Annotated in this window: 91 protein-coding genes and 1 pseudogene (2 of these 92 running past the window's edge); 39 read left to right on the forward strand and 53 right to left on the reverse strand. The window is 65.7% G+C overall.

The annotated features are described in order from the left end of the window. Both N4264_RS25945 and ybiA read left to right on the forward strand, forming a co-directional pair. Positions 1–1,123, forward strand: partial view of a PKD domain-containing protein gene (locus N4264_RS25945; protein ID WP_261694901.1) — the final stretch only. Its footprint begins 1,733 nt before the window's first position; 1,123 of the gene's 2,856 nt are visible here — the last part of the coding sequence; its start codon lies beyond the left edge, outside the window; the stop codon is at positions 1,121–1,123. 135 nt (positions 1,124–1,258) lie between these two features. Next, entirely contained in the window at positions 1,259–1,720 is a 462-nt protein-coding gene (gene ybiA / locus N4264_RS24905; protein ID WP_261694902.1) for a riboflavin biosynthesis intermediates N-glycosidase, read from the forward strand. Between the two features lie 288 nt (positions 1,721–2,008). Here ybiA and N4264_RS24910 read toward each other — a convergent pair whose 3' ends face one another. Continuing rightward, positions 2,009–2,293 (reverse strand): hypothetical protein, encoded by a 285-nt coding sequence (locus tag N4264_RS24910; protein WP_261694903.1) that lies wholly within the window; start codon positions 2,291–2,293, stop codon positions 2,009–2,011. Positions 2,294–2,419: 126 nt separating this feature from the next. Here N4264_RS24910 and N4264_RS24915 point away from each other — a divergent pair, with 126 nt between their 5' ends. Next, positions 2,420–5,257, forward strand: coding sequence for a M14 family zinc carboxypeptidase (locus tag N4264_RS24915; RefSeq protein ID WP_282563025.1), 2,838 nt, complete (start codon positions 2,420–2,422; stop codon positions 5,255–5,257). Positions 5,258–5,322: 65 nt separating this feature from the next. On the opposite strand, the gene N4264_RS24925 is transcribed toward N4264_RS24915, so the two are convergent. Then, a complete protein-coding gene (locus N4264_RS24925) occupies positions 5,323–7,575 on the reverse strand; it encodes a M4 family metallopeptidase (RefSeq protein ID WP_261694904.1) in 2,253 nt (750 codons plus the stop codon). Positions 7,576–7,632: 57 nt separating this feature from the next. Between N4264_RS24925 and N4264_RS24930 the strand changes: the two genes are divergently transcribed. Then, positions 7,633–7,776 carry a hypothetical protein gene (locus tag N4264_RS24930; RefSeq protein WP_261694905.1) on the forward strand — a complete coding sequence of 48 codons (144 nt, stop codon included), beginning with the start codon at positions 7,633–7,635 and terminating at the stop codon, positions 7,774–7,776. Here N4264_RS24930 and N4264_RS24935 read toward each other — a convergent pair. From N4264_RS24935 to N4264_RS24945, 3 genes are all read right to left on the reverse strand, one after another. Further along, positions 7,773–10,577, reverse strand: coding sequence for a winged helix-turn-helix domain-containing protein (locus N4264_RS24935; RefSeq protein ID WP_261694906.1), 2,805 nt, complete (start codon positions 10,575–10,577; stop codon positions 7,773–7,775). The two genes, N4264_RS24930 and N4264_RS24935, sit on opposite strands and share 4 nt — an antisense overlap. A gap of 452 nt (positions 10,578–11,029) precedes the next feature. Continuing rightward, positions 11,030–12,157 carry a transcriptional regulator gene (locus tag N4264_RS24940; protein ID WP_261694907.1) on the reverse strand — a complete coding sequence of 376 codons (1,128 nt, stop codon included), beginning with the start codon at positions 12,155–12,157 and terminating at the stop codon, positions 11,030–11,032. Between the two features lie 456 nt (positions 12,158–12,613). Further along, positions 12,614–14,449 (reverse strand): DegV family protein, encoded by a 1,836-nt coding sequence (locus tag N4264_RS24945; RefSeq protein ID WP_261694908.1) that lies wholly within the window; start codon positions 14,447–14,449, stop codon positions 12,614–12,616. A gap of 307 nt (positions 14,450–14,756) precedes the next feature. Here N4264_RS24945 and N4264_RS24950 point away from each other — a divergent pair, with 307 nt between their 5' ends. The 5 genes from N4264_RS24950 (at position 14,757) to N4264_RS24970 (ending at position 21,989) form a co-directional block, all read left to right on the forward strand. Further along, the gene (locus N4264_RS24950; RefSeq protein ID WP_261694909.1) at positions 14,757–15,152 is read left to right on the forward strand and encodes a hypothetical protein; all 396 of its coding nucleotides are present in this window, start codon (positions 14,757–14,759) and stop codon (positions 15,150–15,152) included. Positions 15,153–15,206: 54 nt separating this feature from the next. After that, positions 15,207–15,971: a M90 family metallopeptidase gene (locus tag N4264_RS24955; RefSeq protein ID WP_261694910.1), complete on the forward strand. Its 765-nt coding sequence runs from the start codon at positions 15,207–15,209 to the stop codon at positions 15,969–15,971. Positions 15,972–16,056: 85 nt separating this feature from the next. Further along, the gene (locus tag N4264_RS24960) at positions 16,057–16,704 is read left to right on the forward strand and encodes a proprotein convertase P-domain-containing protein (RefSeq protein ID WP_261694911.1); all 648 of its coding nucleotides are present in this window, start codon (positions 16,057–16,059) and stop codon (positions 16,702–16,704) included. Positions 16,705–16,933: 229 nt separating this feature from the next. Then, on the forward strand, positions 16,934–19,639 hold the full coding sequence (locus N4264_RS24965; protein WP_261694912.1) for a C25 family cysteine peptidase: 2,706 nt from the start codon (positions 16,934–16,936) through the stop codon (positions 19,637–19,639). A 433-nt stretch (positions 19,640–20,072) separates the two neighbouring features. After that, a complete protein-coding gene (locus tag N4264_RS24970; protein ID WP_261694913.1) occupies positions 20,073–21,989 on the forward strand; it encodes a CASTOR/POLLUX-related putative ion channel in 1,917 nt (638 codons plus the stop codon). Positions 21,990–22,206: 217 nt separating this feature from the next. Here the strand turns inward: N4264_RS24970 and N4264_RS24975 are convergent, their stop codons facing one another. Further along, positions 22,207–22,491 (reverse strand): hypothetical protein, encoded by a 285-nt coding sequence (locus N4264_RS24975; protein ID WP_261694914.1) that lies wholly within the window; start codon positions 22,489–22,491, stop codon positions 22,207–22,209. Positions 22,492–22,828: 337 nt separating this feature from the next. Here N4264_RS24975 and N4264_RS24980 point away from each other — a divergent pair, with 337 nt between their 5' ends. Together N4264_RS24980 and N4264_RS24985 are read left to right on the forward strand one after the other, a co-directional pair. After that, on the forward strand, positions 22,829–23,461 hold the full coding sequence (locus N4264_RS24980) for a hypothetical protein (RefSeq protein WP_261694915.1): 633 nt from the start codon (positions 22,829–22,831) through the stop codon (positions 23,459–23,461). A gap of 997 nt (positions 23,462–24,458) precedes the next feature. Beyond that, on the forward strand, positions 24,459–24,848 hold the full coding sequence (locus N4264_RS24985) for a hypothetical protein (protein WP_261694916.1): 390 nt from the start codon (positions 24,459–24,461) through the stop codon (positions 24,846–24,848). On the opposite strand, the gene N4264_RS25950 is transcribed toward N4264_RS24985, so the two are convergent. Next, positions 24,814–25,113 carry an AAA family ATPase gene (locus tag N4264_RS25950; protein WP_425508363.1) on the reverse strand — a complete coding sequence of 100 codons (300 nt, stop codon included), beginning with the start codon at positions 25,111–25,113 and terminating at the stop codon, positions 24,814–24,816. The two genes, N4264_RS24985 and N4264_RS25950, sit on opposite strands and share 35 nt — an antisense overlap. After that, positions 25,011–25,946: an AAA family ATPase gene (locus tag N4264_RS24990; protein WP_261694917.1), complete on the reverse strand. Its 936-nt coding sequence runs from the start codon at positions 25,944–25,946 to the stop codon at positions 25,011–25,013. The genes N4264_RS25950 and N4264_RS24990 overlap by 103 nt, the downstream gene beginning before the upstream one ends. A gap of 628 nt (positions 25,947–26,574) precedes the next feature. Here N4264_RS24990 and N4264_RS24995 point away from each other — a divergent pair. Next, complete coding sequence (locus N4264_RS24995) at positions 26,575–26,835, forward strand: hypothetical protein (protein ID WP_261694918.1); 261 nt, start codon at positions 26,575–26,577, stop codon at positions 26,833–26,835. A gap of 1,588 nt (positions 26,836–28,423) precedes the next feature. Next, positions 28,424–30,772 (forward strand): SpvB/TcaC N-terminal domain-containing protein, encoded by a 2,349-nt coding sequence (locus N4264_RS25000; protein ID WP_261694919.1) that lies wholly within the window; start codon positions 28,424–28,426, stop codon positions 30,770–30,772. Here the strand turns inward: N4264_RS25000 and N4264_RS25005 are convergent. Continuing rightward, a protein-coding gene (locus tag N4264_RS25005; RefSeq protein ID WP_261694505.1) for an IS5 family transposase occupies positions 30,666–31,467 on the reverse strand; the annotation gives its coding sequence in 2 pieces (ribosomal slippage) (positions 30,666–31,140 and positions 31,139–31,467; 804 coding nt in all). The two genes, N4264_RS25000 and N4264_RS25005, sit on opposite strands and share 107 nt — an antisense overlap. An 18-nt stretch (positions 31,468–31,485) precedes the next feature. Between N4264_RS25005 and N4264_RS25010 the strand changes: the two genes are divergently transcribed. Further along, the gene (locus tag N4264_RS25010; RefSeq protein WP_261694920.1) at positions 31,486–37,014 is read left to right on the forward strand and encodes a polymorphic toxin-type HINT domain-containing protein; all 5,529 of its coding nucleotides are present in this window, start codon (positions 31,486–31,488) and stop codon (positions 37,012–37,014) included. 1 nt (position 37,015) lies between these two features. Continuing rightward, the gene (locus N4264_RS25015) at positions 37,016–37,507 is read left to right on the forward strand and encodes a hypothetical protein (RefSeq protein ID WP_261694921.1); all 492 of its coding nucleotides are present in this window, start codon (positions 37,016–37,018) and stop codon (positions 37,505–37,507) included. Between the two features lie 150 nt (positions 37,508–37,657). Here N4264_RS25015 and N4264_RS25020 read toward each other — a convergent pair whose 3' ends face one another. From N4264_RS25020 to N4264_RS25050, 7 genes are all read right to left on the reverse strand, one after another. Further along, the gene (locus N4264_RS25020; RefSeq protein WP_261694922.1) at positions 37,658–39,877 is read right to left on the reverse strand and encodes a glycosyltransferase; all 2,220 of its coding nucleotides are present in this window, start codon (positions 39,875–39,877) and stop codon (positions 37,658–37,660) included. A 9-nt stretch (positions 39,878–39,886) separates the two neighbouring features. Beyond that, positions 39,887–40,936 carry a GDP-mannose 4,6-dehydratase gene (locus N4264_RS25025; protein WP_261694923.1) on the reverse strand — a complete coding sequence of 350 codons (1,050 nt, stop codon included), beginning with the start codon at positions 40,934–40,936 and terminating at the stop codon, positions 39,887–39,889. Continuing rightward, entirely contained in the window at positions 40,933–42,492 is a 1,560-nt protein-coding gene (locus N4264_RS25030; protein WP_261694924.1) for a glycosyltransferase family 2 protein, read from the reverse strand. Before N4264_RS25030 ends, N4264_RS25025 begins: the two co-directional genes overlap by 4 nt. Positions 42,493–42,513: 21 nt before the next feature. After that, positions 42,514–45,207: a glycosyltransferase gene (locus tag N4264_RS25035; protein ID WP_261694925.1), complete on the reverse strand. Its 2,694-nt coding sequence runs from the start codon at positions 45,205–45,207 to the stop codon at positions 42,514–42,516. Continuing rightward, positions 45,204–45,608, reverse strand: a complete 405-nt coding sequence (locus N4264_RS25040) for a hypothetical protein (protein ID WP_261694926.1) — start codon at positions 45,606–45,608, stop codon at positions 45,204–45,206. Before N4264_RS25040 ends, N4264_RS25035 begins: the two co-directional genes overlap by 4 nt. Beyond that, positions 45,605–46,960, reverse strand: coding sequence for a glycosyltransferase family 39 protein (locus tag N4264_RS25045; protein ID WP_261694927.1), 1,356 nt, complete (start codon positions 46,958–46,960; stop codon positions 45,605–45,607). Before N4264_RS25045 ends, N4264_RS25040 begins: the two co-directional genes overlap by 4 nt. An 85-nt stretch (positions 46,961–47,045) precedes the next feature. Further along, complete coding sequence (locus tag N4264_RS25050; RefSeq protein ID WP_261694928.1) at positions 47,046–47,555, reverse strand: hypothetical protein; 510 nt, start codon at positions 47,553–47,555, stop codon at positions 47,046–47,048. A gap of 261 nt (positions 47,556–47,816) precedes the next feature. Between N4264_RS25050 and N4264_RS25055 the strand changes: the two genes are divergently transcribed. The 5 genes from N4264_RS25055 to N4264_RS25075 are packed head-to-tail and all read left to right on the forward strand — an operon-like array spanning position 47,817 to position 51,895. Then, complete coding sequence (locus N4264_RS25055) at positions 47,817–49,001, forward strand: hypothetical protein (RefSeq protein WP_261694929.1); 1,185 nt, start codon at positions 47,817–47,819, stop codon at positions 48,999–49,001. Between the two features lie 32 nt (positions 49,002–49,033). Beyond that, positions 49,034–49,618 (forward strand): hypothetical protein, encoded by a 585-nt coding sequence (locus tag N4264_RS25060; protein WP_261694930.1) that lies wholly within the window; start codon positions 49,034–49,036, stop codon positions 49,616–49,618. Further along, entirely contained in the window at positions 49,615–50,160 is a 546-nt protein-coding gene (locus N4264_RS25955; RefSeq protein WP_261694931.1) for a glycosyltransferase family protein, read from the forward strand. The genes N4264_RS25060 and N4264_RS25955 overlap by 4 nt, the downstream gene beginning before the upstream one ends. Next, positions 50,085–50,696, forward strand: coding sequence for a glycosyltransferase (locus tag N4264_RS25070; protein WP_484600528.1), 612 nt, complete (start codon positions 50,085–50,087; stop codon positions 50,694–50,696). The genes N4264_RS25955 and N4264_RS25070 overlap by 76 nt, the downstream gene beginning before the upstream one ends. Beyond that, on the forward strand, positions 50,693–51,895 hold the full coding sequence (locus N4264_RS25075) for a glycosyltransferase family 4 protein (RefSeq protein WP_261694933.1): 1,203 nt from the start codon (positions 50,693–50,695) through the stop codon (positions 51,893–51,895). Before N4264_RS25070 ends, N4264_RS25075 begins: the two co-directional genes overlap by 4 nt. A 47-nt stretch (positions 51,896–51,942) precedes the next feature. Here the strand turns inward: N4264_RS25075 and lpdA are convergent, their stop codons facing one another. The 3 genes from lpdA to N4264_RS25090 form a co-directional block, all read right to left on the reverse strand. Then, positions 51,943–53,724: a dihydrolipoyl dehydrogenase gene (lpdA, locus tag N4264_RS25080; RefSeq protein WP_261694934.1), complete on the reverse strand. Its 1,782-nt coding sequence runs from the start codon at positions 53,722–53,724 to the stop codon at positions 51,943–51,945. Next, positions 53,711–54,322: a hypothetical protein gene (locus N4264_RS25085; RefSeq protein WP_261694935.1), complete on the reverse strand. Its 612-nt coding sequence runs from the start codon at positions 54,320–54,322 to the stop codon at positions 53,711–53,713. The genes lpdA and N4264_RS25085 overlap by 14 nt, the downstream gene beginning before the upstream one ends. 161 nt (positions 54,323–54,483) lie before the next feature. Then, the gene (locus tag N4264_RS25090; RefSeq protein ID WP_261694936.1) at positions 54,484–55,923 is read right to left on the reverse strand and encodes a dihydrolipoyllysine-residue acetyltransferase; all 1,440 of its coding nucleotides are present in this window, start codon (positions 55,921–55,923) and stop codon (positions 54,484–54,486) included. Between the two features lie 141 nt (positions 55,924–56,064). On the opposite strand from N4264_RS25090, the gene N4264_RS25095 reads away from it, so the two are divergent. Then, positions 56,065–57,156, forward strand: coding sequence for a bifunctional chorismate mutase/prephenate dehydrogenase (locus tag N4264_RS25095; protein ID WP_261694937.1), 1,092 nt, complete (start codon positions 56,065–56,067; stop codon positions 57,154–57,156). Between the two features lie 67 nt (positions 57,157–57,223). On the opposite strand, the gene N4264_RS25100 is transcribed toward N4264_RS25095, so the two are convergent. Continuing rightward, positions 57,224–57,397 (reverse strand): DUF1328 domain-containing protein, encoded by a 174-nt coding sequence (locus N4264_RS25100; RefSeq protein ID WP_261694938.1) that lies wholly within the window; start codon positions 57,395–57,397, stop codon positions 57,224–57,226. Between the two features lie 227 nt (positions 57,398–57,624). Further along, positions 57,625–58,377: a DUF2884 family protein gene (locus N4264_RS25105; RefSeq protein ID WP_261694939.1), complete on the reverse strand. Its 753-nt coding sequence runs from the start codon at positions 58,375–58,377 to the stop codon at positions 57,625–57,627. Positions 58,378–58,575: 198 nt separating this feature from the next. Between N4264_RS25105 and N4264_RS25110 the strand changes: the two genes are divergently transcribed. The 3 genes from N4264_RS25110 to N4264_RS25120 all read left to right on the forward strand — a co-directional run bounded on the left by N4264_RS25110 (position 58,576) and on the right by N4264_RS25120 (position 60,258). Continuing rightward, entirely contained in the window at positions 58,576–59,205 is a 630-nt protein-coding gene (locus N4264_RS25110) for a glutathione S-transferase family protein (RefSeq protein WP_261694940.1), read from the forward strand. Positions 59,206–59,421: 216 nt separating this feature from the next. Continuing rightward, positions 59,422–59,760, forward strand: a complete 339-nt coding sequence (locus N4264_RS25115; RefSeq protein WP_261694941.1) for a hypothetical protein — start codon at positions 59,422–59,424, stop codon at positions 59,758–59,760. A gap of 24 nt (positions 59,761–59,784) precedes the next feature. Beyond that, the gene (locus N4264_RS25120; RefSeq protein ID WP_261694942.1) at positions 59,785–60,258 is read left to right on the forward strand and encodes a hypothetical protein; all 474 of its coding nucleotides are present in this window, start codon (positions 59,785–59,787) and stop codon (positions 60,256–60,258) included. 36 nt (positions 60,259–60,294) lie between these two features. Here N4264_RS25120 and N4264_RS25125 read toward each other — a convergent pair whose 3' ends face one another. The 3 genes from N4264_RS25125 to N4264_RS25135 all read right to left on the reverse strand — a co-directional run bounded on the left by N4264_RS25125 (position 60,295) and on the right by N4264_RS25135 (position 62,530). Beyond that, positions 60,295–60,936 (reverse strand): DUF2987 domain-containing protein, encoded by a 642-nt coding sequence (locus N4264_RS25125; protein WP_261694943.1) that lies wholly within the window; start codon positions 60,934–60,936, stop codon positions 60,295–60,297. A gap of 64 nt (positions 60,937–61,000) precedes the next feature. Beyond that, positions 61,001–61,765 carry a 2OG-Fe dioxygenase family protein gene (locus tag N4264_RS25130; protein WP_261694944.1) on the reverse strand — a complete coding sequence of 255 codons (765 nt, stop codon included), beginning with the start codon at positions 61,763–61,765 and terminating at the stop codon, positions 61,001–61,003. A gap of 123 nt (positions 61,766–61,888) precedes the next feature. Continuing rightward, a complete protein-coding gene (locus N4264_RS25135; RefSeq protein WP_425508299.1) occupies positions 61,889–62,530 on the reverse strand; it encodes an HD domain-containing protein in 642 nt (213 codons plus the stop codon). Positions 62,531–62,706: 176 nt separating this feature from the next. On the opposite strand from N4264_RS25135, the gene N4264_RS25140 reads away from it, so the two are divergent. The 3 genes from N4264_RS25140 (at position 62,707) to ypfJ (ending at position 65,536) form a co-directional block, all read left to right on the forward strand. Further along, positions 62,707–63,849, forward strand: a complete 1,143-nt coding sequence (locus N4264_RS25140) for a hypothetical protein (protein ID WP_261694945.1) — start codon at positions 62,707–62,709, stop codon at positions 63,847–63,849. Further along, a complete protein-coding gene (locus N4264_RS25145; RefSeq protein WP_261694946.1) occupies positions 63,846–64,598 on the forward strand; it encodes an ABC transporter ATP-binding protein in 753 nt (250 codons plus the stop codon). Before N4264_RS25140 ends, N4264_RS25145 begins: the two co-directional genes overlap by 4 nt. Positions 64,599–64,672: 74 nt before the next feature. Continuing rightward, positions 64,673–65,536 (forward strand): KPN_02809 family neutral zinc metallopeptidase, encoded by an 864-nt coding sequence (gene ypfJ / locus N4264_RS25150; RefSeq protein ID WP_261694947.1) that lies wholly within the window; start codon positions 64,673–64,675, stop codon positions 65,534–65,536. Between the two features lie 14 nt (positions 65,537–65,550). Here the strand turns inward: ypfJ and N4264_RS25155 are convergent, their stop codons facing one another. Further along, positions 65,551–66,246: a lysoplasmalogenase gene (locus tag N4264_RS25155; RefSeq protein ID WP_261694948.1), complete on the reverse strand. Its 696-nt coding sequence runs from the start codon at positions 66,244–66,246 to the stop codon at positions 65,551–65,553. A 215-nt stretch (positions 66,247–66,461) separates the two neighbouring features. On the opposite strand from N4264_RS25155, the gene N4264_RS25160 reads away from it, so the two are divergent. Then, positions 66,462–68,177: an alkaline phosphatase D family protein gene (locus N4264_RS25160; protein WP_261694949.1), complete on the forward strand. Its 1,716-nt coding sequence runs from the start codon at positions 66,462–66,464 to the stop codon at positions 68,175–68,177. Positions 68,178–68,225: 48 nt separating this feature from the next. Here the strand turns inward: N4264_RS25160 and N4264_RS25165 are convergent, their stop codons facing one another. Next, positions 68,226–69,656, reverse strand: coding sequence for a PLL family lectin (locus N4264_RS25165; RefSeq protein WP_261694950.1), 1,431 nt, complete (start codon positions 69,654–69,656; stop codon positions 68,226–68,228). A 209-nt stretch (positions 69,657–69,865) separates the two neighbouring features. Between N4264_RS25165 and N4264_RS25170 the strand changes: the two genes are divergently transcribed. Together N4264_RS25170 and N4264_RS25175 are read left to right on the forward strand one after the other, a co-directional pair. Next, positions 69,866–70,318 (forward strand): AAA family ATPase, encoded by a 453-nt coding sequence (locus tag N4264_RS25170; protein ID WP_261694951.1) that lies wholly within the window; start codon positions 69,866–69,868, stop codon positions 70,316–70,318. Further along, on the forward strand, positions 70,308–71,072 hold the full coding sequence (locus N4264_RS25175; protein WP_261694952.1) for a tRNA(His) guanylyltransferase Thg1 family protein: 765 nt from the start codon (positions 70,308–70,310) through the stop codon (positions 71,070–71,072). Before N4264_RS25170 ends, N4264_RS25175 begins: the two co-directional genes overlap by 11 nt. Before the next feature lie 34 nt (positions 71,073–71,106). Here the strand turns inward: N4264_RS25175 and N4264_RS25180 are convergent, their stop codons facing one another. The 4 genes and pseudogenes from N4264_RS25180 to N4264_RS25195 all read right to left on the reverse strand — a co-directional run bounded on the left by N4264_RS25180 (position 71,107) and on the right by N4264_RS25195 (position 76,446). Beyond that, positions 71,107–72,423: a hypothetical protein gene (locus N4264_RS25180; RefSeq protein ID WP_261694953.1), complete on the reverse strand. Its 1,317-nt coding sequence runs from the start codon at positions 72,421–72,423 to the stop codon at positions 71,107–71,109. An 87-nt stretch (positions 72,424–72,510) separates the two neighbouring features. Next, positions 72,511–73,264, reverse strand: a pseudogene (locus N4264_RS25185) (TSCPD domain-containing protein). Between the two features lie 324 nt (positions 73,265–73,588). Beyond that, a complete protein-coding gene (locus N4264_RS25190; RefSeq protein WP_261694954.1) occupies positions 73,589–74,221 on the reverse strand; it encodes a hypothetical protein in 633 nt (210 codons plus the stop codon). Between the two features lie 77 nt (positions 74,222–74,298). After that, positions 74,299–76,446 (reverse strand): adenosylcobalamin-dependent ribonucleoside-diphosphate reductase, encoded by a 2,148-nt coding sequence (locus N4264_RS25195; protein ID WP_261694955.1) that lies wholly within the window; start codon positions 76,444–76,446, stop codon positions 74,299–74,301. A 466-nt stretch (positions 76,447–76,912) separates the two neighbouring features. Here N4264_RS25195 and N4264_RS25200 point away from each other — a divergent pair, with 466 nt between their 5' ends. From N4264_RS25200 to N4264_RS25215, 4 genes are all read left to right on the forward strand, one after another. Further along, the gene (locus N4264_RS25200) at positions 76,913–78,304 is read left to right on the forward strand and encodes a Do family serine endopeptidase (RefSeq protein WP_261694956.1); all 1,392 of its coding nucleotides are present in this window, start codon (positions 76,913–76,915) and stop codon (positions 78,302–78,304) included. A 127-nt stretch (positions 78,305–78,431) separates the two neighbouring features. Continuing rightward, positions 78,432–79,643 carry a substrate-binding domain-containing protein gene (locus tag N4264_RS25205; RefSeq protein ID WP_261694957.1) on the forward strand — a complete coding sequence of 404 codons (1,212 nt, stop codon included), beginning with the start codon at positions 78,432–78,434 and terminating at the stop codon, positions 79,641–79,643. A 10-nt stretch (positions 79,644–79,653) separates the two neighbouring features. After that, positions 79,654–80,346, forward strand: a complete 693-nt coding sequence (locus N4264_RS25210) for an HAD family hydrolase (RefSeq protein WP_261694958.1) — start codon at positions 79,654–79,656, stop codon at positions 80,344–80,346. 209 nt (positions 80,347–80,555) lie between these two features. Beyond that, positions 80,556–81,923, forward strand: a complete 1,368-nt coding sequence (locus N4264_RS25215) for a leucyl aminopeptidase family protein (RefSeq protein ID WP_261694959.1) — start codon at positions 80,556–80,558, stop codon at positions 81,921–81,923. Here the strand turns inward: N4264_RS25215 and N4264_RS25220 are convergent. From N4264_RS25220 to N4264_RS25290, 15 genes are all read right to left on the reverse strand, one after another. Further along, positions 81,914–84,628 (reverse strand): ATP-binding protein, encoded by a 2,715-nt coding sequence (locus N4264_RS25220; protein ID WP_261694960.1) that lies wholly within the window; start codon positions 84,626–84,628, stop codon positions 81,914–81,916. The genes N4264_RS25215 and N4264_RS25220 overlap by 10 nt on opposite strands. A 221-nt stretch (positions 84,629–84,849) precedes the next feature. Beyond that, positions 84,850–87,045, reverse strand: coding sequence for a carboxy terminal-processing peptidase (locus tag N4264_RS25225; protein ID WP_261694961.1), 2,196 nt, complete (start codon positions 87,043–87,045; stop codon positions 84,850–84,852). A 270-nt stretch (positions 87,046–87,315) separates the two neighbouring features. Next, on the reverse strand, positions 87,316–88,299 hold the full coding sequence (gene lipA / locus N4264_RS25230; RefSeq protein WP_261694962.1) for a lipoyl synthase: 984 nt from the start codon (positions 88,297–88,299) through the stop codon (positions 87,316–87,318). A gap of 5 nt (positions 88,300–88,304) precedes the next feature. Then, on the reverse strand, positions 88,305–89,045 hold the full coding sequence (lipB, locus tag N4264_RS25235) for a lipoyl(octanoyl) transferase LipB (RefSeq protein ID WP_261694963.1): 741 nt from the start codon (positions 89,043–89,045) through the stop codon (positions 88,305–88,307). A gap of 34 nt (positions 89,046–89,079) precedes the next feature. Then, positions 89,080–89,370, reverse strand: coding sequence for a DUF493 family protein (locus N4264_RS25240; RefSeq protein WP_261694964.1), 291 nt, complete (start codon positions 89,368–89,370; stop codon positions 89,080–89,082). Beyond that, the gene (locus N4264_RS25245; RefSeq protein WP_261694965.1) at positions 89,370–90,632 is read right to left on the reverse strand and encodes a D-alanyl-D-alanine carboxypeptidase family protein; all 1,263 of its coding nucleotides are present in this window, start codon (positions 90,630–90,632) and stop codon (positions 89,370–89,372) included. Before N4264_RS25245 ends, N4264_RS25240 begins: the two co-directional genes overlap by 1 nt. Positions 90,633–90,788: 156 nt before the next feature. Then, positions 90,789–91,757 (reverse strand): septal ring lytic transglycosylase RlpA family protein, encoded by a 969-nt coding sequence (locus N4264_RS25250; RefSeq protein WP_261694966.1) that lies wholly within the window; start codon positions 91,755–91,757, stop codon positions 90,789–90,791. Further along, a complete protein-coding gene (gene mltB, locus N4264_RS25255; RefSeq protein ID WP_261694967.1) occupies positions 91,754–92,752 on the reverse strand; it encodes a lytic murein transglycosylase B in 999 nt (332 codons plus the stop codon). Before mltB ends, N4264_RS25250 begins: the two co-directional genes overlap by 4 nt. A gap of 274 nt (positions 92,753–93,026) precedes the next feature. Beyond that, the gene (locus tag N4264_RS25260) at positions 93,027–93,467 is read right to left on the reverse strand and encodes a hypothetical protein (RefSeq protein ID WP_261694968.1); all 441 of its coding nucleotides are present in this window, start codon (positions 93,465–93,467) and stop codon (positions 93,027–93,029) included. Positions 93,468–93,568: 101 nt separating this feature from the next. Then, positions 93,569–94,264: a 2OG-Fe(II) oxygenase gene (locus N4264_RS25265; protein ID WP_261694969.1), complete on the reverse strand. Its 696-nt coding sequence runs from the start codon at positions 94,262–94,264 to the stop codon at positions 93,569–93,571. Between the two features lie 57 nt (positions 94,265–94,321). Then, positions 94,322–95,413 carry a rod shape-determining protein RodA gene (rodA, locus tag N4264_RS25270; protein ID WP_261697705.1) on the reverse strand — a complete coding sequence of 364 codons (1,092 nt, stop codon included), beginning with the start codon at positions 95,411–95,413 and terminating at the stop codon, positions 94,322–94,324. Beyond that, a complete protein-coding gene (mrdA, locus tag N4264_RS25275) occupies positions 95,301–97,316 on the reverse strand; it encodes a penicillin-binding protein 2 (RefSeq protein WP_261694970.1) in 2,016 nt (671 codons plus the stop codon). The genes rodA and mrdA overlap by 113 nt, the downstream gene beginning before the upstream one ends. Continuing rightward, entirely contained in the window at positions 97,313–97,801 is a 489-nt protein-coding gene (mreD, locus tag N4264_RS25280) for a rod shape-determining protein MreD (RefSeq protein ID WP_261694971.1), read from the reverse strand. Before mreD ends, mrdA begins: the two co-directional genes overlap by 4 nt. Beyond that, complete coding sequence (gene mreC, locus N4264_RS25285) at positions 97,798–98,739, reverse strand: rod shape-determining protein MreC (protein WP_261694972.1); 942 nt, start codon at positions 98,737–98,739, stop codon at positions 97,798–97,800. The genes mreD and mreC overlap by 4 nt, the downstream gene beginning before the upstream one ends. A gap of 215 nt (positions 98,740–98,954) precedes the next feature. Further along, positions 98,955–100,001, reverse strand: coding sequence for a rod shape-determining protein (locus tag N4264_RS25290; protein ID WP_261694973.1), 1,047 nt, complete (start codon positions 99,999–100,001; stop codon positions 98,955–98,957). A 194-nt stretch (positions 100,002–100,195) separates the two neighbouring features. On the opposite strand from N4264_RS25290, the gene gatC reads away from it, so the two are divergent. Genes gatC through gatB form a run of 3 tightly spaced genes read left to right on the forward strand, consistent with a single transcriptional unit; the run spans position 100,196 to position 103,382 of the window. Next, positions 100,196–100,483, forward strand: coding sequence for an Asp-tRNA(Asn)/Glu-tRNA(Gln) amidotransferase subunit GatC (gene gatC, locus N4264_RS25295; RefSeq protein ID WP_261694974.1), 288 nt, complete (start codon positions 100,196–100,198; stop codon positions 100,481–100,483). Continuing rightward, positions 100,480–101,931 carry an Asp-tRNA(Asn)/Glu-tRNA(Gln) amidotransferase subunit GatA gene (gene gatA / locus N4264_RS25300; protein WP_261694975.1) on the forward strand — a complete coding sequence of 484 codons (1,452 nt, stop codon included), beginning with the start codon at positions 100,480–100,482 and terminating at the stop codon, positions 101,929–101,931. The genes gatC and gatA overlap by 4 nt, the downstream gene beginning before the upstream one ends. Continuing rightward, positions 101,928–103,382: an Asp-tRNA(Asn)/Glu-tRNA(Gln) amidotransferase subunit GatB gene (gene gatB, locus N4264_RS25305; RefSeq protein WP_261694976.1), complete on the forward strand. Its 1,455-nt coding sequence runs from the start codon at positions 101,928–101,930 to the stop codon at positions 103,380–103,382. The genes gatA and gatB overlap by 4 nt, the downstream gene beginning before the upstream one ends. Positions 103,383–103,454: 72 nt before the next feature. Here gatB and N4264_RS25310 read toward each other — a convergent pair whose 3' ends face one another. From N4264_RS25310 to N4264_RS25345, 8 genes are all read right to left on the reverse strand, one after another. After that, complete coding sequence (locus N4264_RS25310) at positions 103,455–104,459, reverse strand: ParA family protein (protein WP_261694977.1); 1,005 nt, start codon at positions 104,457–104,459, stop codon at positions 103,455–103,457. Further along, a complete protein-coding gene (locus tag N4264_RS25315) occupies positions 104,456–105,760 on the reverse strand; it encodes an RNA/DNA-binding domain-containing protein (protein WP_261694978.1) in 1,305 nt (434 codons plus the stop codon). The genes N4264_RS25310 and N4264_RS25315 overlap by 4 nt, the downstream gene beginning before the upstream one ends. A 385-nt stretch (positions 105,761–106,145) precedes the next feature. Then, a protein-coding gene (locus N4264_RS25320; protein ID WP_261694505.1) for an IS5 family transposase occupies positions 106,146–106,947 on the reverse strand; the annotation gives its coding sequence in 2 pieces (ribosomal slippage) (positions 106,146–106,620 and positions 106,619–106,947; 804 coding nt in all). Then, positions 106,944–107,312 carry a hypothetical protein gene (locus N4264_RS25325; RefSeq protein ID WP_261694979.1) on the reverse strand — a complete coding sequence of 123 codons (369 nt, stop codon included), beginning with the start codon at positions 107,310–107,312 and terminating at the stop codon, positions 106,944–106,946. Before N4264_RS25325 ends, N4264_RS25320 begins: the two co-directional genes overlap by 4 nt. Before the next feature lie 171 nt (positions 107,313–107,483). Further along, entirely contained in the window at positions 107,484–107,933 is a 450-nt protein-coding gene (locus N4264_RS25330) for a hypothetical protein (RefSeq protein WP_261694980.1), read from the reverse strand. A 51-nt stretch (positions 107,934–107,984) separates the two neighbouring features. Next, the gene (locus tag N4264_RS25335; protein WP_261694981.1) at positions 107,985–108,893 is read right to left on the reverse strand and encodes a hypothetical protein; all 909 of its coding nucleotides are present in this window, start codon (positions 108,891–108,893) and stop codon (positions 107,985–107,987) included. A gap of 145 nt (positions 108,894–109,038) precedes the next feature. Then, a complete protein-coding gene (locus tag N4264_RS25340; protein WP_261694982.1) occupies positions 109,039–111,243 on the reverse strand; it encodes an RCC1 domain-containing protein in 2,205 nt (734 codons plus the stop codon). 191 nt (positions 111,244–111,434) lie between these two features. Continuing rightward, the gene (locus tag N4264_RS25345; protein ID WP_261694983.1) at positions 111,435–112,184 is read right to left on the reverse strand and encodes an AraC family transcriptional regulator; all 750 of its coding nucleotides are present in this window, start codon (positions 112,182–112,184) and stop codon (positions 111,435–111,437) included. A 270-nt stretch (positions 112,185–112,454) separates the two neighbouring features. On the opposite strand from N4264_RS25345, the gene N4264_RS25675 reads away from it, so the two are divergent. Further along, positions 112,455–114,785, forward strand: coding sequence for a proprotein convertase P-domain-containing protein (locus N4264_RS25675; RefSeq protein ID WP_282563026.1), 2,331 nt, complete (start codon positions 112,455–112,457; stop codon positions 114,783–114,785). A 62-nt stretch (positions 114,786–114,847) separates the two neighbouring features. Next, positions 114,848–115,343 carry the start of a hypothetical protein gene (locus N4264_RS25360; RefSeq protein ID WP_261694984.1) on the forward strand. 734 nt of this gene lie beyond the right edge of the window, so only the first 496 of its 1,230 coding nucleotides appear in the window; it begins with the start codon at positions 114,848–114,850; its stop codon lies off the right edge, out of view.

The raw sequence follows: 115,343 nt of genomic DNA on the forward strand, positions 1-115,343 counted from the left end.
CACCACCAGCGGCCTGACGGCGAACTTCACCGACGGCTCCACCGACAGCGACGGCACGATCGCCTCGCGGTCCTGGAACTTCGGCGACGGCAGCTCCTCCACCGCCACCAATCCGTCGAAGACCTACGCCGCGAGCGGCACCTACACGGTGTCCCTGACGGTCACCGACAATGGGGGTGCAACCAACACCACGTCGCGCTCGGTCACGGTGAGCAGCGGCAATACCGCCCCCACGGCCAACTTCACGTTTGCCACCAGCGGGCTGACCGCCAACTTCACCGACGGCTCCACCGACAGTGACGGCACCATCGCCTCGCGCAGCTGGAATTTCGGCGACGGTTCCACCTCGACGGCGACCAATCCATCCAAGACCTACGCCACGGCAGGCACCTACACCGTGACGCTCACGGTGACCGACAACGGCGGCGCAACCAACACCACGTCGCGGTCCGTTACCGTCAGCACCGGCAACGTGCTGCAGAACGGCGTGCCCGTCACGGGTCTGTCGGCCGCGACCGCCGGTACCGTCCTGTACACGATGAACGTGCCGGCCGGCGCATCCAACCTGGTGATCAGCACCTCGGGCGGTACGGGCGATGCGGATCTCTACGTGCGGTTCGGCGCCGCGCCGACCACCTCGACCTACGACTGCCGCCCGTATCGCACCGGCAACGCCGAAACCTGCACCTTCGCCACGCCCTCGGCCGGCACGTATCACATCATGCTGCGAGGTTACCAGGCGTTCTCCGGCGTCACGCTCAGCGGCTCGTACACGATTGCCGGTCCGTTCTTCGAGAACACCGCGGACGTGACGATTTCGGACTTCACCACCGTGGAAAGCCCGATTTCGGTGACCGGCGTCACCGGCAATGCGCCCGCGGCACTCAAGGTCGGAGTGACCATCAACCACACCTACCGCGGTGATCTGAAGGTCGACCTGGTCGCCCCCAACGGCACCGTGTTCGTGCTCTCCAACTATGCCGGCGGCAGCGCCGACAACATCATCCAGACGTTCACGGTGAATGCGTCCGCCGTTCCCGCGATCGGCACCTGGAAACTGCGCGTGAATGACAACGGCTCCGGCGATGTCGGCAAGATCGACAAGTGGAGCCTGCAGTTCTAAGTCCTCTGCCGGCCGTACCCCACGCGGCCGGCAGTAAAGGCCTTCCTTTCCGGAGCAATCCGGGAAGGAAGGCCCCTTTGCGTCACGACTGTCTGCACCGCATCATGCCGCCCTGTCCCACGCACGGCACCCGGCATGAACGCCCCCACGCAGGCCATCCGCTTCTACCGCACCACCGACGACTACGGCGAATTCTCCAATTTCGCCCGCTATTCCATCTTCGTCGACGGCAAGCGCTGGCCGACTTCCGAGCACTATTTCCAGGCGATGAAGTTCCATGACGAGGCGTCACGGAACGAAATCCGCCGAGCATCGACACCCGCCCAGGCGGCCGAGAAGGGCCGCGACCGCAAGCGCAAGCTGCGCAACGACTGGGAGTCGGTCAAGGACGAGGTGATGCGCAAGGCGCTGATCGCCAAGTTCACCCAGCACGACGAACTGCGCCAGCTGCTGCTCGATACCGGCGACGCCTGGCTGATCGAGCACACCGCCAATGACAGCTATTGGGGTGATGGCGGCGACGGCTCGGGGAAGAACAAACTCGGGCAGCTGCTGATGCAGGTGCGGGATCAGATTCGGAAGATGCCACCGAAGTAGCGTGGATGGAACAGCATTCCCGCCCCGGGTGACCTTTCGGGTTAACCAGAGCTACTCTGTACGTAGCGGATCGTGTGCGTGGGCGGCGCGAGCACTGACTGCTGCCCAGATAGGAGACACTGGGCACGCCATTGCGCCCGGCGATGCTGGGCTTCGCTGAGGCATCGCGCAATGAATGGCCGCGACCGGCCCGCCTGGGCGCCATTGACGGGCGCAGGGGGCCTTCGGGCACGCAAAGTCCCCTGCCCGGGGTGTGCGAACGGCAGACAGAACGCTGTGCTGTTGACCTCACTGCTGCACCCACGCCAGAAGCAGCACCAGACGTATAACTCTGCCATTAAACCCTTTTCGACAATTCGCCGTCGCATTCGGCACAACAATAATCCCCACCCATAATCCCGCAATTATTCCGCCGCGCCGCCGATGGCCTTGCCAGGCGCCAAATGTGCGCACCACACGCCAGATCGCCGCTGCGCCAGTTGCGGTATCCCCATAATCCACGTAAATACACGCGGATTTCCGCAAAAATGTCTGTATCAGCCATCGCTCAGGCTGTTTCAGGGGCAGCTGCACGAGCAGTGGCTGGCTGGGCCCGCAAAGGGCCTTACCCGGCGTCGCGGGTTTTCCGATGTTGACCCGCCATGCCGTACCCCATGCCGGTCGTCGGGGAGGACGGCCGGCCTGTCCCTGGAGAGTGTGATGTTTGCCAAGTGTGTCGCAGTGCCGATGGTGCTGGCGTGCCTGTGGGGCGCGCCTGCGCTGGCCGAGGAAACCTGGTTCGTAACCGCGAAATACGCCGATCCGGCGCAGCTGCAGGCGGTTGCCTCGCAGTTCCAGCATCTGATCGTCGACAAGAAGACCCAGACTGTCCGCACGGAGGCCTCGAAGAACGATATCGAGGCGCTGACCGCCGCGGGTTTTGAGGTGCAGATCGATACGCAGGGAACGGCGAAGCTACGCGAGTGGGAGCAGGCGCTGCAGCAGCCTGGCGGCATGCGCAGTATTCCGGGCTATGCCTGTTATCGCACGGTGGAGGAAACCTACACCACGATGAACCAGCTCGCGGCCAACCATCCGCAGCTGGCCAGCGTGGTCGATATCGGGCCCAGCTGGGAAAAGACGCGCAACCCGAACCTCGGCTACACCATGAAGGCCCTGCGCCTGACCAACCAGGCCACGAATGCGAGCATTCCCGACAAGGCCAACATGGTACTGCTCGGTTCGATCCACGCCCGCGAATACACGCCGGCGGAAACACTCACGCGCTTCGGCGAATGGCTGGTCAACAGCTATGGCACCGATCCCGAGGCGACCTGGCTGATGGATCACTTCCGCTTCCACCTGGTGCTGCAGGCCAATCCCGACGGCCGCAAGAAGGCCGAGGCGGGGTCGTCGTGGCGCAAGAACACCAACAATACCAACGGCAGCTGCGGCAGCAGCAGCTTCGGCGTCGATCTGAACCGCAACTTCCCGTTCCACTGGAACACCGCGCCCGGCGGCTCCAGCGGTGACCCCTGTGCGGAAACCTACCGTGGGCCGGTGCGCAACTCCGAACCCGAGACACAGAACCTGATCGCCTACGTGGCAGGTACGCCCGATGGTTCCGGCACCTACTCCGGTGGCGTATTCCTGGATCGGCGTCCGGACTCCGCGAGTGTCGCGGCCCCGGACGACTACAAGGGCATCTTCATGGACATCCACAGCTACGCGCAGCTGGTGCTATGGCCCTGGGGGGATACGTCGGCACTCGCACCGAACGGACCGGCGATGCGTACGCTGGGCCGGCGCATGGCCTGGTTCAACAGTTATACGCCGCAGCAATCCGACGAGCTCTACGCCACGGACGGTACGACGGACGACACCATGTACGGCTCGCTTGGCGTGCCGGCATTCACGATCGAACTGGGCGTCGCCTTCTTCGAAAGCTGCACGACCTACCAGAACACCACGCTGCCGAAGAACCTGGCGGCGCTGCGTTACGCCGCGCGCAACCTGCAGGCGCCCTACAGGCTGCCGGCAGGGCCGGACACCACAACTGTCAGTGTCTCGCCCACCAGCGTGGCCGCCGGCTCGCCGGTGACGGTCACCGCGACGGTCGACGACAGCCGCTTCAACCAGAGCAACGGAACGGAGGCGATCCACACCATCGCCTCCGCGGCGGCATACCTCGACGCTGCGCCCTGGCAGCCGGGTGCTTCCGCGCAGGCCATGACGGCCGTGGATGGCAGCTTCAACGCCTCCAGCGAGAGCGTGCGCATCACGGTCAACACCAGCGGGCTTCCTGCAGGCGTGCACACGGTGTTCGTACAGGGCACCGACAGTGCCGGCAAACCCGGTACGCCCAACGCCGTCCGCTTCACCGTGACCGGCGGCACCAACGCGCCGCCCACTGCGAATTTCGGGTTCGCGGCAAACGGGCTGACCGTGACGTTCACCGATTCATCGACCGACAGCGACGGCAGCATCGTCGCGCGCCAGTGGAATTTCGGTGATGGCACCTCGTCGACGGCGACGAACCCGAGCAAGACCTACACCGCCGCGGGCAGCTACACCGTCACGCTCACGGTGACCGACAACGCCGGTGCCACCAACACCACCTCGCGCACCGTGACGGTGACCAATGGCAGCAATGTACCGCCGACGGCGAACTTCAGCTTCACCACCAGCGCACTGACCGCGACCTTCACCGATGCATCCACGGACAGCGATGGATCGATCACGGCGCGCAGCTGGAATTTCGGCGACGGCACGACGTCCACGGCCACCAGCCCGACCAAGACCTACGCCACGGCCGGAACCTACACCGTCACCCTGACGGTCACCGACAACAACGGCGCGACAAACTCGACCTCGCGCAGCGTCACTGTCTCGTCCGGCGATACGGTTCTTCAGAACGGCGTGCCTGTCACCAACCTTTCCGGCGCAGCCGGGTCGACCAGGACCTATACGCTCGCCGTTCCCGCCGGCGCCAGCAATCTGGTGATCACCACGTCCGGCGGTACGGGCGATGCCGACCTGTACGTGCGCTTCGGTGCAGCACCGACGACCTCGACCTACGACTGCCGGCCCTACCAGGGTGGCAACGCCGAGACCTGCACCTTCGCCACGCCGTCGGCGGGTACGTACTACGTGATGCTGCGCGGGTACTCGGCTTACTCGGGGCTCACACTCAAGGCAAGCTTCACCACGGGCGGCGGCCCGTTCTTCGAAAACACCACGGACGTGACGATCACCGACAATGCCACGGTCGAGAGCCCGCTCACCGTCGCGGGTGTGACTGGTAACGCGCCGGCAGCGCTGCAGGTCGGCGTCACGATCCTGCACACCTACCGCGGCGATCTGAAGGTGGATCTGGTCGCGCCCAACGGCACGGTCTTCAACCTGTCCAACTACAGCGGCGGCAGCGCGGACAACATCATCCAGACCTTCACCGTGAACGCCTCCGCGGTCGCGGCCAACGGCACCTGGAAACTGCGCGTCAACGACAACGCCACCAATGACGTGGGCAAGATCGACAAGTGGAGCCTGCAGTTCTAAGGGTCTGACGAAAACGGCAACGGCCGGAGCACTGGCTCCGGCCGTTGCGATTCAGGCACTCCCGCTTACGGTTTCTGCAGGCTCAGCGTGTAGCTGCCGGTACCGGCAAAGTTCACCACGCGGACAACGTAGTAGCCCGCCGAACCGTTGTAGCTGATGCGCTCGGACGAGGTTTCTCCTTCCGATTTCGCCACGTTCGACCAGCCGAATCCATTCCACTTGTCCAGGTAGATATCAAAATCGGTGCCCGCCGGGCCCATCAGGCACACGGTGTGCGTACCGCTGACCGTGGTCTGGTAGTAGTTGCCGTTGGGCTGGTACTGGGTCTGGCCGGTGGCGCCGCTGAAGCTGCCGTTGAAGCTGGCACCCGGGCACGTGCCGCCACCGCCGCTGGTCACCGTGACCGATTGCGTCCTGGTGTTGGTGGCGCCCTGGTTGTCCGTCACGGTCAGCGACACGGTGTACGTGCCGGCCGCGCTATAGGTCTTGTTCACCGTCGCACCCGAACCGTTCGTGCCGTCACCGAAGCTCCAGGCGTAGCTGGCGATGCTGCCATCCGGATCGCTCGATCCGCTGCCATTGAACGCCACGCTCAGGCCACTGGGTGTCGCGGTGAACGCGGCGACGGGCGACTGGTTGCCGCCGCCACTGCAACCGTTGGGATTGCTCGGCGCACTGCCGCTGACGCCGACCGCATCCCAGGCTTTGCCAATCGAGATTTCATCGCAGACACCGACAGTGCCGTTGGCCCTGGCGCGGGCCATCATCGCATTGCGCATGCGGCTGAAGGTGTCGTTGGACTGCAGCACGTTGACGTGCGCCTCGTAGAGGTACTTGATGGCGCGCTCGAACGGAATTTTCGGCACGTTGACCGTGGTGGTGCCGCGCGGGTGCGTACCGCCGACGGTCAGCAGGTAGAACGCGAGGTTCGCGATACCGCTGGAGGTGTGTACGCCGCAGTAGTCGTTCTGCTGCGACGGCGAACAGTTGCCGTACTGCTGCTGGTACTGCTGGTAATGGTCAAGACTGCGCCCGTCGGCACGCGGATCGTGCATGTAGCGCAGGGCAGTGGTGCCGTTGCGCATCAGTCCCTCACCGAGGTTCCAGGTGTTGGCGTCGGGCGTGAACGCGACCGGCGTACTGCTGCCCGGCTCGCCGGAAACCGTGTTCATCCAGGCTTCGACGGCGGCGGCATAGATGTCCGAGGTCGCCTCGTTCAGACCGCCGGATTCCTTCTGGTAGACCAGGTTGGATGTGTACTGGGTTACCGCATGGCCCAGCTCGTGGTACATCACATCCGGCTCGGAGTTCATGTCGAAGAACGTCGAACCGCCCTGCCCCATCGCGATCTGCGAACCGCTCCAGAACGCGTTGTCGCCCGAGCAGCCGCTCTGGCCCTGGAAGGTGGCCTTGACCGATACCGTGATCTTGGCACCGGCACCATTGAAGCTGTCGCGACCGAACGCATCGCGGAAGAACCAGTACACGCGGCCGACGTTGCGATAGGCCTGGTTGACGACCGAGTCGGAGCTGCTGCCGCCCTCGCTCATCGCCAGTGGGCCCGGAAGGCCGGCGCCACTGGGCGAAACGCAGCTGCCGCTGAGGTTATGGATGGCGCGATTGATCGCCTCGCGGATCAGCGTGTAGCTGCCCAGCAACTGCCCGCTGCGGGCATCGACGAACAGACGCGAGTGAAACGGCCGTGCGCCGGATTCGTAGGACACTTCCGCATCCCAGGCCAGCGTGGGCGCATGACCATCGGCAGCGAAGATCGCCAGCGACGGCTCGCGGGTATAGCGGAAGCCCTTGCCGGCATTACGTGCCTCGCTGCGGTTGAATCCGTCCAGCGCGACTGCTTCGCCCACCGCGGCGGGGAAGAGGTCTTTCACGCCGCGCGGCTTCTCGACATCAACGCCAGCTACTTCGATGGTAGCGCCGAACACCGCCTCGACGTAGCCCTTGGCATCGGTCTGCACGGTCAGGCCGTCGCCCCACACGGGCAGGCCCTTGTAGGTCTGGCGGGCGCGGTAGTACCGACGCCCTTCGGCGGTGGCATTGACGTCGTAGACCCGGACAGCGCCGTCCTGGGCGAGTCCGACGACCTTGCCGAGCTCGCCCTGGAACAGGGCTTCGACGCTGGCGCCGTCGGCGGCGCGCAACTGGGTGGTACCGGAAACCATTTCCACGCGACCGAAGCTGTCGGTGACGGAGGACGTGAAGCCAAGACGCGCGGCGCGCGCGGTGACGGTTTCGGCGTGGACAGAAGGAACGGCCGCAAACGCCACGGCCAGAGCAAGTGGGAGCAAAGCGCAACGCATCGTGGATTCCTCATGCTGGTGAACGCAACGGTGTTGCGCCAACACAGCCGAACGGCGATGCGTCGGATCCGGTCGCCAACGGACGCGGCGACGGAACGGGCACGACGGGAAGCCGCCGTGCGTGACCACATGCTGGACGACCACCCCGACCCGGAAGATGCCGTCTTCACCGCGCCGGAGCGCGGGACCGGCGGAATCTAGTGCGGCCTCGGCTGCTCTGCAAGCCGCGGTGCAACATGATCGGACTCGGACGCGAGCAACCAGGTATCGGAGGCACCGCGCATGCCGCTCTGCGCAATCAGCCGCGCGTGCCGCTCGCGCGGGCATCGCCGCGCCAGCGCATTGGTGTCGATCAGACTGTGTACCAGCAGCTCGCCCAGCACGTCGCCGCGATGCCGGGCATCGGCATCGATCGTCTCCAGCTGGTGCGCGGCGGCCTGGGTCTGCCCACTCGACTGGACCAGCACCGCCTGCGCCGTGCGCAGCCGGCGGCGGCCCATCCAGTCATCCGGCGGCAGCAGGCGATCGGCCTTCTGCAGATCGGCGCCGGCGTCGTCATGACGCCCCTGGGCGAGCGCAATTTCGGCAAGCGTGAGGCGCGCATCGGCAACCAGGGCCTGGTAGCCCGCCTGCTCGGCGAGCGGCACGACCGATTCCACGCGGTCGCGGGCGTCGCCCAGTTGGCCAGCCCGTGCCAGGAGCGGCGCATATTCGAGCATCAGCATCCAGCGGTCTGGTGCGCTGTCGAGCGCGTCGATGCTATCGGGAATGGAGCGCAGGCGACGCAGCGCCTCGGCCGTGTCGCCCGCCTGCACCGCCAGTTCGGCGTCGCCGATATCGGCGTAGGGCAGCGTATGCGGCACCTGCGTCGTACGGCAACGTCCGAAGGCCAGGTGCGCGGCGCCGGCGTTGCCCTGGCTCAGATTGGCCCCGCCGCGCAGACAGGAAAGGCTGGCCGCCATCGACGGGAGTGTGTCGACATCCATCCGGCGCAGCTGCAGCTCGGTTTGCTGCACGGTGGAGAGCGCGGTTTCATACTGCCCGCGGCGCAGCGCCAGGGAAGCGCTGAACTGTCCCAGCCAATAGGCCAGCGCACCCTGGGCCGGCTCGGCATTCAGTCGCGCCATGCGTTTTTCGGCACCTTCCACATCACCGCGCAGAACATCCTGGTGCAGCAGATCCAGGTCGATCAGCCGCCGAACGTGGACATCGCCCGCAAGATCCGCCACATCCGACGCCTGCGCGAGGTACTGGCGATACTCGGCCATGCGCCCGCTGCGGTAGTGGAAGAATGCCGTGCGACGCAGCGCGTCGATTTCCACGGCCGCATTGCCAGCCGCCCGCGCCTGCGCCAGCACTTCCTCCAGGTGCGTGACCGTGCCGCCTTCGCGCCCCGGCGCGAGCTGCGCATACAGCCGCGCGCGCAACGCGGCCAGTTCATCGCCCGCGGTGCGGAACCGCTGCACAGCCAGGTCAAAATGCGCCGCAGCGGCTGTGTCCCGGCCGAGCGCGGCGGCTTCGGCCGCCACCAGGGTGGCGCGCGCTTCCTCGTGCGGCCATCCCAGGCGTGCGGCAAGCTCCATCGCGGTGGTGGCGTCGGCGCGGGCGCGCACGGGATCGCCACTGAACAGCTGGACCAGCGCGCGCTCGACCAGCCAGGGCGTCGCCGCGGCCGGGGATTCGGGAAGCGAACGCGCCAGCAGCGTCAGCGCTTCTCCCGTGCGGCCGCCGCGTCGCAGGCTGCGTGCCTGTGCGAGCCGGTACTCCTCCGCACTGCCGGTGTCGGCCTGGGCGAGAACTTCGTAGGTGGTTGCCGCCTGGTCAAATTCCTGCGCGGTGAGCCGCGCCACGGCAGATACCGCCGCTGCCGCCGTTGGCGGCAGCTGGCCGGTCCAGTCCCGCGCGCGGCCGATTTCCGCCGCCGCGGCACTCTGCTGCCCCAGTTCGAGCAGGTTTTCCGCAAGCCGCACGCGGGCGAATCCGAAATGCGGCGCCGCGGTGGTCACGTCCCGGTACAGGCGGATCGCCTCGCCGGGCATGTGGCGCTGCTCGGCACGCAACGCCTCGGCCAAGCGCTTCGCGGTGGCGACATCCAGGGCGAGCGCCGGCCACTTCGTGTCCGCTTCGCGCGGCATCAGGGCGACATGGACGTCGTGGCTGACCTTGTCGAGCGTCGCAACGAGATCGGCGTCGGAACACTCCGCGACAATATCCGGCACGGAATCCGGCCCGTACAGGCGCGCACTGATGCGCCAGCTGCCCTGGGACTGCAAGGGCATGTCCACGCCGAGCACGACCAGGTGATCGCCGTTGCTGGCCTGTTCCCGCCGGCTCAGCAACGACAGCCGCGCGTGCGGCGTATTGCCCAGCTTCCAGGCTGTCCAGGCACGCAGGACATCCACCGGCCAACGCGCGTTGTCGGACATGGCCGGATCCACCGCGACCAGCAACGCGATGCGCGTGACGGATGGAATCCGCGCACGCGCCTGCCACCAGGCGGCTCCCACGCCCAGCACGGCGAGCAGCACTGTTGCCGCGTACCGTGCCAGGCGCCAGGACAGGGATCGCGGTGGCACGCCATCACGCGGGATTTCGTGCCCTGATGCGGGCAACGGCGCGGGTTCTTCCACCACAGGCGCCAGCGGAACGAGATCGACATCCACGGGAAGCGAGGGCGGATCGAAGACGTAGCCCTGCTTGGCGACCGTCCGGACCCATTCTTTCGCCTCGGCTCCGAGCGCTTTCCGCAACATCCACACCGTGGTGGTGAGATTGGCGTCTTCCACCACCACGCCCGGCCATACGCGCTGGAACAGCGCGTCACGCGTGTGCAGCACGCCGGGTTCAGCAAGGAACAGCAGGAACAGATCAAAGCAACGCTGCGTGAGTTCGACCTCACCGTCGGCGCGGCAGACGCGCCGGTAGCGCAGGTCCACCTCGATGGCTCCCACCCGGATGCGGCGCGTCGTGGACGACCACGAACATACGCTTGCGTCGGTCATACACCCTCCCAGCGGCGGATCGCTCCACCGGGCCGCATGCAGGCATGCCTTCCTTTGGCCGCTGCGACCGCATGCACCGAAACCTCCCCGCTTCGGCGCAGAACACGACAGAGTTACCGCACGCGTGCAACAGACTCAAGCGCCTAAGGCGCAATACGTGACCGTGTCGAAGAAGCGGGCGAACTCATCCTCTGTTTGATCTACTCGAAATACGGCGGCGAGACGACGCAATGCGCCCAGGAGAACTCTTTGAGGGAAATTTCATGCACAGCTACAGGTGCGTGAGGGGCGATCGGGGGAATCTGCACCGGCGCCAGCAAAGCCCCTGACCCGGACGGCGCCAACCCCGGATCCGCGAGCGGACCTGGGCCCACTCCAACGAAAGGCGGATAGGGAGGACTGGCAGGCCGTGCCGACACGGCCTGCCATTGTCCTGCCGCGTCGCGCAGAACCTAGTGGCCTGTCGTCAGCTTGGCACCGGAGAGGACCGGCGCGTGCGGCGATTCTTCCAATGCCAGCTGCGTAACGGGCGCACGTACGCGGCTGGGTTCGTGATCCACCGGCAGCCAGCGCACGGGTACGGTGGCGGGTGCCAGCGCCGCGATGATGCGATCGCTGAGTTCGTCGACCAGGTCAGGCATCTGGTCGATGTCGCCGGTGACTGCCAGATCACGCACGGTCCCGCCGCCGCCGATGTGCGCATGCAGGCTGAACTGGCGGCCATCGCCCGCGGGCATCGACAGGAGGACGATGCGCTCGTGACCGCCGTCACCGTCGCCGCGCGCCAGCTGTGACGGACTGAGCACCCGTACGTTCCGCGCGTAGGACAGTTTCCATTGCAACCAGGCCCGCAGCAGGGCCTTGGGCCACTGCGTCGGTTCGACCGGGCTGCCGGGGCCCGCATCGGCGTCGATCAGCACCACGCGGATGGCCTCCGGCTCGCGACTCCAGGACGCCGGCACCGCTGGAATGAGGAACAGCGCGACCAGGCCGATCAGCGCGGCGATGCCGGTCAGCCAGGGCAGGCGTCGGGCCAGGCGCTCGGGTGGCGCACGGCCACCAGCCTGCGGCATGTCGGGGATATCCGCCGTGTCGGCCAGGTCCGTCGCGGGCGACAGAGCTGCTCGCAGGGACTCGACACCGTCGACCGGCCCGGTGTCCGCTACTGCCGGATCATCCGCCCCAATCAGGACAGCCGGGGCCGGAACATCCATCAGCCCCGATTCCTCGATGACCGGGACAATTGCAGCCGGCGGCTCAAACACGTAGCCGCTCTTGGCCACCGTCCGGATCCATTTGCGGCCACCTTCGCCGAGCGCACGGCGGAGGTGCCAGACGCTCTGGGACAGGTTGGCATCTTCGACCACGACGCCCTTCCAGACGCGGCGGAACAGCTCGGCACGCGTATGCAGCACATTCGGTTCGGCCAGGAAGATGCGCAGCAGGTTGAACGGACGTTGCGGCACGTCCGCGGCGCCATCGGTTCGTTCCACCCGCCGCAGGCGAAGATCGATCGATACGTCGTCAATGCGGAGGGCACGCACGTTCGGCGGCCAGGGCGAGATCAAGAAGCTGGACATGGACAGGCGAACTCCCGCGAGCCCGGACGGTGAGCGCGGTCCACACACCGCACCGTCGGGGGGCCGGCCGCACGCGGCATCGACCCAAAAGACCTCGACGCCCCCCGGCGTCGCCCCACCTTTGATGCCCGCGCCGCTGACGGACGCGGGGCGGCGCCAGGATAGCGCACGCACCCGTGTGGGGTTTTGAAGAATTGCGTCGCTAAATGGACGTTTAGCCGTCTAGACGGCTTATCCAAGCGCGGAAAAATCACACACCAGGCGCTATCTCGCCAATACCGATGCGCCATATGCAACGCCGTTTACAATTTGTATCGAGTATGCGGTGCGTCATGCGCATTTGGCATAGCGTCGACCGCTGACCGGCACTCCGACGTGACAAGCGGCTGTGTCAGCCGCCAGCGATACTGCACAGCACGTCTTTCACGTGTCGGCGACGAAGACTGAGCCTGCGCGTCAGGTTTCCTCGGGTACGGGCAGCAGCCCCACCACGATCGAACCCGGCCCGGCGTGCGCACTGATGGCGGCACCGGCCGCGACGATATCCAGCGATTCACACCGCAGGCGTTGCTGCAATGCGGCAGCCACGCGGACCGCTTCGTCCGCATTCTCCGCATGTCCGACGCGGACGCGCCATCGGCCAGATGCCGGCACGCGCCGGCATACCCATGCGGCGAAGCGCTCGGGCAGATCATCACCCTTGCGCAGGAAACGCGCGAAACCCAGCCGTCCGCCACGGCCCATTGCCGCCACGGGAATCAGCCCGAGCCACCGCGTCAGGATCAACCCCCAGGCAGGAATGCGGCCACCACGCACCGCGTGACTCAGATCGCGCACGTAGGCAAAGAGCGAGGTCCTGGGCGCGAGTGCTTCGACGCGCTGGCGGATCTGCGTCGCATCCCTGCCGGCGCTGGCCAGTTCGGCCGCGTACTGCGCCAGCAGGCCCTGGGCGCAGGAGGCGGTGCGGGTATCGATCACGCTCACTCGCTGCGCATCCGTGCGCGAAGCGGCCGTTTCGCCGGCCTGCAGCGTGCCGCTGACGGCACGCGACAAACCCACGTATACGACGGATTCGTGATGGCTGAGCAGGAATTCGAATAGTCGCCGGAAGTCACCGGGCGGCGGCTGCGACGTGCGGGGTGGCACTGCGCTTTCGCGCAAATAGCGAAAGAATTCTTCCGGCGAAAGTGACACTTTGTCCAGAAAGTCGTGCGCGCCGAAATTCAGGCGCACCGGCACCAGGTGGAGCGGCAAGGTTTCAAGCACGGATGCGGGAACGTCCGCCGCCGAGTCCGTCACCACCGCCACCGGCGTGCGCACGGCCGCCGAACGCTGCTGCGCGCGCATGTCGTCGGCCTTGCAGGCCGACACCGCGCCGTGCGGTGCCAGCACGGCGTAGAGTCGCTCCGGCTCGTCCACATGCACATGGACGCGCAATTTTTCCCGTGTGCCGGCCAGCACGAGCGAAGAATGATCCACTGTTTCGATGGCCGCGCGTATAGCCGTGCGATCGACGCCGGTTCCGCTGACGATGCATTCGGTGCAGTAGCGGTGCGTCGCGTCCGGATCGTGCGCCTCGCCGATGACGCCCGCCTCGCCGCCCGAATACGACACGGCCTGATCCAGCACCGCGCGACCGCGCCGGATGAATTCGTCGATGCCCTCCAGCAAGTCGACAAAGCCCCGCGCACCGGCATCGACGACACCGGCGCGGCGCAGCACCGCCAGCTGGTCGGGCGTATGTGCCAACGCATCGCGTGCGGCAGCGAGCGCCTGGGTCCAGCCGTCGCGGAAATCCGCACCGCGGTCGGCCTGCTGGCGCAGTGATGCGGCGAACGCCGCGATCACCGAAAGCATCGTGCCCTCGCGCGGCTCGGCGACGGCCAGCCGGGCCTGTGCCGCACCGACACCTGCCGCGACCGCCAGGTCAGGCACGCTGAGGCGGGAGCGATCGCCCAGCCCTTCGCCGGCCCCCTGCAGGAACTGCGCGAGGATCGCGCCGGAGTTGCCGCGCGCGCCATCGATGGCCTCGTCGGCAGCCCGGCGCAAAAGGGCACCCGCACCGGCACGGCGCAATGCCTGCAGCCCCTGCGCGACAGCACTCAAGGTGAACGCCAGGTTGGAACCGGTGTCGCCATCGGGCACCGGAAATACATTGATGCGATTGATCGCATCGCGCTGGCTCAGCACGCGGCGGATGCCGGCCAGCAAGCCGCGCTTGAACGCCGCTCCGCCGGGCCGCCACGCGCGTCGCGATGGCGTGGCGGGCACGGCCGGGATCGGGCGGGTCATATGCCGGAGTCTACCGGCGCGCAGACGGCCGGGCTTGCTGCACTGCAGTGTTTGCAGATCCACGCAACCGATTTTCCACCTGGCGCATCCAAGTCACTGTCCGGCGAGTGTCCGGGTGTCGGAAAGCGGACACCACGGACGCGACCGGAAAACCCAACATGTTGTTTTCATTGGCGAGATCGCAGTTGTTGCGCTTGGCACGACACCTGCTATCGAGCTCTGCCCCTGCTGGCGACGGCGGCGTATTCATGCGAGCATGCCGTCCTCGCCGGAGGCCGCGTCAGCAGGTCTCTATCCGGAGTCATCGATGTTCACGCCAGTCACAACTCGCATCCTGGTGCTTGGCCTCGCCTTCACGGCGACGGCTTCGCAGGCCGATGATTTCATGCTCGGCGCAGGCCGCAGCATGGCGGTCACCGAGGGTCGTTCGGATTGCGACACTGTCGCAAGCCAACCGGTATCCGGCGTCGATGCCCAGGTGATCTACCACGACGGCCGGCAGACGCCGGTCAGCGTCCCGGTTCATATTCCCGGCGGCGCGGTCAGCGATGTGTCCGAACCGTCGGAGCGGACGTCCGCTTCGACCAGCGGCGGCGGCAGTGTCCGCGGCGGCGGCTCGCTGCCTTCGGCCGAGCCGACGGTCCCGCAGAAACGCGGCGGCGGCCTGCGCTGGCAGTCTGTCCTGCCGGGCGCCATCAAGTAATCGACGCCGCACCTGCCGCTTCCGGCGTTTCCGCCGAACCGGCATCATCGGCGCATGCTCTCGCTTCTTCGCCGACTCGGCGCCCGCTTCGGCGCGGCGCCGCTCGCTATTGACGATACCCTGTGGCAGGCCACGATCGATGCCTGTCCGCTGCTATCGCCCCTGTCCCCGACCGACCAGCGCACCCTGCGTGACCTGACCGGGCGATTCCTCGCGCATAAACGCTTCGCGCCTGTCCAGGGCATGCAGCTGGACGACTCCCGCTGCCTGGTGATCGCCGCGATGGCCTGCCTGCCGGTCCTGCACCTGGGGTTTGACTGGCTGCGCGGATGGCGCGAGGTCATTGTCTATCCAGGGGAATTCCGCGTGCGGCGCGAGCATCACGACGACCACACCGGCGTGGTCACCGAAGGCGACGATGTCCTGATCGGCGAAGCCTGGGAACGCGGCCCGCTGATTCTCTCCTGGGCCGATATCGTCCAGGACCTGGAAGACCCGCACGCCGGCTTCAACGTCATCCTCCACGAGATCACCCACAAGCTGGACATGCTCGACGGGGCCACCGACGGGGTGCCGCCGATGCCACCCTGGGTGTCACGCCGGGAGTGGATCGAGACCTTCCAGCGCGCCTACGAAGCGCACTGCGCCGCGGTTGATCAGGATGAGGAAACCGTCATCGACCCCTACGCCGCCGAAGGCCCGGACGAGTTCCTGGCCTGCCTGGCGGAAGCCTGGTTTTCCGCGCCGGATATCGTGGACCGGGAAATGCCGGGCGTCGGCCAGCTGCTGGCACGATTCTTCGGCCCCCCGCCGTCCTGAATCCCGGATAAAGGCGCCCCGGCGCCGCCACCGGCGGATTCGGCTACACTGCGCCGGTTTTTTCTTCGCTTTCGGAGTGCAAGGCATGCGCACCACTGCAAATCGCGTTCTGCTCGGCGCGGCCCTGCTTGTCGCCACCGCGGGCGCCAACGCGGACACTTTCAACGGCACTAACACCGGTCCGATTCCGCCGGCACCGGCAGGCGCGCCCAATTGCGGCGTGAACAACCTGGGCCCCGCGCGGGAAGTGCTGTTTGACGTGTCGGGACTGTCGATCAACGTCCTGTCCGTCAACGTCCTGATGAACCTGGATCACGACTGGCGCGGCGACCTGGTCGTGCGCCTGGAGGCGCCGGGCGGCACGCCGAACATGGTGCTGTTCAGCCATACCGGTTCCAACGTTCCCACCGGCTGCGGCCACGGCGGCGACCTGCTGGGCGAGTACGAATTCACCGATGACACGCTGCGCGACTGGTGGGGCAGCGCGTTCACGGTCGTGCCCGCCAACAAATACCGGACCAGCGCGCCGGGCGGTACGGATCCGGGCGGACAGCCCACCCTGCTCAACTCCGTTTTCCGCGGCCTCACACCGGCCCAGGCGAACGGCACCTGGAAGCTCATCATCCAGGACGCCGGCGATGCGGACGATGGCACCATCATCTCGGCCAAGCTCGTCATCGACCAGACCGACGTCATCTTCAAGAACGGCTTCGAGACGCCGACCACGCCCTGATCGGCGCCCTTCTCGACACTCCCGCGCCCGGCCCTGCGCCGGGCGTTTTTTTTCGCCGCGATACCGCCCCTTTCGGTAGACCACTTTCCGATGGGCCCGCCAGCGCCAGGCACCGGCCCGTCGGCCGGGCGCAACCGGCGTCCGGACGGTTTGCATCACTCGCGCGGGACGATTAGCCTGTGGGATTGAGCCGCTGACGCGGTCCGTTCTCGGGTGTCTGGTTTCGCCTATGCGCTTGTTTGCACGTCTTGCCGCGGGTTCCAGCCTGTTCGCTCCGGTCCTCGCCCTCGCCTGCCAGGGCAGTCTCACGATGGAAGTCGACGCGGCGGGTGTCTACGCCGTGTCCCAGGGCGATGTCGTCGCGAAGGCGCCCGGACTTGCCAACTGTCCGCACGACGCGCTCGTGATCACGGTGCGCGGCAAGGAAGTCCCGCTGCGCATCACGGGCCGAGGCGACACCTTCCAGCCCGGCGACCGCATCGAGTGGGTCGGACAGCCGCTGCATGGCCCCGAGAGCTGGTTTGACAGCTACAGCACGGTCAACGCCTACGTGCTGGCCGCCAGACCCGGCCCGCATGCGCGGATCCGCGAGGCCAGCGGCGGCGGCACGGGCGGGAATGCGAGCTTCATCCGGCGCACGCACCTGGAACAGGACAACCTCATGATCCGCCTCAACCAGAGCCTGGTAGAGCTCTGGAGCGAGCCGGACTATTGGCATTGGGCCAAGATCACGCATGTGGATCCCAAGCCCCACGAAGTCACCTTCGACCTGCCGGACCTCGCGCCACGCGGCGGCAGCATCACCGCCCGCCTGATGTTCCGCGGGCTGTCGAATGTCTCCGTACCGATGGGCCCGAAGGGCACCGCGGTCACCAAGCCGGCCGACCACACTGTCCACGCCCGCCTCAATGGCCAGGATCTCGGCCAGCTCAGCTGGGACGGCCGCAAGGAATTCCAGGGTGAACTGAAACTGCCGCTCGCCGCGCTCAAGGCGGCGGGCAACACGCTGGAACTGTCGGTTCCCAAACGCCATGCCGGCGGTAACACCACTCCGCTGGTCGACGTGGTGATGTTCAACTGGGTAGAAATGGACTACCCCGTCGCCGGCGATCTGGCAGCGTCGCGAGAGCCCATCGTTGCCACCACCGGCGGCACGGCGATGTTGCGCCACGGCGGTGCCCGCCTGGCGCTCTACGCCGAGGACGGCACGCGCCTGTCCGGCAACGGTTCGATTGCCGGCATTTCCCCCGGCATGGCCTACCATCCGGTCATCGACGATGCGTTCGCCACGCCAGTGCAGCTGCGTGCGCGCACCGCCGAAGACTGGCGCACGCCGGCGACACCGTACGACTACCTCATGATCGCCCACCCGCGCCTCATCGAGGCCGCCCGGCCGCTCGCCGAATTCCACCGGCAGCGTGGCCTCAAAGTGGCGCTGATCGATGTCAACGACATCTACGACCAGTACAACGACGGCATCGCGCATCCGGTGGCGATCCGCAACCTGCTGTCCCAGGCGTATCACCACTGGCCGACGCCGCGACCGCGCTTCGCCCTGCTCGTGGGCGATGCCAGCTTCGACATCCGGCACAAGCAGATCAATCGCCGCAACCTGGCGAAATTTGCCGACAACGAACTGCTGGAGCCGGGCCAGTTCGGCGATATCCCCAGCACGCCCTATGAACAGACGCCCGACGACCTGCCGCACCGGAACCTGATCCCGACCTGGCAGTTCCCCTCCTACGACGGCCAGTCGGCCAGCGACAATCACTTCGCCTCGGTCGGCGACAGCCCGCTCCATCCGGTGATCGCAATCGGTCGTTTCCCGGTGGTGGAGCCGGCCGAGGTCAAGGCCATCGTCGACAAGACCATCGCGTACATGAAGTCGCCGGCGTTGGGCAAATGGCGTCGCGACGTCATGTTCATCACCGACGAGAGTTCGTATTTCAAGACCAGTTCCGACGAAATCGCCGGCGCCCTGGACAAGCAGGGCTTCCTGTCGGAGAAGGTGTACGCCAGCGCCGAAGAGAAGGACAACATCGCCCACCAGGCCGATATCAAGGACGGATTGAACGAAGGCCGCCTGCTGGTGCACTTCCTGGGACACGGCGGCCGCTACATCTGGCGTACCGGCCCGCCCGACCTGCGCAAGAACCACGACCTCTTCACCCTGGAAGATGTGTCCGGTCTCAAGAACGGTACGCGCCTGCCGATGATCCTGTCGATGACGTGCTACTCCGCACCGTTCGACAACCCGACCGAAGATTCCATCGGCGAGCGCTTCCTGCGCGAACCGGGCAAGGGTGCGGTCGCGGTGTTCGCCGCCTCGTGGCGCAATTCGCCGTCGCCGGCCTTCAGCAAGGCCATCATGACGGAGCTGACCACGCCCGGCCGCACGATCGGAGAATCCATTGTCATCGGCAAGGCCACCAACACTGACCCCACCCTGGTGGAAACCTACAACCTGCTGGGCGATCCGGCCGTCATCCTGGAACGCCCGACCGGCGAACTCACCCTGCGGCGGCGTGCCGGGCCCTATGGCCGGCCCTACATCGACGCCGAAGTGGCCGGCGCCGGTTTCCGCGGCCAGGTCGCGACAGACTGGCTCGACAGCAAGGGCCAGGTCGTGCACAGCGCGCGCTTCACCGCCATCGGCAAGCGCTTCTCCCTGCCGACGCCGCCCGATTCCGTCACCGCGACCGAAGTGCGCACCTATGTCGCCGACGCCTCCCGCGGCTTCGACGCCATCAGCCGCCTGGAGCTGACGCCGCTGCCGAAGCCGACTGCCGCACCCGACGTCCACAAGCGTCGTGGCAAACGCAACGAACCGGCGCTGGAAAACGGCGAGCGGCTCTACCAGTCGGCCTTCGAGCCGATCGCGCCTGCAGATGTTGCGCCGGCGGCAGGCGGTGCGGGGGCTTCCGCCGGAAAATAGGCAGAACCGCGCTGGTCACCCATATCTCGGTGACCGGCGCCCTCGCGCCTGACACTCGTCTCCGGCAGCGAACGGCTGACCCCCGCCCCTCGGGGAATGAACCTGGTACGCCCCGCTGATAGCCAGCCGAGGGGCGCTTACACGGTCGGCACCCGCAGCGCGAGCGCGCGAAGAGCGGCGCCTTGGTGCTCTACGTGTCGGACGCTGCGATCGTGTTCTGTTGATGAGCCCCTCGCCTGCTCCGTAGGTGCGCATGCTGGCCGTCCTTGAGCACACGTGATGGGTTCGAGGCCTTTGGTACGCGCGGGAACCGCCAGGCCCACAGACGCCTTCGACCTGATAGCCAGCCCTCCAGGCGCAACCGTCGCCCTGCGTTCACCCGCCTCCTCCACCCGTGTATCGTCCGTGACACGCAACACCACAGGGCCCCACCATGCCACACGCTCCCGTCACTTGGCGCGACCACCTGCGTTATCGCTTCGAGAACACCTTGTCGAAGGGTGCGATCGCCATCATCGGCTGGCTGGCCCTGGTGTCGAGCGTCATCGTCATCCTCGCCGCCCTGGTCATGGCGATCTTCGGCATCCTGAAGGATCCCGCTGACCCCGCTTCGGAGTTCGGCCTGGTGGAGGGCGCCTGGCAAGGGCTGATGCACGCGATCGACGCGGGCAATCTCGCGGGGGACAGTGGCTGGGCACTGCGAATCCTCATGTTCGTCGTCACTATCGCCGGCATCTTCCTGGTCAGTATCCTGATCGGCACGATCACCTCGGGGCTGGAAGCGCGCCTGACCGAACTGCGCAAGGGGCGCTCCCGCGTCATCGAAACCCATCACACGCTGATCCTGGGCTGGTCGAGCAAGGTCTACTCGATCATCGGTGAATTGCTGATTGCCAACGAGAACCAGAAGAAGCCACGCATCGTCATTCTGTCGATGCGTGACAAGGTCGAGATGGAGGACGACATCCGCGTCAAGTTTCCGAGCACGAGGAACACGCAGATCATCTGCCGCCACGGCAATCCCCTGGACCTGGACGACCTGGCCGTGGTCGACCCGCATTCCGCGCGATCCATCGTTGTATTGGCGCCGGAGGAGGACAATCCCGACATCTATGTGATCAAGTCCGTACTGGCGATCACCAACAATCCCGAGCGCAAGAGCTCCCCGTATCACATCGTGGCGGAGATCCGCGATGCGAAGAACCTCGAAGCCGCAGCCCTCGTGGGTGGTGACGAAGCCATTTACGTGCAAGGTGAGGACCTGATCGCCCGCGTGACCGCGCAGACCTGCCGGCAGTCCGGGCTGAGCGTGGTCTATACGGAACTGCTGGATTTCGACGGCGCGGAAATCTACTTCAAGGCAGAACCCGCACTGACGGGCAAATCCTATCGCGAAGCGATCAACAGCTACGAAGACTCCACGCTGATCGGGATCATGCGCGCCAACGGCGAAGCACTGATCAACCCGCCGATGAAAACCCGCCTGGAAAACGGCGACCAGATCATCGCCATCAGCGAAGACGACGACACTATCAACCTGTCACGCGGTGCGACGCCGCCGGTCGATCGCAGCGTCATCCTGCCGCCGGCGAAAACGGAATCCGCGCCGGAACGCACGCTGATCCTCGGCTGGAACGAAAAGGCCGAAGCCATCGTGCGCGAACTCGACAATTACGTCGCACCGGGCTCGGAACTGGTCGTCCTGTGCCGCCGCGACGGCGCACGCGAAGGGCTGCTCGCCCTGTCGAAGAAGCTGGGAAGCCAACGCCAACGCCTGCGTTTCGCCGATGGCGACATCACCGATCGCGCCACGCTCGATGCGCTGAACGTGCCCTCCTTTGCACACATCATCCTCCTCAGCTACACCCAGCTGCCCATCCAGGAAGCCGACGCGCAAACGCTGATCACCTTGCTCCACCTGCGCAACATCGCCGAAACCAGCGGCAAACGCCTTTCCATCGTCAGCGAGATGATGGACATGCGCAACCGGTCCCTCGCCCAGGTCGCCAAGGCCGACGACTACATCGTCAGCGACAAACTGGTCAGCCTCATGCTCTCGCAGCTGTCAGAGAACAAGCACCTCGACAAGGTCTTCCGCAACCTGTTCAGCTCCGAAGGCTCGGAAATCTATATTCGCCCGATCAAGCAGTACGTCCGCACCAACAAAGACGTCGACTTCTACACACTCATCGAGGCCGCCGCCCTGCGCGGCGAAACCGCCATCGGCTACCGCCTGATGGCCAACGCCGATGATCGCGAGAACGGGTACGGCGTCCGGGTCAATCCGCGGAAGTCGGAAAAGGTGCGGTTCGGTGTGGATGATCAGTTGATTGTGTTGGCGGAGGATTGAGTGTGAGCGAATCAGTGGCTTCGTTGCGCGCACTCACCATCACGACCAATGGAGATGTGAGCCCTAGACTTCCGCCAGGCACGAGCCAGTTCCTTGAGCTTGAGCGCCTGGCGAACCGGTAGCCGGGCGACGAGCACGCAGCTCAACCGGCGCGGCGCAGATGGATCCACCCCGACGACCTCGCCAATACACCCAAGGAACAGAACGCACGGAAGCGCTACTCCTTCAGCCCGCAACGCGCCCCGACCGTGAAGTAGTTGACGACCGACACGACCACGAATGAAGCGCCAATGACGTACAAGAACGGCGCGAAAGAACCGGCCGTAATGCAAAGCGCCATTCCGGCCACCACGCCTATCAGGTGCAGCGCGTCGAGTAGCCAGTCGACCCACCACGGCGCGGTCTTGCTTGCCTTGACCGAACACTTCTTGCATCGCACACGCATGAACGCGTACGCGTCCGACTTCAGCGCACATGGATCCGTATCGCTCGGCTCTCGCATTTGCCACCTTGAATCAGGCCGTTCCAGGGATCCGGCCGACGTTCGCGAGATGCCCCTGGCATGAGTGAAATTGCACGACCTTAGCATGATGGCACCGATCGTTGCTTCCGGCGAGCGAAGGCCGTGCTTGCCCCCGACCCGTGTACTACTTCCGGACCGACCCTCCGTCGACAAAAACAAGCCTCTCCTTCATTTCGAAGGATGGGCAGAGCGCCGGATACTTCCATAGCGCAACCATCTCGAAACGGACATCGATCGTCACCTCAACCCTGTCGCCAGCCATTTCGTTAACAACGATTGATCCTGCAACCGGAAACCCGAAGCATCCACTTTTAGCGTGCCCGCCACCGCCATCGTCGTGACTGGCACCTACGAGACTTTCAAGGCTATGAACTTCGCCTTCCGCAGCCGACTGTGGTATCTGAAAGACAGTGATCCTTCTCGCGCCGCATTCGTGTGCGCGCCGGTAAGCCCCTTGCTTCTCACAGCGCTCGACATCACTCGACGTGAGTACGAGCCCGTCCCCGCGCCTGAATTCCGCGATATCGAAAGGAAACATGTCAGGCCACGGCGGAATTCTTCCCCGGCGCGCAGCCGCGTCCCGATACGTGGCGATCTCGTCCGAATGAACGAGCTCCGCGCCAAAGCAGACAATGCTTTCTTCCTGCCCCCTCCATGCGCCGCAGCCGGAACGGCGACGCAGAGGCATATTACCCATTTACGCAACGGTATTTCACACACTCCCGTCAACGCTGCTCGTCCGTTCTTTGCGACCTACATCTACTACTCGTCTGATCTGATGGTGGTTCGTCGCGTGCGTGATGAGGATCTCGAGATGGTGAAGGCCGGAGATCCCGCAAAGCATCTATTACGCAAGCTGGAGGAGCCACCGTCCAAAGCAGATGTTCCCGTCGTCTTACGGAAGCTACCGCCCGACGCTAGTCGCCAAATACGGCCCCGAGGTCAATGAGACGATCGAATGTCCCAGGCCCACCCAGCTGAACTTCGGGCGACTGAAAACGGCGTCCGCCTGGACAGTCAACTGCGAACATATACTTTTTCGCTTTTGCTTCAATAACAAACGTTTCGTCAAATTCTCCATGAATACTCCTTCCTGACCGAAGCCGCCCAGATTCTGACAGATGCATGCCGAGGCGACATTCTTCGCCATCTCGCAGACCTACCCCCTGTCCAAGCCGGCCGTGAACGCGAATAGGCATGTCTCCACCCATAATCGCGCAGCCGTCCAGCAACGCGCCAGCGACAACGCATCCCAGCACTTTTTTTGATTCGTTGAATAGATTCAATTGTCGCACCCCTCTACCGTTAGACGTTCTCTGCGCGCCTCAGCATTCTGGCGAGGGAACGGCACCTCGCCCGCCGACGCTGGGGAGTACCCATCCAGGAATATTGAAGCGACTTTTCGAGCGGACGTATCGCTCTCGATGGAGAGCTTCCGCCTTGTACCGGAAAGCGTGATATGTACGCCGTCGACTTCCCTTCCCACGTGGCGGGCGGATGGCGAAAGTTCCCGACCAGCCAGATCCGGTGACTCCGGAATGCACCGGCAATCGAAGCCGACGGTTGCAATCTGGCAGGCAGGCGCTGTTCCGAGGGCACGCTGCCTGCGGTGGGCGTTTGCCAGATCCGGCGGTCGGTGGGGGCATATCACCATGATGCCCCGCGAAGGGGCCGTCCCGACAGATGGCTGATCACGATCCGCTCCCGATCTCGGTATACGCGGTAGCGGTCCGTCGTTGGTTGCTCCGGGATGCTGGACAGGGCCGCGCATGCGATCATGAGTGCACGGGCAGCGGTCTGTCACCGGCGGTTCCGGCCAGAACGGGAACGCCACGACGTGCCTGATCCGATGGTGTCTGCCGACGTGGGCACGCCCTCGCGCCGCCTTGTCATTTCAGCACCGGAGACGGCCTCGACGTACCGCGCAGCCTGTAAGGAGACCACTGATGGCAGACAACGACGTTTCTGGTTCCGCCGACCGCCTCGCGGCCTCGCAGCTCGCGGAACAGGCGGCCCGATCCTCGCGGCAGGCTATAGCAGAACACGGCATTCTGAATCCGTGGTACGCCAAACCCGGGTACGTGCGCGTTGCAGTGTTGTTGGTCGTGCTGTCCCTCCTCCTGCTGATGGTGATGGAGCTTGCCTTGGGTGGTAGCGCCCGCTGGGGCTATGCGGAGGGCGGCCTCTACTTTGTAGGGCAAAAGATGGGCGGTCACGCACGGGAGGTTTCCTACTGGGCCTGGCTGGCCAGCTGGGCGGCGGAGTACCTGGTCGGCGCTTCGATGTTGTTTGCGGTGCTCGCTAGAATTTTGTATCGCTTACACCGACATATCTGATCGGATTCACGAAGAAGAAGGCATCACACGTGAAGATCAGCTGCGCGCCATTCCGATTCACGGATGGATCGTGGAAGAGTTCAACAATCTTCTGGATCAGTAACGGATGAAGACTGTTGTTCATCTCGTCCACAACCAGCCTTGCTCCGCTGTCCAGCGCGCTCAGGATCGGCGCGGCAATGGAGAACAGTCGCTTCGTTCCGTCCGACTCATCCGAAAGCGGAAACCAGGCATCGGTTCCATCGCACGCTGATGCTTGACCAATACGACCTTGCCCAGGACCTTCCTGAGCTCCCGAAATGACGCGGGCCTGTCGTCGCGAACACCGGAACCTTCTCCCGCGGATTCTGCGTTCGCGGTGCTTTCGACGGATTCGACATCCCGTATGCCGGTATCTGCATTCCGCAACAGCGCCGCAATCTGCGCGCGCATTCCGCCGCTCTCAAGCAAATTGCGCGTGGATAGGTCGGGAAATGCATCAAGCCGTGGAAGAACGAGGAGAGTGCTGTCGAACCACTCGTATACGCCACGCAGCTGCTCCGCGTTGAGCTGTGCGGTAGAAAGAAACAATGCGTTGTCGCGCGTAGCCGCACGCCAAACCTGCTTCTGGCCTTTCAGCTGCGGGCCGAAGGTCCACGTGTAATTCTGTGTTTTCGCCGAGTACTCCCGGTGAAACCACCGTTGGCTGCACTTCTCAGGAAAGGCAGATAGCCATTCCTCGACTACGCGCGAGGACGTGGCGGCGAATCCGTACTGATAGCGGACCCTGTCCGCGACAAACACGATCTCAAACGTCGTTTGCCCATCGGCGGACGCATCCAGGCGGAACGGGACAACCGGTAGAGGCTCCCCTGTTTGGCTTTTGCGAGCCGACGACCTGACGATGCGCGCCATACAGCCCATTGCCAGGATCAGGTTTGACTTCCCGGCTGCATTCGCGCCGTAGATGACCGCGCTACGCAGCAGCCTGACGCCCCCCGGAGCGCCACTGCCAACGACGTGCTTTTCCGCGTGGTCGTCCAGAGCCGTCGCCACCAACGACAGCTTCTGCTCGTCGCGGATCGACCGGTAGTTGGTGACGGAGAATTCAATCAGCATGCTTTCGCCCATCGTCTGAGGGCGATTCTTGCTGGTTTTTCACAAATTTCCTACCGAAACGGTAATCCGATGGTCGCCTGAGCCGAGGCGATCCAGTGTGCCAAATGACTCAGCGCTTACGCCGCAAGGACGCCGCCAGCGTCTGGCCGACCATAGCGCGTCACAACGAGCGGGTGACACCAGTCCATTCGTCCGCGCATCGTTTTCCACATTGACGCGCGAAAGCCGCGTGCGCAGAATCGTGGCGCTGCCGCCAATTCGGCAGCCCAGGATTGGCATCCTGGCTCACTAGGCGCAGCCAAGCGCCCATCCGTCGATGTCGGCGCTTCTTTTGCGTCCGCCATCGTCGGCTGGGCGCCCTATTGATACCATCCCGGTTTCAATGGCGGGCGGCGCGTGGCAGCCGCAAGGCTGGCCGGGCTAGTGACCGGTATGCCAACCATGCGCCGTCCGTCACCGTTTCGGGTCCGGTGACGGGTTATTCACTCGTCCAGGACTCAACGATGTCGATCTGCATGGAAAGTCCGTTCGCGCACCGCGAACGTTGTACGCGCAGTGATACCCGACGCATCCGCCGTGCCGCTGGCCGGCGGCTGCGTGGCCTTCCCTCCCCGTCGCGGAGGTGCGCGTGAATTCGTCCCCTCATGGTTTGCCCGCCGACGAGTTCTGTCTGGCGGATGTGCTCGTCAATGCGTTTGATGCGGATGCGGACAGTGCGGAAACGATTGTCGACGCCGCGCGGGGCCGGCGTGACCGGGCATTGGCGGGCCTGCGCACGTTGGCGGCGGTGCTGCGCTGGGGAAGAGCGGCGCTGCGGCGCCCGGGAATGCATTTGTTCACGGCGTGGGCGCGCTGTTGGCGCATCTGGCGGATGAGGTGCACGCCTTGACCATGCTCGAAGCGCATGCGCGGTACCGGTTGGAGGAGGTTGACCGGGAGGCGCGGGCGGTGGAGGTAGGCGCGTGAGATGGACGCTGCGTCGGGTGTCGCGTCACCGTTGATCGCAGTCGCGGTGTTTCCCCGGGCGAAACTTGCTGCTCAACCCGGCTACGCGAAATGTAGCTGTCGCCGTTGCGTTACGCGCCCGGCGATGTTGGGCATCGCTGCGCTCAGCCCAATCTACAACAGCGGGCAATTGTTGATGCAGTCGCGGGCTACGAGCGCGTAGCGTTGCTCTTGTCGGTCGGGGTGAGCGCCAGCGAACTCCAACAGGGCGCATTCGTTCGTCGCTACGTCAACCGTAGCCACCGGGTGATGACGCAGGCTGGGGTGGGCGAAAACCAAGCCCGACAAGGCGGCACCGATGGCGTCTCGACGTACCGAGAGGCACGTGTCGGGGTTCGCTGGCGCTCACCCCAACCTACCGAAGCCTTGCGCGAATGTCGCAGGAAGTATCGTCGATCGTGCCGGAAGGCGACGATCAATCCGTCCGGAGGATGGATTGCCGCACAAAGGGCGTCGACGGTGTTTCCGGTGACATTTGCCATTGTACGGGTTGGTCGATATCCACAGCCTGTTCGCGACGGGCTGGCGGGCAAAGCGTGCTGACGAGCATCGCCTTGCCGGCGTGGTATCGCACAACCGCTTCCACGCCGTCGCTGCGGCCGCGGTCGACGGATCATCCACTTCGATCTGCGCAGTTTTCGTTCGCGTGCGCGGCGCCGCGCATGCGGACACTTTGCTTCATTCGCTGTCTATCGCCGGCTTACCGATGGTGTATCGCTGCAACGTTTCACCAGGCGCCTGGTCCGGTGCGCATATTGCCCACAAGAAGGGGCTCATGGTGCCACTATTTCACACCGCTGCCGCCACCGGAATCGGTCGGATTCCGGTGGCGGGCTCGGAATAGTCCTAAGCATTGTTGGCCTGGATTCGCACGCATATTACTGTGAGCACGCGCACGACGCAGTGACCACAAGATGGCTACGCATCCTGCACGAGCGAGAGATCAACTTGGAAGTCCGATCGGCGGTCAGAGTACTCCGGGGAGAGAATCAGAGTATTCTCAACCCTGGCACGTTTCCGATGTTTTCGACGCAGAACATTCGCTACCGTTTGCCGCTCCTCGACGGCTATCTCACCCTCTCCAGACACGCCTTACGCCCTATTCCACGCATTGCGGGCGGGCGCGTTATGCAATCTCACACGGCGATACACATGTGTGATCCAATCATTAATTGGCAGTATGGAGTGTATGCTTGACGCTCGACACCGGAATCAGGAACCAGTGTTGAACCAGACCATCGCCGCCCAGCTCAATGTGAACTGCCGGCCGCCGCAGTCTTGATCTACGAGGGTTCCATGAACTGGCTGAAATTTGCCGGCGAGCGCTGCTGCGCCATCGGCACTAGGTTTGACGCAACAACGAATTGCTTTGCGGACGGCGGGCCCCACCGCCCGACATATCCCTCGATCCTCTCTGCGACCTCGCAGAACTAACTCCTTCGTCGTACCGTACCAACACGGAAGAACACCCCATGCAACCCAGCCATTGGCGATCCCTGGGGCTCGCCTTGTTCGGATTCGCTGTGCCAGTTCTGGCCAGCGTGCAAGTCACCTCCTTTACTGTCGACACCAGCGGACCTGACGTCTTCGTTCCCAATGGCGGAATGAGTCCGTTCTACGAGGCCACGGAAGATCTGGGGACGCATTACGCGACGGTTGGCTCGCTGACGGGTGAGGCCCGTACAGAAGGCGGTGCGGCGGCATATACGTTCCCGATTGTCGTGCCACCGGGCCGTCTGGGCATGCAGCCAGCGCTGTCGATGAACTACAGCAGCCGAACCGGTGAGGGCGTGGCGGGTCTGGGTTGGTCGCTATCCGGATTGAGCGCGATCTCGCGCTGCGGCCACACGCCGGAACAAGATGGCCAGACGCGCGGCGTGCAGTTCGATGCGAACGACAAACTGTGCCTGGATGGTCAGCGTCTTGTAGCCGTCGCCGGAACGTATGGCCAAACCGGCGCCGAATATCGGACGGAAGTCGACAGTTTCGCCCGGATCACGCAGTTTGGTTCGATTGCCAGCGGCGCCAGTTGTTTTACCGTCGAGGATAAATCCGGCCGCATCCTGCATTTGGGCGGTAAGGTCAGCGCCAATACCTGTACGAACACCGGCGCCAGCGTCACCCCGTCCGGCGCACCTGCGCCCCTCACGTGGATGGTCGCCCGCACGCAGGACCGCGTCGGCAATTTCCAGAGTTACGCCTACTCCGATGTCGGCAACGGCGAAGTGCTGCTGGCAAGCGTCACCTACACGGGATTCGACGCCACCGAAGGCGATCGGTCCGTTGTCTTTCAATGGCAGACGCGCTCACAGGCCAGCGGAGGAATCAATCCGGAAATCGGTTCGAGCTACCAGGCCAAAGGGCTGTCGCTGCAGACCCGAGTGATTCAAGCCATCACCACGAAGGTGGGGGCGACGGCGATCCGGACCTACACGCCGAGCTACAAGGCGTCCGCCTATTCCGGTCGCCTGCTGCTGACACAGTGGCAGGAATGCGCCGGCACCGTCTGCCATCCGGCGACCACGTTCACAATGACCGAAGGCAACATGGATTTTCGGATCCGCTCGCTGGCGGCGTGGAATATCGACACCAGCCAGCTCCTTGCTGCGGGCATCGAACGGTCTCCCTACAACATGCGCCCGATCGGCGACCTGGATGGCGACGGCACGCGCGAAGTGGTGGCGGACGTGCAGAGCGGCACGAGCACGCGCAACTATCTCGTGCAGCTCAAGGACGACCGCGTTACACGCACCGCGGTGGAGCTCACCGGCAAGCTGGGCGAAGGTTTCACCGACATAGATAACGACGGCCGTTCCGAGATCATCGACAACGAGGGGGGCAAGGTCGTATTTCGCGTGTGGAATCTCCCCCGCGGGGCTATTGCGACCACGAACGCGCTCAGGACGGTACCGAGCAACATCGCGGAAATCTACAACCAGAGCAGCTCTTTCGCCGCCGACTACAACGGTGACGGTCGCGTTGATATCGGCATCACCAAGGCGGCGCCGACCTGCTCCGGTGGTGGCAAGGGCTTTTTCGTCTTCACCAATAACACGCCGTCCGGCGCACTGACGACGCAAGCGACGTTCGCGGTGCCTGCCGCGCCGCTGGTCTGCCTGGCCGACAGTCTTGCCAACGGTGTGATCACCCGCGATTCCGTCACCCACGTTGCCGACTTCGATGGCAACGGCCTTCCCGACCTGTTCCTCCAGCGCGAGACAGGGTCAGCAGGTTCGCTCCAGCACGCCTTTCATGGCATCGCAATGACGCAGGGATCGGGTAGCGTGATCAGCGCAACGACCAAATCGTGCACGCAACTCGGGCTCGTCAGCAGCAACGACGAGATGACCGACGAATGCCAGTGGAGCCGTGGTTACCTCACGCGCTGGCTGGATGTGAACGCGGATGGATTGGACGACCTGGTGTTTGCGCGTCGCACGAAGAACTGGGTCGTTCGCTTCAACAAAGGGGGAGTCCTGGCGAGCGCCATCGATACCGGCTCCAACATTGGCCTGGAATTGCAAGGTAACGGACTGACTTTCCGCTACGCCAACCGCACGCCCGTCATGGATGTGGACAGCGACGGCAAGTCGGACGTGCTCGTCGTCTCCCACCAGCGAAAGTTTGCGGTGAAGATGTGCATCGTGGCCGATGTCCCCGCGTCGCCCGATGGCTGCCGCGGATTGCAGATTGACGAGGCGGCATTAAGAGTGCCTAACAAAACCGTTCAATCGCACGCCAGCAGATCAATGAGCAAGCGAGCAATCCGAAGGCCAGATAGATTTCAGGGCGGCGCTCATACCGGATGCGAAGGCGTTTGAATCGGTTGAGCCAAGCAAACGTTCTTTCGACGACCCAACGATGCTTGCCCAGTCGCTGGCTAGATTCGACGCCTCGCCGAGCGATACGCTGGACGATTCCACGGTGCCGTAACGCGTGTCGGCAATGTTCGTAGTCGTATCCCTTGTCAGCATGAACCTTGTCTGGCCATCGCCGAGGACGCCCTCGAAGACCACCAACCGCAGGTAACGCATTGACTACGGCTTCGAAGCACTTGCTGTCGTGCGTGTTCGCGCCGCTGATGAGGAACGAGAGCGGCGTGCCCCTGGCATCGACCGCAACGTGCCTTTTGCACCCCAACTTTCCTCGATCGGTAGGATTTGGACCGGTTTCCTCCCCGCCCGGGGGAAGGAACACTCGCTGCATCCACACTCACTCGCGACATGTCGATCTGATCGTAGCTACGCAACCGCCGCAACAGTTCCTTGTGCAATCGATCCCAAACACCGCTCTGCTGCCAGTCTCGCAGCCGTCGCCAGCAGGTCATGCCGGATCCATAGCCTAGCCGGAGCGGCAAATGCTCCCATGGAATCCCCGTCCTCAGGACAAACACGATGCCGTTGATGGCAGCACGATCCGGCACTCTTGGCCGACCACCTTTCGGGCGATCTGGCTCCGGCGGAAGTAGCCGCCGAATCACGTCCCATAGATCGTCCTTGATCTCAAGCTTACTCATCCGTCAGCACTCAACTCTTTGTGGCTGACGCATTGTAGACTACGCGGCGTTTTGTTAGGCACTCTAAACCAGCGCTGCGCCGTCTATGCGTGCCCACCGGATCCCGGCTCCGGATTGACGATGCCGCCAGCGGCAACGAACTCGATCTATCCCGCAGAATGGGAAGGGTTTCCCGTTTATGACATGTATGGGCTAGGCGCCAGCGCTGCCAAGCCCAATCTGTCGGATTTCGATCCCAGCACCTACCACATGGATCAGCTCAAGTTCGTGCAGACAGGTGCGAGCTCGGTTGCGGTCAGGCTGGTTACGACCAACCTCGTGTCACAGCTGACCTCGATCAATCGGGTATCGCGCTCGGAAGACTTGCACGGCGACGGGATGGCTGACCTCGTCACCGGCATGGGCTGCTCGGGCGTCAAGCGCACGATCAACGCCGGCAACTACGACGGATGCAAGGTCGTCGGCGACGGCAACTGGGGCCCTGCGACGGTACAAACCGAAAGCGGCACGGTGGCGACAAGCTACTTCAAGGACCACTTCGTACCGTACGTCAACCACAATCTCGGCGTGAAATCCGGTACCGGCAATGCCACGACACCCACAGGTCCCGGCGCGCGCGCGCCCTCAGCGGAGCCGGGTGTGATTCTTCCAGAGCTGCTCGCCAAGGTCGTCAACGGCGTTGGCGATCACGCCCAGTGGCTCTACCTGCCGCTCTCGACAACGAGAGAATCGGACGATTTTCCGCCGCTGTATTCGTTGCCGTCGACCCATGGTTACGTCGATAAACGGCACTTCTACTTTCGCAGTTCCATGCCAGTCGTCAGCGCTTTCCTGCAGGGCCGGGAAGGGATGCCGTTTGCGGCGGGCAGCATCGACGCCCACCGCAGCGCGGTCTACGCCTATTCCGAAGCGATGTACAACAACGGCGGCCGCGGATTCCAAGGATTCCGCAAGGTCATCTCCGGCAATGCCGCTGATCGGACCAACCTCCAGTCGCGAACGGAAACCATCTTCCATCAGAAGTTTCCGCTGACGGGCCGTATCGAATCGGTGCGGACAACGACGCCAACCGGCACGCTCCTGGGCAAATCCAGTACGACCTGGGCCTGTACCCGCAGCAACCGTGGCGCCTGCACGCTGGGCGACGCTCTGGCGGTACCGACCGGCACGACGGTCTACCGGCCGTTCGTCGACAGGCAGATCGACGAAGCCTACGAGGCGGGAACGAAAATCAGCACCAACACCACCGATTACGCAGCCGCCGGCGCAACCCGATCCGGGTGGGACGATGGTTCCGACACCAGTGTCTACGGCAATCTGATTGACCACGTGGTAACGCTCAAGGACGAAGGTCCCAGCGCTTTTGTTCAAGAGCAGACGACTGCCACGCACGTTGAGCTCGAATCCGCCGACATCGCTAACTGGTGGGTCGATCGTATCAAGTCAGAAACCGTCACCGGGTCCATCACCTACACCGGAACGCATCCGATGCCCGCCGGCGCATCGGCGCCATCGCACTCAGTCAAGACCGAATACACGTGGCGTCCGACAACGCGCCTGCCGAAAACGCAAACGATACAAAGTGGCGTAGCGGATCAAGCGGCGAAAACCGAGTTCACCTATCCGGACGAACTGCCGACGGCGTTGACCAACTACGGATCGCCGGCGCAGTTGACCATGACGGCCGTCGGCCTGGAAGCGGCACAAAGCCCGACCCGAACCACGACATTCACTTACACCAAGGGTGGAACGGTGGCCGAGCCGGACGGCTATTTTCCGTACTCAATCACGAACGCAAACAATCGCACGGTTACCACAACCGTTAACCCGGCGGACGGCCAACCGATCGCCGCGACGGATGCCAACGGCAACGTCCTGCATTCCACGTATGACGCCTTCGGCCGCGCCACGCATGTTGAGCACCGCAGCAGCACGGGCCAGCTGATCGGCTCGGCGATCGATACGTCGATCCAGCCGTGTAACGGCGCGACCTGCACCGGCGCCATCATCGGTAACAACACCAACGCCACTACGGCGGCATGGCGTGTAACGACCGTACATCCCGGCTACCCGACGATGATCACGTGGCACGACCGTCTGGGCCGGGTCATCAAGCAAGCGCAGCGCGGATTCAGTGGCACGCTGATCCAGACGCATACGGCCTATGACGACATGGGTAAGGTATCGGCGCAGAGTACGCCCTACATGGACGGTGGCGTCCCCTACGAAACGCTGACCATGTACGACCGCCTTGGTCGCCCCACGACCAAGGTGGGTCCAGGGGCCGAACTGGATCCGACACACGGCAATGTCGTCACGGAGTATTTCTATTCCAGCCGCACGACTCGCATCGTGGTGCACGCAGCAAGCGTCAGCCTAGACGTCGGATCCAACTGTCCTGCCACAGCATCCAATCTGTGCATGGACATGACACGCACGGTCGACAGCCGCGGCCAGATACTCCACACCAAGGACGCTAACGGCGGCATCACGAAGTTCTGGAGCGATGCCAACGGCAAGGTCGTGGCGATCCAGGATCCGGAGCTGATCGTCAGCACATCGACCTACGATGCCCTCGGCCGGCGGGTCGGCATGTCCGACGCCGATCAAGGCACCTGGCAAGTTCGCATGAACGCCTTCGGCGAGCTCCTGAGCCAGACGGACGCCCGCGGCGCCGTCAACACTGTAACGCAGCGCGACGCATTGGGCCGTGTCAAACAGAGCCGCATCGTCCCTCCGGCGTCGCTACCGCAGGGGCTCAGCAATGACGTTTTCCAGGACGACTACACGTACGACCCGGCCAATGCCATCGGCATGGTCCACGAAGTCACCCGTCGCCGCGGCAGCAACCGGAACAATCCAGGCGCCAATCCGGTGGTCTGGAAGACTATCCATGCCTATGACGCGTTCGGGCGTCCCAATGGCGCCACGACCACCATTACCGAAGGCGCGGCGGTCACGCTGACGCACAGCACGACGTACGACGACTTTAGCCGCCCCAGTGTCTACACCTATCCCAGCGGATTGGCTGTTGAAACGACGTATAACCCGATCGGCCATCGCGAAACGCTGAAGAAGGTCGGTGCCACTACGCCTTATTGGAAGGCGACCGCGGCCAATTCCTGGGGTCACATTACCGGGGAGATGGTCACGGCGAGCCCTTCGCTCGTGCTCACCGGCACTCACGAGGACTACGGTAGTACCGGCCAATCCAAGACCATAACCTGGAAGCAGGGGGCGACGGCCGTCGACAAGGTCAGCTACACCTATGACAGCTTCGGCAATCTCGCCAGCCAGGGCCGTACCCCGCAAGGCGCAAGTGTTGCCACCGAGCTGTATGAATACGACAAGCTGCAGCGACTGACCAAAGCCACCGCCAACGGCCTGCCGGTGAAGTATGCCTATTCTGCCAGCGGCAATATCCGCAAGAAGACCGACTTCAGCGCCGACAGCGACACCGCTTACACCTACAACCAGAACGGTTGCGGACCACACGGTGCTTCCAGCGTCGCCCTGTCCGGTGGTGGCACGCAGCAGTACTTCTGCGACGCCAACGGCAACGTCATCCGTGGCACGAATCTCACCGTGCTGGTGGATGCGGAGAACCGTCCGAAGACCATCAGCCGAACCAGTGCCAATCCGGACGTGATCTTCAAGTACGGCTTCGAAGGCCCCGCCGAGGTCAGTTCACCCAGCGGCACCGATAGCTGGGCCTACAGCCCCCTCGGCGAGCGCACCTACAGCGTCACCAGCCGCGGGGCACGCTACTTCGGCGACGCGGGCTACGAGCGCATGGGCACCACGCACATCCACGAACTCGGCCCCGTCATTGTTACCAAGACTGGCGCCACCGAAACCGTTGCCGTTGCCCTGCGCGACCGCCTCGGTTCCACTATCGCCAGCATCGACGCCAGCAACAACCATCGCCGCGCCTACGACGCCTTCGGCAAGGCCCGCAACGCCGACTTCACCGACCGCGGCGGAACACTCAATCTGCCCAACACCATCCACGGCTTCACCAAGCATGAACACGCCGACGACGTTGCACTGATCCATATGGGCGGGCGTGTGTATGACTACAACCTGGGACGATTCTTGGCGGTGGACCCAGTGATTCAGGCGGCCATGCACTCGCAGTCGCTCAATCCCTACAGCTACATCATGAACAATCCGCTGGCCGGGCACGATCCGAGTGGCTACCAGTCCTGCGGCGAAGTGAGTATCGATCAGGGCGGCGCGGGCAGCTGCACGGTTGAGAAGAATGGGAAGACCATTACCGTCACCTATGCCATTGGTAGCGAAAAAGTAGTGCTGGGCAACGCCAATCAGATGAGCGCTGTCAGCGCTGCCGCTGGCAGCGGCAGCATGCAGTCAAATGGCGCCGAACGCCAATCTACGACCAAACCGTCGACCCCAATCGCCGACAAGGGCGGCGTGAACTCCAAGACACCAGAGCGAACGTTAGCTGGAAAGGCGTCGCACATGATGTTCCCGTACACGACGGAGATGGGCGAACGCGGTGTGGAAGGTACATGGGGTGACACAGTCACTGGCGCAACACGTGCCGCCTACAATCTCACCGGCACAACGACCTCTCTGATGAACCCCATTTCTGCCATGCAGTTCCTGGCGGGCTACGGATTCCAGGAGACCGAGATCAGCGACAAGGAGGTTAGTGGCGCGGCCGCTTTCGAGATCTTGTCCACCCTTCTCCCATCGGCACGTGCCTATGGTGCGGTACGTGGAATGGCCCGGGGAGCTGCCCGCGGTGCGGAAGGGGGCGTAGCCCGCGCGCTGGCTGGTGCGGCGTGTTGTTGCTTTCCGGCGGGTACGCCGGTTTGGACGGAGACGGGCCCGGTACCCATTGAGAAAATAGTGGTTGGACAGTTGGTGTATGCACGGGACCCAGTGACAGGCGAGACCGCGCTCAAGCCGGTCACTCAACTGATAAATACAAAACAAAAGCCCTTGTTCGAGCTCTCAGTTCGCGACGCTGACGGCATGATTACTCCGATACGCGCAACGGACGACCACCCGTTTTGGGTCAAACATCGTGGTTGGGTAACCGTCGAGCACCTGCTCTCCGGAATGGTCCTTGTTGATCTGGACAACCGGGATCTAGTACTTGAGCATGTAGGTAGGAATGGACAGCTTGAAGTCACGTACAACTTTTCAGTTGCCGATTTCCACACCTACTTTGCCGGTCAGCAGAAGCTATTCGTACATAATGACTGCGCTTGCGCAGCGAGCTCCAGAGCGGCGCGCCGAGAAGTCATGCGGAAGGCAGGAATTCCGACAAGCCAGACTCCACGGTCGCAATCGAGAAACGCATCTGGATACGAATACTCCTACGACATTCCCACGGGAAACGGACCACTCCGAATGAGCGTCCAACAGCAGACCATGGATCGTAGCCATATCGGTCAACCACACTGGGAGGCAGGCAAAGTCAAAGTGGACCTTGGAATAGTGCAAATGAATAAATACAGACGCCCTGCCTTGATGAACAATGGCAAGCAGAAGGTCGACTACTCTGCGGAGGATTAACATGCTAAGTCGGACAGAAATGATTGCGCAGAAGACGCAAATGCGCGCGCACTTGGAAACCCTCAGCAAGATTGTTGGCCGGCCTGTTGCGCAAAGCGACCTCCTGGATTTGGAGTCTACGAAAGCGCTTATCGCCAAGGCGGACCGACGAAAATCCGCAAGTCAGATTGATGTTGCCGCATCTGAACTGAACACGACGCGTTTTCGCGACTACCTCCGGACCCTCAGCATGGCGGTGAGTGGCGATGTTTTGCTCTGGACGCAAACTTCCCACGTATGTGGCCCGCTTATTGTTGAATCCGCGGACACGTTCAGCTCCGACCTGGAGAGCTGGATTTATGTCGCCGAATTGCTGGTTGTTACCACAATGGATGCCCAGAACGCGGTCCTGCTCGACTTTGCCGTCGGCCCAGATCGCACAGTTTCAGTCACCATCGAAACCAGAGGTAGCCAGTGGGGCAGCATTCACTATCGACGTGAAAGCGTTGCATAGAGCAATTTGGCGTGCAGATAACATTGATCTTGCCCCGATTTCCCGGACACCTGCTTAAGGCGCAAGCGGGTTACCGGGCCCTGTGTCACACCGGGCCCGGTTACCTGTGGGAGTTGAAGACGCGCGGCGGTCACCCTGCCTTGGCGACTGCTACGGTGACCGCCACCGCCACAATTCACGCAACGCATTGCGCAGGTAGCCGCGGTCGTAGAAGCGGGGGCTGACGCGCTGTGCGAAGTCGCGGGCACGGATGACGCGGGTGTGGCGGATGACGCGGCGCTTTTTCCACATACGGATCACGCCCAGGAACGCATCGCGGTACAGGCGCAGGACGACGCGCCATTTGCCGCGCAGGCCGTGGCGGACGACGATGCCGCCGTGGATGGCCAGGAGCCAGGGCAGACGGCGCCAGATCACGGTAGCGGGCACGCACTTGAGCAACATCCAGAGTGAGTTGCGGATGCCGTGGTACAGGATGAAGTCATTGAAGCCGCCGCCGCTGGAAGCCTGACCTTCGTGGCGGGCGAGCACCGCATCGGTGTACTGGGGCGTGAAGCCCAGCAGCAGCGCGCGGGCGGCCACGTCGGTATCTTCGGCGTAGCAGAAGAAGTCTTCGTCAAACACCATGCCGTGCGCCTGCAGCAGGCGGTCCAGCACGGCGCGTGAATACAGGGCGCAACCGCCGGTGGGGCCGAAGTAGGGTTCGGCGACATCCAGCCGGTTGGAGGCCAGGAGGCTGCGGTAGAAAGCGATGCCGAGGGAATCGATCTCGTCGCTGCCGGCTTCGAGTTTCAGCACGCGTCCGCCCGCCAGATCAGCCGACTGGCGTCCGTCCAGGTGATCAGTCACCCAGGTCACGAGCGCATTGGTAGCCACGGCGTCATTGTTGAGCAGCAGGACATGCGTGATGTCACTATCGCCGAGAAAGCGGCTGATGGCGCGGTTGCAGCCGGCGGCAAACCCGATGTTGACCGGGCTGGCGATGAGCTCGCTTTCGGACCAGAGCACGCCGAGGCCATCGCGCAGCTGGCGCACATCGGAATCGCGCGAGCCGCTGTCGACGACGACCAGCCGCACGCGGTCGCGCAACGGCAATAGCGACTCCACGCAGCGCAGGCTGCGATCAGCTGTGTTGAAGTTCACCAGCGCGACGCCTGCGCGGGGCCGCACCACGCCCGGCGGATGGTGATCCAGCGCGTTAATGGCAGCGCCCGCGCGTACTGCAGCGGCCCGGTACACAGCGATGGTGGCATCGACGGTGCGTGTCCAGCTGTATCCGGCGGCGCGCTCGATGCCCTGGGTGCGCGCCTGCGCGCGCCAGGACGCGTCCTCGACCAGACGCTGAAGTCCTGCGCTGATCGCATCGACATCGAATGGATCGACCCGCAGCGCCACATCGCCGGCCACTTCGGGCATGCAGGCGGCATTGGAGGTCAATACGGGTACGCCGCTGGCCATGGCTTCGAGCAGTGGCAGGCCGAAGCCTTCGTAGACCGAGGGAAAGGCAAAGCCGAGCGCGCCGGCGTACAGGAGCGGGAGGTCCTCGTCTGTGACGAAACCCAGGCGCCGCACCTGGCCTTGCTGCTCCAATGGTTCGATGACGCGCGCGAGCGGTGCATCCAGCCACCCGCGGGCACCGACGACGATCAATGGCACTTTGGCGCGCAGCGTCGCCGGAAGTTGCGCGTAGGCCGTTACCAGCCGCTCCAGGTTCTTGCGTGGCTCCTGGGTTGCCACCACCAGCAGGTACCCTTCGAAAACCACACCGTGACGCGCCAGCGTCGGCCGCAGTGCATCCGCCTCGCGCGGCCGGAACGACGGGTCGACACCCAGCGGCACCACATGCAGCTTGGCTGGATCCACGCCCAGCACCGTGACCAGTTCGTCGCGGACAAAGGCCGAGTCGGTGATGACGGCGTCGGCGCGCGCCAGGGTCGGCGGCAGGTGCCGCTCCAGGAAGCGAACGCGCTCGCGCGGGTGGAATTGGGGATAACGCAAATAGGAGATATCGTGAACGGTGGCTACGGCCGGGCCGTCGAACGGCATCAGCACAAAGTTCGGCGCGTGCAGCACGTGGTCGCGCAGGCGGCTGGCATTGGCCTTGAACAGCCCGGCGCGCAGGCGCGTGTAGCCTTCCAGTGCGAACTGCTTGAACGGCAGCACGCGCCGCATGGTCTGCACGCCGTGGTTGACGGCCAGCGCCTGCTGCACGCTATCGACCCAGCGGTATGCCGAGAACAGCTTCAGCGACTCGATCGCCGCATGGCGTTCCAGCCCCAACGCCAGTTCGCGGGTGTACACGCCGATGCCCGTCAGCGGCGCGCTGATGGCATCGACATTGAGAATGAGCTTGATCGGATCCTGCGTCATCGGGCGATTTCAGCAGGTTCCCGTGTCCACGGCGAGCGAAGCCAGGCCCAGGCGGCGCTGCTCCGCCGCCACCATGACCTGCGCGATGCCGAAGACATCCCGGCTGTGGCGCAGGCCCAGCCGTTGGCGTGCGCGCGTCGCATCGCCACGCTGCAGGGGCGCATCCGAAGCGCGCAGGAACGATGGATCGACGCGGATGCGCACCGCGCCTGCCGTGTCGATGGCCCGTTCGCCGGCGCCCTGCCCTTCCCAGCGCAGTTCAATACCTGCTGCCGCGTAGGCCATCGTGGTGAACTGGCGGATCGCCGTCACCTCGCCCGTGGCAATGACGAGGTCCTCGGGCGCCGGCAGATCCGCCAGGGCGCGCAGCGCGGCCATGTAGTCCGGCGCGTAGCCGAAATCACGCGTCGCATCGAGGTTGCCCAGCGACAGCGTTTCGCCGGACCCGGCACCGGCGCGTGCGGCAGCAGCGGCAATCTTGCGCGTCACGAATGAATCGCCGCGCAGTTCCGACTCGTGGTTGAAGAGGATCGCGATCGACGCGCGCAGTCCGAACCGGTTCCGGTAGCAGCGCACGGCCTCTTCGGCGATCAGCTTCGACAAGGCGTACGGATGCGCGGCCACAGCCGGCGTGCGCTCATCGGTCAGCGCGCCAGGATGCACCTCCGCGCTGGAGGCCACCACCACGGCGGCGTCGCCACCCACCCGGCGCACGGCATCGAGCAGGTGCACGGTACCCATGCCATTTACCTGCACGGCGCGCACGGGATCCGCCGTGGCCTGCGCCACGCTGCTGATCGCGGCAAGGTGGAAAATGCGCGAGGCACCCGACCGGGCGACCACGTCGTGGCAGGCTTCGGCGTCTTCGATGCACAACGGCGCAACCTGCAGTTGCGGATGACCGGCGATCGACAACTCGCGCCACCGCCACGGTACCGGCGGCACGGACGTATGCACGGCAGCCCAGACCTGCCAGCCCGCATCCAGCAATTGCCGGCAGAGCCAGGCGCCATCCTGGCCCGCAGCGCCCGTGACGAGCGCAACGCCCGCCGCCGTCATGCGGGCGGATCCGCGAAGGCGCGCAACACCGAACGGACGCGCTCGAGGCGCTGGAACCAGTCGTCACCGCTGCCGATGAGCGCCGGAATCGCGAGGTTCCGGGCAATCAGGAGGAAATCCGGGTAGGGCGCACGGGATTGATCGGGCAGGACGATGGTATCGATGGCGTAGCACTGCAAGACGCGACCGAGATAGTCGGCTCGTTCGCGCAGTCCCGCTGCAAAGGCCACGGCATCGCCGGCGCCGCCGCCGGTCTCCAGGCGTCGCCAGGTACCGTCATGGCGCAGGTCCAGTTGCGCCCCGTCGTCGGCACTGGTCCAGCGCCACGATTCCCAGCCATCGATATCAACCGGATCGACATCCAGCCACAGCACCCGCGGCCGGGCACGCGCCGGTTCCGCGTAGCGGCGTCGCACGCGCCAGTCCAGCGCGCGCCGCGCCGGCGAGAACAGGGTCATGCCGACCGCGGCCTCGTAGTGCGGCCAGCGCTCCCGCAGCACACGCATCCCGGCCTCGCCGAGCAAGCGCCGGCGCTCATGGCCGAAGCTCTGGCTGCGCGCGTGGCGCACCAGCACGTTGCCGGCGATCACATGACGCCATCCTGCGGCTTCGGCGCGCTGGCACCAGTCGTTCTCTTCCCCGTAGCCCTGCGGGAAGGCCTCGGCATCGAGCAGGCCGACGGCATCGAGGGCGCTGCGGCGCAGGTAGAGACAGAAGCCATTGCCGGTAGGCAATTCCGGATAGGCCGTGCCCGCCGACTGCCACAACGCGCGAGCCGCATCGACGAACTGCCAGCCTTCCGGAAACGGGTTTTCGCATTCGAGCTCCGGCACCGAGAAGGCACCGGCGTTGTCCGACACGGCTGTCGCGCTGGCGGTATCGGAACGGGTGTAACAGGCACGGCGCAGGCCGCACAGCCAATGCGCAGCGACCTCCGCATCGGCATTGAGCAGCACCACGTCGGCACGCCCGGCTTCGGTGATGCCACGATTGGCGGTGGCCGTGAAGCCGAGGTTGGTGGCATTGCGCAGGATCGTGACGCCGGCGCGGTGCCGATACGCTTCCAGTAGCGGCGCGATCGCCGGATCGGGGCTTGCATCGTCGATCACGATCAGCCGGGCCGGGCCGACAGTGTGCTCGAGCACACTGTCGAGGCAGGCCCGCACCGCTTCCGGTGCGTTGTAGACAGGCACCACGATTGCCACGTCGTGCGCCAGCTCGCGGCGCGCCGTACGCGCGTCGATCAGCTCGGCGTCGGGTGGCGACCGGGGTTCGCGAATGGCGGGCGCCGCCGACAGGCCCGGCTGGCCGATATGCAATCCCACTGCACGGCTGGTCACCGGACCGGCGCGAAGATGCAGGGCCATGGCAGAGCGGCCGCTGGGCGAGTGCGGAAGATCCAGCGCGATCCGGCCGGCGCCGTCGGCCTGCAGGCAGGCATAGAGGATGTCGTCGATGTAGACGTCGACGGCAGCGGCCGGCGCAGCGTGCATCTGCAGCTGACGGCCATCCCATTCCACGCGGTGCGGCAGGTCAGCGGTCGCGGTATCACTCATGGCGGTCATCCCTTCCAGCACCTATCCATCCCGTCTGTCTTCCCGTTCACGGCGCAATGCCTGGCGGTGTTCGCCGGCCAGTTGCAGCAGCAGCGCCTCGCTGCTGGCCGAGAGCGCCGGCAAGGGCGCATCCAGCAAAACCCGCCCGCTCTCCAGCAGCGCCCAGAATTCCGATTGCGCCGCACTGACGTGCGGCAGGCGCGCGTGCCGCTGCGAAGCCAGCGGCGCGCCAACCCAGGCGTGGATCTCCTCGGCGCAGGGGCGGCGCAGGCCGCGCACGCCCAGCTCCAGCAGGCGCGTATGCAGCGCCGCAGTCACGCGCAACGGGTCGTCCAGCAGCGCATGGTAGTCGACCAGGACACGGCGGCGCGCCTTTGTAGCCGCGAACGCCTGCAGGTTGTAGTGCTCCCACAGCGCCAGCGCGTGCGGAATGGTCAGCCCGTCGCGGCGCGCAATCGACGCGGCGACCGCCGCGGGCGCGCGCACGACGTGCACGAACACCGCGTCGGCGGCAAGATCATCCAGTTCCGGCATCAGCAGGCACAGCCGCGGTTCCTTGAGGAACCACAGCCCGGCGGCCGACAGGTCATCCAGCGGTGTCCGCAACGCGGCGCGAAGGCGCGCGCGCGAGGCCGGCAGCGCCTCCGCATCCCAACCCAGCGGGATCGACCAGTCGCCGCCACGCAGGCGCAGCGCCTCCACGCAGGCGGCGTGCACATCACCGCGTTCGAGAAAACCACGCGCATTTTCCGCGGGATTGCTCAGGAACCCCGCCGCCGACCCACCATAGGCGCCCATCAGCTGCAGCAGGCCGCTGACGCAGGAGGTGCCGGAGCGATGCATGCCCAGCACGACCAGCCCCTGCGCACGCGCCGGGGGGCGCTCGCGCGGCGCCGGTCGCGCCTGTCCGTCCAGCTGCTCCAGCAATTGGCGCATGAGCTGGGCCGTGTCGAGCCAGCGGCGTTCCTGGCGCAGGGTGGCGCCACAGCGATCGGGCCACGCCTGGCGCTCTTTCACATCGCGAACGAGCCGGCGCAACGCGTCGACGGCTGCCAGGTCCACTGCAGCAGCAGGCTCCGACGGCAACCGGAAGGCCCGCGGAATGTCCACGCCGTCGCAGGGCAAGGCCGTGGCGGGAACGATCACGGGCTTGCCCATGGCCAGGGCGCGCAGGGCGGCGTAGCCCTGGCCGGGCGTCGCGGTCAGGGCCAGGTAGGCATCGGCAGCGGCCAGCAGGCCGTTGCGCTGCTCTTCGGGTAGCAGCGGCCGGGGCAGCACGGTCACGCGGCCACCGTGGGGATTGAGCGCCACGGCGCGCGTCGCCGCAGCCAGGTCGATGCCCGGTGCATCCACCCACAGCACCAGGCGCACCGGATCTTCCCGGCGGAATGCCCGGGCGAAGACCTGCATCAGACGCCACGGTGCATCCGCCTCGTTCCAGCGCAGCGTCGCCGCCACGACGAACTCGCCGTGCGGATTGTGGGTGGCGCCGATGCCCGGATGGGCGTAGTCGGGGTCGACACCCCAAGGAACAATGTGGATATTTCCCTTGAAGCCGGTTTTGCGCACGCGCTCGACCAGCCACTCGCGCGTCACCCACAGCATGTCCATCGCCTGCATGCCGGCCCGCTGGCAGGCATCCAGTGCAAACGGATCGTCCGGCAGGATGCCGATGCGGAATCCGGCAGTCGGCAAGGTGAGCCACAGGGCTGGGTCACCGGCCGCCAGCAGCGGAACATTCGACAGCGGTACGCGCCGCCGGATGGTGTTGAGCACGTGGTCCTGGCTGTCGGGCGTTTCCGCGATCGCGGCCGGCAGCACCGGCGCATGCAAGGGGCGATAGCGCACATCGATACCGGCCTGGTCCATCGCACGCACCAGGGGACGCAGCCACTCGGCCGTCGCACGCGGGAAATCCAGTGCGCCGAACAGCATGACCCGGCGGCCGTAGCGTGACGCCAGCTCGCCGCCCCAGTGGCGCAGGAACGTCGCGCGGCCGGTGGCCAATAGATCTTGCCGGTGCGCGGCGTTGTCGGCGGTCGAGCCGTGCTGGCGATGCACCAGGCTGACCGATCCGCACAATACCGTGCGAAACCCGGCGGCGCGGGCGCGCAGGCAGTAGTCGGTGTCTTCGACGTAAGTGTCGTAGTCGGTGTGCAGGGGGCCGATGGCCGCGATGACTTCGCGTCGAATCAGCACCGCCGCGAACACAACGCCCTGCACGTCCCGCGAGGGCGCAGTGTACTGCCCGACGTCGCGCTCGACGCGCCCGGACGCCAGCTGGACGCCGATGCCGTCGTCGGGCATCACGACCGTGCCCGCGTGCAGCAGGCGGCCCTCACCGTCGACCAGACGGCATCCGGCAATGCCGATGTCGGCCGCCGCGTACGCGCATTCGCGCAGACGCAGCAGCCAGTCGTGCTGGCGCAGCTCCAGGTCGTTATTGAGCAGCACGATATCGTGGGTGGGGCCGGCGAGATCGATGCCGGCATTGTTGCCGCGCACGAAGCCCAGGTTGCGCGGCAGTGTCAGCACGCGCACGCGGTCGTGGTAGTCACGCAGGCCTTCCGCGGTGCCGTCGGTGGAGCCGTTGTCCACCACGATGATCTGTGCGCCCGTGCAATCGGTGGCCAGCAAGGTATCGAGGGCGCGCCGGGTGAGATCCCAGCGGTTCCAGGCCAGCAACACCACGCTGAGCGGACGGGCGGCGTTCACGCGGGCGGCCCCGGACGCAGGGCGGACTCCTCGCCGACCGCGGTCCACAGTTGGGCCAGCACGCTGTCGAGGTCCCCTTCGCGCACCGCGGCATCAGCCACCAGGCGTTCGAGCAGGAGGCGGCGGCGGCGCAGGACGTCGTCATGGGCGGCAACGATACGGCGCCAATGGCCCGCATCCTGTGCCGTCGGAAGGCGAATGCCCACCAGGCCAAGCAAACGCCCGGCGAGCGCCGTCAGGCCCCGCCCGATGCGCCAGCTACGGCTGGCGAAGACCGCGTCGGCTTCTTCCAGCAGCTGCGCGATCACCCGGCGCAGCTGCTCCTCGGTGTACGCCGCCTCGGCCAGCCGCAGGCTCAGTTCGTGTTCGCGCGACACGGTGCCTCCCGCATTGGCGCTCATGCGCAACTACGATCCAGTAACGGCCCCAGAAAGGCCAGCCCCAGCAATATCAGCCCCAGCACCAGGCCGATGACCACGCGCAGGCGCTGGTGCGCCCACCCCGGTGGGCAGATCGCATTGTCACCGCGACCGATGCCGGCCAGGAAGCTGCCGCCAAAGGCACACATGAACGGCACCATCGGCAGCAGAAACCGGGCCTTGACGTGCAGCAGCAGGTACAAGGCCAGCTGGTAGGCGAAAAACAGGGCTGTCCACCAGACCAGCGGCTCGCGCCAGCGTCGCCATACGGCCAGGCCCAGCGCAAAGGCGGCCAGCATCAGGGCATGGCTGGTGTAGGCCAGTATCTTCACGGCCGTGACCCGGGCGGCACCCACTTCATGATAGGCGCCCATGAAACCGGCACACGCAGGTCCCGGCAGCTGCGACACCAGCAGTGTCTTGGCGTTGAACAGGCGGAAATACTGGCGGCCGAGCTGGTCACTCAGCGTGGCGACCAGCCCCTGGCGGTGAATCAGGTCTTCCGCGCGCCGGGCGAAGGCGGCGTTGCGTTCACGCACGCCATCGATCGCGAAATACTCGCCGGCCAGCAGCGGCACGCTATCGCCGACGTAGTCGCTGCGCCAGCGGTCGGTCAGGCCTCCCACCCGATTGAACGCGGAGCTGTCGGCGATCAATGGTTTGCCGGTCAGCTGCCAGCCCTGCCACAGGGGCACCGCCGTCACCGCCAGCACGCCGGCGACGCAGGCGAGGCCGGCCAGTACCGAGCGGCGCGTCCTTGCCGCCAGCAGCGCCAGCGTGGGCCAGAACGCGCTGAGGAGGCTCTTGGCGAGCATGGCCACGCCCGCTGCGGCGCCCGCCACCGCGGCACCCGCCCATCCGCCGGAATGGCGCGCGGCCAGCCACACGGCCAGCAGCAAGGCAAACAGATGCGGCACCTCGGGCCACAGCCAGTGGGCATAGCCCAGGGTCGAGGGATTGAGCAGGAACAACGCCGCCGCCGCATTGGCGGCCCGGACCCGGCCGTCGCAGCCGCGCCACAGATCCCGTAGCAGCGCGGCGCACAGGAGCAAAAGAACACTTTGCAGCAGCTGGATCGGCAGCAGGGTGTCACCGAACACGCGCAGACTGCCCGCCAGCAGCCACGCCTGCAGCGGCGGCCACCAGCCGGTGGGTGCCGGCATCGGCCCCTCTCCAGCCACGCCACGCGCCCAGGCGAGGTAGGACACCTCGTCGCCCACCAGGGTCTTGGGCGTGTCGCCCCAGTACAGGCCGAAAAGCAGTGCCTGCAACCCCAGGTACGCGGACACGAACAGCGCCAGCTGCCAGCGCCGCGCTGCCAGTGCGGCGATCATCGCGGGGCGCACCCGGCCGTCGCGCGGGCGCGGCCCGCGCGGGGAACCGATCGCCCGGGCCGTGCCGGCGCGCACACCGGATCGGTCAGTTCGGCTGCGCCGGGGCGGCCGCCGGACGCCGCTTGGCCGGCGCCTTGAAGACCGGCGTGAATTTCTCGCGCTCGCCGCCGGTAGAGATCGATTCGACGTAGTACCAGTAGTCCTTGCACGGGTCGATGGTGTCGTCGCGGAATTCGTACTTTTTGGTTTCGTCGGTGGTGCCGGCGCCCAGCATCGGCTCGGCCGTCAGCTTGGTGAACGGGCCCTGCTCCGCGTCGCCGCGAAACACGTCATAGCCGAAGTTTTCCACTTCGCTGGCGGTCGTCCAACGCGGGGTGTTGGCCAGGCGCTGTTCTTTCGGCAGGGCACTCTGGTCGCCGCAGGCGCCCTCTGGCACATCGACGGCAGGCTTGGCAGCGGCCGCTTCGGGGGCGGGCTTGGCCGGTTCGGTCGTGGCGGCTGGTTTGGACGCTTCGGGCGCCTTGGGATCCGAAGGGGGCGCGCTGCAGGCGGCCAGGACCAGGCTCAGGGCGAGGATTGCCGGGATTTGACGCATGACGACTCCATGATGGTGTGATGCTCAGACGGTGGACGGCGCGGTATGGACCGCCGTCCGTTCGATCGGTTTCCACGACCGTCCGCTGCCGACGCGCGGCGCGCGGAGGACGCATGGAACGGTCCGGTCGAGCATGCCCTTCCTGGACCATCGCAACAGTCGCCGCCCGGGGGAGTTCCAACCGGGTGTGCCGACGCGCTCGGCGCCGGTGCAGACGACACGGCCTGGACAAGCCGGGCCGCGCGCAACGATAGTCGGCGCATGCTTTCCGTGCAAACCCGTCGGCCGCCGCGCCGTCTGTCCGCCATCCTGGTGTGTGTGGTGTTGTTCGTCGGCGCCACGGCCGCCGCGCCAACCGCCGAGCGCGGCTGGCGGGTGGAGATCAGTCCCGGCGACGCGATCTATCCGGTACTGGACCTGTCGCAGGGCCAGTCGGACGAGCCATCGCGGACGCCGTCGACACAGTTTGGCGGCGGCGCTGGCCTGGTGGCCGTGGAAGTGCGCGCCCGACGCGCCGATGAACCCGTCGCCCTGACCGTCGAGGCGCCTTTCCTCGCCGGACCAGCCCAGGTGGAAGCCGTGCTGCCCCGCCGCGGCGAGACCTACCGCCTCCAGCCCCTGCTGCGCTGGGACCGGCAGGCACTGGCCTCATTGCTGGCGCCCACGCGTGCGAGCATGACCTTCCGCCTGCAGCGCGATGACGCTGTCGAAGTGATCGAGCGGCCGGTGCGGGTGCATCCGCTGGGCGAAGCGCTGTACTACGTGCGCGACGGCGCCGATCACGTCGACCTGGGCTGGATCTTCGCCGCCTACGCCAACCCGGCGTCACCGGTGGTGGACGAGATCCTCGCGCAGGCGCGGCGCAATCACCCGGAACTGCCCCTGACCAGGGACGCGCGACGCGATACCGCCACGGCCATGGCCGAGGCGTTCGCGATCTGGGAAGTGATTCATGACCACGGCGTGCGCTACGCCGACGAGGACCCGGGCCTGTCGCGCGGCCCCGCTGTATGGAGCCAGCGCGTACGCCTGCACGAGCAGGTGTGGGACGAAAAGCGCGCGAACTGCATCGACAGCAGCCTGCTGCTCGCGGCGGCATTCGTGCGACTGGGTATCGACAGTGCGCTGGTGCTGGTGCCACGCCATGCGATGCTCGCCTTCCGCGTGTCCGCGTCACAGACGCCGCAGGTGCTGGAAACCACCCTGCTCGGTTCGCGCCTGCTCTCGCCGCGTCCGGTGCCCGCCTTCGCCGGTGCAATGGATGACTACGACCGCGATGCCATGGATACCTTTGCCGCTGCCCTGGCAGCCGGCCAGGCGCGCTACGCCCGCGAGGCGAAGGGGTTCCGGGCGCGCAGCCCCGACTACCAATGGATCGACCTCGCCACCGCACGGGCTTATGGCATCATCCCGCTCGCGGCGCCGGCCCGCGCGAACGGTCGATAGCCGCCCGCCGCTTTTCCCGCGATCCAAAGGTCATGTCCACTCAGGAATCCTTTCCGCATGCGGCGCTGCGCCAGGAGATCCGGCGCGAGGCCGACGCGCTTCCCGTGTCAGCCACCGCTGCGCCGGCCGCGGCGACGACGCCGGCCGAGCTGCCGCTGGATCATCCCCAGCGCCTGCGTTACGCGTTGCAGGAATTTGTACCTATTCATAATGAGGCATTTGTCGACCTGGCCTATCGCTGCCTGCTCAAGCGCTCGCCGGACCCGGCCGGCATGGTCGAGTGCCTGCAACGCCTGGCCGCCGGCGACAGCAAGATCGCCATCCTGGGCGATATCCGCTGGTCGCTCGAAGGACGCGGGCACGCCGTCGAAGTGACGGGCCTGGCACCGCGCTACCGGTTCTGGCGGCTGACGCGACTGCCGCTGGTCGGTGGCCTGATCGAACGCCTGGCCCTGGTCTGGGGCTTGCCCGAGATCGCCCGCGAGCAGCGTCGCCTGGGCCAGGCGCTCGCGCGCAGCGACAGCGGCGCGGAAACCGCCGAGCTGGCGGCCCAGGTTCGTGAATTGCGCGAGCACGTGCTCGTGCTGCAGGCCGAACTGCGTCGTCGCACATCATGAAGGTCGCCCTGCTGGCCCCGTCGCTGACGGCCTTCGACGCTGTCGGCACCGACGTACTGGAAATGGCGCAGGTGCTGCGCGCGGCGGGGCACGAGGTGCGCCTGTACGCCGACCATGCTGTCGGCATCGCCGAAAGCGTGCATGCGCCGAATGGGTTTGACCGCTGGCTGTCGCCGCGGGACCTGGTGATCTACCACTACTCCATCGGCTGGCCGCGCATCGAGGAAATGCTGGCGCGCTGCCGCGCGCGGCGCGTGCTGCGCTACCACAACATCACGCCGGCGGAATTCTTCTTCGGCTGGTCGCGCGACCACGCCCGCACCTGCGCCGCCGGACGCGCCAGCCTGCCGCGCATGGCGACGATGGGATTCGAACTGGCCCTCGCGTGCTCGGCTTACAACCGCGACGAACTCATCGCCCACGGCCTGCCTGCCGATCGCGGGGCCGTACTGCCCCTTTTCACCGGATCGAAGCGCTGCAGGACCTCTCCGCCGACGGCGATTTCCTCGACCGCTACGGCGACGCCCGCCGGAATATCCTGATGCTGGGCCGCGTTGCCCCGAACAAGGGCCACATCGCCCTGCTCGATGCCTTCGCCTGCTACCGGCGCGAATATGACGCCGACGCGCGACTGCTCATCGTCGGCAAACAGGATCGTCGCCTCGCCGCCTACACGCGGCACCTGTTCAGTCACACGCAAGCGCTGGGCATCAGCTCGCACGTGCACTTCCTGGACAACATCGACGATGCGCGCCTGAAAGCCTGCTGGCTGGTGGCGGACGCCCTGCTGATGATGTCGGAGCACGAGGGATTCTGCGTGCCGCTGGTGGAAGCGATGGCGTTCGGCGTGCCGGTGGTGGCGCGCGCCACCAGCGCCATTCCCGACACGCTGGGCGATGCGGGACTGCTCTGGCAGGAATCGGATCCGCGTCTTTACGCCGCGTCACTGGCGCGCCTGTTCAAGGACAAGGACGTGCACGCCATGCTGCGCCGGCATGGCCGCACCCGTTTCCGCCGCCAGTTCCGTCGTCCGGTACTGGCCGCCCGGTTGCTATCGATGCTGGAGCAGCTGGCATGAAACGCATCGCCATCGTGGTGCAGCGCTGGCACGACGAAGTTGTCGGCGGCTCGGAAGCATTGGCCTGGCATTATGCGGAACTGTTGGCCCCGCACTACGCGGTGGAGGTACTCACCAGCTGCGCGCGCGATTACCGCACCTGGGCCAACGAACTGCCGGCCGGAGAATCGCAGCACGACGGGATCACCCTGCGCCGGTTCCCGACCGCCTGGCCGCGGGGGCCCTGGTTCAACGACCTGCATCGACGCCTGCTCGCGGACTACGCGCGGCGCCAACCCGGCGCCGAAGGCCCCCTCGGCTGGCGGCCACAGCTGGCGGAAGAGTTCATCCGTGCGCAGGGCCCCTGGTGCCCCGGCCTGTACGACTGGCTCGATGCGGAACATGAGCGCTACGCCTGCGTGCTCTTTTGTACCTATCTTTACCCGACCACGCATTTTTCCCTGTCCGTTGTACCCCCGCGCAAGCAGGTGCTGATCCCCACGCTGCACGACGAACCGCCGGCCTACCTGCCCGTCTACGCCGCGGCAGCGCGCGCCTGCGGGCACCGGATCTGGCTGACCGACGCCGAGCGGCGGCTGGGGCGGCGGCTGTGGCAGGTCGACGAGGGTGACGTCGTCGGCATGGCGGTGGACACGCGGATCGCCGACGCCCGCAACCCGCACGCACGCGGCGAGACGTCCTACTTCCTCTACTGCGGACGTATCGACGAGGCCAAGGGCTGCGGTGAATTGATCGACGCGTTCCTGGCGCTGCGCCGGGAACGGCGCGAACCGGTGCAACTGTGGCTGACCGGCTCGGAGGGCATGCCCCTTCCCTCGCATCCGGATATCCGTTTTCTGGGGTTCGTCGATGCCGACAGCAAGTCCGCACTGATGGCCGGCGCGACGGCCTTCGTCATGCCCTCGGCGCTGGAGAGCTTTTCCATCGTTACGCTGGAGGCGATGGCGCAGACAGCGCCCGTCATCGTCAACGCCCGTTGCGATGTTCTTGCCGACCATGTGACCCGCTCGGGTGGCGGCATCACCTATTCATCCCGCAACGGCCTGGTGGACGCGATGCGCCAGGCACTGTCGCTGGACACGGACGCGCGGCAGGCGATGGGATCGAGCGGGCGTCGCTATGTGCTGGAACACTACGACCGCACGGCCGTCGCGCAACGCCTGCAAGCTGTGGTGGCGAGGGCCTGCGCGCAAGCGTGATCCGACGCGGGCGCTACGCACTGCGCAGCACCCGCGCCGGAACAGGACTACTTCTTCTTCGGTACGTAGATATCCGTCGCGGTACCTTCGTAGACTTCCGCCGCCATGCCGACCGATTCACTCAGGGTCGGATGCGGGTGGATGGTCAGGCCGATATCCGCGGCTTCGCAGCCCATCTCGATGGCCAGGGCCACTTCGGCAATCAGGTCGCCGGCATTGGGTGCGGTGATGCCCGCACCCAGCACCCGATGGGTGTGCTCGTCGAAGATCAGCTTGGTGAAGCCTTCGGTGCGTCCGATACCAATGGCGCGCCCCGAGGCGGCATGCGGGAACTTGCCGACGCCGTAGGCGATGCCCTGCTTCTTTGCATCCGCTTCCGTCAGGCCCACCCACGACACTTCCGGATCCGTGTAGGCCACGCTGGGAATGACGCGGGCGACGAATTCGCTCTTCATCCCCGCCGCCACTTCCGCGGCCACGCGCGCTTCGTGCGTGGCCTTGTGTGCCAGCATCGGATTACCGACGAGATCGCCGATCGCGAAGATGTGCGGCACGTTGGTGCGCATCTGGCGGTCGACCGGAATAAAGCCGCGGTCGGTCACCTGCACGCCGGCTTTCTGCGCGTCGACCTTGCCGCCGTTGGGCGAACGGCCGACGGCGACCAGCACGCGATCGTACAGCGTCGGCTCCGGCGCCTTTTCGCCCTCGAAGGTGGCGAGAAGGCCTTCGGGCCTGGCTTCGATACGGGCCACCTTGGTCTTGAGGTGAATGCCGGCATAGCGCTTGGACAACCGCTGCTGCAGCGGACGCACCAGATCCGGGTCAGCGCCCGGCATGAGCTGGTCGAGCAGTTCCACCACCGTCACCCTGGAACCGAGCGCGTCGTACACGCAGGCCATTTCCAGGCCGATGATGCCGCCGCCGACCACCAGGAGGTTCTTGGGAATCTCGGCCAGCTCCAGGGCGTCGGTGGAATCCATCATGCGCGCATCGTCCCAGGGAAAGCCCGGGAGCTTCACCGCCTGCGAACCGGCCGCAATGATGGCGTTGTCAAAGCGCACGAGCTTCTTGCCGTCTTCGCCTTCGACTTCGATCTCGTTGGGCGATACGAAGCGGCCGGTGCCGCGCACGACGGTCACCTTGCGCTGCTTGGCCATGCCGGCGAGACCGCCGGTGAGCTGGCCGACGACCTGTTCCTTGTGGCTGCGCAGCTTGTCCAGATCCACCTGCGGTTCGCCGAAGGTGATGCCGTGACTGGCAAACTGGCGCGCCTCGTCGATGACACGCGCCGCGTGCAACAGCGCCTTGGAAGGAATGCAGCCGACATTGAGACAGACGCCGCCGAGCGTGGCATAGCGCTCGATCAGGACGACGCTCTGTCCCAGATCGGCGGCGCGGAACGCGGCCGTGTAACCGCCGGGGCCCGCACCGAGCACGCACACCTGGCATTCGACGTCGGCTTTTCGGCCACTGGACGGCGCCGCGGTGACCTTCGGCGCCACCGCCGGCGGCGTGCTGCTGGCCGGAGTCGCTGCGGCCGCCTGAGCGGGCGCGGCTGCGGGTGGTGCGGGCGACGGCTTGGACGCCGCGGCGCCCTCGGTTTCCAGCACGACGACGACAGCGCCTTCGCTGACCTCGTCGCCGAGCTTGACGCGGATTTCCTTGACCACGCCTGCGGCAGAAGACGGCACTTCCATCGTGGCCTTGTCCGATTCGAGCGTGACCAGGCCCTGTTCCTTTTTCACCGTATCCCCGGCTTTGACGAGGATTTCGATCACCGGAACGGTCACTCCACCGATGTCCGGCACTTTGACTTCAGTCGTCGCCACCTTTCTGCTCCTTGTCCTTGGGGGTCAGGGCATGGCGGAAGCGCTGCTTGAGGGCATCGCGCCGTGCCTGGAATTCATTGATCGGATTTGCCGCCACCGGCGCGGCGGCCGGAGCCGGCGACGGGGCGACATAAGAGCCCGGTCCGAAAACCGGGCGCGACGGCGTTGGCGGGGGCTCAGGTGCCGCAGGCGCCGGCCCGAAAACGCTGCGAAGCCGGTCTCGCAGCGCCAGCAGTTCATCGTGCTCGCTGCGCTGCTCGGCCTGCGCCTCGGCCAGCTTCTGCCGCTTCTGCGCCAGCAATTCGCGGTAGCGCGCATTGGCGTATTCGATCGACTTGGCGATGTCCGGCAAATGGACTTTCTCCACTTCGTCGGGCAGCGTGTCGAAGCTGATGTAGCCGTCTTCGATCCACAGTCCGCGGCGGCGCGACACGATCCGGGTTTCACGTTCCTCGAAGAACAGGCGCGTCCAGTCGTTGTCGGGCGGTTCGCGATTGAGCCGGAGGAACATGATGCGCAACGTCTCGTGGACGCGCGACCAGGTCGTCTTCTTCAGGTCCAGATCGACAATCCGGATGTCCTCAAACTCGGGGTACACAGATCTGCTCACTTACAGGGGACATCAGGACAAAACCGTTGCGCTGGCGAGGGGATGCGAGACCTGCCAGGGTACGGACCGGCCGCGCCGTCGCGGAGCGCGGAAGGTGGGCGGCGACACCGCCCGACCGAACCGCGTGCAAGCAAGCGGCGCGCCACCGGTTACAGCAGCGTCCGCCGCATATCGGCGAGCACCTGGCCTAGGTAACTGGTGAAACGTGCCGCGGACGCGCCATCGATGACACGGTGGTCATAGCTGAGCGACAGGGGCAGGATCAGGCGCGGCTGGAAGGCCTTGCCGTCCCACACCGGTTTGGTCTGCGACTTGGATACACCCAGGATGGCCACTTCCGGCGCGTTGACGATCGGCGTGAACGCCGTTCCGCCAATACCGCCCAGGGACGAGATCGAGAAACAGCCGCCGGACATGTCGGCCGGGCCCAGCTTGCCGTCGCGGGCCTTGCCGGCGAGCTCGGCCGTTTCGCGCGCGATCTCCAGCACGCCCTTGCGGTCGGCATCGCGCAGCACCGGCACGACCAGCCCGTTGGGCGTGTCGGCGGCGAAGCCGATGTGGAAATATTTCTTGAGGATCAGGTTCTCGCCGCTGGCATCGAGTGAGGCGTTGAACTCCGGGTACTTCTTGAGCGCGGACACGCAGGCCTTGATCAGGAAGGCCAGCATGGTGAGTTTCATGCCGCTCTTTTCGTTTTCCTTGTTCACCGCCACGCGCAGGGCTTCAAGGTCGGTGATGTCCGCATCGTCGTGCTGCGTGACGTGGGGGATCATCGCCCAGTTGCGCGCCAGGTTCGCGCCGGAAATCTTCTTGATGCGCGAAAGCGGCTTCTGCTCGATGTCGCCAAATTTGGAGAAATCCACCTGGGGCCAGGGCAGCAGGTTGAGGCCGCCGCCACCGGAAACCACCGCCGGCGCCGGGCCGCCTCCGGCCAACGCCTTCTTGACGAAGTTCTGCACGTCTTCGCGCGTGATACGGCCCTTGCGGCCGCCGCCGGAAACGCGCTTGAGATCCACCCCGAGCTCGCGCGCGAACAGCCGCACAGCCGGGCTGGCGTGCGGGACTTTCTCGGGCATCACCGCATCCGCGTCGAACGCCACCGGCGGCGTGCGTGGGCCGGCGATCTCGGCATCGATACCGGGCTTGCTCGCCTCGCCAACCGCCACCGCCGGAGCGGCAACCGGTGCTGCCACCTTGGCCGGCGCGGGTGCCGCTGCAGGTGCCGCTGCAGGTGCCGCTGCAGGTGCCGCTGCAGGTGCCGCTGCAGGTGCCGCTGCAGGTGCCGCTGCAGGTGCCGCTGCAGGGGCCGGAGCAGCCGGCGCCGACGGCTTCGCGGCCGCCGGCGCGTCTGCGCCCGCCGCTTCCATCAGCGCGACCACCACACCCTCGGACACCTCGTCGCCCAGCTTGACCTTGATCTCCCGGACCACGCCAGCGAAGGGCGCCGGGACTTCCATCGTCGCCTTGTCCGACTCCAGCGTCAGCAGCCCCTGGTCTTTCTTTACCGTCTCACCGGGCTGCACGAGGATCTCGATCACCGGCACATTGCTGTAGTTGCCGATGTCCGGAACCTTTACTTCTTGAGCCATACGCCCTCCAGGCGGTCGATATTCAGGCAAGGGGACTATTGTGGCGGCGAAGCCACGCGCGCACCAGTCGCGGCCTTATTCCCTAATCGTCGAAGGCCAGCCCCGCTATGCTCGGCCGAACCGCTTCATGGACTACGGCAGATGGACATACCGCAATTACGTGCCCAGCTTGATCAGATCGATCGGGACCTGGTGTACCTGGCCGCCGAACGGCAGCGTATTGTTGCCGAGATCGGCCGCAGCAAGCGCGGTACCGGCCGGCCGCTGCGCGACTTCAAGCGCGAGAAGGAAGTGCTGGACAACGTCCGTGGCCACGCCCGCGAGGCAGGCATCGATCCGGAGCTGGCGGCCGGGCTGATGGAACTACTGATCGGCGCGTCGCTGACCCGGCAGGAGCAGGACACCGTGCGTGCGCTTTCCCAGGGCAATGGCCGGCGCGCGCTGGTGATCGGCGGCAATGGCCGCATGGGCGGCTGGTTCGCGCGATTCCTGGACGCACAGGGCTTCGCGGTGGAAATCGGCGATCCGACCGGTGCTCCCGAGGGTTTCGCCCGGCGTGAACGGTGGGATGCAGGCCCACTCGACCACGACCTGATCGTCGTGGCAACACCGCTGCGCCCCGCCGCGCGCATCCTGGCGGGACTGGCATCGCATCGACCGCCCGGCATCGTGTTCGACCTCGGTTCGATCAAGACGCCCCTGCGCGAATCGCTGCAGGCCCTGCAGGCCGCGGGTGTCCGCACCACGTCGATCCATCCGATGTTCGGCCCTTCGGCGAATGTCCTGGCGGGGCGGCACGTGATCCTGATCGACACTGGCAATCGCGACGCCCTGGAAGCGGCCCGCGCCCTGTTCGCCTCGACCACGGCGGTGACGGTCGAGATGGACCTGGACGAACACGACCAGATGATTGCGCTGGTACTGGGTCTGTCGCACGCGCTCAATATCGCCTTCACGGCGGCGCTCGCCGGCAGCGGCGTGGCGCCCGAGCGCCTGCGCGCGGTTTCGTCCACCACGTTCGGCGCACAGTTGGCGATCGCCGAGGGTGTGGCGCGGGAAAATCCACACCTGTACTTCGAGATCCAGTCGCTCAATGCGCACAACGGGCCGGCCCTGACAGCGCTGGACGAGGCCGTGCATACGCTGCTGGCCGCCGTGCGCAGCGGCGATGAGCAGCAGTTCGTCGACCTGATGAGCCGCGGCCGCGATTACCTGCACGCCCTGCCCGAGTGATGCCGCTCAGCAGGCCTCGCGCAGCGATTGGGAAGGAAGGGGGCAATCCCCTTTCCTTCCCGATGCGCTAGAGCGCGAGATTGATGCCCAGGACCAGCCCCAGGAGCGCGAGCAGCAACAGCACCAGGAAAATGCCGAAGATGATCTTGGCAATTCCTGCGGATGCACCGGCCACGCCGGTGAAACCCAACGCACCGGCTACCAGCGAGATCACCGCAAAGATCAGAGCAAGCTTGAGCATGAGCAACCTCCGTTGTCATCCACGGCCGGACGGCGGGATACGCGGGAGGGTTCGCCGCACACCACCGTCCCGGGTGGTTGATGCGGTATTCGCAATGGGCGTGCCAGCCGGTGCAATCGCCGCCGTTGCCCGCATCCGGGGTTATTTCGGGAGGCTTGGGCAGCGATTGCGTATGCAGCTTGCACGGCAGTGACGGGCGCAGCCGGCAAGCTGCGGGGCGGTCGACCTCAGTCGCGCTCGAAACCGATCAGGTCAATTCGCGCGCCGCCGTCGAGCCGGACATCCAGATCCGACTCGATGCGATCGAGCTGGGCAATCATCGGGCAGAGCGTCGCCACGCGTGCGGCCAGCTGCTGGGTCTGCGTGCTGATGCGTTTTTCAATGTCGTGCTGCAGCTTCTCGGCGGCCGATTCCAGTCGCGCGGCGGCTTCGGCGTCGCCACTCAAGGCAATCGATACTGCACGGCCCGCCACTTCCGCGGCGATGACCGGCAGCAGTTCCTTGACTGTGGATTCGACGAGGTTTTCGAAATCCGTCTGGCGCCACGGCTTGTCCTCAAAGGCGTCATCGATGCCGTCGCGGATGCGTGCGCGGATTTCGTTCATCCGCGAGCGGACGCTGGATTGACCGGCTTCGCCTGCGAGGCTGGCGACCACTTCACTGACGGCCGTGAACGCGATGTCCACGGCATCGCGCGCGATCGCCTTGCCCTGGGGCACGAGTGCGCGCAGCGTGGCTTCGTATTCGGCCAGACGGGCGCGGTCCGCGGCGTTGAGCTTCAGCTCGCGGCCATCCACCAGTAACTGGCCTTTGCGCATTTCGATGCGGGCAGGAATGGCCTTCGCCTGTTCGAAAATCAGGCCCGCACGGTCCAAGGAGACATCGTAGCGGCTGTCGATTCCGCACGAGCTGATTCCCGCCGCCCCCACCGGAGCGCTGAGGGCGAAACTGGCGGCCACTACGAACGACAGGGATTTCATTGCGGGCTCCGGAGATTTTGGGGTGCGGCTTGGATGCACAGCATGCCCAAAGGGTTGAAAGCGATCCCGTGCCGAAGGTGGTTCCAGGACCCGGCGCATGAGAGCGGCTCCGCCCCGAATCGGCGCGGCGGCCCCAGCTGCCGTCATCCGCGGCGGCTATGCTTGGCACTTTCCGGCCAGTCCCTTGGAGATTCACGGATGTACACGCTCTATTACTCGCCCGGCGCCGCCAGCATGCTGCCGCACCTGCTCCTGATCGAAGCCCAGGCGCCCTACGAACTGCGCCCGGTCGACCTTGCAGCCGGCGGCCAGCGCGATCCGGAATACCTCAAGTTGAATCCCAACGGCGTCGTGCCGACGCTGCTGGTCAATGAAGCCCCGTACTACGAAGCCGCCGCGCTGGCACAGCTGATCGCCGAGAATCATCCGGAAGCCGCCCTCGCGCCGCCCCTGGGCACCGCGCGTCGCGCAACCTACCTGCAATGGATGACCCACCTGGCCAATACGCTGCAGCCGGCCTACCGCCTGTGGTTCTACCCGGGCGACGCTGGCGCGGTCGATCCGGACGCGGTCAAGGCAGCAGCGCGGCAGAAGATCGAAACAATCTGGGAACGCATTGACGCGCTCCTGTCCGACGGGCGCGCGTACTTTGTCGGCGACGGGCCGACAGCGCTGGACTTCTATGCCCTGATGCTGATGCGCTGGTCGCGCAATATGCCCAGGCCGGCGACCGAGTGGCCGCACCTGAAAGCCTTCGCCGAACGCATGAAGGCACGCCCGTCGTGGAAGACCCTCTACGAGCGCGAAGGCCTCACCGAATGGGCCTGACACGGAACAGCTGACTACGCGGATCAGGGAACGATCGGGCATTCCACCGCCGTGCGGGACCCGGAGACAGGGTACTTTGCATGCCCTGCCACACTAGAATTTCCAGTTGGATCAATCCGTTGCAGCCGGCGGTCGGCCGGCACGACCTTTTCTTCGCTGATGTATCCCTCCCTGCGCCGGCATCGGCGCAGGGGTTGTGCCAAGCGAGGAATGGCCATGACCTTGTGTTCCCACAGCCTTGAACTGCAATTGAGTCATGCGCGCGTAACGGTGCAGCTGCACCTGAACGGCTCCACCATCGTCCGCCGGGATGACGCGTTGCTGGGCCAGATTCCGCGTAGAGATCTGGACGCGATCTGCGAATCCACCGCCTCACTGGCGCGCCAGGCGGCAACCCTTGCCGATCGCATTGAACAGCTGCTGGGCGGTCGGCTCGCCGGACGCGAGCGCGTCATCCTGGTGACCGCCGCGCGCTACTGGTTGCGCTGCGTGCGGGAAGACGCGGCGCGGACGATGTCTCCCATGGACCTGCAGGATGCGGGCGCCTGGGCCTGACCATTGCACGACTGGAGTGGCGGAATGAGCACGTTCGATGACGCGCGGAAACTGATCCACCTGTTACGCGAAGGGCGCGACTACTTTGCCTTCGCCCACGACGAAGTGGTCGACCGGGAGGTCGCCGAAGTGTTCGCCCGCGCCCTGCGCGCTCGCCGCGAACTCCTGGAAGACCTGGTCACTACGCGCCTGCTGTTCCAGACGTCGCCCGCGCATGCCACGCCGTCATTGAACGCGGACACCGGCTATGAGGGCCTGCGCCACCAGTTCGATCCGCACCACCCGCGCATGCAGGCCGAGGCGCTTTACGAGCGCGAACGGCAATTGATCGGCTTGATCGAAGACTTGTTTGAAGCCGACAGCTCACCCAAGCTGCAATTCGCGCTGAAACGCCACTATGCGCAGTTTGTCGAGCTGGCACGGACACTGGACGCCTGGCGCGGCCCGGTCGGAACGCTGCCGACAGGCAGTGTCACCGACAGCCTCGGGCTCGCCTGACCCTCTGCAACATAGTGCGTAGCGGCGGCCGCGCCGCTACAGATCCAGCTTGACCGACTCGGGCACCACGCTCAGCTCAACGCGCGGATTCTCCTTGCGCCAGGCGCGCTTGTCGGGAATGCGCAGTTCGTCTTTCTCGTCGCTGGCGATGCGCAGCGCGCCATCGGCCAGGTGCACGGTGGCCACCGCTTCGGCGCCCTTGGGAAAGCGCAGCACCATCCCCTTGAACGACGGCGCCCTCATGCGCCAGAGGAAGTCCTGGCGGGACAGTCCTTCTTTGTAGTCGTCAGCGACGGCGACGAACTGCGCGTAGTGGTAGCTCTTTGCCGGTTCGATACGCGCGGAGAAGGTCACGGTCAGTTTCAGCAGGTCCGACGACGGGGTGGATTCCACCGGCGGGTCCTCCTCGAACAGACGCTGATCCAGCGGGAACGTGAAACGGCCGTCCGCGCCGACGGTGATGGGGATATCGCCGCTGCGGCTTTTGATGACCATCCGGATCCACTCGGGGGCTACGCCCGCTTCCTTCCCCGACAGGCGCGCATCAGCCTGCACGTGGCGCAGGTCCTTGATGCGTTGCAGGGGTTCAAGGGATTCGTAGAAGGAACGGTAGGGCTGCGTATCAGCCAGAACCGCTGTGGAAGAAAACAGGGAAAGCGCCAGCAGAGCGAATTTCACGGGTGTCTCCGGGGTGGGCCCGCCAGAAAGTAGCGAGCGCTTCCTGAAGCCCGTTTGACTATCGTCAACGACGCGCGACGCGTGGTGCCTGCGCCTTGAACGTGACCACCAGCACGTCGCGATAGGCCGGGCGCGCAGGGTCGATCGGCTCGACCGGCGTGACGCCGTGGCACACGCGTGCATCGTCGACCAGCGCGGCATCGAAGGGCTGGCGCAGGGTGAATTGGCCGAGCGAGGTGCCGTCGGGCAGGTGGATGGTCGTCGTACCGCTGGCGATGTTGTGCCGCCCGATCATCAGCACGAGCACATAATCCACTCCGTCACGATGCACGCCTTCGGGCGTGGGCAGGCCCGGCTCGCCCGCGCGGGCTTCGATACGGAACTGGTGCACCTCGATACGCCATCCGGAAACCGACGGTGCCAGCGCGCCGAAGAGATCGCGGCAGAAGGTGAGAATCACGCGCAGGCTGGCACCTTCGCCGGCCGCCGCCGACACCGGTTCGAACCAGCGCGCAATACCGCCGTTCAGGGCGTTGTATTCCAGGCTCTGGTAATGCGGCTGGTGCTCCAGGCGACGGATGTCCCCATCGCGCGCGGTGACGAAGACAGCATGGCGCCGGCGCCGGTAGCGCCCGCGGTCGGCCATGTGGTTGTCCATCGCCAGCGTATTCCAGCTGTCGGCGAACGCGCCCCAATCCGACAGCGCGCCCTGCGCCTGCAGCAGGGGTCGCATCTGCACGGCATCGAGGAAGCAGAAGCCGGCGCGATCCAGTGCGGCGTGCAACGCGTCGACGCCGGAACCGGCAGTGGCAGCAAGAGGGAAGGTCATGCGAGCAAAATAGCAGAGCGTCCGGCGTCTTCATCTACGTCAATCCGAATCCTTATATCGCGATTTCGGACAAGCGAACCGATGGCCCCGCAAGCCAATCTCCGATTGGCTCCACGGGACAGGTCAACGTCCCGCGCTGGCCTTGAGCGGATTGCGCGCCGACAGCAGCTGGCGCAGGTTTTCGCGCGCGGTGGCGTCGAGCCGATCGTGGAAGTAGTCGGACAGGTAGATCCGCGGCGCATCGAGCAGGCCGCGCAGGAAGCGCCGGCGCAGGTGCCGGAACATCCACTGCGGCAGGCGGCCGCGGTATTCCTGCGCGATGGCTGCGTCGTAGGCGGCAAAGCGTGCCGCCGGTGCCGCCAGGATGGCCATGTCGCAGTCCAGGAACAGGGCACTGTCCCGGTCGACGTCGGCCGGCCGGAGATGGCCATGCCGCGCCGTCAGGTGGATCAGTTCGGCCAGGTAGACCGTGTCAATGCCGGCGTCCGGCAGGTGCGTGTTGACGGCGCGCACGGCCAGGTCCGCGCTGCGTGCTTCGTTGTCGCGCCGGCCGGGCTCATAGATCGCATCGTGATATAGCACCGCGAGGTAAACCTCGCGCGGATGCTCCCAGCCCGGGCCTGCCGCCACCTCGGCAAAGTGCTCGAGCACTTCTTCGACGTGATCGGCGGAGTGGTAGAAGCGCTGCGGAACGGTATAGGCGGCGGCCAGCTCCGCTTCCATCAGGGCGGGAAGGTCCAGCGGGGCGTCAGACGAGGTCGTCATGCTATGCCTGTAAGGAGATGCGGGATCGGCGATGCACCCTGCCGTGACAGTATCGCTCCCTGGCAACGGCGCGGAAACCGCTCGCGCGGTGATCCACGGCTTACGCAAAGCCCCGTGGCGGTACAAGCCAACTCGTGGCCCATGCCACCGTCGCCGGGGATACGGACACTGTCTGGATGGCCGCCCTTCACCCCTACTTCCGCGAACAGCAGCTGGTGCTGCGCAATCGCATCACCGGTGCCTGGCGGCGCTGGCCGGAGACGCTGTTCCACGCGATCGCCTGGACCGTGCTCGCGGGCGTAGCGGTATGGGCCCTGCGTCGCCTGGACGGAGACCGGATCGGCCTTGCCCTGCGTTTCGTGGCCGAGCAGCCGCTTCCGGCCGGCCTGGGCTTTGCCATGCTGGGTTTCATGCTGATCCGCAGCCATACGCTGTCGCTGGCGCAGGAACTGCGCCACGGCTGGTGGGGCGCGATGCCGGTAGCAGCCAGCACCACCCGGCGCAGCCTGTTGCTGACGTCCCTCCTCTTCACGACGCTGGCCAACCTCGCCGGAGCGGGCGTGCTGCTGGGTATCGCGGCGGTGTCGCGGAAATCGCAGCACTGGCTGCCCGTCCTGCTCCTGACTCACACCGTCGGGCTATGGCTGGGCGCCGCACTCGGCCATGCCAGCGCCCGACGCACCCACGCCCGGCCGCCCCGGCCGCGCGAACGCGATCATTCCAGCGCGCCGGTGGTCCCCATGCCGGGCCAGCACGCCGCCGGGCTGCGCCATTTTCCCGAGTGGCAACGCCGTGACGCTCTGCGCCGCTGGCGCAGCGGTGGACGCGTCTGGCAGTTGGGGGCGTTCGCGCTGCTGATTCCGGGTAACGAGGGATTGTTGTCGCTGGCGGGCCTGATCCTGCTCGGCATCAGCCTGATCTGGTACGGCCTGGCACTGCGCGCCAGCGAGGACGTGATCGTCCGCAGTACCGCCTTGTTCGCGGCGCTGCCGCTGCCGTTCCCACGCCTGGCACATGCCAGCGTCCGCTACCCGTTCGCCGCCTGGCTGTGCGCGGCGGCGCTCGGCGGCGCGGGCATGGGCATGCAGGGCGCGACCATTCCTGTCGCGATCGGCTACGGCCTGGTGCTGGGTGCGGCCAGCGCGCTCGCCCTGGCCCTGACCCTGCGCTATCGCAATCGGCCACGCACTGCCCGCGTGCGCGTGGTGGCCGAGATCCTGCTGGTGATTTCGCTGGCGCAGGTGATCGGTGTATTTGCCGTGCTGGCGATACCAGCACTGATTGTTCGTCACTATCAGGTCGCACGGAGTCTGCGATGAATCAATGCGCATTGCGCCTGGAAGGGCTGGTGCAGGCCTACGGAACCCGACGCGTGCTCGACCAGCTGGACCTGACGATCCAGCCCGGTGAGTTCGTGGCACTGATCGGACCGAACGGTTCGGGCAAGACCACCCTGCTCAAATGCCTGGCCGGCATCATCACGCCGCAGTCCGGCACCGTGCTGGTCGGTGGCGTGGACATGACGCGCGATGCGCACGGCGCCAAGGCGCGCCTGGGCTTCGCAGTCGATCCACCACTGTTGCCGCCGCTGCTGACGGGCCGCCAGTGCCTTGAACTCTTCGCCAGCGTGCGCGACCTGCCCGCCATACCGGCATCGACCCTGCAGCTGGCCGATGCGCTGGCTTTCTCGCACTGGCTGGATCGCGAAGTGCACAGCTATTCGCTGGGGACCCGGCAGAAACTGGGCATCCTGCTCGGCCTGATCGGCGAGCCGCCGCTGATCGTGCTGGACGAGCCCATGAACGGCCTGGATCCATTGAGCGCGTTTGCGCTCAAGCAGCACCTGGTGACACTCACGCGCGACCATGGCACTGCAGTACTGCTGGCCACGCACGCGCTGGAGGTGGCGGAGCGGTTTATCAGCCGTGCCGTGCTGCTGATCGACGGACGTCTGGTACGCCAGTGGGATACCGCAACGCTCGACGCCATCCGGCATGATCCGGACGCCTCGCTCGAGCAGGTGATGGTCGAGGCCCTTGCCGCCCACGGCGCCTCCCGGGAAGCCTGAAGCCCGCGCCTCCTTCACGCGCCCGGTTGCTACACTGCGCGCGGACGGGCGCCGCCAAATCGAAGGAGATTCCCATGCTCTGGCAACGTGGACGACGCAGCGAGAACGTGGTCTCGGCGGAGGGTGGCGGGTCGCGCCGTTACGGCGGCGGCGGCGGCAAGATCGGCCTGGGTGGCGTGGCCATCGTGCTTGTTATCAGCCTGCTCACCGGCAAGAACCCGCTGGAGATTCTTTCGCTGCTCTCGGGCGGGGGCGGGCCCGTGGCTCCCCAGACGACGGGCGCGCCACCGCCCGGTGAAACCACCGACTTCGTGCGCGCCATCCTGGGCAGCACCGAGGACGTCTGGAACGCTCAGTTCGCCGGTGCCGGCGGCCAGTACCAGGTGCCGCAGCTGGTGCTCTTCAGCGGCGGCGTGTCATCGGCCTGCGGGATGGCTTCGTCCGCCGTCGGGCCCTTCTATTGCCCGGGCGACCATCGCGTCTACCTCGACGCCAGCTTCTTCCAGGAAATGGACACTCGCTTCCAGGCCGCGGGGGATTTCGCACGCGCCTATGTCATCGCCCACGAAGTGGGTCATCACGTGCAGAACCTGATGGGCGTGATGCGCCGTACCGAGGAAGCGCGCCGGCGCGGCGAACCCATGGAAGGCGCGCAGGGTCTTTCCGTGCGCCAGGAACTGCAGGCGGACTGCCTGGCCGGCGTGTGGGCGCACCAGGCGCAACGGGAACTGCAATGGCTGGAGCGCGGCGATGTCGAAGCCGCACTGGCCGCCGCGACGGCGATCGGGGACGACCGCCTGCAACAGCAATCGCGTGGCCGCGTCGTTCCTGATTCCTTCACCCACGGAACATCGGCACAGCGTGTGCAGTGGTTCCGGCGCGGACTGGAACAGGGCAAGGTCAGCAGTTGCGACACGTTCGCCGCCGCGCGGATCTGACGGTCACTCTGCCGCTATCGTACCGGTAGCACCGATGCTTCGCCCGCGGTCGTGCGCGCGCGCGCGGCGGCCGGTACGACGGAAAGCGCGATCAGCACCTGCGCCGTCCAGTAGGCCGAGAGCACCCAGGCGCGTCCCGCCGGCAGGCCACCCTGGAATCGATCGATTGCCAGCAAGGCGTCCGACACCACGAACACGCCGCCCCCCAGGGCCGCCAGCCAGGTGCCCGGCACGCCCGCGGCGCTGATCCGGCGCGACGCGGCCTGGCTGGCCATCGCGGCCAGCACGGCAACGTAGGCGACGACGGGGATGCGCAGATCCGGCGGCAGGTCCGGCCACAGCCAGCTCAGCACGCCGCCGGCCAGTATCGCGTAGGCCGCAAAGGGCCAGAGCGGGCGCCCGAAGGCACTGTCGCGCGTGAAGGCCACCAGGTAGGCCACATGTGCGCACAGGAAACTGGCCAGACCAAACACGAACCAGTCGCCCGGCAACATGAGGAAAACGTCGCCGCCGGTGGAGAAGACCAGTCCCACCGCGATCCAGCGCCGGTAGGCCGCGGACACCGCAGGCCCCGTCAGCGCCAGGCCCAGCGCCAGCAACGTCGCCGTCGGCTTTGACAGGTAGTGCAGCGGTGCGTTGCCCGCGAGCGTGGAAGCGATGGCCAGGAGGGCCATGACGACGACGCCGGTGATCCAGTGCCACGGCTTCATGCGCAGTGCTCCAAAGTATCCATGCGCAACCGTATAGCTGGACCGCGTGCCGACTGTCCAGACACTGCCGCCGAAGCGCCCGGTGGGCGGCGCGGGCCGATCCGTGTCGCGGAGCCTACACGCGCCGCACCGATCATGCCGCCCCGGCGCCGCGTCGGGCCGCGCCGCCGTTTCCGTCCACTCCCGCCTGCTGGCGGCCCTCTGGAGAACGACCCATGCAGCACCTGCTCCGCCGTTGCGCTTTGCTGCTTTCTGCCATTTTGGCCTTTTCCGCGACCGCCGGCGCCGCGGTGGTCAACTACAACCAGTGCCGCCAGCCATTCGCCTACGGCGGCAGCACCTACTGGGGCACCACCAACCGCGACAACGGCGGTATCCAGTGGTGTTACCTCACCACGCCACAAGGCGGCAGTACCTGGGCCAACGTCGACACCACGACGATTCCGGTCCGCCGCACGGTCACCGGCGAGAACTGCCTTCCGACCACCCGCGTGGGCAACGAAACCGTGGCCGGCTGCGTGGCCTCGGGCGGCAACCAGCCCTGGTGCGAACTCTCCGGCGGACGTACCGGCACCTGCCAGACGCCGCAGGCCGCTGCACATACGCTGCCCGTGCCTTTCAGCAACGTCTCCTCCATCGCCTTCGGCTCCTGCTGGCACACCGGCGCCACGACGTCCCATACGCTCAACCGCGTGATCAGCCAGCGCCCCGACCTGTTCCTGTGGCTGGGCGACAACATCTACGGCGACACGACGGACATGAACCTGATGCGCAGCAAGTACGACGCGAAGAAGTCCTACCCGGCCTACCGCGCCTTCCTCGACGCACGCATCCCCGTCATGGCGACCTGGGACGACCACGACCTGGGCCTCAACAATGCCGGCGTGAACTACACGATGCGTCCGCAAAGCCAGCTCGAATTCCTGCGTCACTTCGATGCCCCGTCCAACGACCCACGCTGGTTCGGCCAGCCCGGCATCTACAACGCGCAGATGTTCGGCAACGGGATCGACCGCAACCGCGTGCACGTGATCATGCTCGATGCGCGTTCCAACCGCAGCGCGACTTTCCGGATGCACGGCGCCTGCCGCGGCGACCAGTCGGACATGCTCGGCCCCAACCAGTGGGCATGGCTGGAAGCCGAACTCGACCGGGAAGCCGAGATCACGGTGATTGCCAGCGGCATCCAGGTCTTGCCCCCGCTGCACCGGGGTCGGGCACTCACCGACTACTGTGCCTACGGCGACGGCCGGCAGTTCAACGACGCCATCAACACGCTCGGCGAGGGCACCGTCAGCGGGACCACCTATGAAAGCTGGGCGGAAATGCCGCAGCAGCGCCTGCGTCTGCTGCGGCTGGCGCAGCTGGCGGTCAACCGCGGCAACACCAAGGCGGTCGTCTTCGTCAGCGGCGACCAGCACTGGGGCGAGGTGATGCGCAAAGTGGTACCGGCCTCGTCCAGTCACGGCGCAGCCGTACCGGTGTATGAAATCACTGCCTCGGGCATCGAGCAGAACTGGCCCACTACGGTGGAGAACCCCAATCGCATGCCAGTCTATGCGGACACGCGTGGCGGCGGCGAGAACACCAACCGCTGTCTGTTTCCGTTCTCCTACAAGGGCGTCACCTATCGTGGCTGCACCAGCGTCGACGACACGCGCCCCTGGTGCTACTTCCAGCGCGACGCCAGCAACGTGGGCATTGCGGGGCAATGGGGCTATTGCGCCACCGCCGGCGAACAGACGCCGGTGGGACGCTTCGATACCTTGAGTCCGCGGATCAGCGCACTCACCACCAACGACTACTACCTGGTGAACAAGGCCAACTCCAACTACGGCCTGATCACGGTGGACTGGACACGCCGCGAAGTGCGCCTGTCCGTGCAGACGGACCAGGAAGAAGCGGTCGCCGCCGCTATTCCCTTCTTCTGACCCGCACCGGGGCGCCACCGCCATCGCGGCGGCGCCCGGGTTGACGCCTCAGGCGATATGGTCACCGGGGCGTCGTTTCGCCGCAGGGGTGCCGGCGTTGGTAGCGGACGTGGCGATGTCGTCCAGACCGTCAAATACCAGCTTCACGTCCAGCGTCGTGCCGGCGCAGTGGTAGCGCGCCACGTGCGGGTCGTCCTTGCGGTAGATGAAATGCTGCCGGCCTTCGACCGTGTCGCCGAACGTGGCCTTGACGTCAATCCACAGTTCCGCGCCGTCGGGAACATCGTAGCGGCCCGGATCCCGCGTACGTGTCATGCCGTAGTCGAACGGCAGGCTGGTCGTGGCGGGCGACAACCGCTGCCGCCCGCCCGGCTCCAGGTAATTGAAGCGCATCAGCACCGTATACAACCCCGCATTATGCAATGACATCTCGCCGATCGCGGCCGGGTAGCGCGCGATCAGGTCCAGGTCCTGATCGTGCCAGTTGCCGTCGAAGTAGATGTCATGAAGGTGGCCGCTGGCGGCGGGAAAGACGACATGAAGCTGGTCGGCAAATGTCGCCAGCACCGGATCTTCAACGGCGCGTGGCGCCGCGCTCCACTGCGACAGGTCACGATACATCCACTTGTTGCCGGCGCCCGACAGCTCGGCAATCTGCCCCCGGTGATCGCGAAACACGATCACGGCGCGGTGATTGAATCCGATTGCGGCGGGATCACCGGCGACCAGTACCGGCGATTCGCTGGCAAGCGTGAGATCCTCGTACTGCCACGCGCCCTGGGCAAACGTCAGCCGCCCGATGTGATCGTTGATGTCGCGATAAAAGCATTCCAGGCGGTTTTCATAGGCCAGGAAGACCGGCGCGCCCTTGGCATCTGGCGCGCGATTGGCCGGAGTGATCATTTCCTGGCGCACCCAGCCTGTGGCGTTGTCGTGGTAGCAGTGGCCCAGCCGGCCTTCTTCGCTGCGCCAGGCGACATGCAGCTGCTTGTAGACGTAGATGGCGGTGGGATCGCCCGCGGCATCCGGGATCGATCCAGGCACCAGTACCGCCATGTCTTCCCAGTACCACTCGCCTTCCCGGTAGTAGACGTGCGAAATGTGGCCCCGCTCGTCACGGTAGAACGCATGCAGCTGGCCCGGCGTCACTGCACAGGCCGCAGGCCCTTCCATCGCACGCGCACCAGCCAGCCGCGACAGGTCATCGTAGAACCAGCCATCGCCGTTGCGGTAGTACAGGTGCGACAGGCCCGAGCCGACCGTGCGGTACAGCGCGTGCCACTGGCCTTCCGTGGCGATCGTGGTGACCGCTCCTTTCGCCAGCGGGGAACCGACCACCCGGCCGGTGACGTCCTGCGCCATCCAACCCGCATCGCGGTCGTAGTAGTAGTCGGTCACAACACCGCTCGCGGCGGTAAATGCCACGTGCATCTGCGCGTCGAGCACAACCGCCGAAGGCCTACCCTGGATGATCGGCATTGCAATCTCCTGAAGTGAAAGAACAGCGACTGAGTGACAGGCGCCAACGGCTCGGCCCGGAGCCGCCGACGGCAGCCAATAGTATCGTACAAAGTCACAGATCCCATCATTCGCATCGTATACACGAAGCCGGGAATCGCCACCCCTGTGGCTTGCCGCCAGGCGGACAGATCCGCTATACCGGGCTCAACCGTCCAGGCATCACGCTCATGGAACTCGTGCTCTTCATCGGCCTGCAGGCCACTGGAAAATCCAGCTTCTACTATCACCGGTTTCGTGACACGCATGTCCGCATCAACCTCGACATGCTCAGGACGCGGCATCGCGAGCAGGCGTTGCTGGAAACCTGCCTTGCGGTACAGCAGCCCGTCGTGATCGACAACACCAACGTTTCGCGCCCGGAGCGGGCACGCTACATCGCTGCAGCGGCGGGGGCCGGTTTTCGCATCGTCGGCTACTTTTTCGCATCCGCGCTGGCCGATGCCCTGCGCCGCAATGCCGCGCGCCCGGCGCACCAGCGCGTACCTGACAAGGGCCTGGGCGGCACGCGGGCCCGGCTCGAACGCCCCTCGCGCGCCGAGGGCTTTGATGCGCTGTATTTCGTCACGCTGCGTGAGGACAGCGGCGAATTTGATGTCCAGGAGTGGGTCGATGAAATTTGACGAGCTGGACCGCAGGCTGCGCGTGTTCGAGACCGCACACGATGTCTGCGTACTGCCCCAGGTGTACATGGTCGCCCGGCTCGACGGCCGCAGCTTCACCCGCCTGACCAAGCAGACTCTGCCGCTCGAGCGCCCCTTCGACGTGCGCTTTCGCGACGCGATGCTGGAAACCACCCAGCACCTGATGAGCGTGGGCTTCCGCGTGCTTTACGCCTATGCGCAGAGCGACGAGATCTCGCTGCTGATCGATCGGGATGAAACCCTGTTCGGACGCAAGCTGCGCAAGATCCAGTCCGTGCTGGCCGGCGAGGCCAGCGCGCGCCTCTCCTTGGCGCTGGGCACCATCGCCTGCTTTGACTGCCGGGTGAGCGCACTGCCCACGCGCCCGCTGGTGATCGACTATTTCCGCTGGCGCCAGGAGGACGCCCACCGCAATGCGCTCAACGCACATTGCTACTGGCGGCTTCGGCAGGAAGGTGCGTCGGGCCACGCCGCGCACACGCAAGTGGCCGGCTATTCGCTCGCGCAGAAGAACGAATTTCTGTTCACGCGAGGCGTCAACGTCAACGATCTTCCCGCATGGCAACGCCGCGGTACCGGGGTGTACTGGCGCGAGGAACCGCAGGCAGGCATCCATCCCGTCACCGGTGAACCGACGCGCTTCGAGCGGCGCCATATCCACGTCGATCCCGACCTGCCGATGAAGGAGGCCTACGCCGACTACGTGGCGCACCGCATTCCGGACACCCTCTGATGCGGCGCAGAGCGCGGGGTTTCGACCGCGGAGCTCAATGCTCGTCCACGAACGCCCGGCAATGCTGCGGGTGCGCGTCGCAGCCGTAGACGTAGGCGACACCGGCATCGCCGAGCAGGAGGTCATCGGAGAAATCGTCGAACTGGAACAGGAATCGCATCGCACCGCCGCAGTGCGTGCAACGCGCATCGTGTTCACCCTGTACATACCAGGGCAGTCCGCCGACGCGCAGCGCGGCCGCCGTGTGGAAATGCACCGCGGCGGCGTCATCCATCAGGATTTTCGTCAACAGTTCATCCGGATCACGGCCGTAGGGAGCCAGCTGCTCATACAGCGCGGGCCGCCACTCCAGGAGGTCTGCGGGGCCGTCTTCCGTCATCGCCGATAGCTGCGGCAGCACCAGGGATCGCGTCGCCTGCGCGGGAAGGAGGCGCGCTCCGGCCGGCGGCTCGGCGTTGATCCCCTCGTGCCCGGGGTCCGCCTCACTCAGGACCACCAGTTCATCGGCGGTCATGTAGACGCTGATGCGGCGGCCGCACCAGGGTTCAGGCAGGGGATCGCCCAGCGGCAGCTGCAGGAGAAAGGTGGCCGGGACCGCATGGGCGTCAACCGGCCACGCGGCGGCGCGCGACACGCGCGGCAGGCCGCCGCAGCGCACGGCGCTATCAGCGGACGGCGTGTCGACGGCAACGTGATACTGCTGGTAGGGCCCCGTAAGCGCTTCCCGCTGCACGAAATCGAAGATCTCGCGGCGTGCCGATGGCGCCATGCGTTCGAAATCCGCCCTGGCGCGCCGCGCCCGGCGCCGGCCAGGAATGCCGATGACGTACACCAGCAGCACGATGGCCGCGATCGGCACCAGGATAATGCCCAGAACCTGCGCGGCCGCGATGAGCGAATCGACCGCCAGCGTCGGGCTGAGGCTGCGGGCAAGCAGCCAGCCGCAGGCGAGGGTCCACGCGATGACCGCCAGCCGCCAGAGGAGCACGGGAAATTTTCCTGCCGGCTCGCCGGCTGTTCCCGTCCACCCGGTGATGGTGAACGCCTGCAGGCCGCATCCAACAGCCCACACGAACACCACGGGCCAGATCGTCCGGAATGACGCTGTGGCCGGATCGGCGAGCCACCGGGACACGAGAATCGCCACGAGGCCCATGCAGACCCCGGCTGCCAGTCGGCCCAGCCACAGGGCCGGGCGCTTCACCCAACGGATCCAGGCCAGCGCGGACGTGGCGATCAGCGGCAATGCGGCAACGAGCCAGCCCGCCAGTGTTGACGGCCGGTACGAAAGAACCAGGCCGGACAGCGACGCGGCACCGATGAGCGCCATCCAGAATGTGACTGGGCTCATGCTGCATCACCGATAGCAGCACGCCGACGGCCTGGCCGTCCGGCGGGCGGAGTACTGTTCAGCAGTGGGAATCCCCGCCCGGCGCGCTCAGCCGCACTTGGAATAGCCGCAATTGAGGCAGGTGGCGCAGCCGTCGAGGATGACCACTGCCGAGGTGTTGCACTTATGGCAGAGCGTGGCGCCCACCGGAAATGCAGCCGCCTCGACCGCGCCAGTTTCAACCGAGTCCGCGGCCTTCGGGCTCACGTCAGGGTTTTTTTGAAGCGCGTTCGTAGGCCGCCCGCTTTTCCGCGATCAGTGCGCGCTGTTCGGTGGACAGTTCCGGGTCGTGGATCAGTCCGATCGACTTCATGTGCTGCTCGACCACCGCGCCGAGCTCGGCGACGATCGAGGGCATGTAGATGCCGCCGGCCTTGAAGTACCCGCCGCGCGGGTCGAACACGGCCTTGAGTTCCTCCACCAGGAAGGTGACGTCGCCACCTTTTCGGAACACCGCGGACATGATGCGGGTCAGCGCCACGATCCACTGGAAGTGGTCCATGTTCTTGGAGTTGATGAAGATCTCGAAGGGCCGGCGCAGCTGGTATTCGGTGCCTTCGTTGAGCACGATGTCGTTGATCGTCACGTACAGCGCGTGCTCGAACAGCGGTGATTTGATCTTGTAGGTGGCGCCGATGAGGGTATCGGGGCGCTCCACCTTCTCGTGCATCTGGATGACTTCGGCACCCGGCGACGGCGCAGGCTCGGCGACCGGCGCGAGCTCGGTGCGCACCTGCGCGGCTTTCTCGCTCGGCTTCTCGACGCTGTAGGCCTTGATCTTCTTGCCGATCTTGATCGCCATGGTGGTGCTCTCGTTCGTCGTCCAGGGGTCTGCCCTTGCGCCACGGCCGTGTGGGGAAAGGGTCTCCGCGCCGCTGTTTCGGCGCGGAGGAGAATCAAGGCTGTAGCGCTGTCGCGCTGGCTTGGCAGTGGGTCTTGCTTGGTGAAGAGCAGGGTGCGGGACCCGTCCTTGCGCGTTCCGAGGGCTTGCTCACCGCCTCGTCCCGCGCCGACCTCGCACCGTCCTCACCGCCAGTCAGTGTGTCGACGCAGCCTCGCCATCGACACACCACTTCCGGCCGGGGTGCCGCGTGCCGCGGCTGACCGGCGGAAGTCTGGTCATCCATCAACGCCGGCGGGCTGCCTTCTTGGCGGCCTTGCGCGGCGCTGCTTTCTTCGCAGCGACTTTCTTGGCGCCGCGAGCCGCCTTCTTGGCCGGTGCGGCTTTCTTGGCGACCTTCTTGGCAGCGGACTTCTTCACCGGCGCCTTGGCTACCTTCTTCGCCGGTTTCGCGGCCTTCCTGGCGGGCGCTTTCTTGGCTGGGCCCTTCTTGACCGGTGCCGCCTTCCTGGCTGCCTTCTTGGCGGCCGACTTCTTCGCCGGAGCCGCCTTCTTGGCCGCCTTGACGGCCTTGGCTGCCTTGGCGGGCTTGGCCGTCTTCGCCGGTGCCGGCTTTGCGTCAGCGGCCTTGGCCTTCTTCGCCTTCTTCACCTTCTTGGCGGGCTTGTCACCGGATACCGCGCTCTTGGCCTTGGCCATGACGTCGGCGACCTTCTTCTGCGCGGCGTCTTTCACCTTGCGCGCTTTCTTGGCCACGTTGCTGGCTTGCTTGACCACGGCGTCCTTGGCGTCGGCCGCGACAGCCGTCACCGTCGCCACGGCGGCTTCGGTTTTCTCGGCCACGGCTTCGCCGACGTTCTGCGCTGTTTCTTTCACCGACTCCAGCGCGTTGCTCAGCGTCTCACCTACTGTGTGCATAAAACCCTCCGGCTCCTCGTTCGGGTTGGTCAGGATGTGTGTGTTGCGGAGTGGACATTACTCCATTCTCGCCCCACTCAGAACTTGCCGTAGTAACCCTCTTTCAGGGCATCGAACAGATTGGCGGCCGTATGGGTCTCGCCGTCGTATTCGATCTCTTCGTTTCCTTTTACCTCGACCACAGTACCGTCCTCCAGTTCGAAACGGTAGATGGTGTTCTCGAGGTCGGCCTCCTTGACCAGCACGCCTTGGAATGCGGCCGGGTTGAAACGGAACGTGGTGCAGCCTTTGAGGCCCTGCTGATAGGCGTAGGTGTAGATGTTCTTGAAGTCCTCGTAGGGGTAATCGGTAGGAACGTTGGCGGTCTTGGAGATCGACGAGTCGATCCAGCGCTGCGCAGCGGCCTGGATGTCGACATGCTCGGTCGGCGTGACGTCATCCGCGGCGATGAAGTAGTCGGGCAACTTCTCCTCGGCCTTGTCCGAGAAGGGCATCGCGCGGCCATTGATCAGCTCGCGATAGGCCAGGAGTTCGTAGCTGAACACCTCGACCTTTTCCTTGGTCTTCTTGCCTTCGCGGATCACATTGCGCGAATAGTGGTGCGCAAACGACGGCTCGATGCCATTGGACGCGTTGTTGGCCAGGGACAACGAAATCGTGCCGGTCGGCGCGATCGAGGTGTGGTGGGTGAACCGCGCACCGCGCTGCGCGATGGCCTCGACCAGTTCCGGCGCCACCTCTGCCACGCGCTGCATGTAGCGGCTGTAGCGGGCGTGCAGCACACGACCGGGGATCGCATCGCCGACCTTCCATCCGTCGACAGCCATCTCCGGGCGCTGCCGCAGCATCGCCGGTGACACCGTGAATTCCTGCGCCAGGATGGGGGCCGGCCCCTTTTCGTCGGCCAGCGCCAGGCCGACTTCCCAGCCAGCCAGCGCCATTTCGCGACTCACGGCCTCGGTGAAGGCACAGGCCTCGCGCGAGCCGTAGCGCATCTTGAGCAGTGTCAGGGTTGAGCCCAGGCCCAGGTAGCCCATGCCGTGACGGCGCTTGGACAGGATTTCCTCGCGCTGCTGTTCCAGCGGCAGGCCATTGATTTCGACCACGTTGTCGAGCATGCGGGTGAACACGCGCACGACTTCGCGGTATTCCTCCCAGTCAAAACGCGCCTTCGGGCCGAACGGATCGCGCACGAAGCAGGTGAGGTTCACGGAGCCGAGCAGGCAGCTGCCGTAGGGCGGCAGCGGCTGCTCGCCACAGGGATTGGTCGCGCGGATGTTCTCGCACCACCAGTTGTTATTCATCTGGTTGACGCGGTCGATCAGGATGAAGCCCGGCTCGGCAAAGTCGTAGGTGGACACCATGATCATGTCCCACAGGTGCCGTGCCCGGATGTGGCCGTAGATCTTGCAGGCGACGAGGCCGTCGTCGCGCACGATGTAGTTGTCCGTGGTGGGCCACTCACGCCAGGCGACCACCGACGCGTCGTTCAGGTCGACTTCGTCCTGCTCCTTGCGATTGACCGGGAACACCAGCGGCCAGTCGGCATCCTGCTCGACCGCGTGCATGAAGCCGTCGGTGATCAGCAGCGACAGGTTGAACTGGCGCAGGCGGCCGTCCTCGCGCTTGGCGCGAATGAAATCCTTGACGTCCGGATGCGCGACGTCGAACGTGCCCATCTGCGCGCCGCGCCGGCCGCCGGCCGACGACACGGTGAAGCACATCTTGTCGTAGATATCCATGAAGGACATCGGCCCGGACGTGTACGCGCCGGCACCCGAGACATACGCGCCGCGCGGGCGCAGGGTCGAAAATTCATAACCGATGCCGCAGCCGGCCTTCAGCGTGAGGCCAGCCTCGTGCACCTTCTGCAGGATGCCGTCCATCGAGTCGGTGATCGTGCCCGAGACGGTGCAGTTGATCGTCGAGGTGGCTGGCTTGTGCTCAAGCGCACCGGCATTGGACGTCACGCGGCCGGCAGGAATCGCCCCGCGGCGCAGCGCCCAGAGGAAGCGCTCGTTCCAGTACTGGCGCTTCTCGGGCGTCACCTCGACATCCGACAGCGCCTTGGCGATGCGCTGGTAGCTGTGGTCGATGTCGCGATCGACCGCCTCGCCCTGCTTGGTCTTGAGGCGGTATTTCTTGTCCCAGATGTCGAAGGAGGCCGGTTGCAGCGGAATCGTCACTGCACCCCGGGCGAGATCTTCCAGACGCACGGTACTCATGTTTCGCCCTCCTGGGTCCTTCAATAGCAGGTTGGGAAGCCCGCTTTGTCCGGGGCAGCCCACGGGCGCGCCTGGCCGGCGCGTACTTCCAATGGACCCCACCGACAGCCAGTGCGCATTCTGCGTACCGGGTCACAACACCATGATACCCGACAAACCCCAATGACTAGGGCAGCCCCCACCGGTCAGGCACAAGATGTTGTGATCGCGAGCGGCGGCAAACCTAACGCCGGCGGTGCGCGGAGTCAATGTGCGCTGCACACGCAGTTGGCAGTTCCGGTCGAAAAAGCGGGCGGGACCGCCTAATTCTCCGAAAAATTTCCGCACGGTTGCTACCGGTCGACATCGATACGGATTCGCAGGGCGGATGCTGAACCGGGACATGTCCCCCCCTGGAATCGGGAAACCTGCGGCCCCAATGACGGTCAACGTCGCACCGACCCACCTGCCTTTCGATGGAGAGCCCATGTCTTCGCTGACCCGCCTCGTCTTCGCCATAGGAACCGCCCTGGGCATCGGCGCCGCCGGCGGCTTCGCCGTATCGCATTCCAATTCCGCGGTGGCCGCACTGCCGAGCACCGTGGACGGCCAGCCGCTGCCGTCATTGGCTCCAATGATCGAACGGATTGCGCCCGCCGTTGTGAACATCTCGTCGAAGACCCGCACGCGCGTACGCGATCCGCTGCTCGACGACCCGTTCTTCCGCCGCTTCTTCGGCGTGCCCAACATGCCGCGCGAACACGTGGAGCAGTCGCTCGGCTCAGGCGTGATCGTCGATGCGGGCAAGGGCTTCGTGCTGACCAACAACCACGTGGTGGAAGGCGCCGATGACATCACGGTCACGCTCAACGATGGCCGTACGCTCAAGGCAAAGCTGGTCGGCACCGACCCGGACACCGACGTCGCCGTGATCCAGATTCCCGCGGATAACCTGCGCGCCGTGCCGCTGGCCGACAGCACCACGCTGCGCGTGGGCGATTTCGTCATCGCGGTGGGCAATCCGTTCGGACTCGGTCAATCGGTGACCTCGGGCATCGTCTCGGCACTGGGTCGCTCGGGCCTGCGCGGACTGGGCTACCAGAACTTCATCCAGACCGACGCGTCGATCAACCCCGGCAATTCCGGCGGTGCGCTGGTGAACCTCTCGGGCGAACTGGTCGGCATCAACACGGCGATCTTCTCGCCGTCGGGCGGCAACGTCGGTATCGGCTTCGCCATTCCCTCGACCCTTGCCAACACGGTGATGAAGCAACTGGTCAGCACCGGTACCGTCAAGCGCGGTTCGCTGGGCGTGGAAACGCAGAACGTGACGCCGGATATTGCGCAGATGCTGGGCGTACCGCCGGGACGGGGCGCGGTGATCACGCGTGTCATGAGCAACTCCGTCGCCGAGGCCGCCGGCCTGCGCCCGGGTGACGTGGTGGTCGAGATCAACGGCAAGTCCGTCGGCAGCGAGCAGGATCTGCACAACGCCGAAGGCCTGTTGCCAATTGGCAGCGACGTCGAACTGAAGGTCCTGCGCGACGGCGCCAGCGTCACCGCGACGGCGAAACTCGCCGTGCAGGAATCGCTGCGGGCGGAGGGCCAGAAGCTCGATCCACGCCTGGCCGGTGCGGAATTCGGCGAGCTGGGCGAGCGCCTGCGCCAGCAGGGCCTGCGCGGCGTGGCAATCCAGCGCGTGGGAGCATCCAGTCGCGCCGAATCCAATGGACTGCGCGCGGGCGATGTCGTCGTGGCGGTGAACCAGGTCGACGTGCGCAGCGTGGAGGATCTCAAGGCACTCACGCGACGCCAGCCGCGACAACTGCTGCTGACGGTCGTGCGCGGATCCAACGCCTATTTCGTCATGTGCGAATAGTCGCGCCCGCCGCGACCGGCCACCATCGGGCAATCGGCAATCGCAATCCTTGCGCCGCTGCGCAGATCAATCGCCGCGCGCGCGTGGTAAGGTGTCGCCGTTCAGTGGTTTGTCAGGTTGGCGTTACGTGAAAACTTCCCAGTCCTTCCGCGGCGCGCTTGCGCGCGCGTTTCTTCCGCTGGCGATGAGCGCCGGGATTTTCTTCCACGCGTCGGCAGCGGCGCAGACGCCACCGGCGGCACCAACGCCGGCGGCGCCAGCGACCAAACCTGCGACACCAGCGCCTGCCGCGGCGGCAAAGCCGGCGGCGGCAGCGCCGGCGGCCAGACCTGCCGTCAAGGCCGATGCAAAGCCGGCCACTGCCAAGGCCCCCGCGAAGGCAACGCCCGCCAAGGTCACACTGGCCTGGCGCGGCGATCACGCCACCGCACGCGGCGTGATGACGGAACTGGCCAGGCAGTACGAACGCGAGAAGAAGATCCGCATCGAGGTCACGCCGTTCAGCACGATCTCCGGCATCGACGCTGCCGCCAACGGCAGCGCGGATTTTGCCGGCAGCCTGCGTCCCGCACACGGCAAGCGCGCGGAGGAAAGCGGCCTGACCTTCGTCCCGATCGCCTGGGACGGCCTGGTGATCCTCACCTCGCCGTCCAATCCGGTCAGCAACATCACGCTCAAGGACATCTGGCGCGTGTACTACGGCCGCGCCGACAACTGGAAGCTCCTGGGCGGCAAGGACCAGCCGATCAATGCCTACGCGGTTACCGGCCCGCTCGACGGCGTGGAATACGCCCTGCGCGCGCTGCTGTTCAAGAACGGCGAGCAGCGCGTGGCGACGCCACGGCTTTATTTGAATACTTCCAAACTGGAAGAAGGGATTACGCTCGATCCCGCCGGTTTCGGCGTGAGCACGCTGTCCAACGCCGCCGGCAATGCCAAGCTCAAGATCCTCCAGGTCGAAGGCGTGGTGCCGTCCACCGCCAGCGTCGGCGACGGCAGCTATCCGCTCTACACCCCGATCTATCTGGCCCTGCGCGAGGACAGCGCAAAGGCCGCCGAGGTGAAGGAGTTCATCGCCTGGCTGGAAACACCGTCCGCCAAGGCAACGCTGCGCAAGCGCCAACTGGTGCCCTACGCCGACGGGCTCAATCTCAAGGATGCCGATGCCACACGCGTGGCGATGATTGAAACCAAGGTCAATGAAACGCCGGTTTCGGCGCCCATCGCCACGGCGGCGGCGCTGACGCGCGTCGCACCCACCTCGCCCGCCACGCAGGCGGCCAAGGAGCGGGCGGACCAGGCCCGCGACGCCAAGGCGGACGGCAAGGTCGGCAACTAAAGACGGACGCATGCAGATCCTTGCCATCAGTCTGGACCTGGACGACACCCTCTGGCCGATCGCGCCCATCGTGCTGCGCGCCGAGCAGCAACTGGACCGCTGGCTGCGCGAGCACTGCCCGTCGGTGGCTGACGCCTACCCCGTCGCGGGCATGCGTGCCCTGCGCGAACGCATCGCGAACGAAAACCCGCACCTGGCACACGACTTCACCGAGCAGCGCAAACTCAGCCTGCGTGCCGCATTCACACCGCACGGCTATGGCGAAGATCATGTCGAGGCTGCCTTTGCGGCGTTCTACGCCGCGCGCAACCAGGTGGACCTCTTCGACGACGTCCTGCCCGCGCTCGCGCGTCTTTCGGCGCGCTGTCCGCTGGTCAGCCTGTCCAACGGAAACGCCGATCTGGATCGCATCGGCCTGCGCCCGCATTTCGCGCACAGCGTATCGGCACGCGAATTCGGCAAGCCCAAGCCGGCGCCGGAGATCTTCCTCGCGGCCTGCGCTGTGGTCGGCGTCGCACCGGCCAATGTGCTGCACGTCGGTGACGACCCGCTGCTCGATGTGCGCGGAGCCCGCGAAGCCGGCCTGCGCACGGCCTGGATCAATCGCACCGGCGCGGCCTGGGGCGACCTGCCGGAACCCGACATGAGCTTCACGCATCTGGGCGAACTGGCGGACTGGCTCGATCTGCGTTTGGCCGCGTGAAACCGGCATACTAGGAACACAACCTACGGCGCAGCACGTTGGCGGTTGCTTCAGGGGCGGGGCGTTGACCGGGCGGTACAAGGTGACGTGGTTGGGACGTCATGGGCCTGTGCGGCCGGCCACAGCAACGCGACATAGCCAGGCACGACGAACGACCGGCGCATCCGTGTTGTCGGTGATTTTCTTTCCAGAACGTTCCAGGAATACGCATGCAAGGATTGGTTGAACACCGTCGCGGCGCACGCGCCGTCGCGCTCATTCCCGTCAGCGCCGACCAGCTGGAGGCCCAGCTGGCCTCGCTGGGTGATGCCGCCCGCCAATGGGTGCAGGCACAAGGGTTCAAGCCCGACGCCGGCGCCCTGATCGCGGTGCCCGCCGAAGACGGTTCGACACGGTGCGTGCTGGCCGGCGTCGGGAGTCGCCGGGACGATGTGTATGCGCTGGCCAGCCTGCCCCTGCGGCTGCCCGCGGGCGATTACCGCCTCGCCACCGACACGCTTGATCCGGTCGCTGCCGCGCTGGGCTGGACACTGGGTTCGTACCAGTTCACGCGCTACCGCAAAGCCCGTCGCGCCCCGGCGCGACTGTCGATCGACAGTGCCACCTGGAAGGCCGTGGCGCCATTGGCCGAAGCCGTCTATCGGGTTCGTGACCTCGTCAACACGCCCACCCAGGACATGGGTCCGGCCGAGCTGTGCGGTCACATGCAGGAGCTGGCCAGCGAGCATGGAGCGAAGTTCCGCGAGTGGGTCGGCGACCAGTTGCTCAAGGCCAATTTCCCGACGATTCATGCCGTGGGTCGCGCCAGCCACCGTCCGCCGCGCCTGGCCGAGCTGACCTGGGGCAAGAAGGGCCCGCACGTCGTGATCATCGGCAAAGGCGTCTGCTTCGATACGGGCGGTCTCGACATCAAGCCGGCCGATGGCATGCGCTGGATGAAGAAGGACATGGGCGGCGCCGCACACGCGATCGCCCTGGCCGGCCTGATCATGCGCACCAGGCTGCCGATCCGCCTGACCCTGCTGGTGCCGGCCGTCGAGAACGCAATTGCCGGCAATGCGTATCGTCCGGGTGAAGTGATCACCACGCGGGCTGGCATCACGGTCGAGATTGATAACACCGACGCGGAAGGCCGCCTGGTGCTGTGCGACGCGATCAGCTATGCCGCGGAACAGAAACCGGACCTGCTGCTGGATTTCGCCACGCTCACCGGCGCCGCGCGCGTGGCATTGGGACCGGACCTGCCCGGCGTTTTCGCCAATCGCGACGACCTGGCCGACAGCCTGCTCGAAGCCGGCCGCGTCACGCAGGACCCGCTCTGGCGCATGCCGCTATGGCGCCCCTATCTCACCCTGCTCGAGTCCTCGATCGCCGACATCGCCAACGCCGGTGCCTCGCGCCACGCGGGAGCGATTACCGCGGCGCTCTACCTGGAGCGCTTCGTGCCCGAATCGCTGCCCTGGGTGCACCTGGACGTCTATTCCTGGAACGACGGCGAACGCCCGGGCAAACCCAAGGGTGGCGAAGCACAGGGCCTGCGCGCCTACTACGCGTTCCTGCAGCGCCGCTACGGCTGATCCGGCATACCCCGGGATGGCATGCCGCCGCGGGCGGCCACTGTCCCGGGGACGGCATCCGGTGAAACATCGGCGAGGTGCCGGCCCAGCTGGATATGGAACGTGGCGCCCTCGCCTTCGCGCGAGTCGGCCCAGATGCGACCGCGGTGCTTCTCGACGATACGCTTGGCGGTGGCCAGCCCAAGGCCGGAACCGGCAAATTCCTCGGGTGAATGCAACCGCTTGAAAACGCCGAACAACCGGTTGGCAAAGCGCATGTCGAAGCCGACGCCGTTGTCGGCGATCCACACGTGCACGGTGCCATCCTCGTTGTCGTCGGCACCGATCCGGATATGCGCGACCTCGCGCCCCTTCGAGTACTTGAGCGCATTGCCGAGCAGGTTGCGCAGCACGATCTTGATCAGGCGCGAATCACCGTCAACCGCCGGCAGCGCCCCGATCTCCCATACCACCTGGCGCTGCTGCCAGTCGGGCTTGAGTTCCTGCCGCACCTCTTCAATCGCGCCAGCCAGGTCAATCTGGCTCCAGGTCACCTCGGTTCGACGTACGCGTCCCAGTTCCAGCAGCGCGTCCATCAGCTCGGTCATGCGCCGGCCGCCATCGATGATGTAGCGCAGGAACGTGTGGCCGTCCTCGTCCAGCCGCGAGCCGTACCGTTCGCGCAGGAGGCCGGCGAACCCCATCAGGTGGCGCAGCGGCGCCCGCAGTTCGTGCGATGCGGAGAAGGAGAACACCTCCAGGTCGTCGCGCGCGGCGGTCAGCTGCTCCGTGCGCTCGGCGACGCGCTGCTCCAGCTCATCGTTCAGGCGCTGCAGAGCCAGATCACGCTGGTGCAGGTTGTCCAGCGCCTGTTCCAGCGAGCGCTTGCGCAGCCCCAGCTCGCGGGCGAGCTGGATCACGTCGGCCTCGGTCGAGGCGAGCTCGTCCTGCAGCACACGGCGTGCGCGCGACAGCGCCAGCAGATTGGCCACCCGTGCCAGCAGCTCATCGACCAGAAAGGGTTTTGTCATGAAGTCCTGCACGCCGGCGCGCAGCAGACGAACCTTGAGCGCATCGTCCGCCTTGGCGGTCAGGAGAATGATGGGCACCGTGTCAAATTCCGCCAGGCCGCGCAGGGACTGGGTCAGGGCCTCGCCGCTCATGTCCGGCATCATCATGTCGCTGAGAATCAGGTCCGGCCGCAGGGACACGGCGGCGTCGACCCCCTCGTGCCCCGTGCACGCCCCTGCGGTGCGGTAGTACGGCGCGAGCGCATCGCAGATGAAATGCTGCATGTCGAGGTTGTCTTCCACGACGAGCACGATGGGGCGCTCGTCTTCCACCGCAGTGGAAAGACCACCGGCAGCCGCGCGGGAATGCGGCGCCAGATCGCCGAGCACCAGCTGCGCCACGGACCATCCCTGGCTGCCCGACATCACCGGCGCCGCTGGCGCGTGTGCCACCGCGATCCACGGCAGGCGCACGGTAAACAGTGCCCCACCCGCGGGAGACTCCGCCACCGTCACTTCACCGCCGAGCAGCTCGGCGAACTCGCGCGTGATGGCCAACCCCAGGCCCGTTCCGCCGTAGCGGCGGGTATGTACATCGTCGACCTGGCGGAAGGGCTCGAAGATCACCTCGCGCAGTTCCATCGGCACACCCGGGCCACTGTCGCCCACGTGGAGCACGACGGCATCGTCGTCGCGCGCCAGATGCAGCTCCACCGAGCCGGGTACTGGCGTGAACTTGAACGCATTGGACAAAATATTTAAAAGAATACGTTCGTACTTTTCCGAATCCGTCCGTGTGATCACATCCGCCGCGACGTGGAGCGCGAAGGCGATACCGCGATCCTGCGCGAGCGACTCGAACGGGGCGGCTACCAGGCGCGTCAGGCGCGACAGATCGACATCACTCCAGCTCACCGCCATCTTGCCGGCGTCGAGTTTCGCGACGTCCAGCAGATCATTCACGTGCCGCAGCAATGTCTGCGCGCTGCGCTGGACCAGACGCAGCGCGTCGGCGGCGTCTTCGGGCAGATCGCGCCCGAGCAGACGCTCCACCGGCCCCAGGATCAGGCTGAGCGGTGTCCGCAGTTCGTGGCTGACATTGGCGAAGAAGCGCGTCTTGAGCTCATCGAGTTCCTTGGCATTGGCGTACAGGCGGGCCAGCTCCTGGTTGGCCTGTTCGATGCGGCGGTTCGCGGCCTGGACTTCGCGTGCCCGGTCGAAGATCTCGGCCTCGACCTGTTCGGCGCGGATCCGGAAGTTCTCCGCGCGTTGCGCCTGCTCCGACCCCTGCTGCCGGAGCCGGACGAACTCGGTGACTTCTTCGACGCGATGAATGATGTAGCGGACCTCGCCATCGGGTCCGAGCACCGGCGAATTGACCGGGCTCCAGAAACGCTCTTCGAATCCGCCCCCTTCTGACTCCGGCCGACGGATGTCGTATTTCTGGATCGCCATCGCATCGGCGACCTTGTCGGCCAGCACACGCGCCAGCGAGGTACGCAGGTTGCGTTCCCCGCTGGCCTGGGGATCGTCGGGGTTGTCCGGGAATACGTCGAAAAGGAAGCGGCCGACGATGGCCTCACGCCGGGTCATCGTGGCGGCAAGGTACGCCTCGCTGGCGGCGAGAATGGTCAGGTCGGGCGCCAGCACCAGATAGAGACCGGGTGCCGACTCGAACAGGACGCGAAAATCCGGCGTCGATAGCGTCCTTGGCATGCGTGCCTCCCGGGGGATGCCACCGCCTGTGAACCGATGCCAGGACGACGACGGAAGAACCTCCGCCGCCGCGGCAAAGCGATCTCAACGCATTGTGCAATTGGCGTCAACTGCCACATCCGGCGGATGCTTCGCCGGTGGGCACGACGGCCGCGTCCGCCAGAAACGCGAACACCGCCGGCAAGCGGCGGTGTTCGCAGATAAGACAGTGCGGCGAGGCGTCAGTCGACGCCGATTTTTTCCCGGTTTGGCAGCAACTGCTGGGCGAGCTTGGTATCCGCCCGGATCAGGCCAACTTCATCCGCGAGGATATGGGCGGCCTCGTCCAGCACGATGTCTTTCTGGTCCTTGGCGAGCTTCTCGCGCTCGACCTGGCTCTTGATGCTGCGCTCGTCCGCCTGCAGGCCGTCATCGCTGTTGGCCAGTGACTCGGCCGACGCACTGGCGCTGTTCTGTCCGACTGCAGCGCCATCCGAGCGCGTGTTCTGCGCGGCCAGCTTCTCCGCGTCACGAGCCTTCTTGCGCGCCTCCTGCTCGTCGCGCTCCTTGCGGCGCACCTCTTCGTTGAGCGACACCGTCTTTTCCTGGCGCAGGCGTTTGATTTCCGACTGGTCCTCGGCGAAGTACTGCCATTCCCTGGACTTGGCCACGCGGGCCTCGTGGCGCGAAATCAGCAGCGGCACGACCGGCTTGAGATCGGCCACGGCGTTGAAATCGGCGGGAGTGATCGAAGTCCACGGCAGCGCGTTGTCGTAGCTGGATTCACCGAATTCGCGGGCATCGCCGGCATCCGGGAAGGGCACGTCCGGGACGACGCCACGCAACTGCGTGGTGCCGCCATTGATGCGGAAGAACTGCGCGATGGTCATCTTGAGCTCGCCGAACTTAGGCTTCTCGTTCTGCGCGACCTGGTCCAGATCGACCAGGTTCTGCACGGTTCCCTTGCCGAAGGTCGGTTCGCCGATGATCAGGCCGCGTCCGTAGTCCTGGATGGCAGCGGCAAAGATCTCCGAGGCCGATGCCGATCCGCGGTTCACCATCACGGCCATCGGGCCGTCCCAGGTCATGCCGCGCTGGGTGTCATCCTCCGACTCGACGCGGCCCTGTGCATTGCGCACCTGCACCACGGGCCCCTTGTCGATAAACAGGCCCGTCAGTTCCGTCGCCTCCGACAGCGATCCGCCGCCGTTGTTGCGCAGGTCGATCAGCACGCCGTCGACGTTCTCGGACTTGAGCTCGGCCAGCAGCTTGGCCGTGTCGCGCGTGGCGCTCTTGTAGTCCTTGTCACCGCGGCGGCGGGCGTCGAAGTCCTGGTAGAACGTCGGCAGCTGGATCACGCCGATGCGGCGCGTTGCCTCGCCGTCCTTGATTTCGATCACCTGCTTCTTGGCCGCCTGCTCCTCGATGGAGACTTTCTTGCGCACCAGCGAGAGCAGCGTGTGCTTGCCGTCGGGGCCGGCGTCGGAGGGCAGTACCTCCAGGCGTACCGTGGTGTCTTTCTGACCGCGGATCTGCTCGACCACGTCATCCAGGCGCCAGCCGATCACATCGTTGATCGGGCCGTGCTCGCCCTGCCCCACGCCAACGATCCGATCGCCGACCTTGAGCTTGCCCGACAGCGCCGCCGGGCCGCCCGGGACGATTTCGCGGATGGCGGTGTATTCGTCTTCGCGCTGCAGCACCGCACCGATGCCCTCGAGCGAGAGCTTCATCGCGATATCGAAGTTCTCGCTGGCACGCGGGCCGAGGTAGTTGGTGTGCGGCTCGATCGAGGTGGCGTACGCGTTCATGAACGTCTGGAAGACGTCCTCGGCGTTGATCTGCCCGACGCGCTCGAGAAAGCCGGCGTAGCGCTTGTCGAGGGTCTTGCGGATCTCGTCGTCCTTCTTGCCGGCGAGCTTCAGGCGCAGCACGTCGTTCTTGACGCGCTTTCGCCACAGGTCGTCGAGCTCGTTGACGTCCTTGGGCCAGGCGGCCTTTTCACGATCGAACTCGTAGGTTTCCTGTGCGGTCAGGTCGACCGGCTTCTCCAGCAGCTTGCGCGAGTAGGCGGTGCGCTCGGCCACACGCTGGAGGTACACGTTAAACACGCCAAACGGCATCGACAGGTCGCGATTGAAGATCGCATCGTCGAGCTGGTCACGCGTGGCCATGAATTTGTCCACGTCCGACTGCAGGAAGAACAGGCGGTCGGGGTCGAGCGACTTGAAGTAGCCGTCGAACATCTTCACCGACATCGCATCGTCCAGCGGCATGGCCTTGTAGTGGAAGCGCGTCAGGAACCGCGACGCCCAGATGGCCGCCTCGGCCTGGTCTTCCGCGGGCTTGAGCAGCGCTCCGCCCGCCTCCTGGGTCGTCGGCTTTGCCACGGCAAGGCCGGAGGCGAGGAGTGCGAGGGCGATAAGGGTCTTGCGCATGTCGATCTCCGCAGAAACGCGATTGGGTTCCGCCGCACCCGGCAACCCGTTGCCGGATACGCGTGCGAACCTTCCATGGTCCGCGGAACATCCGGAGGGCCGGAAGTTCCCTGACAGCCTGCCGGGCGGGAGGTTCCCTCCCCCTTTGCCCGTCAACGGGCGCAGGGCACGCCTGCGCTCGTTGTTCCACGAATCGGGCCAGCCTGCACCCGACCCTTCCGCGACCGGTGCGATCACCGCGCCAGGCCGTTACGACGGCCCGGCTCCGGGTTACGCGACCTGGGTAATTCCTGCCGCGTGCGCCATCTCGTCCGCATGATAAGACGAACGAACCATGGGTCCCGACGCAACATGCTGGAAACCCAGCGCGTAGCCAAGAGTTTCCAACGCCTTGAATTCATCGGGCGTCCAGTAACGGATTACCGGATGGTGATGCGGCGTAGGTTGCAGGTATTGACCGATGGTCACCATATCCACCGCGTGGGCCCGCAAATCGCGCAATGCACCTTCCACCTGTTCGAAGGTTTCGCCCAGACCGAGCATGATGCCCGACTTGGTCGGCACGTTCGGGTGCTGTGCCTTGAAACGCTGCAGGAGCTCCAGCGACCAGTCGTAGTCGGCACCCGGGCGCACTTCCCGGTAGAGCTCGCGAACCGTTTCCAGGTTGTGGTTGAACACATCCGGCGGCGCGGTGGCGAGGATTTCCAGCGCCCGCTCCATGCGGCCCTTGCCGCGGAAATCCGGGGTGAGGATCTCGATCTGGATGGACGGGCTCTGCTCACGCACCAGGCGGATGCAGTCGGCGAAATGCTGGGCACCGCCATCGCGCAGGTCATCCCGGTCCACCGAGGTGATCACCACATAGCGCAGGCCCATGTCGCGGATTGTCTCGGCCAGATGGCGCGGCTCATCCGCATCGGGCGGCTTGGGGCGGCCATGGGCCACGTCGCAGAAGGAACAGCGGCGCGTGCAGACCTCGCCCAGGATCATGAACGTGGCCGTGCCTTTGCCGAAACACTCATGGATATTCGGACAGGATGCCTCTTCGCACACCGTGACCAGGCGATTCTCGCGCAGCTTTGCCTTGAGCTTGGCCACCGCATTGCCGGGCGGAATGCGCACGCGGATCCAGTCCGGCTTGCGCAGGCGCGGCGCCGAATCAAACACGGCGCGGTTGCGGGAGATCTTGTCTTCGCCGAGCTGTTTCTCGCCGACGACGACAATGGGAATGGCCTTGGGTGTGGAGTTATCCATGGAACTCACGCGGTGGCGGCCACGGGGATCGCGGCCGCGGGTAAGTGGGGATCGGCGGCCCGCGGCGTCAGACCGAGCTGACGACACAGGGCTTCGATCAGCGTGGTTTCGAGCACCGCAAGGCTTGACGGGCCGCCCAAGTCTAGCACCTGGGTCACCGCCAAACCCTTATAACCACACGGATTGATACGCTGGAAGGGCTCCAGGTCCATGGCCACATTGAAGGCCAGGCCGTGGAAACTGCAGCCACGCCGCACGCGCAACCCCAGGGCGGCGACCTTGGCGTCGCCGACGTAGACGCCGGGCGCGCCTTCGCGGCGCAGCGCCTCGATATTCCAGTCACCCAGCGTGTCGATGATGGCCTGCTCGATCCGGTCGACCAGGGCGCGCACGCCGATGCCGCGCCGGCGCAGGTCGATCAGGGGATAGGCCACGATCTGGCCGGGGCCGTGGTAGGTGACCTGGCCACCCCGGTCGACCGGGATGACCGGGATATCCCCGGGCGCCAGCACGTGCTCCGGCTTGCCGGCCTGGCCGAGTGTGAATACCGGTTCGTGCTGGAGCACCCACAGTTCGTCCGCCGTGGCGTCGTCACGGCGATCGGTAAAGGCCTGCATTGCGCGCCACACCGGCTCGTAGGGCCACAGCCCCGGCAGGCGGCGGACAAGGACGTCGTTTCGGTCGGCGGTATCGGTCACGGGGTGTGCGGCGTCGGCGGCAGGTGCCGCCGATGTGAGGGCGTGCATGGCAGTATCCAACAACCGTGCCACGTGGGCGCGGTCACAGGGTCCAACGGATATCCGGATCGGCCCGAAGGGCGGCGTGGGCGGCGTCGTATTTCTCCCGCGTCGGGCAGGTGAAGCTGACGCTCACGGCCAGGTAGTTGCCCTCGCGCGAGGGCCGCGTGCGCGTACTGCCGGCCAGTACCGTCAGGCCGATGCCGTCGAGAATGGCCGGCACCTTGTTGGCCAGGTCCGCCGTGGCATTGCCCAGCGCCGTGATCTCGAAGACACCCGGGAACTGGAAGCCCTGTTGCGGTGATTCGGGTTGCAGATCGTCCAGGTTTCGCATCACTTCGTATCCGGTTGCGCCGACGGCTGAACCGCCTCGTCGCTCTTGAACCACAACATCACGCCGTCTCCCAGCCGCTTGAAGAACCCGCCCTCGCCGTACTCCTCCATGGCGATGATCGGCCGTTCCGTCAGCACATTGCCGTCGAGCGTGATCTTCAACGTACCGAGCTTCTGGCCCTTGGTAAACGGTGCCACGAAGCGGCCCGGCACATCCATCGCCGCCTTGAGGTCGCCATAGCGTCCACGCGGCAGCGTGACGGTGACGTCTTCGGCCACGCCCAGCTTGATGGTGTTGGACTCGCCCTTCCACAGGGTCGGCTCGGCAATTGGCCTGGCGGCCGCGTACAGCTGGTGGCTTTCGTAGAAGCGAAAACCGTAGTTCAGGAGTTCCTGGGTCATGTCGGCGCGGGCTTTTTCGCCCTTGGTGCCCATGATGACGGTGATCAGGCGCTCTTCACCCCGCTTGGCCGAGGCCGCCAGGCAGAATCCGGCCGTGGAGTGATGGCCGGTCTTGATGCCATCGACCGAGGCATCGCGCCACAACAGCGTATTGCGGTTGTGCTGCTTGATGCCATTCCACTCGAACTCCTTCATTGCGTAGATCTTGTAATCCTCCGGGAAGTCGCGGATCAGCGCACGCGACAGCGTGGCAACGTCCCGTGCCGTGGTGTAGTGCTCCGGGCTGGACAGGCCACTGGCGTTGACGAAGTGGGTGTCCTTGAGCCCCAGCCGCTGGGCGTACTGGTTCATGAGCTGGGCGAACACCGCCTCGGAGCCCGCCACGTGCTCGGCCAGGGCGATAGCAGCGTCATTGCCCGACTGCACGATCATGCCCAGCAGCACGTCGTGCAGTTTCACCTTCGTACCGACACCCAGGAAGCTGGTGGAGCCGTCGGTTCCACCGCCGCCGCCACGCCAGGAGTTCTCGCTGATGTGCACTTCATCCGTCGGCTTGACCTTGCCGGCGGCAAGCTCGGCCGAGACGACATAAGAGGTCATGATCTTGGTGATCGACGCCGGTTCGACGCGCTGGTCCGGATTGGCCGAGGCCAGCACCTGGCCGGTGGCGTAGTCCATCAGCACCCAGGCCGTGGCATCAAGCGTGGGCGGCGGCGGGACCGGCACGTTCAACGCGGTCGGCACCGCCGGTCGCGGCGTGGCGGTGGCCGTAGGGGTTGCGGCGGGCGCCGGTGCCTGGGCGGAGGCGTGACCGGCAAGGGTGATGACGAATGCGGCGAGCAGGTGGCGCGTAAAGGACATCAGTGGAGACTCTCTAGATCCGCGCTCGATTGGCGCTTTGGGAGTGGAACAGGACGGTCACCCGGCACGCGGCCGGCGTTGGGCCCCGAAGCTTAATCGACCTGGATGGCCGATCGATGCCCGGAGCGGGGCGATTTGGTTCCCGGCGCGGCGGCATCAGTCGATGGCCACCCGGGCATCTCCCAGGCCCATGCGACGGATTTCCGACGTGAGGTGGTCCGCTTCGTCGACATTGCGCAGGGGCCCGATGCGCACGCGACGCACCTTGCGCCCGTTCACATCGGCCTCGACGACCTGGACAGCGCCCAGGTTTGCCTCCTCCATGCGCCGGGCCACGCGCGCAGCATTGGCCGCTTCGCCGTAGGACCCGACCTGCAGGTAGATATGCGGTTCGCTGCCCGGCGCGGGCGGCGGCACCGGCCGCGGCGCCGCGAGAACGGGCTTGGGAGCGGGCTTGGGCCGCGGCGGCATGCGCGCGAACGTGCTGGGCGGCAGTTCCGCCTTCGCCTCGCCCGGCCCGATGGTGCGCACTTCCACCAGCCCCGTGCCCTTGGGCCACACGCCGATCTTCACGGCGGCAGCATAGGAGAGATCGATCAGGCGGTTGTCATGGAAGGGGCCGCGGTCATTGATGCGCACGACGACACTTTTACCATTCTCCAGATTGGTCACCCGCGCCCAGCTCGGCAGCGGCAGTGATTTGTGGGCCGCCGTGAATTTGTACATGTCGTACGGTTCGAAACTGGACGTCATGTAGCCGTGGAACTTGTTGCCGTACCACGAGGAGATACCCCGTTCGACATACCCGTTGGCGCTGGGCAGGACATGGTAGGTCTTGCCCAGCACCGAATACGGCGAACGGTTGCCATAGCGCGACAGCGGTTCGGCCTGGGGCGTCGGCTCGGGAATCGTGGCGACGTCAATCGCCTTGCTTGGGCCGCTGTCCTGCGCCTCGCGGTAACGGTCGGCTTGCGCGCGGCGCGTATCGTCTACCGGTTCATGCGTCGAGGCACTGGGGGCTGTCGGGGACGGCGGCGGTGGCGGCGGACGATGGCTCCGGCGGCCGCCGCAGGCACTCACGCCCAGGGCCACCAACGCAACGACCGCCAACCGGACTTTATTCACGGCACGGGCTCCGACACGCCAGCAGCGATGGATTCGGCCAGCTGCATCACCGCCATGGCGTACAGCGGACTCTTGTTGTAGCGGGTGATGACGTGGAAGTTCTTGAACGTCACCCAGTATTCGGTGCCCGCCTCCGCTTCCAGCTTGAGCAGGGTGGCCGGGCGCTGCGGGTCCAGGTCCAGCGTGGTGGCATAGCCCCAGGCGCTCAGCTGCTCGAGCGGATAGACCGGCTCGCTGTTGGCCGGCGTGATCTCGCGGGCGCCCGCGGCCGGTTCCACGCGGACCGCCACGATGCCCGCGTCTTCCCAGCCGAAACTCTGGAAGTAGTTGGCGACGCTGGCCAGGATGTCGGGCACGGAATTCCACAGGTCAATGCGGCCGTCACCGTCGTAGTCCTGCGCGTACTTGGCGATGGACGTGGGCATGAACTGCCCCCATCCCATCGCTCCCGCATAGGATCCCTTGAGCTCCTCCACCGGATAGGCGAGACGGTCGGCGTCCAGACGAAGCAATTGGGACAATTCACCGCGGAAGAATTTTTCCCGTGGTGGATAATGGAACGACAGTGTTGCCAGGGCATCGAGCACGCGGTACTTGCCGATATTCTTGCCGTAGCTGGTTTCGATGCCGATGATCGCGACGATGATCTCCGGCGCGACGTGGAACTGGGTCGAGATTCGTTCAATGAGCTCGCGATTGGCCCGGTAAAACTCGATGCCGGAACGGATGCGCGCATCCGTGATAAAGATCGGGCGGTACGCCTTCCAGGGCTTGGCCTCGGCCGGGCGCGTCATCGCGTCGATGATGCTCTGCTGGTACTGGGCCTTGGCCAGCGTCGCCAGAACGGTTTTTTCATCCAGCCCGAACTCACGCGCCTGCTCGGCGGCGAAGGCCTGCTGGGCGTCGGGAACCGTTGGGGTCTGGGTGGTGGCGGCGGCGCTCCCGGTGAGGAAGGCGCAGGTCAACGTGAAGAAAACACGGGAAAAAACGGGCATCGTGCGAACCTGGTCACCACAGGTAGACAAACGGGTGCTAGTGGCCTGTAACCGAAGAAGCGGCAGAGGCTGGCGAACGGCCGGTCGTGCCGGGCGCGCTTCGGAATGAGGCCTGTAGCAGCGCTACAGGTCGAACGGGAAGCAAGCCCGGTGCGGCCGGAACGAGTCAGTCGCTACCGATCCGAGTGTTACAGGCCGGTAGGGTAGCACGACGTGACGCGTACAACCGGGCGCGTACGGCGCCGTTACGGCAAAGCTGTGAGATCGGTCCGGCTCAGCGCACCAGGCGCAGGGCGCTGGCCTTTTCCATGAGGTTCTTGATGCTGTCGCGCCAGCGGTGCGCGGCGGGCGGCAGCGGTGGCGGCCCCTGGCTGGGCAGCGCCTGCGGGCGGCGCGTATCACCGGCCTCCGCATGGCGCAGCGCATCGATGGCCAGCCGATCCCAGCGCAGGAACTGGGACGCAGGCACCAGCACCCAGGGGCTGCTTGCCTGCGCCGCACCCAGCGGCGACCAGACGGTCGAGCCCGGCAATGCCAGGGCATAATCGCGCGCCTTCGCAGACAGGCGGAATGCCATGCCGGTGTTGGTATAGAACAGGAACGGCGTGCCGTTGATCTGCACGCTGGGCTTGGCGTAAAGCAGCGCGCCGGTGGCGTCGTGCTCCCGCTGCATGAATTCGCTGATCGTGTCGTAGCGTGTACGGGCGTTCGCCATGACCCCTCCCGCCGGGTACGTGGGGCATAGTAGCGCGATTCCCACCGACCCGATGTGCCGGTTGTCGGCACTTCTTACCTGTCACATCAGACAGGCCCCTGTCAGGCCATGAACCAGCCGGTCAACGCATGCCGCGGCTGTTCGGCCCACGGCGCGACCAGCGACACCGCATGCGACTGCGGAACCCGGAACAGCGACAGGGAATTGAAGCGCGGCACGAAGGTGTCGACCACATTTCCTTCCGCATCCAGGAACTGCAGCAACCCGCCCCAGTCGGCCTGCCAGTCGCGGCCCAGATTGATCACGAAGGCATAGCGGCGGTCCTGGCCCGGGTCGTTGGTGTCGTCGTGCCGGCGCAGGAAATGCCCCGGCAGGTAGCGCGTGGCCTGGACCAGCACGCGCCGGATCGCCGGATCGCCGACCAGCTCGCGGATGAACTGCAGCACCGGCGGCGCGTGAAGCATGTCCACCAGCCGGTGCAGCAGGCTGCCGGGCGCATGCCCGGCGAGGTAGCGCTCGACCAGCATGCAGCTGTCGTAGGCGAAGGCGTAGCGGCCGCGTGCGTCGGCTGCCGCCCGGGCGATCATCGCCGCCCGCGCCTCGGCCGGGGTTTCCCCGGCACGGGCCAGCCGCGAAGTATCGCCGTCGCGGATCGCCAGATCCCAGTCGGCGACGTCTGCCAGCGCCTGGGCCAGGGCGCCGGTCAGCGCGGGATCCAGGGCATCCGGAATCAGCACGCGGCCGCTGGCTCGCAGCCGCGCCTGCCAGGGACCAAAATCGACTGCGGGATTGAACATGAGATCGCCCGGCACGGAGGGGAACGGAGAAGCCCGGCAGCGTAGCCCGCCGCCGTCTCAACGCACCAGCTTGCGATGCGCGTGGATCGACATCAGCACGCCGAATCCGGTGAGCAACGACACCACGGACGTTCCGCCGTAGCTCACCAGCGGCAAGGGTACGCCCACGACCGGCAGCAACCCGGTGATCATGCCGCCATTGACCATCACGTACACGAAGAACGACATCGCGATCGCGCCGGCCAGAAGGCGCGAATAGGTGTCCTTGCCATTGGCCGCGATCCAGAGGCTGCGGCCGATGATGAAGATGTAGAGCGCCAGCAGCAGCAGCACGCCGACGAGCCCGAATTCCTCGCTGAACACCGAGAAGACGAAGTCGGTGGTGTGTTCCGGCAGGAATTCCAGTCGCGACTGGCTGCCCTGGTGCCAACCCTTGCCGAACACCCCGCCGGCGCCCACCGCGATTTCCGACTGGATGATGTGCCAGCCGTTACCGAGCGGGTCGGCCTCCGGATTCATGAACATGCGTACGCGATTGCGCTGGTACTCGTGCAGGAAATGCCAGGCCACCGGCATGGCGCCGACCGCCAGGCTGATGATGCCGCCGATGCGCCACCAGGAAAGACCCGACAGGAACAGCGCGAACGCGCCGCTGGCGGCCACCAGCAGCGAGGTGCCAAGGTCCGGCTGCTCCGCGATGAGCCCGGCCGGCACGGCGATAAGGATTGCCACGACCAGCAGATCGCGCCAGCTCGGAGGCAACGTCCGGGTGTGGAGATACCAGGCCACCATCATCGGCATCGACAGCTTCATCATTTCCGAAGGCTGGAAGCGGACGAATTTGAGGTCGAGCCAGCGGTTGGAGCCCCGCCCCTCGCCGAACAGCTCCACGGCAACCAGGAGCAGGACCGTCGCGCCGTACAGCCAGGGCGTCCAGTTGCGCAGGGTGCCGGGCGGAATACGCGACACCACCAGAAGCGCAATGCCGCCGAGCACGAAGCGCATGCCCTGATTGATGACGATCGTCGATTCCTTGTCACCGGCGCTGTAGAGCGTGACCAGGCCAATCGTGCCGACCAGCATCAGGGCCAGCAGCAGGGGCAGGTCCAGGCGCGGCTGGCGTGCATGCCGGCGCGCCAGGGCGACCAGTCGATTGGCCAGCTGTTCGATCATCGGACCGCTCCGGCGGGGGATTGAGCCAGGCATCGAGGATCTGCCGCGCCGGTGGCGCCGCGTCGGCCGAGCCGCTGGCGCCGAACTCCAGTACCAGGGCCAGCGCGATCTGCGGTTCTTCCACCGGGGCAAAGGCCACGAACAAGGCCTGGTGCCGCTGCGCTTCGTCGAGTCCGCGCGTGTCCACTTCATCGCCGGTACGCGAGAAGCGCTGCGCGGTGCCGGTCTTGCCGGCCGCGCTGTACGGCGCATCGGCGAACACGCGCTTGGCCGTACCGGTCGGGCCGCTGACCACGGCGACCATGCCGTCGCGCACCGCGTCCCAGTGGGTCATGTTGACAATGAAACTCGGTTCGGGAGGTGGCAGCGGCGCCATCACGATCGGGGCATTGAAACCGTCCTGCGTGGCGCGCAGCAGGTGGATCGGATGGCGCGCACCGCGCGCTGCCAAGATCGCCGTGGCATTGGCCAGCTGGACCGGCGTCACCACCCAGAACCCCTGCCCGATGCCGGCAATCACGGTTTCGCCCGGGAACCAGGGCTTGTCGAACATCGCCCGCTTCCATTCGCGCGACGGCAGGATGCCGCTGCCCTCGCCGATCAGGTCGATCCCGCTGGGCTTGCCAAAGCCGAAACGCCCCAGGTAGGCGGACAGGCGGTCGATGCCCATGTCCAGGGCGAGCGAATAGAAGTAGGTGTTGACCGACTGGGCCAGCGATTCGACCAGGTCCACATGGCCGTGACCGCCCTTGCGCCAGTCGCGATAGCCGCGCTGCTGGCCGGGAATGTGGAACTCGCCGGTCGAGTACACGGTGTCCTGCGGGCTGCGGATACCCAGCTCCAGGCCCGCCACACCCATGAACGGCTTGACCGTGGAGCCGGGCTTGTAGGTTCCCACCAGGGCGCGGTGCAGCAGCGGGCGCAACGGGGAGCTGGTCAGCAGGCGGTAATCGGTATGGCTGATGCCGTTGACGAAGAGGTTCGGGTCATAGCTGGGCACGCTGACCATCGCCAGCACCTCGCCGTTGCGCGGATCGATCGCGACAGCCGATCCCGGCTTGCCTTCGAACACCGCCTCGGCGGCCTCCTGCAGGCGCACGTCGATCGACAGGTACAGGTTCTTGCCGGGCTTGGGCGGAACACGGTCGAGCACGCGCAGGGCACGGCCATCGGCGTTGGTTTCGACCTTCTCATAGCCCGGCTCGCCGTGCAGAAGATCTTCGTAGTAGCGCTCGATGCCGGTCCTGCCCATGTGAGTGGTACCGGCATATCGGGCCTGCAGATCGGCACCATCGGCGCGGGCGTCGAGCCGGGCCAGGTCGTCCTCGTCGATACGGGCGACATAGCCCACCAGATGGCCGAACTCGGCCCCACGCGGATAGGTGCGGGTCAGGTAGGGCACGACCTCCACGCCCGGGAAGCGCCAGCGATTGACGGCGAAACGGGCAACCTCGTCGTCACTCAGGCGAAAGCGCAACGGCAGGCTCTGGAAGCCGCGGCGCCCGCGGCGGTGATCCTTGAAGCGCTTGATGTCCTCGGGCGTCAGAGGCACCACCTCGCCGAGCGCCTCCAGCGTCGCATCAAGATTCTTGACCCGCTCGGGGATGACCTCCAGGCGGAATGCGGCCGTGTTGTCGGCCAGCAGCACGCCGTTGCGGTCGAAGATCAGCCCGCGGGCCGGCGCGATCGGCCGCAGCTTGATGCGGTTCTGGTCCGCACGCGTGACAAATTCCTCGTGACGGACGACCTGCAGGTAGAAGAACCGCCCGCCCAGGACGCCGAGCAGCAGCACGATGATCGCGAAGCCGGTGATCGCGCGGCGCTGGAACAGCGCGACCTCGCGCGGGTTGTCCTTGATCGCGGGGCGCTTGCTTCTCATGCCTCATGGACGCGCAGCCGCGCGCGCAGGTCGTCGATCAGCAGGAAGATCCAGGGCCAGGCCAGCATGCCGATGACGGGGGCGTACCAGAACGACAGCGGCGGCAGTGGCGCGCCGGAGAAGGCACGCACCATCAGGCTCAGCACCCGGTCGTTGAGCAGCAGGCCCAGTACCGCCAATGACTGCTGCCAGATCGGGAAGAAACGCAGCCGCGCACGGAAGCGCAGCACGATAAAGACCAGCGCCACCAACCGCAGTGCCTGGTCGCCCAGGAGATCGCCCTGCAGCACGTCGCCGACTAGGCCGAACAGGAAGGCACGACCCAGTCCGATGTTGTCGGGCTCCTCAAGCGACCAGTAGATCAGCACCAGGGCCAGCCAGTAGGGCTTGAACGGCAGCAACAGGGCGGGCAACGGCGCCAGCTGCAGCAGGCAGGCCGCGACAAGGGTGGCGAGGAAGAGCCAGAAATGGGCGCGGCGGATCATGGCGGCGGCACCTTCGCATCCGCAGTGACCGTCGCTTCCTCAGGCGGCGGCGCCGGCGGACCACCCGGATCGACCAGGGCCGGCGGGCCGACCGGGTCGGTCAGCGGCCGCAGCAGCAGCACCTCGCCGCTGCGTTCGAGCGCCGCGGAGGGCCGTGCGACGGCGGCGGCGAACATGCCGCTGGAATCCGTGCCGACCGAGGTGATTTCAGCCACCGGGAAGCCGGCCGGGAAGCGCCCGCCCAGGCCCGAGGTGACCAGCTTGTCGCCCGGCTTGATGTCCGCGCTCAACGGGATATTGGGAATATCCAGCCGGTCGCTCGACCCGCTGCCGTAGGCCACCGTGCGCAGGCCGGTGCGATCCACGGTCACCGGTATCGCGTGGGTGGGGTCCGTAATCAGGATGGCCGTCGCTGTATTGGGCAGAACCTCGCTGATCTGCCCCATCACGCCGTAGGCGTCGAGCACGGCCTGCCCCAGCACCACGCCCTGGTTGGCGCCGACGTCGAGCATGATGCGCTGGCGGTACGGATCGAGCACGATGTCGACGAGCTTGGCCAGCTGCACGCCCATGCCGACCGAGTGCTGCACTTCGAGCAGCTCCTTGAGGCGGGTGTTCTGCTCCGCCACTGAATCCAGGCGGTTCAGTCGCGCCTGGGTCAGCAGCAGCGCCTCGCGCAGGCGCTGGTTCTCTTCGGTCAGCGCCGAGCGGTCGGCCACCGCCTTGCGTACCGCGCGTGCGGCGTCCGCCGGCAGGGCAGCGGCGTGGTAGACCGGCTCGATCATCAGGTGCAGGTACTGGCGCAGTTGCGCCAGGTACTGCCCGCGGTGGTCAGCCACCATCAAGGCCACGCAGGCCGACAGGTACACGATCAGCCGCAGGGTGCTGGTCGCGCCGGAGCCAAACAAGGGGCTGGTGTCGGTGCGGGCGAGCGCCATGCGTGGATTCGATCGTACTCAGTGAAAGCGGGCGCGCTGCAGGCGCCGCGGCGGAAACGAGGTGACTGCCGATTCGGGTCCTATCCCGCTGGGCCTGTTGCCGGGCTGCGGCAACGGCCTGCCATGATCCTTGGCCTTGCGCGGAAGGGCGTTGCCCTTCCGATGTTCAACAACACACTGCCAGGCGACCGGCGCGCCTGCCGGTACGGGCTGGTCTACTCGCCGGCAAAGAAATCGCTGCCGTGGAGGTCGATCAGCTCCAGTGCGCGACCACCGCCACGGGCGACGCAGGTCAGCGGCTCTTCGGCCACCTGCACGTGCAGGCCGGTTTCCTCGGAAATCAGGCGGTCCAGGTCACGCAGCAGGGCGCCACCGCCGGTCAGCACGATGCCGCGCTCGGCCACGTCGGAGCACAGCTCCGGCGGGGTCTGCTCCAGCGCGCTGCGCACCGCCGAGACGATACCGGCCAGCGGCTCGTGCAGGGCTTCGAGCACTTCGTTGGAATTGATCGTGAACATGCGCGGCACGCCTTCGGCCAGATTGCGGCCGGAGACTTCGATCTCGCGCACTTCGCTCTGCGGATAGGCGCAACCCACTTCCAGCTTGATCCGCTCCGCCGTGGCGTCGCCGATCAGGGTGCCGTGGTTGCGGCGCACGTAGTTGACGATGGCTTCGTCGAAGCGGTCGCCGCCGATGCGCACCGACTGGGAATACACGATGCCATTCAAGGAGATGACGGCCACTTCCGAGGTGCCGCCGCCAATATCCAGCACCATCGAGCCGCGCGCCTCGTGCACCGGGATACCGGCGCCGATGGCCGCTGCCATGGGTTCCTCGATCAGGAACACGTCGCGCGCGCCGGCGCCTTCGGCCGATTCCTTGATCGCGCGGCGCTCGACCTGGGTCGAGCCGCAGGGCACGCAGATCAGCACGCGCGGGCTGGGCCGCAGGAGGCTGGACCGGTGCACCTGCTTGATGAAGTGCTGCAGCATCGCTTCCGTCATGGTGAAGTCGGCGATGACGCCGTCCTTCATCGGGCGGATGGCCACGATCGAACCGGGCGTACGGCCGAGCATGCGCTTGGCGTCACCGCCCACCGCCGCAACGCTGCGGGGGCCGCCCGGACCGCGATCCTGGCGGATCGCCACCACGGAAGGTTCGTTGAGCACGATGCCCTGGCCACGCACGTAAATCAGCGTGTTCGCCGTGCCCAGGTCGATCGAAAGGTCGTTGGAAAAGAGTCCGCGAAGGCTTTTGAACATGGGAGCCCGCAGGCAGGATTAGGATGCGGAGAGAGTCGCACAGTCTAGTGTCGAGTCCCCGCGGACGCAAGCTAACGTCGCGTTAAGAAAGCATTTTTGGCCGCAGCCCGAGGGATTTCCCCAGCCGGGTTATGCGCTTTGGTGCATTGCAGCGACATGTTAAGTTCGACCGCTCACCCCTGGACCATACGCTTATGCATCTCGACAACGATACCGTGCGCCACATCGCCCGACTCGCTCGTCTGGCCGTGCCGGATGCCGCGGTGGACACTCTTCGCAATGATCTCGAACGCGTGCTGGATCTGTTCGACGAACTCGCCGCCGCCAACGTCGACGGGCTCGAACCCCTCGCCCATCCGCTCGGCCAGACCGCCAACCTGCGCGACGACGCGGTGACCGAGACGGATCGTCACGCCGAACTGCTCGCGCTCGCACCCGATTCGCAGGCGGGCTATTACGTCGTACCGAAGGTGATCGAATGAGTGCCGGCACTGTTACTGCCCTGGCGGATGCACTGGCCGCGGGTGAAACCAGCGCGGCGGCGCTCACCGATGCCTTCCTGGCCCGCGCGGAACAGCACGCGGGCCTCAATTCCCTGATCACGCTCGACGCCGAACGCGCCCGCGCTGCCGCTTGCGTAGCAGACCAGCGACGCGCGGCCGGCACCGCAGCGCGCCTGACCGGCGTACCATTCGTTCACAAAGATATTTTCTGCACAAAAGGGTTGCGCACCACCTGCGGGTCGAAGGTGCTGGCGAATTTCGTTCCGCCCTACGACGCCCATGTCGCCGAACAGCTTGACCAGGCCGGCGCCGTGACCCTGGGCAAGGCCAATTGCGACGAGTTCGCGATGGGATCGTCCAACGAGAACAGCGCCTACGGCGCCGTGCGCAACCCGTGGGACCGCGATCGCGTTCCGGGCGGTTCGTCCGGCGGCTCGGCGGCCGCCGTTGCCGCCGGCATCGTGCCCTTTGCGACCGGCACCGACACGGGCGGCTCGATCCGCCAGCCCGCCGCGTTCTGCGGCATCACGGGACTCAAGCCGACCTACGGACGCGTCTCGCGCTACGGCATGGTGGCCTACGCCTCCAGCCTCGATTGCGGCGGCGTACTCGCCCGTTCCGCCGCCGACTGCGCCGAAGTCTTCCGCGTGATCGCAGGACCGGATGTGCGCGACGCCACCTGCGCCAACCGTCCCGTCGATGACGTCATGGCCACGCTCGACCAGCCGCTGCGCGGCCTGCGCATTGGCGTGGCGACACCGTACTTCGGCTCTGGCGTCGACGAAGGGGTCGGTGCCACCGCCCAGCAGGCGCTCAAGCACCTGGAGGAGCTGGGCGCCACGCTCGTCGACATTCCCCTGCCCAACGCACATCACGCGATCGCGGCCTACTATGTCATCGCCCCTGCCGAAGCCTCGAGCAATCTAGCCCGCTACGACGGTGTTCGCTACGGCCACCGTAGCGCCGACCCGCGCTCGCTCGACGATCTCTACAGCCGTAGCCGCGCCGAAAGCTTCGGTGCCGAAGTGCAGCGCCGCATCCTGGTGGGAACCTATGTGTTGTCGGCAGGCTACTACGACGCCTATTACCTGCGTGCCCAGAAAGTGCGCCGTCTGATCGCCGCGGATTTTGCCGCGGCGTTCGCTGGTGTCGACCTCATTGCCGGTCCGACCACGCCGACGGTTGCGTTCAAGATCGGCGAAAAATCCGATGATGCGCTGGCGATGTACGCCGCCGACGTCAACACGGTGGCCGTCAATCTCGCCGGGCTGCCCGCGATTTCGCTGCCCGCCGGCTTCAGCCAGGGCCTGCCCGTGGGCCTGCAGCTGATTGCCCCGGCCTTTGCCGAGGGCCGCCTGCTCAACGTCGGCCACCAGTACCAGCAGATGACCGACTGGCACCAACAACGTCCGGAGGGCTTCCCATGACGCGCGCCTGGCAACCGGTGATCGGCCTGGAGATCCACGCCCAGCTGAGCACCGCCAGCAAACTTTTCTCCGGCGCGGCCACGGCCTACGGCGCCGAGCCGAACACCCAGGCCTGCATGGTCGACGTGGCCCTGCCCGGCACCCTGCCGGTGCCTAACCGCGAGGCGATCCGCAAAGCCATCCGCTTCGGTCTTGCGATCAACGCGCGCATCGCGTCGCAATCGGTATTCGCCCGCAAGAACTACTTCTATCCGGACCTGCCCAAGGGCTACCAGATCAGCCAGTACGAACTGCCGATCGTTGCCGAGGGCCGCCTGGCGGTTCGCATGGACGATGGACATACCTTCGAAGTCGCCATCCAGCGTGCGCACCTGGAGGAGGATGCCGGCAAGTCCGTGCACGACGCCTTCCACGCACAGACGGGCATCGACCTCAACCGCGCCGGCATTCCACTGCTGGAAATCGTCTCCGAGCCGGTGATGCATTCGGCCCAGGAAGCCGTCGCCTACATGCGCGCGGTGCACACGCTCGTGCGCTGGCTGGGCATCTGCGACGGCAACATGCAGGAAGGCTCGTTCCGCTGCGACGCCAACGTTTCCGTGCGCCCGGCGGGCGAACAGAAACTCGGCACGCGCACCGAGATCAAGAACGTCAACTCCTTCCGCTTCGTGGAAAAGGCGATCGAATACGAAATTGAACGCCAGATCCGCGCGATCGAGAACGGAGAGGCCATCGTCCAGGAAACCCGCCTGTACGACCCCGCCAAGCACCAGACACGCCCGATGCGCGGCAAGGAATCGGCCGACGACTACCGCTACTTCCCCGATCCGGACCTCCCGCCGCTCCTGGTCGACGCCCTCGACATCGCGCGCGAGCGCGCCGCCATGCCCGAGCTGCCCGACGCCCGTCGCGCGCGCTACATGCAGGAGCTGGGCCTGCCCGAGCTCGATGCCGTGCAGCTGTGCGGTGATCGCGCTACTGCCGACTACTTCGACGCGGTCCTGGCGCAACTGCCGGGCGAGGCCAAGCTGTGCGCCAACTGGGTGCTGGGCGAAGTCGCTGCCGCGCTGAACGAAGCGGCCCTGCCGATCGAAGCCAGCCGCATCACGCCCGACGCACTGGCGACGCTACTGAAGCGACAGCGCGAAGGGGTTATCTCCGGCAAGATCGCCAAGGACGTCTTCGCCGCCATCTGGGCCGGCGAAGGCGATGCCGACAGCATCATCGACCGCCGCGGCCTGCGCCAGATCTCCGACACCGGCGCCCTCGCCAGCGCTATCGACGCCGTCCTCGCCGAGTACCCCGGCCAGACCGCCGACTACCGCAGCGGCCAGGAAAAACTCTTCCAGTTCTTCGTCGGCCAGGTGATGAAACGCACCAAAGGCCAGGCCAACCCGCAGCAGCTCAACCAGCTGCTGAAGGAAAAGCTGGCGGCCCCGGTGGAAAGTTAAACCGCCGGCGCGACCCGCGGATCAGTCACGCTGGCGACTGATCCGCGCAGTCGTGCTCGCGGTGACGCGGATCTACTGCGTCGAACATCCCGCGCGGGCAAGGATCTTTCCCGCCAGCGCCTTGAAGTCGTCGTAGGCCAGTTTCACCGCCGCGAGGTGGTTTCCGATGGCGCCGTCCGCAACCGTCAATGAAAAGATCGGCTTGCGCGATTCCTGAGCCATTGGTACCAGACTTCGATAGTGTTTGAGCGTCGCCAGGCAATTGGGATCGTTCGCCGGGCGGACTTCCGGATCGGCATTCTTGTCGTCCAGGAGCTGGCGCGCATATTCCGCAGGTATGCGGTTGATCCAGCGATCGTAGGCCAGCACGGGCCGGCTCAGGCGCACGCTGTGTTGCTGGACGACATAGCCGAGGGGTTTCATGTGCCCTTCCGGCAGGGGGAAATCCGGCGCCTGCCAATTTCCCAGTCGGATCTTCCAGTCGCGGCGCCAGCGCGTCAATGTTGGCCCCAGATTTCGAAGGCCCTGGAGCGAGAACAAGTCCGCACCGAGCGGGACGACCAGGAAGTCCGATGCAATCAGAACGCTACGATTGATCGCACCGAGATTGGGGCCTACATCCGCCAGGATCACATCGGCGTTCCAGGCCTTGGCTCCCAGCTGCATGACTTGCCAGAACGCCGTCAGTACCCGGAATGGACGGAAGTGATCGCCGCTGTCAGCGGCCTTAGGCCATTGCTCGGACAGCTGGTCCTCGAAGCTGCTCAAGGCGATGTCGCCCTGAATCAGGGCCAGATTCTGGCTGATCGGCGTCAGCTCGGGATTGCGGATATCCCCCACTTTCGTCAACGGCTCGATGCACCGGTAAATCGTGCGTGGCGCATCCGACGCCGTTTCCATCTGCGTCACCAGGTCTTCTTCCGGGACAAAGGCCGTGGTGAGATTTGCCTGCGGATCAAGGTCGCAAACGACGACGCGACGCCCCTGCAGAGCCATCATCCAGGCGATATGGTATACGAGCGACGTTTTTCCCACGCCGCCCTTATTATTGAAGAACGTGATGACTGGGCAGCTCATTGCTGCGCCCCCGCAGGACGAACCCGACACAGCACTGACTGACCGCTGGTAGTGACCTCCAGATCCGGATTGCCATTCCTGGACAGCTCGCGACGGGCAAGCTGGATCCCGAAGCCAAATCGTTGAACAAATCCCAGCACGCGCATGGCCTCGGCGACATTGGGATTGCGGTAATCGGTTATTCCCGGCTGCCCGAAGTTCTCGGGAGTCACTGTCCCAAACGGTCCGCCAGGACTTTGAATCTCGATGCGGTCAGCAAACCAATACACGCGTATGGGTGCATTGGTCGCTTCATAGCTGCGGTGCAGAATGGCGTTTCGTGTCAGCTGCTGCAGTGCAACCAGCGGGTATATTGACGCTCGTCTCTCCGTAGAGCCCGAAGTGAAGTCCACTGCTACGCGATTGTGCGATGACAACTTCTCATCCATTTGGCGAACCATCTGGCCGATGGGGCCATCGATAAGCGCCTCGTCAACGATGGGCGAATCGTAGTCCGTCCCGTCGATGCGCAGGAATTGCACATAGGCACCCGGAAGGAAGTCGCGCCCTCGAATTCCCAGGCACAGCAAGCCGAGCACGGTTGGTGTCGGGTCCGCAGCGGAAGCAATCATCTTGCACGCAGCGAGTCGCTGTTCGTAGCTGCGCCCGTTGGCTTCCAGGATGTCCGGCGCGAACGCGGAAGGAAGATATTCGTCCTCGAAGAGGCGACGATTCAGATCGTCCAGCGTCGCCGTGGGCACCGGATGGATGTCGAACGGCTGATCGCGAAATCGCCGCTTCTCGTTAAGAATGCGCTCGTCCTGCGCCGACGCGATACCGCGACGAGAGCCAATACGGATGTGCACGCGACCGTCAAATCGGACCGGAGGTGAATCGGACGGCTCGACGACGATGACAGCCACGTCGCTGCCGCGCAGCGTCCGCTTTTGCACAGTCAGCGTCGGCGGCGGAAGGATGCGCCCGTCGGTCTTGATATCCGCCAATTCGCGCAGCAATTCGTCGGTGATCGGCAGTTCAGCCGGCGTACCATCATCTTTCACTCCGATGAACACAACGCCAGCGGCGCGATGATCCGGCAGATCGTTCGCAAAGGCGCATACGTCCACGCGTACCTTGTTCGGCGAATCACCTTTGAACGACTGCTTGCGTTCGGCGCGATCGGACTCGATATCAGCCAGCATCGCCTCAAGGTCGCCGTCGGACAGGTGCGTGATTCTGCTCATGATCGATGTCTTCCGTATGTGGCTCACCGAGGCGCGGTTCAGTTCGCCGGAATCCGAGGCCCCGCATTCATGCGTCATGCGGCACTGCCAGTACGCCGCACGCCGCGCCGCACGCCGCACGCCGCTGCGCCGCTGCGCCGCTGCGCCGCTGCGCCGCTGCGCCGCTGCGCCGCTGCGCCGCTGCGCCGGCGATCATACGTCAAAGACCATTTGAAACAAGCATTTACTCGACCACTGCCAGACAAGCCGATCCGCAACGAAGTGCGGTATTGCGGGTGCAGCGACAACGCTGGTCCGGCATACCCGATTGAAGGTCAACGGCCCGCATCAATGACGCGGTGCCATCGCCTGCATCCTGGTCTCCGCCACGCCCAACTCAGCGGCCGAGGGAATAGCATTCCCGCACGCTATCTGGCTGTAGCGTTCCAGCCAGTGCAGCACACCGTGTTTGTCCTTAGAGTGCCTAACAAAACCGTTCAATCGCACGCCAGCAGATCAATGAGCAAGCGAGCAATCCGAAGGCCAGATAGATTTCAGGGCGGCGCTCATACCGGATGCGAAGGCGTTTGAATCGGTTGAGCCAAGCAAACGTTCTTTCGACGACCCAACGATGCTTGCCCAGTCGCTGGCTAGATTCGACGCCTCGCCGAGCGATACGCTGGACGATTCCACGGTGCCGTAACGCGTGTCGGCAATGTTCGTAGTCGTATCCCTTGTCAGCATGAACCTTGTCTGGCCATCGCCGAGGACGCCCTCGAAGACCACCAACCGCAGGTAACGCATTGACTACGGCTTCGAAGCACTTGCTGTCGTGCGTGTTCGCGCCGCTGATGAGGAACGAGAGCGGCGTGCCCCTGGCATCGACCGCAACGTGCCTTTTGCACCCCAACTTTCCTCGATCGGTAGGATTTGGACCGGTTTCCTCCCCGCCCGGGGGAAGGAACACTCGCTGCATCCACACTCACTCGCGACATGTCGATCTGATCGTAGCTACGCAACCGCCGCAACAGTTCCTTGTGCAATCGATCCCAAACACCGCTCTGCTGCCAGTCTCGCAGCCGTCGCCAGCAGGTCATGCCGGATCCATAGCCTAGCCGGAGCGGCAAATGCTCCCATGGAATCCCCGTCCTCAGGACAAACACGATGCCGTTGATGGCAGCACGATCCGGCACTCTTGGCCGACCACCTTTCGGGCGATCTGGCTCCGGCGGAAGTAGCCGCCGAATCACGTCCCATAGATCGTCCTTGATCTCAAGCTTACTCATCCGTCAGCACTCAACTCTTTGTGGCTGACGCATTGTAGACTACGCGGCGTTTTGTTAGGCACTCTTAGTCGGATGGCGCACGTGTTCTTCCAAAACACGGGCAATATGTAGCGGTGCAGCCAGTATCCGATGGCGACGAAATCCTTTACGTGGTGCGCCGACAGATCGTCGAGAATGAATTCGATCGAGGCGCACTCACCACTCTCTGCCAGGAAGGACCTCCAGAACAGGCTCATCTCGCGGTTGTTCATGAAGATCGACCAGTGCTCGCCCACCGCTTTGGCATCATCGAGATTGCCGTGCAGCGCGTTGTCACGACGTCGGCTCAGTTCGTCAGCGCGCAGAAGGAGCTCCGCGGCCTGCATGTAGGACTCCGTGGCCGTGGTGTCTTCGCCTTCCGGGATGTCACCATCGACGCCACCGAATACGTAGCACCAAATCGCCACAGGCAGACGGCGAATGCGGCATCTGCCCATGGACTGGGACCCACATGCCTCACCAGCAGCACCATCGGAACACGACGCGACCCGCACCCATTACATGTCCTCTCCGTAGATTGCCCGCCAGTTCTCGATTGCCGGCACGTTCGTACGCATATACGTTTCGGTCCACATCTCGAACTGGCTCAGGGACTCCTTCAGCAGCGACGGCAGTCGTTCGATGAGCACCTCCCTCGATCGCACGACGGCCAGTTCGCGAACAGCCCGGAAGAGGCGTCGGCGGTCCACCGGATCTTCATGATGCCCGCATATGCCAAACGCCAAGGGAAGATCGTCGTTGAGCGCCATCGCCTGCCAGTCGCCGTCGAGGCTTATCCCAATGACATGCTCGACGCCGCCCTGCCGCCGGAGAATACGCGAGGGCGCGCGGTTGACGTTCTTTTCCAGCGCAAATCCGTGCTTTTCGGCAAAGGCAGTGAGCGATGGATCCAGAGCATCGAAGTAGCGCGCGAACGCGTCGAAGCGGTCCTGATCGGGTCGTCTCATGGCAGTACCTGTCGTGCACCTCGGGCGTTCGTCATTCGAACTCACCGACTACTACCGCGCGCAACACATCTGGTAGATCCGCTCCCCTTCCTTCGTCGCGGCGGCGATGTCTTCGGGCGTCATCGTTTCCTGGTCGCGCGCCATCCTGTCGATGTAGGACCGCGTGCCGGGGCGTTGCCCTTCGGCCAGCACGTAGGCGTGCAGGTACGCGTAAGCCTTGACGGGGTCTGGCGCGTAGAGCTTGTTCGCGGGATCGGGTCTGTACAAGGCGCTGGCAATGGTCAGTGTATCGGTGCGGCCGGAAGCGATGCTGGCGTCCAGCCACCGCGACGCTACCTCGCGATAGTGTTTGAGGTCTGCCCAGTACTTGCCGCCACCGCGCCCCTCGGGAGCGCCTTGCAGCACGAAACTCACCTGGGCGTGAGGGTCGCCCAACTTGCCGAGGTGTTCCAACCAACGCGCGAGGGACGATCGCTGTTCCGGCGTCAGCGGAGCGCAGGTGCGGTACATGTCCCTGATGCCCTGCTCTGCATCAGCCGGAATCGTCGGATTCGCTACGCGATGAACAGCAATTTCGTTCAGATAGCCATCGAGATCGGCCTGGTCGACCGGCACCTGCCGGCAGATCGACAGCGTATCCACCAGGCGCCATGCGGCATTCTGGTCGCCAGCCATCGCCGCTTTTGCCAGTTCGTCGTAGCGGCCCGCGGCATCGGCGACCGAAGCGGGATCGGTTCTGGGCTCGGTGCGCGGCGCGCTGGGCGTCGATGGCACAGGCCGTGCGGCGGCGGGCGGGCGCACTGCAACGCTGCGCCTTTCCGGCGCTGGCTGTGGCGGCGACGGCGCCGCCGGAACACTCACGGGCGGCGCGACGGCCTGCCCCTCGCGATGGAAGTAGGCGATGACACCGGCAATTCCGAGCACCACCGCACCCACGGTGGCCTGCAACGACCGCTTCATGGATCACTCCGGCAAAACCATGAGTGTACTTTGCGACCGTCCCGCAGTTCCCACGAAGTGGTCCGCGGCAGCCGCCAATGCCGCACGGTGACGTGGACCGGTTCGCAGGCCGGACAGCGTCCGACGTGCGCAGTGGCGTTCGCGTCTATTCGAAGCTGTTGCGCCACAGCAGGTCGTTGACTACGACGGTTACCGGCGTCGCGCTGAGCAGGCGGCGCCGCGCACCGAGCTGGCCGAAGTAGTTGTCGCCCCAGCAACGCAGGCTGCCGTCGATGACGGAAGCGCAGACGTGGTTGCCGCCGATATTCAGCTGGGTACCGGCGATGCCGCTCATGCCGATTACCAGGGTGGGCAGCAGGCGCATGGTGCGCGGCGCGAGGCCGGCGCCGAGGTCGCCGAAGTAGTTGGCGCCCCAGCAATAGACCGAACCGTTGGCGATGGCGCAGGAAATGTCTTCACCCGCGGCAATCGCGGTGACGCCGCTTTCCAGGCCCACAACCGCAGCAGGCGTCAGTTGCGCGTCGTTCAGTACACCATTGCCGAGCTGCCCGTAGCCGTCGTAACCCCAGCACCTGGCGGCGCCATTGTGGATGGCGCAGGTGTGCGTGGCGCCGGCGCTGATGGCCGTAACCCCCGAGGAAAGGCCCGTCACGGGCGTGGGCGTGCCGTAGGGCATGCCATTGGTGCCGTTGCCGATCTGGCCATCGAGCGCTACGCCCCAGCACTTGGCCGCACCATTGTGGATGGCACAGGCGTGATTGGCGCCCATGCTCACGGCGGTCACGCCTGAGGTAAGCCCTTTCACCTGCACCGGCAGGGCGCTGTTGACGGACAGTCCGTTGCCCAGCTCGCCGCTGGTGTTCATGCCCCAGCACAGGGCGGACCCGTTGCGGATCGCGCAGCTCTGGCGGCCGCCGGCGGCGACCTGGCTGACCTGGGATGACAAGCCCGATACCACCTGCGGCGCCGGCCGCAGATCGTCGGTGCCGTCGCCCAGTTGCCCGTGCGAATTGTCGCCCCAGCACAGGGCGGCGCCATTCACCGCAGCGCAGGTGTGCTGGTAGCCCGCGCCCACCGACACGGCCATCTGCGTGATCTCCACCACCGGCAAGGGCACTGTGGAATACAGGGACGGCTCGCCCAGACCCATCTGGCCCTTGCCGTTGCTGCCCCAGCAGTGAACGCCACTGGGCACTGCCGCACAGGTGTGCACGATGCCGCCTGCCACGGCGCCCAGCGGCGCGGGCAACCCTTCCACGACCACCGGTTCGGTCTGGTATTGGGCCGATCCGTCACCGAGCTCGCCGTAGGCGTTGAGCCCCCAGCAACGGCTGGTCCGGTCCGGCATCAGAACGCAGTTGTGATATCCGCGGCCACTCAGGCCACCGACGCCGGAAAGCCCGGCAACGGGCGAGGGCACGAGACTGTCGTCCTCGTCGTCCAGGCCCAGCTGGTAATAGCGGTTGTCGCCCCAGCAGTGAACGTTTCCGTCCGCCAGGGCGCAGCTGTGGTCCTGGCCGCCGACGATGTGGTCGGCACCGGACAACCCTGCCACGGTAACCGGCTCCGTGCGCTGGTCAGTGGTCCCGTCGCCCAGCTGCCCGCGGGCGTTGTAACCCCAGCAGGCAGCCGTTCCATCCGCACGCACCGCGCAGCTGTGAATACTGCCCAGGCCGATCGCCCTGACACCCGGCGCCAACGCATTGACCAGGCGCGGCGTCGTTGCGTAGCCCCCTTCGTAGCCCAGGCCAAGCTGGCCGGAATAGTTGTTGCCCCAGCACTTCACTGCACCCAGAACCAGTGCGCAGGTGTGCAGTTCGCCGGCGGAAATGCGGTCGACGTCCTGGCTCAGGTCGCGCACGCTGACCGGCACGCTGCTGTCATCGGTCGAGGCGTTGCCGAGCGACCCGAAGAAATTGGAGCCCCAGCATTTCACGCCGCCGCGGATGATGGCGCAGGAGTGGTAATCGCCGGTGACGATCGCGGAGACGCCACTGGAGAGCCCGGTCACCGGAACTGGAACGCGGGAATTGACGAAGCTGCCGTTGCCCAGCTGGCCGAACTGATTCAGGCCCCAGCACCAGGCACCGCCATTGATCACGGCGCAGGTGTGGAACTTGCCGGGCGCCAATGACTTGGCAATGCCAGGAAGTGCCTGTACCGGCCGGGCATCTGCCGTATCCAGTTCACCAGGCTGCCCCAGCTGGCCGTGGTGGTTGTAGCCCCAGCAGAGCGTTCCACGGCCTGTCGCCACGCCACAGCTATGGAGAAATCCCGCCTGGACATCAGTGACGTCGACCAGCGGAATGAAGTGCCCCTGCGCCCCGGCCGGGCCTGCGGCAAGCGCCATCACGGCCACTGCCGAGAGTCGAAACCGCCGTATGCGCGTGCACCAGCCTGATTCCATCGTGATCCTGGTCCTGACCGGGCGACGCCGCGTCCGTCCGCGCAGTGTGGCACTGGCCCGGTGCGATTGGTGCCAACGCGATCAAACTCTGCTCGGTACGGCCATGCGTGCGCGCACGGCGCTTGCCGGTTGTGTCAGCGCATGATCGCGCCCGGCGCGCCGCTTGTCACCGCTACACTGCGGTGCAGCGCCCGGTAATGCATGGGCGTGGCGCCGACCAGGGCCTTGAACTGACGCGTAAAGGCGCTCTGGTCAGCGTAACCGCAGGCACTGGCGACCTGGGCCACGCTCACATCCTGGCTGACCAGCATGCGCGAGGCGGCCTGGATGCGTGTCTTGGCCAGCAACTGCACGGGCGTCATGTCGAACAGCCGCTTGACCAGGCGTTCCAGGCGGCGGGTACCCAGGCCCGCTATGCGCGCCAGTGCATCGACGCGGATGGAATCGCCGTAGTGCAGCTGTATGTGGTCGATCGCGCGGGCGACACGCTGGATACTGTCGGGCCGCGGCTCGGCCGAGGTCACGGTTCGGCAGATTCCGCACAAACCGACAATCTCTCTGTTTTCCACAATCGGAAACTTATAGGTGATGCACCAGCCCGGCCGGCCGGTGCGCTGCGGCACCTGCTGGAGCTGGTCGTGAATCTCCACGCCCTCTTCGAGTACGGCGCGATCCTGCGCGTAGTAGCTCGAGCCAAAGGGCGCGTCGAAGAGCTCGCGGGCCGTTCGGCCGATGAGCTCGTTCTTGTGACGCACGCCACAGCGATCGGCCAGCGTGCGATTGACCGCTGTGTAGCGCGCCTGCCGATCTTTCACGAAGAAGAGAATGTCCTGCGCGCAGTCAAACAACCGCTCGGCGACTGTCGACGCGGATTGCATGGACATTGACAACGCCGCGAAAGGCACGGCGAAACCTGCATTGACGCCCGGCGCCCCCGCCCCGGTCGTTGATCCCCATGCGGCCATCTGACAAGGCTCCCACGGGCGGCGCCCACACGCCGCCACTGCCCAATCCGACACCCCTTTGTCGGAACCGATCAAGACCCGTCTTACGACGACACCGATAGTACGACGGCTTCGGCCATTGCCAAAGTGCACCGCATCACGAACCCCTCCTGCGTGTGTCAACCCCTGTTCTCGCGTGGAGATATGGACATGCATAAACGCTCGGTTTTTGCCTATGTATTTCTTGCGGCGGGTGCCGCACTGGCGGCCACCACCGCGCAGGCTGCGGATCCGACGCAGCCGGAAGCCTTCTCCGGCACGCTCCGGCCGCTCGACCAGATCGGCCGGCAGGTGATGCCGCCGGTGGATGTCGACAGCCTGCGCCGCGACGACGCCACGCGCGAGGCGCGCGACCTGCCGCCGCGGTTTGCCCACTCCATGACGGTGAATTTCACGCCGCGCAAGTCAGGTGTATGGGAAATGGCCGGGAACCGGGCAATCTGGCGCCTGCGCATCCAGTCGCCCGGCGCGCTGTCGTTGAACCTGGGCTTCACCCGTTACCACATGCCGGCCGGCGGACGCCTGCTGGTCTACCCGGCGACCATGAAGCCCGGCTCCGATCCGAGCCTCGTGCGCGCCTTCAGCGATGCGGACAATGCGGCACATGGCCAATTGTGGACACCGATCGTCCACGGCGACGATATCGTCGTGGAAGTATCGGTACCGACCAAGCTGGTCGACCAGCTCGACCTGCACCTGACCTCGGTCAACCACGACTATCGCGGTTTCGACAACCTGGCGGCGAGCTTCTCGCGCGATCCGGGTGACGTGTCGGGCTCATGCAATGTGGACGTGGTGTGCCCCGAAGGCGACCCGTACCGCGACCAGATCCGCTCGGTGGCCGTGTACTCCACCGGCGGCAGCACCTTCTGTACCGGCGGCCTGGTCAACAACACCGCGCAGGACAGGAAGCCGTTCTTCCTCACCGCCTTCCATTGCGGCATCACCGCCAGCAACGCGGCATCCCTGGTGGTGTACTGGAATTTCCAGAACTCCTTCTGCCGTCCGGTCGACAGCGCGGCCAGCGGTCAGGCGGGCAATGGCACGGCGAACCAGTTCCAGACCGGCGCCTTCTTCCGCGCCGGCAACTCGGCCTCGGACTTCACCCTCGTCGAGCTCGACGAAGCACCGGCAGCCGCGTTCAATGTGTACTTCAGCGGCTGGGATCGCCGCGACATGAACTACCCGTCGGCCTTCGGCATCCATCATCCGGCGACGGCGGAGAAGCGCATCAGCCTGTCCAACACCAGCACCGCGACGACGAGCTACAACAGCACGACCTCGCCGGGCGACGGTACACACGTGCAGGTGCGCTGGCGTCCCGGCATCGGCGTGACGGAACCGGGCTCCTCGGGCTCGCCCATCTTCAGCAATGACAAGCGGGTGATCGGCCAGCTGCATGGCGGACCGTCCTCCTGCGGCGCCACCGACACGAACAAGCGCGACTACTATGGCCGCCTGTTCACCTCCTGGACGGGCGGCGGCACGAACAGCACGCGACTGTCGAACTGGCTCGACCCGGGCAACACCGGTGCGCAGACGGTGGACGGCCTCAACAACGGCGGCGGCGGCAACCAGCCGCCCGTCGCGAACTTCGGCTTCACCGCCAGCGGCCTGACGGTCACGTTCACCGACAGCTCCAGCGACAGTGACGGTACCATCGCCTCACGCAGCTGGAACTTCGGGGACGGCACCACGTCGACGGCGACCAATCCGAGCAAGACCTACGCCGCGGCAGGCACCTATTCCGTCGCACTGACCGTGACGGACAACGGGGGCTCGACCGCGACGACCACACGCGCCGTCACCGTCAGCGACACCACCTCGCCGGTCCTCAACAACAACGTGCCGGTACCCAATCTCGCCGGCGCCCAGGGCAGCGAACAGCGCTGGACGATGAACGTGCCGGCCGGCGCGAGCAACCTCAGGTTCGTGATCAGTGGCGGCACGGGCGATGCGGACCTGTACGTGAAGTTCGGCTCCGCCCCGACCACGGCCAGCTATGACTGCCGTCCGTACCTGGGCGGCAACGCGGAAACCTGCACCATCGCCACGGCCCAGGCGGGCACTTACCACGTGATGCTGCGGGGCTATTCGGCCTACACCGGCGTCACCCTTACCGGCAGCTTCACCACCGGCGGGCTGGTCTTCACCAATTCCACCGACGTGGCGATCACCGACAACGCAACGGTGGAAAGCCCGATCGCGGTGACCGGCGTTTCCGGCAACGCGCCCAGCGCGCTGCGCGTGGCGGTCGATATCAAGCACACCTACCAGGGCGACCTGAAGTTGGACCTGATCGCGCCCAACGGTACCGCGTTCAACCTCTGGAACCGTACCGGCGGCGGCACCGACAACATTATCCAGACCTTCACCGTCAACGCGTCCGCCGTGCCGGCCGTGGGCACCTGGAAACTGCGCGTCAACGACAACGCCGCGCAGGATGTGGGCAAGATCGACAGCTGGAGCCTGACGTTCTGAGCAGACGCGGGTAGAACCGGTCGATGATCGACGGGCGCCCCCGGCGCCCGTCACTTTTTCCGATGACGCCTCCCGCCAGCGACGCCAACCCGGCGCGCCCGGAGGAATCGCCGGATTCCTGCGTACTGCGGTACATCGATGGCACGGTGCCATCGCTGGAAACCGCCATGAACCCGATCCGAATCCTGTTTTGCGCGTCCCTGTCCCTGGTGGCCGCGACGTCCGCGCTGGCCAGCCAGGTGATCCTGCGCGACAACTTCTCCGACGCCAGCACCGGCTGGATGAACAAGAATGCCAGTCGCAGCAAGGACCTGGGCTTTGCCGTGTATACCGACTCCGGCAAGTACCAGATGACGCCCGTACGCGATAACACCTATGGCCTCGTGCCCGCGCCGCGCCAGGCGGATGGCGACAACGTGCGCATCGAGACCGACCTGTTCCTCTATGCGGGCCTGGGCAAGGGCGCCGGCGGCGTCGCCTGCCGCGCCAAGGACATGAACAACTTCTACGCCTTCATCGCCCGCGGCGACGCGGTGGTGGCCATCGTCCGCGTCAGCA

The sequence above is a fragment of the Tahibacter amnicola genome, from assembly GCF_025398735.1.
Lineage (GTDB): Bacteria > Pseudomonadota > Gammaproteobacteria > Xanthomonadales > Rhodanobacteraceae > Tahibacter > Tahibacter amnicola.

Bases quoted from the DNA above. Each gene is read 5' to 3' on its own strand.
- ybiA (WP_261694902.1), top strand. From the start codon at position 1,259: ATGAACGCCCCCACGCAGGCCATCCGCTTCTACCGCACCACCGACGAC.
- N4264_RS24915 (WP_282563025.1), top strand. From the start codon at position 2,420: ATGTTTGCCAAGTGTGTCGCAGTGCCGATGGTGCTGGCGTGCCTGTGG.
- N4264_RS24925 (WP_261694904.1), bottom strand. From the start codon at position 7,575: ATGCGTTGCGCTTTGCTCCCACTTGCTCTGGCCGTGGCGTTTGCGGCC.
- N4264_RS24930 (WP_261694905.1), top strand. From the start codon at position 7,633: ATGCGTCGGATCCGGTCGCCAACGGACGCGGCGACGGAACGGGCACGA.
- N4264_RS24935 (WP_261694906.1), bottom strand. From the start codon at position 10,577: ATGACCGACGCAAGCGTATGTTCGTGGTCGTCCACGACGCGCCGCATC.
- N4264_RS24940 (WP_261694907.1), bottom strand. From the start codon at position 12,157: ATGTCCAGCTTCTTGATCTCGCCCTGGCCGCCGAACGTGCGTGCCCTC.
- N4264_RS24945 (WP_261694908.1), bottom strand. From the start codon at position 14,449: ATGACCCGCCCGATCCCGGCCGTGCCCGCCACGCCATCGCGACGCGCG.
- N4264_RS24950 (WP_261694909.1), top strand. From the start codon at position 14,757: ATGTTCACGCCAGTCACAACTCGCATCCTGGTGCTTGGCCTCGCCTTC.
- N4264_RS24955 (WP_261694910.1), top strand. From the start codon at position 15,207: ATGCTCTCGCTTCTTCGCCGACTCGGCGCCCGCTTCGGCGCGGCGCCG.
- N4264_RS24960 (WP_261694911.1), top strand. From the start codon at position 16,057: ATGCGCACCACTGCAAATCGCGTTCTGCTCGGCGCGGCCCTGCTTGTC.
- N4264_RS24965 (WP_261694912.1), top strand. From the start codon at position 16,934: ATGCGCTTGTTTGCACGTCTTGCCGCGGGTTCCAGCCTGTTCGCTCCG.
- N4264_RS24970 (WP_261694913.1), top strand. From the start codon at position 20,073: ATGCCACACGCTCCCGTCACTTGGCGCGACCACCTGCGTTATCGCTTC.
- N4264_RS24975 (WP_261694914.1), bottom strand. From the start codon at position 22,491: ATGCGAGAGCCGAGCGATACGGATCCATGTGCGCTGAAGTCGGACGCG.
- N4264_RS24985 (WP_261694916.1), top strand. From the start codon at position 24,459: ATGGCAGACAACGACGTTTCTGGTTCCGCCGACCGCCTCGCGGCCTCG.
- N4264_RS24990 (WP_261694917.1), bottom strand. From the start codon at position 25,946: ATGCTGATTGAATTCTCCGTCACCAACTACCGGTCGATCCGCGACGAG.
- N4264_RS25000 (WP_261694919.1), top strand. From the start codon at position 28,424: ATGCAACCCAGCCATTGGCGATCCCTGGGGCTCGCCTTGTTCGGATTC.
- N4264_RS25015 (WP_261694921.1), top strand. From the start codon at position 37,016: ATGCTAAGTCGGACAGAAATGATTGCGCAGAAGACGCAAATGCGCGCG.
- N4264_RS25020 (WP_261694922.1), bottom strand. From the start codon at position 39,877: ATGACGCAGGATCCGATCAAGCTCATTCTCAATGTCGATGCCATCAGC.
- N4264_RS25025 (WP_261694923.1), bottom strand. From the start codon at position 40,936: ATGACGGCGGCGGGCGTTGCGCTCGTCACGGGCGCTGCGGGCCAGGAT.
- N4264_RS25030 (WP_261694924.1), bottom strand. From the start codon at position 42,492: ATGAGTGATACCGCGACCGCTGACCTGCCGCACCGCGTGGAATGGGAT.
- N4264_RS25040 (WP_261694926.1), bottom strand. From the start codon at position 45,608: ATGAGCGCCAATGCGGGAGGCACCGTGTCGCGCGAACACGAACTGAGC.
- N4264_RS25045 (WP_261694927.1), bottom strand. From the start codon at position 46,960: ATGATCGCCGCACTGGCAGCGCGGCGCTGGCAGCTGGCGCTGTTCGTG.
- N4264_RS25050 (WP_261694928.1), bottom strand. From the start codon at position 47,555: ATGCGTCAAATCCCGGCAATCCTCGCCCTGAGCCTGGTCCTGGCCGCC.
- N4264_RS25055 (WP_261694929.1), top strand. From the start codon at position 47,817: ATGCTTTCCGTGCAAACCCGTCGGCCGCCGCGCCGTCTGTCCGCCATC.
- N4264_RS25060 (WP_261694930.1), top strand. From the start codon at position 49,034: ATGTCCACTCAGGAATCCTTTCCGCATGCGGCGCTGCGCCAGGAGATC.
- N4264_RS25955 (WP_261694931.1), top strand. From the start codon at position 49,615: ATGAAGGTCGCCCTGCTGGCCCCGTCGCTGACGGCCTTCGACGCTGTC.
- N4264_RS25075 (WP_261694933.1), top strand. From the start codon at position 50,693: ATGAAACGCATCGCCATCGTGGTGCAGCGCTGGCACGACGAAGTTGTC.
- N4264_RS25090 (WP_261694936.1), bottom strand. From the start codon at position 55,923: ATGGCTCAAGAAGTAAAGGTTCCGGACATCGGCAACTACAGCAATGTG.
- N4264_RS25095 (WP_261694937.1), top strand. From the start codon at position 56,065: ATGGACATACCGCAATTACGTGCCCAGCTTGATCAGATCGATCGGGAC.
- N4264_RS25100 (WP_261694938.1), bottom strand. From the start codon at position 57,397: ATGCTCAAGCTTGCTCTGATCTTTGCGGTGATCTCGCTGGTAGCCGGT.
- N4264_RS25105 (WP_261694939.1), bottom strand. From the start codon at position 58,377: ATGAAATCCCTGTCGTTCGTAGTGGCCGCCAGTTTCGCCCTCAGCGCT.
- N4264_RS25110 (WP_261694940.1), top strand. From the start codon at position 58,576: ATGTACACGCTCTATTACTCGCCCGGCGCCGCCAGCATGCTGCCGCAC.
- N4264_RS25115 (WP_261694941.1), top strand. From the start codon at position 59,422: ATGACCTTGTGTTCCCACAGCCTTGAACTGCAATTGAGTCATGCGCGC.
- N4264_RS25120 (WP_261694942.1), top strand. From the start codon at position 59,785: ATGAGCACGTTCGATGACGCGCGGAAACTGATCCACCTGTTACGCGAA.
- N4264_RS25130 (WP_261694944.1), bottom strand. From the start codon at position 61,765: ATGACCTTCCCTCTTGCTGCCACTGCCGGTTCCGGCGTCGACGCGTTG.
- N4264_RS25135 (WP_425508299.1), bottom strand. From the start codon at position 62,530: ATGACGACCTCGTCTGACGCCCCGCTGGACCTTCCCGCCCTGATGGAA.
- N4264_RS25140 (WP_261694945.1), top strand. From the start codon at position 62,707: ATGGCCGCCCTTCACCCCTACTTCCGCGAACAGCAGCTGGTGCTGCGC.
- N4264_RS25145 (WP_261694946.1), top strand. From the start codon at position 63,846: ATGAATCAATGCGCATTGCGCCTGGAAGGGCTGGTGCAGGCCTACGGA.
- ypfJ (WP_261694947.1), top strand. From the start codon at position 64,673: ATGCTCTGGCAACGTGGACGACGCAGCGAGAACGTGGTCTCGGCGGAG.
- N4264_RS25155 (WP_261694948.1), bottom strand. From the start codon at position 66,246: ATGAAGCCGTGGCACTGGATCACCGGCGTCGTCGTCATGGCCCTCCTG.
- N4264_RS25160 (WP_261694949.1), top strand. From the start codon at position 66,462: ATGCAGCACCTGCTCCGCCGTTGCGCTTTGCTGCTTTCTGCCATTTTG.
- N4264_RS25165 (WP_261694950.1), bottom strand. From the start codon at position 69,656: ATGCCGATCATCCAGGGTAGGCCTTCGGCGGTTGTGCTCGACGCGCAG.
- N4264_RS25170 (WP_261694951.1), top strand. From the start codon at position 69,866: ATGGAACTCGTGCTCTTCATCGGCCTGCAGGCCACTGGAAAATCCAGC.
- N4264_RS25175 (WP_261694952.1), top strand. From the start codon at position 70,308: ATGAAATTTGACGAGCTGGACCGCAGGCTGCGCGTGTTCGAGACCGCA.
- N4264_RS25180 (WP_261694953.1), bottom strand. From the start codon at position 72,423: ATGAGCCCAGTCACATTCTGGATGGCGCTCATCGGTGCCGCGTCGCTG.
- N4264_RS25190 (WP_261694954.1), bottom strand. From the start codon at position 74,221: ATGCACACAGTAGGTGAGACGCTGAGCAACGCGCTGGAGTCGGTGAAA.
- N4264_RS25195 (WP_261694955.1), bottom strand. From the start codon at position 76,446: ATGAGTACCGTGCGTCTGGAAGATCTCGCCCGGGGTGCAGTGACGATT.
- N4264_RS25200 (WP_261694956.1), top strand. From the start codon at position 76,913: ATGTCTTCGCTGACCCGCCTCGTCTTCGCCATAGGAACCGCCCTGGGC.
- N4264_RS25210 (WP_261694958.1), top strand. From the start codon at position 79,654: ATGCAGATCCTTGCCATCAGTCTGGACCTGGACGACACCCTCTGGCCG.
- N4264_RS25215 (WP_261694959.1), top strand. From the start codon at position 80,556: ATGCAAGGATTGGTTGAACACCGTCGCGGCGCACGCGCCGTCGCGCTC.
- N4264_RS25220 (WP_261694960.1), bottom strand. From the start codon at position 84,628: ATGCCAAGGACGCTATCGACGCCGGATTTTCGCGTCCTGTTCGAGTCG.
- N4264_RS25225 (WP_261694961.1), bottom strand. From the start codon at position 87,045: ATGCGCAAGACCCTTATCGCCCTCGCACTCCTCGCCTCCGGCCTTGCC.
- lipA (WP_261694962.1), bottom strand. From the start codon at position 88,299: ATGGATAACTCCACACCCAAGGCCATTCCCATTGTCGTCGTCGGCGAG.
- lipB (WP_261694963.1), bottom strand. From the start codon at position 89,045: ATGCACGCCCTCACATCGGCGGCACCTGCCGCCGACGCCGCACACCCC.
- N4264_RS25240 (WP_261694964.1), bottom strand. From the start codon at position 89,370: ATGCGAAACCTGGACGATCTGCAACCCGAATCACCGCAACAGGGCTTC.
- N4264_RS25245 (WP_261694965.1), bottom strand. From the start codon at position 90,632: ATGTCCTTTACGCGCCACCTGCTCGCCGCATTCGTCATCACCCTTGCC.
- mltB (WP_261694967.1), bottom strand. From the start codon at position 92,752: ATGCCCGTTTTTTCCCGTGTTTTCTTCACGTTGACCTGCGCCTTCCTC.
- N4264_RS25260 (WP_261694968.1), bottom strand. From the start codon at position 93,467: ATGGCGAACGCCCGTACACGCTACGACACGATCAGCGAATTCATGCAG.
- N4264_RS25265 (WP_261694969.1), bottom strand. From the start codon at position 94,264: ATGTTCAATCCCGCAGTCGATTTTGGTCCCTGGCAGGCGCGGCTGCGA.
- mrdA (WP_261694970.1), bottom strand. From the start codon at position 97,316: ATGAGAAGCAAGCGCCCCGCGATCAAGGACAACCCGCGCGAGGTCGCG.
- mreD (WP_261694971.1), bottom strand. From the start codon at position 97,801: ATGATCCGCCGCGCCCATTTCTGGCTCTTCCTCGCCACCCTTGTCGCG.
- mreC (WP_261694972.1), bottom strand. From the start codon at position 98,739: ATGGCGCTCGCCCGCACCGACACCAGCCCCTTGTTTGGCTCCGGCGCG.
- N4264_RS25290 (WP_261694973.1), bottom strand. From the start codon at position 100,001: ATGTTCAAAAGCCTTCGCGGACTCTTTTCCAACGACCTTTCGATCGAC.
- gatC (WP_261694974.1), top strand. From the start codon at position 100,196: ATGCATCTCGACAACGATACCGTGCGCCACATCGCCCGACTCGCTCGT.
- gatA (WP_261694975.1), top strand. From the start codon at position 100,480: ATGAGTGCCGGCACTGTTACTGCCCTGGCGGATGCACTGGCCGCGGGT.
- gatB (WP_261694976.1), top strand. From the start codon at position 101,928: ATGACGCGCGCCTGGCAACCGGTGATCGGCCTGGAGATCCACGCCCAG.
- N4264_RS25310 (WP_261694977.1), bottom strand. From the start codon at position 104,459: ATGAGCTGCCCAGTCATCACGTTCTTCAATAATAAGGGCGGCGTGGGA.
- N4264_RS25315 (WP_261694978.1), bottom strand. From the start codon at position 105,760: ATGACGCATGAATGCGGGGCCTCGGATTCCGGCGAACTGAACCGCGCC.
- N4264_RS25325 (WP_261694979.1), bottom strand. From the start codon at position 107,312: ATGCAGGCCGCGGAGCTCCTTCTGCGCGCTGACGAACTGAGCCGACGT.
- N4264_RS25330 (WP_261694980.1), bottom strand. From the start codon at position 107,933: ATGAGACGACCCGATCAGGACCGCTTCGACGCGTTCGCGCGCTACTTC.
- N4264_RS25335 (WP_261694981.1), bottom strand. From the start codon at position 108,893: ATGAAGCGGTCGTTGCAGGCCACCGTGGGTGCGGTGGTGCTCGGAATT.
- N4264_RS25340 (WP_261694982.1), bottom strand. From the start codon at position 111,243: ATGGCGCTTGCCGCAGGCCCGGCCGGGGCGCAGGGGCACTTCATTCCG.
- N4264_RS25345 (WP_261694983.1), bottom strand. From the start codon at position 112,184: ATGTCCATGCAATCCGCGTCGACAGTCGCCGAGCGGTTGTTTGACTGC.
- N4264_RS25675 (WP_282563026.1), top strand. From the start codon at position 112,455: ATGCATAAACGCTCGGTTTTTGCCTATGTATTTCTTGCGGCGGGTGCC.